We start from the raw sequence: 115,343 nt of genomic DNA, 5'->3' as shown, positions 1-115,343 counted from the left end.
CATTTTCATTGTTGTAGTCTTGCCTGCACCATTCTTACCTACAAAGCCAAAAACTGACCCTTCTGGTACAGTAAGATTTAGATTATCTATTATCTTTCGATTACCAAAACTTTTTGATAACCCATTTATTGAAACAATATTCATCATTCATCACCTCTCCCTATAGTGAAATATAAAATTGGGCCTATTATACTTATAAATAACACTAAAAGAATCCATATTGCCTTATTACCAACTTTATAATTTGGATGTTTTATTATATGAATAAGTGCAGTAATTACGAGTATTAAATTTAAAATAATAATAGGAAGTAACAGTGGTAAATTTTCCATTAAATTTTCCATAATTTTATTCCTCCAATAAAGATAATTTTTCTATAAGAAATCTGTATTCTTTGTTCTCATTTAATACAGAGAACATAGGATTATTCTTAATAGCAGCAACAATACCTGCCTTTACAATTGTATCATCACGTGTAATACCTGTTCCAATCTCAGAAATCCAGCCATCGATATGATTAAAAAAGTCATCACTATGTAGCATAATTGGATATATATCACTCATTGCCAAATCTACATATCTTTGTAATGACTTAATAGCTCCTTTAGTATTTCCATGTATTAAATTCATTTGTATCTGTGTTAAATATACAGAAAACATAATGCCAGGAGATAATGCATCAAGGTCAAAAGTATCTGAAATCATTAAAATACGTCTTTCTATTTCTTCAATTTGTGATTTATCTGAGTTTTGCAGAAGTCCCACTAAATCTTGAACTAACAACGTAAGATTCTGATATGCTCCTATCTGTAACGTTTCATTAGCTTCACTAATTTGACCATTCATCATTTGTCCCTGTGCAAGGAGTATGCTTTCATTTACCATGGGAAAATTGCTATCTTGAAATAAGTCGATAACTTCTATAGGTTGATTTAACAAGATATAACAGGTTGCCTCCATACCTTTTGACTGACGACAAATTTCTATATCATCACTTGTTTCTCGTATTCGAATAAAAATTTCTAATGCTTCACTAATTAATAGTTCACGTTTTTCTTCATCTACAAGGTCATAATGATTAATTATTAAAACACCCATCTGATAAATCAAAGGAAAGCATGAATAATATTTCTTTATGGTTTCTCGTATTTCATCCATAACTTCGTCAAATGGTTTAACAGTAAAATCTTTACACAATCGCTGATATAATTTATTAATATCTTCCTTAATCATTTGCGGTTCGTAACAAATTAATTCATCAACTGTAATGTTGAAATATGTCGCGAGTTGTGGCAAAAAAGTGATATCAGGATAGCTTTGCCCAGTTTCCCATTTAGATACAGAGGCTTTAGAGATACCTATATAATTTGCAAGTTCATCTTGTGTAATTCCTTTTTCTTTACGCTTTAAAATCAGTGTTTTTGCAATGTTTAATTCATTCATATCAACGCCTCCTTTGTATAATTATATCCTTAAATCCATGAACCTAACAAGCGATTTAAAGTTGACTTTTGATGAAAAAATCAACCATAGAGAAACAAATAAGCAGGTATCTTAGATACCTGCTTAAATATATTTTTAAATTCAATTTATATAATTTTTTATTTATCCCAACTATTTCCACATTTTTATACAAAACCACAGATGAATATATCCAAATATAGTTTTTATTTATCATGCTTTTTAAACGCCTTGTATAAAATATCTTTTAATATAAGTACATTATTCTCATTGCTCATCTTGTATTCTTTTTCAAATCTTGAATATAATTCTTCAATAGCTATTTGATACCTTTCTATCCCCTCTATATCAACATATGCTTCTAAAATAGGATACTTAGAGCTCCATGCTTTTGTCCAGTCAACATCCTTACTAATATTATCAGTTATATCTTTAGAACATAAATTACTTTCATCAATCAAGTAATCATAAGTAATATTAAATAGCTTTGATATATTTTTTATATTTTCTAAGTCTGGCTTAGCTTGCCCTAATTCCCACTTGCTAATAGTTTGTCTAGATACATTTAGTCTTTCTGCCAACAACTCTTGAGAATAATTATATTTCTTTCTTAGTTTTGTAATCTTGTCTCCTAAATTCATATATTAAACCCCTTTCAATTTAAAATAATTATATTTTAATTATAAAGTATTAAACTCAACTGTTCTACAAAGTAAGGTTTGAAATATGTAAACTTTAGTTTACATACATAATGAAACATTCTATATGGACAAGACTAATATTAATGTTTAATTACAGTTTTTAATAATAATCAATTATTTATTCTTAAATAATATAAAAAAGGCTTGTGTTGTAGTTAACTCCAAGTAGTATACTCTATTTAAGAGTTGAGTAAACATAATGAGTTTTACGTAGAGATATTGTACAGTTTGTAAGTAAAATCAATAGGAGGAAATTTATGAGTAATATAGATATATTTGAGAGAGACAAATCTGGCGAAGTAATTTCAGATTCTGACCCAGATATGGATAAAATAAGATATGTAATAGAAAGGGCTAAAAAAATAACTGTTGAGCTAAATAACTCGTATCATACTAAAAAAGAAATAAGAAAATTATTTTCTAAACTTACAGGTGTTGAAGTTGATGAAAGCTTATATTTAATACCACCATTTTTCACAGACTTTGGAAAAAATATAAGAGTTGGAAAGGATGTATTTATTAATCATGCCTGTACATTTATGGATAGAGGTGGCATTACGATTGAAGATGATGTACTTATTGGACCTAAAGTAAATCTTATAACAATAAATCATCCTTTAGAACCATCTAAAAGGCATTCCACTGTGTCTACACCTATAGTTATAAAGAAGAATGCTTGGTTAGGAGCAGGAGCAATGATTATGCCAGGTATTACAATAGGTGAAAATGCTGTTGTTTCAGCAGGAGCAGTAGTCACAAAAGATGTACCTCCAAATACTGTTGTTGCAGGTGTACCTGCTAAGATAATAAAGAATATATGTTAGATTATTAGATTCTAAGTTGAAGTTTAGTTGTTGGATTAATAGAATATTATTATAGTGTTTCAATAAAAAAAGACATTCTTAATTTAATTAAGTTTGTCTTTTTTTATTGATTAATATCATATTTATGCCAAGTTTTATTGTCAAAGTTCTTGACAAGTAAACTTGGCATGATATAATTAAAATACAAAGTAAACTTGGCATCTAATTAGGAGGTGTCTCATATGAATAAAGAAGAAATCTTAAGTAAGAGTCGTCAATCCAATAAAGATGAAGGATTAGAGTACATTGAAAATAAAGGTAGAAAAATAGGATATTCAATTTTCACATGTGTCTTCGCTTTCATTGTAATATTTAACACCTTTATTGGACAAAAGAGTGATGCAGTATCTGCTTTATTTTGGACATTTGGTCTTGCTGAAAATATAGCAAAATACCAATTCACACATGAAAAAAAGAATTTGATTTTGGCTATTGGTTTCTTAATTACAACTATATTCTCATTGACTAATTTTGTTTTATCATCATTGAGGTAAGCATATGAATGAAGAATTAATATTAAAAAATCACTTAAAAATAGTAAGAACAGAGAAAAAATTATCTCAAAGTCAACTAGCTGAAATGGTTGGTGTGTCAAGAAACACTATTAGTTCAATAGAAACAGGTCAGTTTAACCCAACAGCAAAATTAGCACTTATTTTATGTATAGCTCTAGATAAAAAATTTGAGGATTTATTTTACTTTGAATAAAATCTATTGTAGCCATAAAATATAAAAGAAACTGTAGTCATTATATATCTTATTAACTTCCAAAATTTAAAATAAAAAGATTTATATAAATAAAACAAAAAGAGTAAATGATTATATATTTATTATCTTATCACTTTACTCTTTTATTTATTTTAAAGTCTCATCCATCTCCTTAATACCTTATATTCCATATTTATTAGAGCCTCTTCTGTTTTAAAAAAACTCAATTTTAAGTCTATATATTACCCAAATATAGCGCAATTATACAGGTACCTTAAGAAATGTGTTGCGAAATTATTAAGGTACCTGTATAATATATTTTATAAGGTGCCTTATCATTATAATTTATATTATTTAGGAGGATAACATGGAAAATGAAAAATCAAATATTAAATATTTAAAAGAAGAACCAATAAAAAAAACTATTCTTTATTTATCTATTCCCATGATGATAGGAATGTCAGCTGGAACTATTTATAATGTAATTAATGCCTACTTTATAGGATTAGTTCATGACACAGCTATGCTTAGTGCAATAACATTGGGACTCCCTATATTTACAATTCTAATGGCTTTTGGAAATATGTTTGGTGTTGGTGGCAGTACATTCATAACTAGGCTAATTGCACAAAATAATAGTGATGAAGCCAAGAAAATTGCTGGATATACTTTTTATGCAAGTATTATAACGGGTCTATTGATAGGTCTAATTGGTTACTTACTAATGAATCCTATTGTTAAATTATTAGGTTCTGATATGGCTACATTTGAATATACAAAACAATATGCGATTACACTATTTGTTGGTGGATTCTCTATTGTATTGAACTTCTCTCTTGAGCAAATTGTAAGGTCTGAAGGTGCATCAAAAGAATCTATGTATGGTATGTTTGTAAGTGTAATAATTAGTATCATATTAGATGTTTTATTTATACTGGTTCTTAATATGCACGTATATGGTGCTGCATTATCAATGGTGCTTTCTAATATTGCTTCTAGTGCTTATTATGTTTGGTATTTAAATGTTAAAAGCGAGAACCTTAGAGGATTTTTACATTACATAAAAATCAGCATAAATAGCCAAGTTGAAATATATAAAGTTGGTGTATCCCAATTAATCCAATGCTCTTTCTTAATTGTGACTACACTATTATCCAATAATTACTCTATGCAATATGGAAATAACATAGTTGCTAGTTTTGGTATAGCACTTAGAATTGCTCAAATTCCAGAATTCTTTGTTATGGGTATTGTTTTAGGTGTAATGCCACTTATAGCATATAATTTTTCTAATAAGAATATACCTCGTTTAAAAGAAAGTATAAAGTATTCTGCTTTATTCATATTTGTAATCGCAGTTGTATTTTCAGGAGTTGTTTATATATTTAGAACTCAAGTAATACAAACATTCTCAGTTGATATATCAGTTATTGAAATAGGAACGTATGTATTGGTAGCTATGCTAGTATCTGCCTTATTCAATGGAGTTACATCCTTATTTATGACAATATATCAAGCATCAGGAAAAGGCGTTGAAACAGGTATAATGTCTATAAGCCAAGGTGGATTGTATATACCTATAGTAATATTGCTTAACTATTTTTATGGACTTGATGGGCTAATATGGTCTATGACAGTAACAGAAATTATAACATTTTTAATAGGTGCAGTTTTATATATACCTTATAGTATAAAACTAAAAAAAGAATCAACTAAAAATAAAGTAAGTCTTATATAAGATTTACTTTATTTTTAATTTTAATGTTAGTCAATACAAATTATTTTATTATATGTAATTATTAATATATTAATCAATTTTATTAAAAATAACAGTCTTCTCTTTTAAAGAGATTTTTCCTACTTGATATCCATATTCATTTAATTCTTTTTTATATTTCAAAAACGAATGGTCTATCTCTATCCCTGCAATATCTTTTATTTCTTCAAAATTTAATTTAAATGATTGATTACCAGATTTCTTGACATATTCCCATAAAGAACTATATTTGCTCACTTCATATCACTCCTTTTAAAATTATATCTTATCTATTAGTTTATATTCTATCACTATTAATTTATAACGTCATGCTACTTATTATTTATATAGAAAAATATACAAATAATAAGTAGCAATTTTTTATAATTATCATATTTTATTCATATTTAAGAAAAGTCACTAATAGTTAAACTATTTTTTAAAGGAAGTTTACTCCATCAGAAAATAAATTTTAATTGTTCTTATTTTTATTATGTAATTATTCAACACAATATGTCATTGTTGAAATACAAATCTAATAACTAAATATTTTTACAAATTCATTACTTAAATTTTTTTATTGCATCTAAGTTAAATTTGTCATTATTTCAGTAATAACGTTTTCTTTATTTTCACTATGGATATCAATTCCATTATAATTAAAGCTCTACATCAATCTTTTTACCACTCATTGAACAGCAACTAACTTTTGCCTTATCAATAGAGAATATTTCAAACTTACCGTCTCCTACAGAATACATCTGACCTAGACTTGGCATTATTTCAAGTGCCTTAGCTTGTGTTTCTTTTGATGTAACAAATACTGCTTCACCCAAAATACGTAGAGTATTAAGTTTTTGGTCTATACAGCAAATCTCAAGCTTTGGATTAAAAATAAGTTGCTTAAACATATCTTTTTGATTAGATGTGCAAAATGTAAGTTTCCCATCATATTCCATAACAAATCCTAGAGGACGCACATGCGCTTGATTGTTCTCATCAACTGTTGCTAAATAATAAACTCCTGCTTTGTTCAAAAATTCTAATACTTTCATAATTTTTACACCCCTTTTAAATACTTGTATTAAGGATTATCCTTTGATATAATTTTAATATAAAATACAAAAAAAACAAGTATGCAGTTTTTTCTGATAAAGTATAAAAAAGATACTACTATAGATAAGGAGTAATTATAATGAGTTTAGATAATGAAAAAAATACGACTACAAAGATTGAAGAATTAACCTGTCCAATACGTTATGCACTAGATATTGTTGGTGGTAAATGGAAATTACCTATTATATGTATGTTGGCAGTTGATAATCCGATTAGATATAGTAGCATAAAAAGAAAACTAGATGGAATTACAAACACTATGCTAGCTCAATCATTAAAAGACTTAGAGTCTGATGGTATTATTAATCGTAAACAATATAATGAAATTCCTCCAAAAGTTGAATATACATTGACAAGTAAAGGTAAAAGTATTGTACCTATTTTACAACAATTTGCTAATTGGGGAGCCATAAATATGCAAGAAAAAAGCATATGTGGACTTAATTGTAAGGAATGTCGAAAAATAAAATAAATTGAAGTATATTAGTTTATTTAATTGATTACAAAAAGCCACTCTTTTATGAACTATACTCCTCTTAGGAGACAGTTCACATTATACAGAGTGGCTTAAAACTTAAATATGAATACTGCCCTACTTAACTCCCTTGCCATTCTTAAATCTCATATTTGGAAAACTTGCACCTAAAATTTTATTCTTGTCTATAGCATTTTCAATCCTTCTTATATCTTCATCTCTCAATTTAATATCTTTAGCTTTTAAGGAAAAAATATGTATTTAAGTTCTATATCAAATCAGTTTAAATAATACTTAGTAAATTCAAGTTATATAATATTATGAAAAATTAAGATACAAAAACTAATTTAATTCATATAAGTTACTAAAATTAATATAAAAACAGGATGCTTATATAAGTCATCCTGTTTTATGTATTAAGCTCTAAATTTAATCAGTTCAAGTGTATCATTCAATACAGATATATTATCTATTTGAATCATTAACCACTTACTACTATTAAAAAAATCTATCTCACTGTATATTTGTTTGATATAATCACAACAAGTATTAATAAATAAGTCAACTTCCACTCTATTACTCTCATTTACAATAACCAAAGCTTTAAAGGAACCTTCTTGTGGATATAAAGTACACAATGATTTACCCCTTTTTTTGTATTTTACATTCCAACCTCTTTGCATTGAACATTTACTGTATTCAAGCTTAGGCTCTACATTATAAGTTGAAATCAAAGCATTATTTAGATTATCCCATAATGGATTATTGATAAACTCTTTGATTTGCTCAGGTGTTGGTTTGTTATCTTGAAAAAACATATCTTGCCAATCCATATTCATGCCCCCTTCTATTATTCAATATGTACTGGAACAGTCCAATGCTCCATATATGCCACTTCAGGTGTAGAAGGATAATACATCTCAATCGCAAAATCAGTGGCCATTAAATTATGATTCTTCATCCATCGTTCCATAAACTTATCTGCTTTAAAAACAGCTGAATCGACCAGCTCATTAAAATTTTCTGCTTCAAATCCACATACTAAATATTCTTTAGCAGGTAACTCAAAGGTACTATATCCTTCTACCAATGTACCTGGCTCCACTTCTATACCTGCCATATACATACAATTCCCTTCTTTTGCACTTCCCATATAAAGAGCAGCAAATTCATTTCCACCTGGGATTTTATTTTGTATATTGTGTTTTTGACTTCCAAGTTTCATCCATAATTCCTTTGCTAACGCAATACCAGTTGTCTCACCACCCATCAACTGGCAAATAGGTATTTCTCCTTCTATTCCAATAAAAGACCTTGGATTCCTCAATCTTCTGCGAGTTACTTCAATTACTATATCATCTGCAATAAGTGGTACACCTTCATCAACCATAATATAATTTAAAATTAATTCTGGCTTAACAAATTGATTAAGTTTTACTGGATTTGCTCTATATTCCTCTGGCGTTAATCCATATGCTTTTTTAAAAGCACGTGTAAATGTCTCATGACTTTCAAATCCAAAATTTAAAGCTACATCAAGTATACGATTCTTATATTCTGCTAAATGTTCAGAAGCTTTTGCAAGACGTCGAAGTTTTATATACTCCATCACTGTTTTATTGACTAATCTTTTAAACAGTCTTTGATAGTAAAATGGTGATAGGTTTGCTTCATTTGCCAGTTCATTAATTGAGATTCCTTCTGATAACCTTTCTTCTATTAAGTCTAATGTGATTTGAATAGATTCCCATGCATGCAAGTTATAAGTACCTCCTAATATTGTTATTAATCTTATACCTTTATATTATCAAAACTAAAAAAAATGTTCTTGATATACAGTGCCTTTTTTAATTTTTTGTATGATGATACTGAGTTTTATCACTTTTTAAGTAAATGTAAAATACATATAAACATAAAATATAGCAAATCTAATTTAAAGATTTGCTATATTATATATTTTATTAAACTATTTTCAAATACTTCATTTATTTCCTTATGAAAAAACTCTTTCATATCGTCTATTTGTTCTTTATCATATACATACTTTCCATATCCAAATTGACCATATTTAAACTTTCTATCTTCATTTTCCATTGGCAACAATGTGTCTGGATAAATTTCTAATATTCTATTTTTAGCTTTAGTAGTATATCTATGAGATATAACTTCAAATATAATTTTTCTATCAAAATCCTTTGGTAGTGCTTCTTTTATGTTTCTGATAAGGCTTCTATATTCTTCTTTCCAACCTTTATATAGAAACACAGGAGCTATTATAAAACCAATCTGATAGCCAGCTTTAGCAAGTTTTACAGCTGATTCTATTCTTTTATTAGCAGATGCTGTATAATGTTCATGTCCTTCTATAATCCTAGGAGTATTTATACTGAATCGTATTTCTGTATGATTATTATGTTTAGCATCCAATAAACTATCTACATCACTGTATTTAGTAACAAATCTAAATCTTCCTTTTTCTTCTCTTCCAAAAAACTCTATTGTTTTTTTCAATGAATTGGTATACGGCTCTACTGGAACTGGGTCTGATGTAGCTGCACCTTCAAATATAGTAACTTGTGGCTTTCTATCTTCAATATACTTCTTTGTTTGTTCAAGTATCTCATCTATATTTACAAATACCCTTATAAAGGGTTTATCACCTAGTTGTGTGTTTAAATAACAATATTCACATCTTCCCATACATCCACTGACAAGTGGTAGTTGATAATTAGCAGAAGGTTTACATGTTTGAAACTTCATGCTTTTTCTAATCCCAACTACCATGGTCTGTTTTCCACTCCTATATTGCTCGTATAGATTTTCACCTGGAATATGTTCCTTGACTCTATTTGATGATATATTAATTATCTCTACATCTTTTTTATCTTTAAATTTATCATATATGTTTTTTCCAACATCAGTATCTAAAGTTCCTTTTTCAAATATTATTCTTTTGGGATTAAACATTTATTTCACCTCTACTCAAAGTTTTTAAATGAAGATTTTTATAAAATATTACTTAGTTAATCTTCCCTTTTTTAAGCACCTTTATTTATTAGAAAGTAAAATAAAAATTTAAGATTAATTTCCTATATGTACACTACTATTTATGAGTTTCTTACTGATAATAAATGTATTTATCTAAAATTAAATGTATAATGTTAAGTTAAAGAGACTTGTAGTATATTTCTTTTATTTGTTCTTTATTAAAAGTTTTTGGATGTCTCTTAATATTTGCAGCCGATATCTTCATGCAATTATCAGTTAACCAATCTATATCTGATTTTTCAACACCTAAATCAGTTAGTTTTATATCTAAATCTATTTTTTTAAGGAAATTTCTAATTGCATCTGAACAATCTTCTGCACAAGTTCCTCCTAATATTTTTGATATATTTCCAAATCTTTCGATGTCACTATCCCATGAACTTTCTACAATGCTTGGAGTCAAAGCTGCAAGTCCTTTTCCATGCATTACATCTCTAAGACCACTTACAGGATGTTCCATACCATGTGGTAAGGCTGTCCCTGCTGTACCAATTGTCATTCCTCCAATAGTGCTTGCAAGTGTTATTTTCTCCCATGCTTCTAGGTCATCTACATTATTATATACTCTTACTAAATTTTTTGATATAAGCTCAATTCCATAAATAGCTTGTACATCTGCAAGGGAATTTCTTCCGTTAGAAAGATATGCTTCCATATTATGAGCAAGTGCATCAAATCCAACTGATGCAATTATATGTTTTGGCATTGTAACCATAAGTTCTGGGTCAATTATTGATGCCTTTGCATACATACTATTCTTTTTTATGGATTTTTTATCTTTGGTTTCTGAATTTGTAAGCACTGCAAAACAATTCCCCTCACTACCTGTACCTGATGTAGTTGGAACTAAAATTATAGGTAAAGCTTCTTCTCCTTGTCTGATTCCAAATATATATTCATTTAAATCTCCTGGATTTTTATAAGAGAAAGCTATACTCTTAGCAGCATCCATTATACTTCCTCCACCAAGACCTAAGACACAGTCACATCCAGTTGCTTTTATAATTTCTACACCTGAATATATAGTAGTTATAAGAGGATTTTGTTCTACTTTATCAAAAACTTCATATTCTATTTTAGAATCTTTTAGTAAGTCTATTGTTTTATCAAGTAATCCAGTTTTCTTTGTACTATTTTTGCCAGTTACAATTAATACCTTTTTACCATATTTAGATACTTCTTTTCCTACATCATTGATTCTACCTCTCCCAAACAATATGTTTACTGGTAAATTATAATTAAAATTCATGCCAAAACCTCCTATTTCTACTTTAGTAATAATTTTATTTTTCAACACAACGTAATTATGTATTAAAACATAAATTACAAAACAATCTTTTACTTAATTATATGTATTATTTTATACTATATCAAGTTATCTCTATTTAACCAAATTCAATTTTTAATTGTAATCTATTTAAATATTTGAAACTTTACTGAACCTCCCATGACTAAAGTCACAGGGTTCCTGTTTCATAGAATTTTGCATACTAAAATATGTCTTACTAATTCTCCACAGGCTATCCCCGTAGTTCCTACGGTTCTTACATACGTTATCTATTTTAAACTGTTATTAGTCTTAATCCTTCTTTTAGTATATTTATACTCGCATTTATGTCTCTATCGTGAGTTACATTACAACAAGGACAAATCCATTCTCTTATATTTAAATTCTTAACTTCCTCGTTTTTGTACCCACATTTATTGCATATTTGTGAACTTGCAAAGAATCTACCTACATTTACAATTTGTCTACCATACCAATTAGCCTTGTATTCTAATTGACGAACAAATTCTGACCATGACACATCAGAAATTAAGCGAGATAGTTTACTATTTCTAGTCATATTCTTTACTTGTAAATCCTCTAAGCAAATAATATCATTCTCTCGTATTAATTTAGTAGATAGTTTTTGTAGAAAATCCTTCCTTTGATTAGCTATATGCTCTTGAAGTCTTGCAACTTTTAATCTTGCTTTATTTCTATTTAAACTACCAATTGTTTTTCTCGATAGTTCTCTTTGTAATTTAGCAAGTTTGTTTAATGACTTCTTAAGATACTTAGGATTTTCTATAAAGTCTCCACAACTTGAGATACAAAATTCTTTAATTCCTAAATCTAAACCTATCTGATTATTAGTATTTTCAAATGCTTTAATATCTATATCAGTACAACATAATGATACATAATATTTTCCATTTGGTTCTTTGGATATGGTAGCATTAAGTATTCTTCCTTGAGGTATTTGTTTATCCCTTACTTTAACCATACCAAGTTTAGGTAATTTTATATATTGACTACAGTACATAATATTTCCATTTGTAAAGTTCGTTCTATATGAAAATCTATTAGTTTTTTTTGATTTAAATTTAGGAAATCCTGCATTTTCTTTAAAGAATTTTTTATATGCGTTTTCTAAATCTTTTAAGGTGTTTTGTAGTGAAAATTTGTCAGGTTCTTTAAGCCACTTTAATCCTTTTTTTAAGTTGGTCAAATCAGAACTGCACTGTTTATAAGTAAAAGTTTCTTTATTATTTTCATAAACTTCTATTTTTTTAGAAAGATATTTATTATATACAAATCTACAACATCCAAAAGTTTTGTTAATTAACTCTTGCTGTTTTTTATTTGGATACATTCTAAACTTATAAGCTTTTTCCACTACTATCACCTCACTTTACTTGTTTTTTATGATTATGTTAATACTAGATGTCCATATTTTACACACCATACTATATGGTATTTATACATATCTGAGCTACTTCAATTTTTACTCACCCATCCTAATATTAACAAGGTAAATTTTTTAAAACAAGTATTTTAAAGGTTTTTATATTTATTTTTAAATAACATATGTAAGAACCGTAAGTCCTAACTTTTATCATTTTTGAGGTTGTCGTTCACATAAGTTCGCTACTACCTATGCAGTTCTCTTATGAACTTCTTACACTTTCATGTAAGCACAGACTATATCTTATCCTTCGGCGTTATCCGTTAAGGTCTACCCACTTCCACTACCAATAGCTTGTAGTGTACTTCCCTCAAGAGGAATAGTCGTTGAAGTTTCTCCTACTTAGGAGCTTACCTGCTGATTGCCCATTTTAAGGTACTTAGGGTTTAACCTTATACCATCTAACCAATTTTTTCTACTTTCGTAACTTTCACACTTAGGTTTATTTCATCCTTATGTTTTAGTTTGGTTAGCTTTAGGGGTTTCCAGCAATTCAAGTAGTATTGGATAGGTTCTATCCTATCTCTACATATAAGTTTCCCTATATGCTGACTATTTTAGCTACTAACTCACGACTAAAGTCACGAGTGTGCGTAGCTATTTTTTAATCAAAGATAAAAAATAAAGAAGAGTTACACAAAGATAATTTCAATTATCTTAAAATAACTCTTCTCATAATATTAGATATTTTTTATAAATTTACTTTAATATATTTAATCTTACAATTCTATTAACATGTTCATAAGTTTATTACTTCTTTGAACAAATGAGTCTAATTCGTCTGGTTTTAATTCTTTATTAGAAAGTAAAGCTAAATCTGCTATCTGATTACAAATAAGTGCAACTTTATCTTTCTTTTCTTCATTATCTTTAAGAGAAACTAATTTTTTAATAATTGGGCTATTTTCATTTATCACAAGAGTTTTCTCTTCCTCGAAGTTCATTCCTAAATCCATTCCAGCAAATCTTGACTGCATTTCTGCCATTCTGATAGATTGTTCAGATACTAATACCATAGCTGGAGTATCCTCGTTTTTTAAGCCTTCTACAGAATAATTTTTAACTCTTTCTCCAACAGCTTCTTTAAATAGACCTTCTATCTTGGCTATTTCTTCTTTATTTTCTTCACTATCTTTATTTTCATTTTTGTCTTTTAATACATCAGAAAGGTCTGCATCTATTCTATTAAACTTAACACCATTTTCTTTATATTCCATAAATGAAATAAAGTGAGTATCTATTGATGAGTTTAATACAACAGCATTTAAATCATATTCTTTAAATAGTTTAATGTATTGTGATTGTTGTTCCTTATCACTTACATAGAATACTTTATTTTCGTGCTTGTCTTTACATTTCTCTAGATAATCTTGTAATGTTATATATTCATCATTAATAGTTTTAAATAATATACATTCTTTTACTTTTTCATAGAAACTTTCATCTTTTAAGCAACCATATTTAATAAATATTTGTATATCATCCCAAAACTTATTGTATTCTTCTCTTTCATTTTTACAAAGAGATTTTAACTTGTCAGCTACTTTTTTAATTATATGTTTAGAAATTTTACTTACATCTCTATCATTTTGCAAGAAACTTCTTGATACATTTAATGGTAAATCTGGGCAATCTATTACACCTTTTAATAGAAGTAAAAATTCTGGTATAACTTCTTTTATATTATCAGCTACAAATACTTGATTGTTGTATAATTTCACTTTTCCCTCTGTCAATTCAAACTCATTTTTTAGTTTAGGGAAGTAAAGTATACCCTTTAAGTTAAAAGGATAATCTACATTTAGATGTATCCAGAATAAAGGCTCATCAAATACATGGAATACTTTTCTGTAAAACTCTTTGTATTCATCATCAGTACAATCTTTTGGAGATTTTAGCCATAGAGGATTAGTATCATTTAAAGGCTCAATTACCTTTGCATCTATAACTTCTTCTTCTTTTCCTTCTTCCTTTTTCTTTTTAGCTTTTTCTTCTGCTTCCTTAGCTTCTCTTTCTAATCTTTCAACATCTTCTAAATATATTTCTACTGGTAAGAAAGAACAATACTTATCTATTATACCCCTTACAGTAAATTCATCTAAGAATTCCTTACTATCATCATCAATAAATAATGTTATAGTAGTTCCTCTCTCATGTCTAGCATCTGATTCAGATATCTCATATTCTGTACCACCCTCAGATATCCATCTTACTGGAGTTGCTCCTTCTGTATATGAAAGCGTGTCTATTTGAACTTTTTTAGACACCATGAATGCAGAATAAAATCCTAATCCAAAGTGACCTATTATGTCATTTGATTCTTCCATCTTATCCTTATATTTGTTAAAGAAATCCTCAGCACCTGAAAAAGCAACTTGATTTATGTATTTTTTTATCTCTTCTTCAGTCATACCAATTCCATTGTCAATAAATTTAAGTGTGCCTTCCCCTTTATTTACAGATACTGTAATTTTATAATCTGATGGCTCAACTTCTGATATTTCTCCTAATGATACAAGTCTTTTGTGTTTGCTTACTGCATCACATCCATTACTTATAAGTTCTCTTATAAATATGTCTTTATCAGAATATAACCATTTTTTAATTATAGGAAAAATATTTTCTGTATGAATTGAAATACTCCCTTTTTCAAACTCCATTTTTATCCCTCCTCATTTTATAGTTAATATTTTAAATTTTTTAAAATAGTATGTCAATATATTATAAGGAAATTATTTTAAAATAAAATAATTTCTTTTTCTTATCTAATTTAGTTATTCTTCTTTCAAAATTTCTTTCACTTTTGAATTATTATACATGCTATTGGGTACCTTATTAACTAATTTTTTTAATGTCAATTTAGAATTTTTTAAATCGCCTTTATTATAATACATCATGCCTAGGTTATAATATGATTCATCAAAATATGAATCTTTCTCTGAATAATTTTCTACATACATTTTATAATATTCTTCTGCAGTATCATAGTCTTTTAATTTTTCACTAAGAATAGCAACTTGATAAGTTGCTTCTGATGTATTTCCCTTATTCTCCCCTATATCTGCAACCTTTTTATATAATTGTATAGAAGATTTGGTTTGCTTTTCTGACTTTAATGTATTTGCCTTTGACATCAGCTCATCCTCTGTAAATAAATTAGAATCACTATTACTTTCATTTTCCACAGTATTTTCTTGGGATTTTACATCATTTTTATTAATATTTTTAGTACTCTTGTTGGTATTCGAAGTCTTATCAGCAACCTCATTTTCTTCTCTGTTAATTTCTTTCTTATTCAAGCTAGAATCTATTGACCCTCTATCTTTAGTTCCACTATTTTTAGATATTTTATTAGTTAAATTATTCATCTTATAAGAACTATATATATTTTGTCCTATTAATAATACCCCTAATATTATTGCTATGTATATGTACTTGTTTTTTCTAATACTTTTTTTCTTATTAGAATCTGAAGTTTTCTGTTTTTTATCCTTGCTTCCTTCTTCATTCATATTTTTAGTTCCATCAATCCTAGAACTATTAATATTTTTATATACAGGCTCATTCTTATAATCATCTAAATTCGCATTGATTTTAACCTGTCTGTTAATATTACGGTATATATCTAATGTATCATTTTCTTGATTTAATAAATAATTTTCTTTATCAATACTCTTCAATACTTCTAGACATTCATCAAATTTTATATATTCTTCTTCCTTTTCATAAAGTAAAGCAAGCAATTCATACGGTTCTATTAAGTCACTATATTGCTCAATTATGAGTTTGAATCCTTGTATGGCTTCTTTATACATACCTTTGTTTATCATTCTTATAAACTGATTATATCTTTCAAAGAAAATTAAAAACTCCTCAGATGTAAGCATATTTATATACTTTTCACACAGAGCAGTTTTTTCACAAATTAAACTCTTATAGAAACTTTCTACAGACTCATCAAAATTACATTTTAGTAAATTTACAAGACCTATGAGATTTAATACATCCACATCATCTGGCCTTAAATCTCTTGCTTCTTTTAAAAATTTTAATCCACTTGATATGTAATTATTGTTTATATTATCAATAGATTTATTATAGAGAGCACATGAGTCCTTTTTATTGAGTTTTAATATATCTTTTTTTATATCATTTAAGTTTAAAATAAATACCACCTCATGCCTTAAGTATTAATTAATGTTGTTTTTAAACAAGAGATTTTACCATATCCTCTTCACTTACTATACTCGTTACTTTTACACCAAAGTTCAAATCCACTACTACTACTTTTCCATAAGCTAATACTTTATTGTCTATTAATATTTCTACATCTTGGTCTGCTAAAGTATCCAGTTCAATAAGAGAACCTTTATTTAGATTCAAAATGTCTCTTAGACTCATCTTTGTTCTTCCTATAACTACAGATAACTCTAACTTAAGGTCAAGTATTCTTTGTATATTATTTTTGTTAGCTTCAGAGACATCTAGAGCTAATTCATTATCTCCATCAATTTCACTTTCAACTTTATCATTTAATAACATCTTTGCTTCTTCATCTGAAATAAGATTACTATTATCCATAACTACACCTCTTTTCTGACAGCATCATTTATTTTTACACCTTTTTTACTTGATATAAAACCTGGTGTTGCTGTGTATGATTTTGAATTTTCTACAAATACATCTATATAATCATTTATTTTTTTATTTGTTACTATTACATCTCCAACCTCTAGTTTGAGTAAGTCTTCAATATTAATCGATACTTTTCCTATCTCTGCAATAACTGCTAACTCTATATTAGATACACTATTGTATATTTTATTAGTGAATTCTTCTGAATTATCCCCTGCATCCATATCTAAAAAGTCTACAACAGAAATACTCTCCAGCATAGCCTCTAAGGCATTATATGGGAAACAAAGAGAAACACTACCAATATACTTATTATCATTTATCACCTTTAAATCTACTACACATACAGGTGCAGTTGGAGAACATAATTGAGGTAAATTAATATGTGTATGTGTATCTAATACTCGTATGTTTTCAAAGCCTTCAAATAGATGCATGTTTCTTACTAAATCTTCCATAAGATGTAAGAGTACTTTCTTATCAAGTTCCGTAAGTTCTCTGTCATTGTCTTTTACAATCCCATTACCTCCAGCTGTCACGTCAATCCACATATCAGCTACACTTCTATCTATTCTAAAAGAAAAGTTTTTCATAATAGGTTCCATCGAATTTTGTACTACTATACATGAAGATGTTACCTTATCTAAAAAAGTTTGATAATTTACTTGGTCTATACTCTCAACTACCATACTAGAATTACACTTAAGTTCATAAATTATATAATTTTTATATTTTTTACAGAATTCAGCTAATAAAAAATTTAAACAAGTTAAATTTTCTCTTGAATAACTCTGAGGTTTGCCGAAATCATAATCTTTCATATCATACATGAATATTCCTCACCTTACATAATTATTTAGCTCTTAAATTATTAGCTATTTGCCACATTTCATCTGCTGTCTTTATTCCTTTTGAATTCATCTGAAATGCTCTTTGAGTGGCTATTAAGTCAACAAATTCATCTTGTAAAGAAACATTTGACCTTTCTCTATAGCCCTGAACTATATCAACTTTATCAACTTGTTTAATCTGAGCTGCATCAGTTGAAACAAATAAACTATCACCTTCAGAGATAAAATTTTGAGTTCCTATAGGTTGATATAAATTGATTTTGCCTATTTTTTTATTATCTACAGCTAAATCTCCATTTCTTGCAACTGTTAAGTTTGTGTTATTTATATTTGTATTATTATAGTTATATCCTGCATCAAATTGAACATCTAATACATTTCCATTAGCATCTACAATCTTACCTAAAGCATCCACATTAAATCCACCATCTCTTGTGTATGCATATGTTCCATCTTTTCTTATTACTCTAAAGAATCCTTCTCCATCTATTGCTAAATCACTTTTACTACCTGTAGGTGCCAATGCACCTTGTTCATAGTTTCTCATAGGGGCTGATACCTTAGCTCCAGTTCCAGTCGATATATCTTTACCATTTGTAGGATATGATGGTCTGTTTAATACTTCATCTACTAAGTCAGAGTATTCCATATTTATTTTTTTATATCCATTGGAATCATTATTTGCTATATTATTGGATATTACATCTAATTTACTTTGATTTGCTGATAAAGCAGTTTTACTAGTATAAAACATTGTGTACATAAAAATTCACCTCCTATTATCTATCTTACTGAGCCAATCTCACTTGCTATCTTTGCCAATTTAGAGTCCATAGCTTGAATTATTTTTTGATTTGCCTCATATTCTCTTGATATTGTCATCATGTTATTAATTTCAGACACAATATCTACATTAGAAGACTCTACTGCACTCTGTATTGTAAGTGCATTATTTGCCTTTATAGCTCCTCCTCCAGAATACAAGTTATCTCCTTCTTTTTTTAATTTATTATAGTCATCAAAGTCTACCATATTAAATTTGTACATAGCATTTCCGTCCAGTGATATTGTATTATCTTTTGCTACTTCAAATTTTTTATTACCAACATTTATATGTCCTACAGCACCAGTTGCAGTATTTGTTCCAAGTACATAATATCCTTCACTAGTTATGAGGTCACCCTGATTATCTGTTCTAAAATTACCATTTCTGGTATAAAATTGATTTCCAGCTGCATCACTAACTAGAAAAAATCCCTTGCCTTGGATGGCTACATCCATTTTATTATCAGTTGTTTTTATAGGACCTTGGTTAAAATTTGTGATAGTTTCATCCATAGATACACCTGGGCTTAACTTGCCTATTTCTTGCTTTTGTTTAGTTCCATTTACATAATTATTGTAACTATCTAACTGTAATTCATCAAAACTTTTAGTTAGAAGTAGTTTATTCTTATATCCATTAGTATCCATATTTGCTAAGTTATTGACAACAACATTTTGCTTTTGTTGATTAGTTATCATTGCAGAAACTGCCGTATATAATCCTCTTATCACGTTATGACCTCCTTTTTTGTAAATTATCCAACAATATTATCTATTCTAAAACCTTCATCTCACTTGCATATTTCATACCTAGCTCTCTTGCCTTTTTTTCTATCTCAGCTTTACTCATATCATTGTTGCTAAAAAGCATTATACATAAAGTTGATATTAATATACCAATCCCTATTCCTAAAAGTACTTTTTTCTGAACCTCCCATGACTAAAGTCACAGGGTTCCTGCTTCATAGAATTTTGCATACTGAAATATGTCTTACCAATTCTCCACAGGCTATCCCCGTAGTTCCTACGGTTCTTACATAAGTTATTTATTTTAAACTCTTATTAGTCCTTCTTTTAGTATATTTATACTTGCATTTATATCTCTATCGTGAGTTTCATTACAACAAGGACAAATCCATTCTCTTATATTTAAATTCTTAACTTCCTCGTTTTTGTACCCACATTTATTGCATATTTGTGAACTTGCAAAGAATCTACCTACCTTTACAATTTGTCTACCATACCAATTAGCCTTGTATTCTAATTGACGAACAAATTCTGACCATGACACATCAGAAATTAAGCGAGATAATTTACGATTTTTACTCATATTCTTTACTTGTAAATCTTCTATGCAAATAATATCATTCTCTCGTATTAATTTAGTAGATAGTTTTTGTAGAAAATCCTTCCTTTGATTAGCTATATGTTCTTGAAGTCTTGCAACTTTTAATCTTGCTTTATTTCTATTTAAACTACCAATTGTTTTTCTCGATAATTCTCTTTGTAATTTAGCAAGTTTATTTAATGACTTCTGAAGATACTTAGGATTTTCTATAAAGTCTCCACAACTTGAGATACAAAATTCTTTAATTCCTAAATCTAAACCTATCTGATTATTAGTATTTTCAAATGCTTTAATATCTATATCAGTACAACATAATGATACATAATATTTTCCACTTGGTTCTTTGGATATAGTAGCATTAAGTATTCTTCCTTGAGGTATTTGTTTATCCCTTACTTTAACCATACCAAGTTTAGGTAATTTTATATATTGACCACAGTATATAATATTTCCATTTGTAAAGTTAGTTCTATATGAAAACCTATTAGTTTTCTTTGATTTAAATTTAGGAAATCCTGTATTTTCTTTAAAGAATTTTTTATATGCGTTTTCTAAATCTTTTAAGGTGTTTTGTAGTGAAAATTTATCAGGTTCTTTAAGCCACTTTAACTCTTTTTTTAAGTTGGTCAAATCAGAACTGCACTGTTTATACGTAAAAGTTTCTTTATTGTTTTCATAAACTTCTATTTTTTTAGCAAGATATTTATTATATACAAATCTACAGCATCCAAAAGTTTTGTTAATTAACTCTTGCTGTTTTTTATTTGGATACATTCTAAACTTATAAGCTTTTTCCACTACTATCACCTCACTTTACTTGTTTTTTATGATTATGTTAATACTAGATGTTCATATTTTACACACCATACTATATGGTATTTATACATATCTGAGCTACTTCAATTTTTACTCACCCATCCTAATATTAACAAGGTCAATTTTTTTAAACAAGTATTTTAAAGGTTTTTATATTTATTTTTAAATAACATATGTAAGAACCATAAGTCCTAACTTTTATCATTTTTGAGGTTGTCGTTCACATAAGTTCGCTACTACCTATGCAGTTCTCTTATGAACTTCTTACACTTTCATGTAAGCACAGACTATATCTTATCCTTCGGCGTTATCCGTTAAGGTCTACCCACTTCCACTACCAATAGCTTGTAGTGTACTTCCCTCAAGAGGAATAGTCGTTGAAGTTTCTCCTACTTAGGAGCTTACCTGCTGATTGCCCATTTTAAAGTACTTAGGGTTTAACCTTATACCATCTAACCAATTTTTTCTACTTTCGTAACTTTCACACTTAGGTTTATTTCATCCTTATGTTTTAGTTTGGTTAGCTTTAGGGGTTTCCAGCAATTCAGGTAGTATTGGATAGGTTCTATCCTATCTCTACATATAGGTTTCCCTATATGCTGACTATTTTAGCTACTAACTCACGACTAAAGTCACAAGTGTGCGTAGCTATTTTTTAATCAAATAACAATGTTCTTATATCTTGTAGCAACTCCTTATTAATGATAGCTCACCCTTTCCGATATCTAGCATTTTGCATATTTCCACATCATCGTAACCCGAATTTATAAGATGTTTCACTTTAAGAGATAGCTCATTTTCTTTTTTTATTTCCTGTTTTGATTCTATAAAAATATCTGCTTTTTTTCCTGCCTCATTCTTTATTAGATTATAATTTTCATAAACTTTCATATGATTATTACTTCTTATTTCAGCAATCACTTTATCTAAAAAAAATCTTCTTTTTTCTGGCACTATCAATCTATCATTTGCCTCATATTCCTGCTCAAATATTTTATCAAAGTACCTGTTATCTTTATTTTTTGATTCCTTATGTAAATTTGCAATTATAGTTACTATTATCAAAATAGACACTACTATTAATATAATTTGTATCATCACATCAATCACCATCTATATAGAATATTTAAGTTCTTTTATTTTATTTCTTAGGTTTCTTATTGACTTTCTATGGAGTTGTGAAACTCTGGATTCTGAAACACCTAGCACTTTTCCTATCTCCTTTAAATTTAAATCTTCATAATAGTACAGTGAAAGTATTAATTTTTCCTTTTCTCTTAAATTATTAATTGCTTTAGATAGAATATCTAACTTTTCTTCTTCTTCTATTATATTTGCTGGAGTATGTTCCTCCCTATAACTTATTACATCTTGTATAGTTTCATTTGTATCTTCAAAAATTACATGGTTCAATGACACAATATTTAACATGTCTATATTACTCTCAATATCATTGAGTTCCTTTTCTGAAATATTTAATTCTTTTGCAATTTCATGTGAAGTCGGTTCTCTTAATAATTCTGCTTGTAATTTTTCTATTACTCTATTATACTTATTCACTTTTGTTAAGTTATGTTTAGAAATTGGACTTTGGTTTCTGATTTCATCTAATATAGCAGATTTTATCTTTATATAGGAGTAACTAGAGAACTTTGCTCCTTTTTCAACATCAAATTTATTTATTGCATCAATCAATCCTATGACTCCACTATTTACTAAATCTTGATATTCAAAGCCTTTCCCTGGTATAAAAAACTTTCTTGCTATACTCTTTACAAGAGGCATATTCTCTTTTATTAATTCTTCTCTATTCATTAAATTACGCCTCCTTAGCTTTTAAATATATTAAACATTTTTCTTAGTAAACCTTTGTTATCAATAATCTCTTCTTTTGTCTCATATTTTGATTGACTTACCATTCTCTTGGCTATAGATATAATGCATTTTGATGCAATACTTGTAGGATATTCTAAAATAAATGGTATCTGTTTTTTTACACATACACTCACTTTTTTATCCTCCATTATATATCCATACAATTCTAAATTAAGATTTAAAAATTTATCTACAACCATATTTATTCTGTTATATGTAGATTTTGCCTCTTCTAAATTAACCACTCTATTGATTATTATATTTGCACTTCTCTTTATACCAAAGTTGCTTATGGCTTTTAATAAACTGTATGCATCAGTCAATGATGTAGGTTCTGGTGTTGTTATTAAGAAAAATTCAGTACTACAATATATGAATGACAATAGACTTTTACTCATACCAGCTCCTGTGTCAATTATTATAAAATCAACATCATGAATCTGCTCTATACTATGTATAAACTTATTTCTTTGAGCTTCTGTGAAATCTTCTATATGATTAAGAGCAGAGCCTCCAGAGATTATGTTTACACCATATTTAGTTTGTGAAATTATGTCTTCTATATTTTTTTCACCATTAATTACATCAATTATGGTTCCTTTTACATTTACACCCATTATTATATCTATATTAGACATTCCTATATCTGCATCTAATATAAGAACTTTTTTATTAAGTTTAGTCAAGCATATAGACAAATTTGTAGCTAAATTACTCTTTCCAACTCCACCTTTACCAGAAGCTATTGTAATTATCTTAGGTGTATTTCTATTCTCTGTAATAAATTCATCCATTCCTTTTTTTTCTATTGCAATTTTTCTTAAAATTTGAGCTTGGTCCATCATATACTTTCAACTCCTAATAACAATCTTATAATCTTATCTTCATTAGGTTTTATAATATCATCAGGAACATTTTGTCCTGTTGTAATATATGATATTGGTTTTTGTGCATAATTCATTATGTTAAATAATGAGCCATATGTAATTGTTTCATCTAATTTTGTAATTATTAAGCTTTTAAAGTTCACATTTCTATACGAATCTATAATCGCTTTTGTATCAGTTTCTCTTGTCGTACAATTCAAAACTAAATGTATATTATCGGTTTCAGCTTTATCTATAAGATTCTTGATTTCTAGTATTTGCATAGAATTTTTATATCCTCTACCTGTAGTATCTATTAATACAACATCACAATCTTTCATTTCATCAAGTGCCAATTCCATCTCATCAGAGCTTATTACCCCTTTAAAAGGTATATTCATTATGTCAGTATATATTTTTAACTGCTCTACAGCACCAATTCTATAGGTATCTATAGTTATTACACCTACTTTTTTATTTTCTTCAAAGACTAATTTAGCAGCTAACTTTGCTATTGTAGTTGTTTTACCTACTCCTGGAGGCCCAACTAGAGCAATTTTTCCATTTATTGTTTGATTTTCTATTTTAATCTTTTTCTTTAAACTCTCTACTAAATTTTTACTTGTATCAACTCCATTAAACTTCATCTCTTGTAAATCAGCTCTTATAAATTCTACGATTTCTTCGTTTAACTCTAAATTTAGTAAATTCTTACATATTTTATCTATATCATTATCATTTTTATTATCAAATCCCATGTTGCTTATAATTGACTTTAATTGTTCTATCTCTCGTTTTAAATCTTTTTGTTCTATATTATCTCTCTTTTCCCATCCAACAGTTAATTCAATATCTTTCTTTGAAAAAATACCTCGTATGCCAGATTTTCTTACTTCTCTTTTATCTATTAATGTAATATTGTCACCTAATTCCATTTTGGCTAGATTCATAGCATCCTGAATTGTATCAGCTGTATACTTTTTCGTCATCATATATGCTCACCACACCTTCTGCTTTGATTTTAACATCGTTAGGTATTTCGTTTAATGATAATACAGTCAAATTAGGATATACAAGCTCAACTAACTTTCTAAATGGTGCTCTTATCTTTGGTGATACTACTATTACTGGTATATTATGATTGAAATATACATTACTCATTATACCTTGTATACTTTCAAATATTTTATTTGTGTTTTCTGGGTCAACAGCTGGATAAGTTCCATTTACAGACCTTTGTAAATTATTAGATACTAGTTCCTCTGTTTCTGGGGACAATGTAGACACTACAATTGACTTCTCTTCATCGACCAAATTTGTACAAATACTTCTAGCTAAAGCTATTCTCACGTATTCAGTAAGAAGCTCTATATCTTTAGTATTTCTAGACTGGTCTGCAAGTGTTTCAAGTATTGTAACACGGTCCTTTATATTTACTTTTTCTCTTAGCAGATTTTTAAGTACTTTTTGAACTTCACCAAGCGTCATTAAATCTGGTATTAACTCGTCAACCACAGCACTATAATTTTCTCTTGCTGCATCTATAATAGTCTTAACTTCTTGTCTTCCCAATAATTCATGTGCATTGGATTTTATTATATCTAGTAAGTGAGTTATAAGTATTGTAGATGAATCTACCACTGTATAACCTTTTAATTCTGCATCTTCTACTTTGTCACTTTCTATCCAAAGCGCTTCTATTCCAAAAGTAGGCTCAATTGTCTTTATTCCAAATATATTAAAGCCTTGATTCATAGGGTCCATACATAAAACCATATTAGGCATTATCTCATATCCGCCAACTACATTGCCTTTTATCTTTATATTGTACTGGTTTGGATTTAATTGTAAATTATCTCTTATTCTTATGGGTTGTACAACTATACCCATATCTATAGCACACTGTCTTCTTATTGATGCTATTCTCTGAAGTAAATCTCCTCCTGCTGATTCATCAGCCAAGGATATTAGACCATACCCAATTTCTACTTCTATAGCTTCTACATTTATTAAGTTTGTAACATCTTCTACTTCGTTTTTGTCTGGATTTACCATATCAGGTTTTTCAAGCTCTAAATCTTCTAAAGTATCTTTCTTTTCTCTTCCTAAAAAATAACCTGCTGCTATTGCACCTATCCCCAGTGAAAAGAATGCTGGCTTAGGTAGTCCAGGCATCATACCAAGTACAATTAAGACACACCCAGTCATCATTATTGCTTTTGGTATTGCTGTTAATTGTCTACTTACTAGTCCACCAAAATTTTCATCAGTAGAAGCTCTTGTTACAATTATACCTGCTGATGTAGATATTAATAGAGCTGGTATCTGACTTACAAGACCATCCCCTATGGTAAGCCTTACATATGTTTGTGCTGCACCCATAAGAGTCATATTCAGCATTACAGCTCCTATTACAATTCCGCCTATAATATTTATTGCTGTTACTATAAGACCTGCTATAGCATCTCCTTTTACAAACTTATTGGCACCATCCATAGAACCATAAAAGTCAGCTTCTTGTTGAAGTTCTTTTCTTCTTTTTCTAGCAGTTTTATCATCTATAACACCTGCATTTAAATCTGCATCTATACTCATCTGCTTACCTGGCATGGCATCTAACGTAAATCTAGCTGTTACTTCAGATACTCTTCCAGAACCATTAGTTATAACAACAAATTGAACAATTAATATGATTAGGAATATAATTATTCCTACTACGTAATTTCCACCTACAACAAAACTTCCAAATGCCTCTATAACTTCACCTGCATATCCTTGAGTTAGAATCAATCTAGTTGATGAAAGATTTAATCCTAATCTAAATAGTGTTGTTACAAGTAACACTGTTGGAAATATAGATAAATCAAGTACATTTGTTGTAAATAATGTCATTAATAAAATTAGCACAGATAAACTTATGTTAATTGCCAGTAAAATATCTAATATAAATGTAGGTAATGGCACTATCATCATAAGAACAATTCCTACAACACCAAAAGCCACTATTACATCCATATTTTCCTTTAGATTAAACTTATTCATTACTTATCCTACCTTTTTGGGATTTTGTATCTGTTTTTGATTTTATATACTGCTACCAATATTTCTGCAAAAGCTTGATACATGTCCTCTGGAATTTCTTGGTCTATTTCTACTTGCTTATATAACAACCTAGCTATAGGTTTATTCTCTATTATAGGGATGTCATTTCCCTTTGCTATTTCTCTTATTTTAAAGGCCAAATAATCTGCACCTTTTGCCACTACTACTGGAGCTTGGTCCTTCCCTTTTTCATACCTTACTGCTATAGATAAGTGGGTCGGATTAGTTACTATCACAGTGGCACTTGGGACTGCTTGCATAGTCCTTTGGGATGAGATTTGCCTTTGCTTTTGTTTTATCTTAGCTTTTATTTCTGGGTCTCCCTCTGCATTTTTATATTCATCTTTAACTTCTTGTTTTGTCATTCTCAGTTGCTTTTTATGACTGTATCTTTGATAAAAGTAGTCTGCAGCTGCTATAGCTATCATAGCTATACAAATTTTACTCAATATGGAATATACTAAATCTTTAACTGTATACATTAAACTAGGTAGGTATATGTTACCTAGCTTTAATATATCTAAGTAATTATCTTGAAAAAATGTATACCCTATATAAGCTAATACAGATATTATTGCTGTATCTTTTATTAAAGTTGATAAGCTCCTCATAGAAAACATATTTTTAAATCCACTAATAGGATTTAATTTTGATAAATTTGGTTTCAAAGTTTCCCCAGTAAACAGAATTCCTACTTGAAATAGGTTAGCTACTATACCTAAAACTAAGAAAGGAATTGCTATTGGCAAAAATATCTTAAAAAAATCCATTAATCCTACAATAACTAATTTTTCTAGGTTTGAATAATTTATATTCATATAAAAATTCACGTTTAAAAAATAATTAAGTGAAGATTTAAGTGTATCTACTACATATGAAAATAATGTAGGAACTAATAAAGTGAATGCAAGTAGAGTCATTGCAACTGGTAATTCTCTACTTTTTGCTATATTACCCTTTTTTCTTTGTTCACCCTTTTTCTTTGGAGTAGCTTCTTCGGTCTTATCCGTTGAACCCATAAAAAACATAGGAGCCAGAGCAAATGTTCCCTCATACATCTTTGGTATTTGACTCAGTAGATGACTTATCTGGCTAACGATTAAAGGTATTGATATGATAAATAAGGCTATACCAACCAATATTTTTAATGGCATACCAACTATCATTACATTCAGTTGGGGAACACTTCTTGATATAAGTCCTAAGATAAAATCTGCCATAAGCAGACAAAGCACGATAGGTATTGCTATTTTGAATCCAGTTATAAAGCACTGTACAAATATGTTTATTATATAGTCTATATTATTATCTACAAATGATTTTCCTATTGGAATTAACTCAAAACTATACCTTATACCTCGAATTAAAATATGATGTCCATCCATGCTAAAAAATATCATTATCGCTGTCCAGTTCATAAGATTATCAATTAAAGTTGTCTGAGTCATTGAGTTTGGGTCAAACATATTAATCATTGACAATCCCATCTGTTGGTCCATCATAGAACCAGCCATCCTGATACTATAAAAACACAGATTCGTTATATATCCAAGTATAATGCCTGTTATGGTTTCATTTATTCCATATAACGTAAACATTATAATATTATCTATATCTGCTGCATATTCAATCTGCATAGTACTTGAAATCAGTATTGATATAATGATTGCAAAGAGTGACTTAAATAAAGCAGGTGTACCAGCTGGAAATAGTATCCTCAGCGTCCCGAAAAAAGCTATTATTCTAATAAATACAAAAATCATATGTACCCTACCTACTTAGTTATAAGAGATATCATATTAAATATCTCAGAAGTAAAACTAATAAGAGTATGTAACATCCAGCTTCCACCAATAGCTACTACTAAAAGAATTGCTATCAGTTTTGGTACAAAAGTCAATGTTTGCTCCTGGATTTGAGTCGTAGCTTGAAACACACTTATTAAAAGTCCAACTATAAGAGAAACAATTAGTACTGGAGCTGCAATCATAGCTCCTGTAAACATTCCATTTTTAAGAACACTCATTATCATAAATTCACTCATACTATTTTTCTCCTATCCAAATCCCAATATCAATGTTTTTACTATCAAGTTCCATCCGTCCACCATTACAAATAATAGTAACTTAAATGGTAATGATATCATAACTGGAGGCAACATAAACATCCCCATAGACATTAGAACACTTGCAACAACAAGGTCTATTATCAAAAATGGTATGTATATTAAAAAACCTATTTGAAAAGCAGTTTTTAATTCACTTATAGCAAATGCTGGAACTACAACAGATAATGGTATGTTTTCACGAGTTAATTTTTTTTCTTTTAAACCAGCTTGTTCTACAAATAAATCTAAATCTGTTTGTCTAGTTTGCTTCAATAAAAACTCTTTAATAGGTCCTTCTGCTTCCTTCATAGCTTTTTCCATAGTAATTTCTTCTTTAATATATGGTTGTAATGCCTTTTCGTTTATTTCATTTAATACTGGTCTCATTATAAATATTGTCAATACTATTGCAAGCCCTACCAAGATTTGACTTGGTATTGCCTGTTGTGCTCCTAATGCTGATTTTAGAAATGATAGACTTATGACTATTCTGACAAAGCTTGTCATCATAAACATTACAAATGGTAAAAACATTAATGCAGTTAGAAATAAAAACAATTGCATTGAACTTGTATATGGTACATCAGCCAAAGGTAATTTTGATAATAGTTCCATTTACTTATCTTCCTTTTTTGTAAATTTTCCAATATATTTACTGAAATCATATTTTGTTTTGATTCTTTCCATTTTAAAATCTTGGATTTTAAAATTTCTTTCTTTAATATCATCTTCTATTTTTGATATTTCTTCCTTGGTCAAATCTTTTATCTTATTCATACTAGACGAAGAAGATGCAACAATGCACCCTTCTTCACCTATCTTCAAAATTATTATGCTATTGTTTTTACTTATACTTACAATGTCTAATATTTTTACATATTTATCATTGTATTTTTTTAATAAACTTCCTTGGCTAATTTTTAAAGATAAGACTATCAATATTAAAATTATTGGAATACATATTAATATCTTTAATAAATAAAGTATCATGTCTTACCATCCTTTATTGCACTACTATATTTGTAAAATATATATTTTGAATTACATTCCCACCTAGGTTTGTATTTAGTGTATTTTTTATTTCTTCTTTTATGTTATTTAAATTCTCAGCGGCAAAATCATCTGCTCTTTTTGCCATAAGACAATTTATGATATTGTCTCTAATTAAAGGTGTACTTTTTTCTATATCTTTATATGAAGAATCATAAGATACAGTTATTGATACTTTTAGATACCTTACACCTTCATCAGCTAGTTTCAATACCATTTCTTCTAAATCAAGATTTTCTGTCTTTATTTCATCTTTATCTGTTCCTGTTGGAATAAACGAACCTATAATCTTATTAATTTGTTTATTTCCGCCTTTACCTAATATAAAAAATCCTGCTCCTGCTGAGAAAATAATTAGTATCAAAATAATTAGAAAAATTTTTTTATTTTTGAACAAATCTCTTCCTCCTAGTCGATAGTTATAAGTATGTTAACTCTTCTATTCTCAGCTCTTCCTTTTGCTGTTTCATTTGAAACCAAAGGCTGATATTCTCCACATCCTGTTGCTGAAAACAATTTGGGGTCCATTCCCTTTTCTTCTACAAAGTATCTTACAACACTTACTGCTCTACTAGAAGATAAATCCCAATTGGATTCATGTGTACTTGATTTTACAGGTACATTATCAGTATGACCTTCTATAACTATCTTATTTTTCATCATTTTTATCATGTCATATACTTTATTGAGAGTAGCTTTACTATTAACTTTTAAATCCGAAATCCCAGAGTCAAATAGTATTGAATCATCTAACTCTAGTAAAATCCCTCTACTATCATCTTTAACTGTTACGCTATTTTGTAGGTTAGAATTATTAACCTTATCTTTTAAATCTTGCTCTAAATTTGACTTATCACTTTTATCCACTAAAGTACTATCTATTGGTGATTTATCACTTGTGCTTGAACCTGTACTAAACATACTTATTCCAGAAAACTGACCTTTTAATGCATTTGATATATTTTTGAATTTTTCCATATCTACAACTGATGTCGCATACAATAATACAAAAAACGTAAGAATCAGTGTTATTGTATCAGCATAAGTAGCTAGCCATGCATCTGGATTTATATCATCCTTCTTCTTATTTTTTTTACGCCCCATTACTCATTGCTCTTTCTGTATTTTTATTGGTTTTTGTAAACTGTAATTTCTCACTTCTTGAAAGGTATGTTGCTAAACGTTCTTCAACCACTATACTGCTTTCACCAGATTGTATGCTTATTATTCCTTCTAACATCATTTCTTTCATATAAACTTCTTTTTCTGTTTTTTCATCTATATTATATGCAATTGGATTTAAAGCGATATTAGCAAGTAAAGAACCATAGAATGTTGTGATTAATGCCTTTCCCATACCAGATGCTATTAAGTCTGGAGATGTAAGGTCAGATAGCATTTGTATAAGACCTATTAATGTCCCCAACATCCCAAAAGCAGGTGCAAAAGTACCCCAAGTTTTAAATATCTTAGAATACCTATTATTTGTATCTTCAATAGAATCTATCTCTAATTCTAATATAGACCTTATCTCATTTACTTCCAGACCATCAATACATAACTCTAATCCTTTTCTCATGAATGGGTCTTGTATTTTCATTACATCACTTTCTATTGATAGAAGCCCTTCTTTTCTAGCCTTTTTAGAAAGTGCTTTAAATTGATTTAATAAATCTAATTTTGATACACTCGTTGTCTTAAATGAGTATTGAAGTGCATTTTTTATAAGTTTCATATCCTCAAAAGTAAATGTAATCATTAACGCTCCAAACGACCCAAATACTGTGATTAGTATTGATGCAAAATCAAAGAAACTTTTTAATCCTGAACTACTTCCTTTTACAGCTCCAAATAAAACTAATACTGTAGATAATATTAGTCCAATAAATGTCAGTGAATCTGTTTTTTTCATTATTTTTCGCTCCTAATATAACCTACATTTATTTTTCTTTTATATTTTATTACTTTATCTACTATCTCATCTACTGACTCTTTTACAAGGTTTTTTTCTCCTGTTGTAAGTAAAATCCTGCTCTCTGGCACAGAGTCGATTCTTACTATAAGGTCTGAGTTTAATATGTAACTTCTTCCATTTAAATCTGTTACTCTTATCATAATATGTACCTACTATCTCTTAAGACTTATTATCTCTTGTAGGATTTCATCTGATGTTGATATTATTTTGCTGTTTGCTTGGAAAGACCTACTTGCTATTATCATTTCTGTAAATTCTTCTGCTATGTCTACATTGGAAGCTTCTATTGCTCCTTGTATTATTGTTCCTGTAGCTCCTGCTATTTGTGGGTCTCCTGAGTTTGCTGATGGTTTGAATAAGTTTCCTCCCTCTGCATCTAGCCCTGCTGGATTTTGGAATGCATATGTTTGTACTTTTTGAAGTTTACCAGAATCAATGCCTATTGTTGTTGGTGTTCCTGGTTGTGCATTTGCTGGGATATTGTCATATACAAATTGAGTTCTTTGTCCATCACTTAATAAAAATTCTATTGTTCCATCTTTTGATATATTATACTCTAGTACATTTTGAACGGTCTTGTCTTTAGGGCTTATACTTTGAAGAGGTATTACAACAGGTTCTTTTCCTTGCACAGCACCATCTTTTTTAAATTCACCAGTAGCAGCATCATATTTACCATTATAAACCTCACCTTGTAACATATACCCATCACCATTTACAAGTCTTCCTCCCAAAATACCTTGCAAAGCTCCTGCTGCTGCTTTAAATCCTGTATCTAAGTTAAAAGAGCCATCTCTTGTATACATAACTGTACCTTGCCTTACTACTGGAAGATATCCATCTCCATCTATCATTAAATCCGATGGTCTATTAGTTGGCTGTACATTTCCTTGCGTCATATCTTTATTTATACTTGATATCTTACTACCTACACCTACTTGTCCTAAGTTTGTTCCCCCTAATGCAGCCGTTGGAGCACTTGCATATAATACAGTTTGATAAAATGAATCTGTTATTCTAGCAGAACTTTTCTTAAAAGCAGTAGTCCCTGCATTTGCTACATTGTTACCTATTACATCTAGCTTTGTTTGATTTGCTTTCATCCCACTTACACCTGAATACATTGCTTTTATCATGAATATACCTCTTTTCTAGTTTAATATTATACTTGTTCTGTAGAACTTTCTTCTTCACCTGATTCTGGAGAATTTTCCTCTTCATCTGAATTTGTATCTACTTCTCCTATTTTAAGTAATTTTTCATATTTAACATCTACAGTTTTATCACTGCCTTCTACTTTCAACTCTAAGTGTACCTCTCCATCCTTTATATATGTGGACTTTACTACACCTACAATATTTTCATCTTCTTTTTCTTCTCCAGATACCTCTACTTGTTTACCAATTAATGATGTTGCCATGCTTAATGCAGAATTTATTAGAGTAGAGTTACTTAAAGCTAAAAGTACATCTAACTTATCATTCATAGCAGACATCTTTTCTAAAGTTGCAAACTGAGCTAATTGTGATACATACTCTGTTGGGTCTTGTGGATTCATTGGGTCTTGATTACCCATTTGTGCTACAAGTATTTTCATAAATAAATCTTTATCAGCATCGTCTCCCTGTCCTATAATTGGAGTTCCATTATCTGTTACTGTCTGATTTCCTTTACTCCTAACTTGTTTATTTGCAATATCATTAATATTTTTTTCAAGCTGGTTTAAGTTATTTGACCTATAGTTTCCTTGAGCACTTGCTAAAGCTGCTGCTACTCCGTACATACAATACTTCCCCCTTATTAAGCTAATAAATCTACTCTATCATCATCAATAATATTTTCTTTAATCTCATCTTCTATGATTACATTGTGATGTTTATTATTTGTGCCTTGTTTATTCATATTTTCTTGGTTATTTTGTCTATTCTGCTGTTCAAATGCTTTATCAAAAGTATCTGATGTATTTCTATTATCACTATGCATTTGCACGGATACATCTTTTATGTTTACATTTGTAAGTTCAAGATGTTGCTTTAAATCTGTGATATTTTTATTTATAGAGTCAAATACATCTTTATTAAAAACAGTCACAACAGCTTTCATACTCTCACTATCTTTTAGTAATTGTATATTCATGTCTCCCAACTCTTTTGGTCTTAATTTAATTGTTAGCTCTTGTATATCATTTGTTTTCATATGTTTAATAGCCTTAATCGAATCATCCATGACATTTGATTCTATATGTTTTAAATTAACATTGTCATTTTTAGTTTTGTTTATATCCATACTTTTATTTATTACTTGGCTAAAGTTTCCGCTCTTATTTCCATTAGCCCCTGCTAGTTTTTCTAAAATATCAGAACTCTCATCTCTTTGCTTATTTGAATTAAGCTTGTCCATTCTATTACTATTAAAATTGTATAAATCTACGCTTTTAGTATCTTCCTCTGTAGTTTTACTAATCACTTCAAAGTCTCCATTAGTATTATTGTCTAAAAGCTCTCTTAACTTCATAATATCTAAATTTTGCACATCATCAGATTTATTTGTATTATCCTTATTTAACTCTGCATTCTGATTTACAATCTTATTCAACATATTTTTATTAAGTTTAAGTTCTTGCTTCAATTCATCTGATACATTTAACTTTTCTATATCATTTAGTATAGAGTTTATATCTTTGTCTTTCTTATCATTGTTTTTTAATAGATTTATCAATTGTTGTAAAATCTCATTAATCTTACTGTAATCTTTTTCATATGTATTTTCTTCTTCTAAATGGCTACTTTTATCTTCAAAATGACACTCATTATCACTCTTCTCTGATTTATTTGAGCTAACATTCTGATTACTTGTTTCTTTTCTATCTTTAATTGTTTTATTGTCTGTTGCCTTATATAAATTGTCTTCAAACTTATTATTTTTTATATCTTTATCCTTAGATGAGCTTTTTTTATTCCCAATATCTTTAATAATATTATAAGAATCTGCTTGTATCTTCATACAATAATATCCTCACTTCCTACTATTCTTATAGAACTTGTCTATTTCTCAAGTAACTCATACTTGCAAATTCATCATTAGTTTTTTGTTCCTTCAGATTTTCTTCTCTATAATACTGACCATACTTTTTTTCTTTAAGTTTTTCTAATGATTTTCTTTCTATTTGCTTGTCTATAAGCTGTTTTCTAGCTTTTTCAAGTTCATTTGTTGACTTATCTAATTCTTCTGATAAATCCATTATAGAGTTATTTAGAGCTAACAAATAATTAATGGTTATCTTTTGATTTTGAATACTATCGTTATCTTTACTTATGGAATACTTATTATAATTACTTTCTAAGTTTTCCAAGTTATTCTCTATATCTATTTTTTTTTGTTGAATTTTAGCAAATTCCATTTTTATCTTTTCTTCATCTTTCATTTTTAAGTCTAAGACTTTCTGTAATCTAAACTTAAAGTTTTTATCCAATTTCATCACAACCTATTCAAATATTTTTTTAAATTGTTTATTCAAAGATTCTTTTCAGGCTACTCACAGTTTCATCAAAAGAACTCTTTTCATTTATTCCTTGTTTTAAAAAATTAATAATATGCTCATGATAGTAAATTGCCTCATCTATTTTTTTATTGGTACCTGAAGCATATGCACCTATATTTATCAAGTCTTCTGCTTCTCTATATTCAGATAGCATATCCCTTGCAAATGCTGCTACTTTTATATCTTCTTTTGAAGCAATCTCATTCATAAGTCTACTTAAACTGTTCAAAACATCTATAGAAGGATAGTGATTCTTATTTGCCAAATCTCTAGATAAAACTATATGACCATCAAGTATCCCTCTTGTTGTATCTGCTATTGGCTCATTAAAATCATCTCCATCAACTAATACTGTATAAAATGCAGTGATAGAACCTTTATCTGATGTACCTGTTCTCTCCATAAGTTTTGGTAAAATAGCAAATACAGATGGTGTATACCCTTTTTGAGCTGGTGGCTCTCCTATTGCTATTCCTACTTCCCTTTGTGCCATAGCAAATCTAGTTACTGAGTCCATCATAAGTATTACTTTTTTTCCCTGGTCTCTAAAATACTCAGCTATTGCAGTAGCAGTAAGAGCACCTTTAAGTCTGACAAGAGGAGCTTTATCTGATGTCGCACATACAACAACAGATTTTTTCATCCCATCTTCTCCTAAATCTTTATCAATAAAATCTAGGACTTCTCTTCCTCTTTCTCCAACAAGGGCAATTACATTTACATCTGCTTTTGCATTTCTAGCAATCATACCTAGAGTTGTACTCTTACCTACTCCACTACCTGCAAATATTCCTATTCTCTGCCCTTCACCACAAGTAGTAAATGCATCTATTGCTCTTACACCAGTCTCCATTATATTTCGTATCTTTTTTCTCTTCATTGGGTCAGGAGGTTCATTATTCAAGTTATATCTATCTCCTAGAACAACTTCTGAATTATCTATAGGATTTCCAAGACCATCAAGTACTTTACCTAGTAAATTATCGCTACACATAACACTTAGAGGTATACCCTTAGAAATAACTTTACAACCAGGTGATATTAATGTTAACTCTCCTAATGCCATTAAAATTACTTCTTTGTCTTTAAAACCTACTACTTCACAATTAACTGGTTTGTTGACTTGATTGTATATAACACATAACTCTCCAACAAAAGCTTTTATCCCTTCAACTTCTACAGTAAGCCCTATTATCTTCTTAACTCTGCCTTCTGATATAGTAAGCTCTAAATTTTCTATTTTCTTATTTATTTTGTCAAAATCTATAGATATATCAGTTCTATACATACTTTATTCACCAAGCAATTCTTCTTTTAGTTTTTCCATAGCACAATCAACACCAACTATTATTCTCCCATTTTCCTTTTGTATAATAGCATTTCCTTTATCTATACTGTCATCTGCAATAACAAATACACTTGATTTTAATGATGTCTCTTCTTTGAATAGTTCAAACTCTTTCTCTATATTATCCTTATAGAAAGAATTACATCTTACTATGAATGAACTACTTCCTTCGTAATCTTGAATAATTTGCTTTAACAAGTCACTCATAGACTCTTCATCTTCAAAATGCTTTTTTAAAACAGAGCTAGCCATATTGATAGCAAGTCTTATAATTTCTTTGTTTTTTTCCTTTATGTACTCAGTCATTTTCTCATTAGCTTGTAATAGAATTAAATCTGCCTGATTTCTTATAAAATCTGCTTCATCTTTAGCTTTTTGGATATATTCATCGTAGGATTCCCTATATCCATCCTCATATCCATTTTTTTGACCTTGGCTATATCCTTTTTCATAAGCTTGTTTTTCTATATTTTGTGCATTTGTTTTTGCTTCTTCTAATATTTCATTCTTTTTTATCTCAGCAGACTCTATAGCTTCTTTTATTACTTCATCCCTAAATCTACAATCATTCTCTTCGTTTATATTTGTTTCTCCCAGTCTAGCTTTATCTATTATAGATAAATCTAGAATTCCTTTATATGATGCTTTTTCACTTTTAATAATTTTGTTATTCGACAAAGTCATCACCAAAATTCCTTACAATAGTTATAGCACCTTCTCTTTCAAGTTTTCTTACGCTATTTACTATTTTTTGCTGAGCACCTTCAACTTGTGCAACTTTTATTACACCAACCATCTCCATTTCTTCTTTAAGCGCTTCTGCTGCTCTAGAAGATTGATTTCTATATATAGCATCTGAAATTTCATCATCCACACCTTTTAAAGCATAAACTAAATCTTTCATAGTTACTTCTTTTAGTACTTTTTGTATGCTCATATCATCTAGTTTGACAATATCTTCAAATACAAATATATGAGATTTAATTTGGGCTGCTAAAGCTGGGTCTTTTTCTTCAACAGTATTCAAAATATTCTTTTCTGTTTTTCTATCAGAATTAAGTAATATTTGAACTAATGTAGCTATTCCACCATAATCTTTAAAATCATCACCACTTATTGAATGTAATTTATCTTCTAATGAACTTTCAATTACTTTTATAACTTCTGGAGATATTGAACCCATTGAACTTATTCTCATAGCTACCTCATTTTGTAAATTAAAATTTAAATGAGCTAAAATTTCTGCACCATCTTGTGGTTCCATATGTGCAAGTAAAATAGCTATAGTTTGTGCACTTTCATTTCTAAGTATTTCTAATATTTTCTTTGTATCCAATTTTATAATATGTTTAAAAGGCTTTGTACTTGTATCTATTGATATACCTTCAAGTAATTTATTTGCTTTAGAATTTCCCAAGGCATTACTTAGCAATTCTCTTGCATATTCCAGCCCACCTTCTATAACATAATCTTTTGCTTTATTTATTTCTACAAACTCTTTTAATATTTCTCTTCTTTCTTTTGAAGCTATTGAAGAAATATTTGCAATTTCCAAACCTATTTTTTGAACCTGTTTATCTGGAAGGCTTTTTATTATATCACTAGACACAGTTGGTCCTAATGTCATTAAAAGTACAGCAGCTTTTTTTAAACCCTCACCTTCTATTTTCTCACTCTTCTCATTTTCACTTATATCACTTAAGTCAAATGCACTAACATTCGTAATTTCTGTGGACACATTCTATCCCCCTTACTCATTTAACCAAGTCTTTATTATTTCTGTTACTTGGTCTGGTTTTTCTTCTGCATACATTTTAACAGCTTCTTCTAATGTCAATTCTGGGTCATCCCCTAATAGAGGATTATCTTTCTTATCAACAGTACTAGAATTAGCACTATAAACTTCATCCTCATAATCCATATCTTCTTGTTCACTTCTCTTCTTATATATTAAGTATCCAATAGCACCTACTGCAATAACTGCCACTACTCCAATAACTGCCTTTATTATATTAGTTTTGAAGCCTTCTTTTTTAATCTCTTCCAGTTCTTGTTTAGCTTCAGCCTTTCCTTTAGGGTCAAAGACCATTGAAACAACACTAAGAGTATCTCCCCTTGCTCCATCCATGCCTATAGCATTATTAACTATATCTTCCACATCAGCTTGAACTCCTTTAGCTATTTTTCCGTCTATAGCGACAGAAGCTGTCAATCTTCTAAGTTCTCCTGGTGCAATTATAGTATGAGTTTCAATCTTACCTGTCTCATATTCAAAACTCTCATCCAAACTATCTTCTGTGTTAGTGCCATTTTTATTTCCTTGATTATTCATATTAGCATCTACGCCTTGGACATTATTTGTTGCAGATTTGGATGAATTTTTTGACCTTGTTTCTTTTATTGCAACTTTATCAGGGTCAATTTTTATTTCAGTTTTTTCGGCTGTATCAAAACTTAAATCTGCATTTACTGTAGCTTTTACTTTTCCTGTACCAAATATTGGCTCTAGCATTTCCAAAATAGACTTTTCTAATTGTTTATTCAATGCTTGTTCAGATGCCTTATTTTTATCAACACTAATACCACCATTTATAGGTTGATTATTTTCATCAACTTCTTCATCATCTAAGATACCTTCTGATAATAGATTCATCTTATTATCAATAACTTGAACATTTTTCTCTGGTATATTTGTAACACTTCCTGATACAAGTGCCATAACAGATTTTATTTGATTTTTTTCTAAAGTTGTTCCTGGCTTTAACATTAAGTAAACTGCTGCACTTCCTGGAACTGCTTCTTTCTCAAACACTGATGACTCTCCAAATGTTATATGTACTCTAGTATCTTCCACTTGTGGAAAACTCTTGATTGTTTTTTCTATCTCACCTTGTATGATTCGTTGCTTCTTAATTTGAAACTCCTCATCAGTAAGTCCTATAGACGAACTATCATCCATTAATGCAAATCCTTTAGAACCACCTGTAAGACTTGGAGCTAGCTCCAGCCTCAACTTATCGACTTCTGTTCTAGGAACATAAATTGTACTTCCCTTTACCTTAGTATCTATCTTTCTAGACTCTAATTCTGCTGATATATCTGCAGCATCTTGAACATCTAGTTCTGAAAATAAGACTGCATACTTATTTTTACTTGCAGATATTGCTGTAAATACTAGCGCTAAACATATAGCAACAATCCCTATACCTAATGCTATCTTAGTTCCTTTTTTTAAAGAACCTATTTTTGTCCTAGATTTAGCAACTTGCTCCTTAATCTTATTTTTAAAACTGGCTATCATTGATTATTACTCCTGTTCAAAAGGCTAAATTTGTACTTTATTCATTTCTTGATATGCATCATGAATCTTGTTTCTAACTTCTATCAGATATTGCATAGATAGTTGTGCTTCTTGACCTTTTAACATAACTTCATGCATAGAAACATCTTCGCCTTTTATAAATTTTTCTTTCATATTATCCGCTGTCACTTGTTGAAAATTAACTTTGTCTATAGTATCTATTATTACATCTTCGAAATTCTTTTTTTCTTCTTTATTAAGGTTTAATGGTTTTGTTTCTCCAATCAAATTATCTAACTTTGCACCTTGCATTAAATTGTTAATTTGTGTAATTGGCATAATTTATCCCTACTTTCCTATTTCCAAAGCTTTCGATATCATAGATTTCTGAGCATTCAGTGTGTCTATGTTAGAATCATATGCTCGTGAAGCTGTTATTAAATCCGTCATTTCAACCAATATATTTACGTTTGGATATTCTACATATCCATTTGGTTTTGCATCTGGATGAGATGGGTCATATACTTCTTTAAGAGGTGATTTGTCATCTTCAACAGATGTGACTTTTACTCCTAACATACCTAATTTATTATCATAGTTTTCTTCAAAGGAAACAATTTTTCTCCTATATGCTTCTCCATTTGGACCTCTTGTAGCATTTATATTAGCTACATTTGATGATATGATATCCATTTTCAAACTTTCTGCTGTTAATCCACTAGCAGATATCTCCATTCCACTGAACACACTCATCTTCTAGTTACCTCCCAGTTATTATTGATTTAGTCATTGCAATTTTGCCATTTGCAAAACCTATTAAAGCATTATATTGCAACGTTGTCATTGCTTGCTTTACTTTTTCTTCTTCTATATCTACATTATTGCCATCTACCCTTAGACCTTTGGAATTGTCTATTTTTTCTTCTATTTTTGGCATGGCATCATTTAATGTTTCTTCAAAAGTTACATAATGTTTTTTGTAACCTTCAGTATTTATATTTGCTATATTATTTGCTATTGTTTGACTTCTTAGATTAGTTGCATCTAGTCCCATTTTTATAATGTCATATGTATTCATACTCACCCCTCCTCAAAATATATTTATTTGCTATATTTAATGATTAAAAAAATGAAGTTGCTATATTACAAAAAATGACTTCTTTGTTCATTTAAATCTATTACAATTCTATTACATTAATATAATAACGAATTATTTTAGTAAGAAATCTAATTTAAATTCAATTAAATCCAATAAAAATAAAAAAAAATTTTAATATGTATTTAATTTCCCCTTCATAAAGTTGCCTTTTTTTGTAAAATAGCAACTTTTTTAGATAAATTTCCTTTATTTTATATTATAATTGGTAAAATATGTTATTATGTGTATTTTCTACTATAATAAAGTAATTTTTCCACAATAAAATGACCGCCAAAAAAGCAGTCATTTCGACTAATCCTAAGTATACAAATATACTTAGGACTCTTTTTGGCAACTGGCTAGCATAGTTCGCATATACAAACCTTAGCCCCTATAGCTTTGCGTCACTAGATTTCTCTAGTTTTGCCTATTTAGTTTTACTTTAAGTATACAATAAATGATAAAATTTTTAAACATTTTTCGTATATTTTTTCATTAGAATTAAATCTGTTAAAATTATTTCAACCTACTTAATTAATATAAACTATATTTATTCATAAAAATAAGATTTTTAAAATCTCTCTTTTTAATTATACTCCAATTTAATGGTACATCCTAAATATAGGTAATAAACTCATATTTTATTTTATATTTTTTCTAGTCAAGAATCTTCTAAATCCATTGTTTTCTTTTCATCACTACATACTCCTTAAACTTTAATATATCTATTTATCCTAAGTTATATATCTTCTACATTTAGTTCTTTAATTAATACTCTAATTATCTCATATAGCTTAATATGCAGTTTATCTATTGCTCCTTTCTATAAACAAATATATTTTTATATTCAAATTCATCTAATTGCATCAATTTATCAAATATCAAATAGAGTAAATTACCTACTACACTTATAGTTCTTTTCAATCCAAATCTAATTCAGATATTAACTCTTCTAAATTTATAATTGACATTTTCTCATTAGTTTTTGTTATATTATTCATGTATATTTTTACACAAAAAAGTAAATCCTGTCTCCCAGAATTCACCTTTCTATATGTACAAATTATTATTTATTTTGATATATCTAATTATCGTTACTTAATAAGCGAAATAAAATTATTTATTTGATTTACACATAATCTATATATATCTGAACAATGATATTTCTGATACCACTCACTTGTAAATTTCAATGCTTCATCAATACTTAAGGTTGGCTTCCATCCTAATTCAAAGATAGCCTTACTCACATCAAGATTTAACATTTTTGTTTCATGAAAACTATTATTTTCTAGGCATCTCCAAGATCCCGTTCCATAATACTTTATTAACTTTTCAACAATATATTTTACATCAACAATAGAATCTATTTTGGGTCCAAAATTCCATGCATCACTATACTTAGTTGGATTTAGCTTCATTTTTTGACCTAATAATAAGTATCCATATAGTGGCTCTAGTACATATTGCCATGGTCTAATTGAATTAGGAGATCTTAGTATAATATCACTCTGACTTTCTAATGCTCTTATACAGTCTGGTATAATTCTTTTTTCTGACCAATCGCCTCCTCCTATTACATTTCCAGATCTTACTGAAGAGATAGCTTTGCCATGCTTATGATACATTTTAGGACTCATATATGATTCTCTCCATGAATTAATTGCGATCTCACACGCTGCTTTTGATGAACTATAAGGATCATATCCGCCTAAAGAATCTGTTTCTTTATACCCCCAAACTTGTTCTTTATTACTATAACATTTGTCTGTTGTTATAAATATTGCAACTAAATGTCTGTTGCTATTTTTTATGCACTCAAGCATATTTAATGTTCCCATTAAATTTATCTCATATGTAAGAATAGGATTCAAATACGATTCTTCAATTAAAGGCTGAGCTGCCATATGAAAGACATAATCTGGCTTATATTTATTAAATACTGCCTCCAAATTGCTATAATCTCTTATATCTCCTCTTATATCTATAATTTTTTTTGATACTTCTGCTAAGATAAAGTTATCTTTTTTCGTTTTTGGATTTAATGAATATCCTACAACATTTGCTCCAAGCTCTTTTAGCCAAATCGAAAGCCAGGAGCCTTTAAATCCTGTAGCTCCAGTTATTAAAACGGTTTTACCATTATATATATTATCAAAGTCAAAGTACATCACCAAATCCTCCAAAAGGCCTTGTTATTTTTCCAAAGCATATTAAGATTATTCATATCTCTTTCGTTATCCATACATGCCCACAATCCTTTATGTTTATAAACTGATATTTCTTTATTTTTAGCTAAGTCTTCAAATAATCCATATTCTAAATCGCAAGCATCATCTTCTGTAAGAAATTCTAATAATTTTTTATTAAATACCATAAAACCTCCATTTATCAGACCTTTTGATGTTTGTGATTTTTCTTCAAATGATTTCAATACATTTCCATCAGCTACTAATTCTCCAAATCTAGCTGGAGGTCTTACCCCTGATATAGTCAACATCTTTCCCATATTAACATGAAAATTTATAAGCTCCTTTACATTTATATTTGCTAAACCATCTCCATATGTCAATAAATTTATATCATCCTCTAAATATTTTTCAACCTTTTTAAGTCTTGCTCCTTTTTCTGAGTTTATACCAGTATCAATTAATGTTACTTTCCAATTATTTTCATCATTATTATTAAGAAATTCAATATTTCCACTACCAATCTCAATAGAAAAGTCATTATTTCTAAAATCATAGTGTAAAAAATAATCTTTTATAACATCTGCCTTATAACCTAGACATATGATAAAATCATTTATACCATAATGTGAATAAATTTTCATTATGTGCCATAATATCGGTTTTCCACCAATCTCTACCATAGGTTTAGGCACAACATTTGTTATATCTCCCAGTCTACTCCCATATCCTCCTGCCAAAATTATTGCTTTCATATTAAACTCCTTATTCTAATCTACCATTTGTGTATTCAAGAAAAGTTGGCCATTTCTTATCTTTATCTGATAAAATAGGATCTTTCGTATTCCAAGCTACATTTACAGAATCCCATCTTATACCTTTCTCATATTCTGGGGCATACATAGAAGACAATTTGTAAACAACCATTGTATCTTCTTCTAAAACTTCATATCCATGAGCAAATCCAGCAGGGATATATGCCATATTTCTCTTTTTTGAATCTATATAAAAACATACAAATTGCCCATATGTTTTTGACTCTTTTCGAATATCAATAGCAACATCTAATATGCTCCCTTTTACGCAGTAAATTAATTTACTTTGTTCAAATGGTTCATTTTGAAAATGTAAACCTCTTATTACTCCTTTATTAGATGTTACAAATAAATCTTCCTTAAATTCTTCTAATATTCCTAAACTTTCAAAAGATTTTCTATGATATGGTTTAATTGTTATTCCTCTATTATCTTCAAACATACTTGGTAAAATTTCTATACAATTTTCTATATTTGTTTTTTTTATTTTATACATATCTAGCCTCTCTTCATATTAGAATTTTTTTCAATATCCATCATAAGACTTATTCCTTCATACAAATCTATTGTAGATACATTTTTTAATATATTTTCTTCACTTGTATATACTTTCATCATCTCTCTATCTTTATAAGGTAACTTTCCCAATTCAATATTTAATTTTTTTCCAATAACAGATTGAAATATCTCTATGACTTCCTTTAATTTATATATTTTTTTAGGCAGTACTAAAAATTGTTTGTATTCTTTTGGTTTTAGTTTTTGTATAATTTCAATTGCAATTAAATACGCTTTTATTACATCATCAATATAAACTAATCCTAACTCTTGCTCTCCACCTGACATTTCTAATTTTTCATCACTTATAGCAATTTTTTTTAATAAATTAATAACCTTAGGTCTTAAATCATAGGGACCATAGGTATCTATCAATTTCAAAGTTATCATTCTCATATTTGATACGTCAATATAATATTTTGAAATTGATTCAAAGGCCTCTTTAGTAGCTGCATATAAGTTAACAGGATTATAATTACAATTATTATAATTTTGCCAATGTGTACCTGTATTTATAAAATAACCAACTTTTGCATTGATAGAAGCTTCTATTAATTGTGTTGGAAATAATACATTGCTATTTATCAAATCTATAAGTTGGCTTGAAGTATGACTTCCTAAATACAAAGAAGCTAAATTTACAACAATATCAGGTTCAATGCTTTTTAATATGTTGTTCAATTCTATCGTATCTCCATTAAATACATGTATACTTATATTTTTTTCTATTTCTGATATTGAATCCAATTTAGAACTTTTTCTAACAAGAATATGAACATCATAATTCAACATATAAAGTTTTTTTACTAAAAATGATCCTATATATCCAGTTGCTCCTGTTAATAAGATTTTGTTTTTACACATATAAAATTATATCCTTTTTTTATTTTTTTGGTATATTAATCTAATTCATCCTCTAATTTCGAAACACAATACATACAATTGATGAGACATAATCTATGTAAATGGAATATCTAAAGGAATAATTTCACTCTTTCTAGACTATAATCTAGTTCAATTTTTGCTATCGTAATTAAATTGTTTTCTCTATTTCTATGAATTTACCTCAACTACTAAATATGGTAAATAAAATTACTTATAAATTCATTAAAATAATTTAAATATATATCATTTGGATAATATTTAATAAATTGTCTTATAGAACTTTTATTTTTTTCTTTTAAAATATACATTTCCTCTTCTATATCTTTTTTTATATAATCATTTAAATTTCCATCCATATGAAATAGTCTTTTCTTATCTCCTAAGCATGATAAAAACCACTCATATGGATATTTGCCAAAAATATCATTAAAACTATATTTTCTTTTAGAATTTTTCATAACTTCATCATATACACAATTTAATTTATTTACTGTATTACCTACACTAAATTCATTTTGAACATATCTTTTGGCATTTTCTCCAATCCTTTTTCTTTCGCTAGGATTTTCAAAAAGATATTTTACAGAATTTTTATACTCCTCTAAATTATTTACTAATATGCCAGTCTCCATATTTTTTATTAGATATTTTTCAACACATTGATTTAATGAGATTACAGGTAAACCCATATACATTGCTTCTAATAATACATTTTCTGTAGTTCCAAAATGATTTTTGTTTAATAAGTATGAAAATATATTAAATTTAGACATTTCTTCTGCAACATTATCAGTATAATTTTTAAATTCAATTTTTTTATATACTTTTAATTTAGATATGTTTTTCCTAATTTCACTAACATACTCACTATCACCAATCATTATAAATTTGGAAACATCAACATCTATACTATTATAATAATTAGCAAATTGCGGATTTAATTTACTATAATTTAAAGTTCCTATATATCCAATATTAAATCCTTCATGTTTCCTTTTCTCTATCTTATTAAAATCATCAAATCCACCAGAACTGTTTATAACTGTGGTATTATTTCTTGCATATTTTTTTTCAGTCTCAGACCATTGAGGATTTTCATAAGAATACTCAGATGAAAATATAAATTTATCAGGTATTTTTATAAATTCAAAAGGTATATTAGGATAATTACAACCTGATATATGACTCCAAATTACTAACCGTGTATCAATATTAGGAAAATTATTTAAAAAACCTGCAAATTTAGGATGATGCCACCATTCTAATTGGACTATATCAGATTTTTTTATTTCATTTGATATTATAGATAATCTATCTGAAACAATTACTTCAATACCATTTTCAATACATATATTAAAAAAACTTTTTTTTTGTGGCTCTTCTAATAAAAGTATTTTATGTTTATAGATATTTTCTTTAGTGTTAGTAGCATAGTATTTACAAATATTTGATAAAACTTTTCCAACACCACCACCTAAATGCGTTGTTATATGCAAAATATTATACATTTAAATTCTCCAGTTTAAACTTATGTGATGTTCTTTCCAAATTTAAAAGTATTTCTTCAGAATAGTCATCTATATTATCTGCCATTCCATATTTTAATTGACCACAGTTTTTACATATGGGATAATTATCAATATTTCCCTTTAAGTGAGCTTTTCTAATATTAAAAACTTCTTCACTATTCCAAATTTGGAAAAAAGAATGTTTATTTACATTGCCTAATATATTTGAATGTTTCCAATCTAAAAAACAAGAACTAACACTACCATCAGAATTTATTGTTAAAGAATAAAATATATATGGACAGATATGGATGTTATCTATTTTATTACCATATATCCCATATTCAAATTCTCCTTTAGAAGTGTCTATTTCTAAATCTGGCCATATTGGTGCAACATTATCAATTGATATTTCATCACAAATATCTCCAAATATATCGTAAAATTTTTTTTCATTTAATCCTGATATATTAGTATCTGTTGTTTTTATATGTATTCTACAATTTCCTTTATTTTTATATAAATTTTTTATATTTTTTACATACTCTTCAAAATCTATCTTTATTCCAGATGTTTCATAATATTGTTTTTCATTAATACCTTGTACAGATATGATAATAGCATCTAATCCTGAGTCTATTAGTTCTTTATTTTTCCCAATACCTAATAATGAACCATTTGTTGTAAAATCTACTTTTTCACATACATCATTTTTTTTTGCATGATATATCATTTTAGGTAGATTTTTATTAAGTAAAGGCTCTCCTTCTTTATATAATCTTAAGACTTTTAACTTATCTGGAAATAATTTTAAATCACTTATAATTTTTTCAAACAATTCATATTCCATTATTTTATGAAATGTTTTGCTTTTGTCTCTATTAAAACAAAATTTACACTTAAAATTACAAGCTGCTGAAGGATCTAAAAAAATATGAAATGGAGTTTCTAGTGGAATCACCTCTTGTAAAGCTGTTCTATTTTCTGTTCTAATTCTTGAAACTTTTTTTGCTTTCATTTTATAAACTTCTCCTTTACTTTTTTCTTTCATTAGGGATGGCATATAATACACTTTGTGTACCACAGTATCCATGTAATCTAAAATAAAATGAATAGTCATTTAAGTTATTTATTAATAACTCTGGAATTTTATATACACCATCACTATTATGATATGTTGTAATTACTAATATTGGTCTACTTTTGCATATTATTTTCATACTTCCTTTTAAAACATTTAGCTCCATCCCTTCTACATGTACTTTTATAAATGTAGGATACAAATTTATTAGAAATTCATCTAAGTTAACAATATCAACTTCTTCTTGAAAATTTTTACTTGCTATATTGACAAATTTACTTGCTAATCCTAGGTTATTTCTCAACAATCCAATATACTTTGTTTCTCCAACCCCATATTTAAAAATATTTATTTTGTTATTGTAGATAGTATTAAGATATTTAGTTATTTCTTGTAAATTTTGATAACTTTCTAAACTTGGCTCAAAAGCAATTATCTTATTAAATTTTCCATTTACTTTTTCTATAAATTGACTCAATGTATTTCCTGTATAAGCTCCACAATCTATGTAAACTTCATTTTCATTCAAAACACTCATAATTTCATCTATAAAAAACTTATTTTCTGTATTTATATCTAAATTCTTAAATTTGATTTCTCTCTTACAGATTCGCCAGCATAACCATTGTATATAATATAACTTTGACTCGATATCTTCAAATTTGTTATAAATTTTTGATATTTTTTTCTTTTCTTCTTCTGATAAGTCTTCTAAAATCCATCCATTACTAACTCCCACTTTATCTTTTAGCATTTCTGTAATTTCATAAAAGTGACAGATATTCTTACATCCTATTTCTTCTAAATATTCTTTAATTTCATTATATTGAATCTTGACAATACATATGGCAAATATACTATTTTCTTTATCTTCCCTACTCAGGCAATCTGGATTAATAATATTTATTCCATTTATTTTCTTTCCATGTAAATCAATATTTTTATCAACAATATATCTTGGTGTAATATTTATGCTACTTAATACTTCACTTGCCATATCACCTAAATTCCCTGCTCCATATAATATAATCTCACTTTTATTTAAATTATGTTCCAAATCATTATTATAATGCTTATGATTTAACAATTCATTAACCATTAGATCTATATTATTCAAATTTTCTAAAATATCTAACATATAAATACTCTCCTTATTATTTGTCTATCCAACAATATAAAACAGTATCCACTAATATTGGCGCATGATGTCTGATAGCAATTTTATACTCAGGGACTATTTTTTTCAAATATGTAATTATTTCAAGAATATCATCTGGTTTGTGGTAGATACTTATAGCTAATTTAGGTTTATATTGTTTTATTATATATTCACTTCCCTTTAACATTTCTAATTCATAGCCTTCTATGTCAGCCTTTATAAAGGTTACTTGCTTTTTATCTAAATACTCATCTAAACTATAAATATCTACTATTTTATCAAATTCATTGGAACTTTCTTGTAAAAAATTATTTCCACATGGCACATCCTCATTTATGTGATATGGTACTTTATTATTAGATTCTCCTAATCCAGCATTTATACATTCAATTTTTTTATTTTCTAATCCCCATTCTTGAATTAATCTTTCCACTCTAAATTTCATTGCTTTAAATTGTCTCTCTCCTGGCTCAAATGCATATATCTTTTTAAATTGCCCAATATTATTCCAAATAAATTGTTCAACAGTATCTCCAACAAAAGCACCTGCATCAACAAAAATATCATTTCCATTATTAGTAAACATAGGTAATGAATAAAATGCATCCTTTTCCATAACTTCCTGACAATATTTATTCTCACCAGTTGCCATGCACTTCATTATGTTTTTGTATGTTTCTTTTGATTTTGCATCTTCTAAATAATTTTCATATATTTTTTTATATTCTTCATATCGATCACCTAAAATAAAATTATCAAATGAAATAGAATATAAATCCATATCTTCAAGTTGTTTTTTTATTTCTTTTACACAGTGTCTCGCTGTAATAAAAATAAATTTCTCTTCTATTTTACATAATTTATATGGAGAAACCACTAAAACTCCATGGATATATTTTCCTTGTTTATTTACATCATTATCACAGTAATAAGATACAGACATACCATTATTTTTTAAGTATCTAAAAACCATTTCACTATAAAATCCAGTTCCAAATAAAACAATTTTTTTATTATACAAATGATTCATACTTATACTTAAATCAATAGATTTTATCCATTCTGTTGAAAATTCTTCATATTTTAACACTTTATTCATACATAATACATCCTTTTATTTAATATATTTTATTATTAAATTCTTAAAGCAAAACCATAATAGAATATAAAGTATCTAACTAATCTATTTATTGCAGAACCTGCTTAGATTTTTTTAACTCCATTACATAGTTATTTATATACATCTGACTAAGATTTTCTTCTGGTATTTTAAACTTTTCTAAAACCGAATCTATCAGCTCCATACCTTCTTTTTTAATATAATGCATTTCTGCTTTTATATTTTTTATACATAAATCTATGTCTTTTAATTTATTATTTAAGATGTTCAAATCCATAGCTTGTATATTTTGTTTTTCAAAATCAAGTTCAATATTTAAAATATGTAATAGCGACTTTATATCATAATTATTTTTTAACTTTAAGATTATACTTCCGTTTTCATCAATAAATTTACCTAATGAAGATAATAATTTATATGGATCTTTATATAAATTCAATTCTCTACCAACTATAACATAATCAAATCTTTTATTTTCATAATATTCATCAATATATTCTACTCTATCAACTATTACATCATCACATATAGTTTTTAAATCCATCCAATATTTAGCTTCCTGAGAAAATGCATATAACTTAGTTTTGAAAATACGGCCCTCTCTTAACTTATTCTTTAATTCTAATATAGGAGTTCCACAAAGAGTATCTATACCTAAAACACTATATATTTTGTTATCTAATTTATCAGCTTCTATAAATGAGATCATAGTTGGTTCATAATTTGAAGCATCTTCTGTACTTATTCCATAGTATTTATCTTCAAAAAAGTTTTTGCCTTTATACATTCCACTAAGTTCAGTTTCTATACCTTTATCTGATTCTCCACCTCTATGACTTATAAATGTATCCTTACAAAGTATTGCTTTATAACCTGCTCTTCTTACTCTAAATGTTAAATCATCATCTGCATAATGATGAATAAATCCATAGTCTACATAACCAATAATATCTAAACATTCTTTTCTAAATAAAGTTCCTAATGTAATTAATCTTAGCCTTTCATGCCACTTAGTTGAATCTGATATGTTATACTTTTCTGCTTTTTTTTGCATATCTTCTAAATTATCATATTTTAAGTCAATTGATTGTAAATTGGTCACAAAATCTAATACTGGATTAACCATTCCTATTCTCATATCAGATTCAGCACATTTTAACATATTCGAAAGCCAATTTTTTGTAACTAATATGTCATTTGCAATAGCAACTAAATATTTTCCCATAGCTTCTTTAAATATAAGTGGACTTGAATATGCTGCACCAAGATTTTTAGTTATTCTTATTATTTTTTTCTTTGAATGTTTTATTGATTTAAAATATTCATATGTTCCATCACTTGATCCATTATCAACTAGTATTAGTTCATAATTTATATCTTCTGTGTATCTTAAAATACTTTCAATACATCCTTTGGTATATTTCTCTAAATTGTTATATGCCAAAACATAAATACTTACTAATGGATACTCTTCTGTCATTAGTTTACTTAAAGTATTTCTTCCTTCGTATATATTTTCTGGATAGTCTGGTGTATCCTTATAAAAAGTATCTTCTATAAGTGTAGTTCCATATTCATTTTTATATATTAAATTTTCATGCTTATAGTAGTTATCAAATTCTAATTCTCTTTTCTTATATATCTCCTCAAGTATATTAAAAAGCTGTGCTTGTTCATCTTCATCTACACTCTTCATAATCTGCTTGTACATATCTATAGATTTATCAAAATCTTTATTTTTTTCATATGCATATGCTAAATTATAATATATATCTAAATTTTCTTCTTTTAGTAATATTACTGCTTGTTCCAAATTCCTTATAGCTATTTCATACTCTTCCATTTGTATAGCTAAAATAGATTTTAAATTAATAAAATCTACATTTCTATAAAACCTACTATCATAAAAACAAACGACATTTAAAGCATCTTCTAGATTATTAGAAATTAAAGATTCCTCTATACTAGTCAGTATTTTATTTGGTGTTCCACAATACCTTAAAAACAGATTCTCAAAATCATCAATCTGGCTTTCTTCACTAAGTTCATTTAATTTTTCAATAAAATATGTAGGAGAATCTTTGTCTATACTATTTATCATTTTTCTAACATCACTTGATATAGCAATATGAGCATCACTGTATTTTATATATTTTATATCAGCATATTGTCCTGATTTATCATATATAAGTGATATAATTGAAGGTTTATCTTCCTCTAAGTGCATTATAGCTAACCTACAAATTAAACTTTGTAATGCTATTCCAGTAGCAAGTATAATATCTGGTATTCCTAAAATATCAACTAACTTTGCATACTCTAAAGCCTCCTCAAATTCGTCAAGTCTATCTGAAGAAAAAAAATAACATTCTTGAAAGTTCTTTGACCATTCTAGATATTTTATTTCAGATTGCAAGAATATGCGAGTTTTATGACCTCTACTTGTTAGAATCTTACTCAAAACAGCTATATTTTCTTCCAACTTACCAATATGTTCTACACATGATATTACTATATCTATAATCATACTATTTACACCCACTTTTGTTATTAATTAAGTCTTCAATGTCAGTCTCATTCTCTCTATAACTTTTTCAATAGAAAAATCACCCACTGACTTTGTAGCATTTAATTTTAAACGTTCCAATTCATCAGCAGATAATTTTGATATAATTTCTATCTTTTCCTTAAATGAATCTACATTTCCTAAATCTGCTAAATATCCATTATATCCATCCTCAATCATTTCAATCGGTCCAGCAGATTTCGTAGATACAACAGGTATACCTCTGCATAATGCTTCTGCAACTACTAATGAAAAAGATTCATAATCAGAGCTTAACAATAGAGCCTTTGCATTTTTTATTTTACTCCATGGATTTTCCACATATCCCTTTAAGTTTACTTTTTTTGATAGATTTAACTTATCTATAATCTCTTCAACATAATATCTATCTTGACCATCTCCATAGATATCTAATTTCCAATCAAAGTTACACATACTCAATGCATTAAGCAACACATCTAGTCTTTTAGTATAATTTTCTAATCTTCCTATGTAAATAAAGTTGTTTTCTAATTCTAAATTATAGTTTTCTACTTTCATTGATATGGGATTTGATACCTTATAAATTAAATCTTCATCTATTTCAGTTTTCAATTCAGAAATTATATTATCTGAGATACCCCAGTGTATATCTGCATATTTTAAATACTTTTTGCTATCCCCAAATAAAGCCAAAGAACTATGTATCCAAGAAATTATCTTAATATCGTGTGTATACCCTATTAACAATCTTGAATATAATGTTGTTATTGGCATGTGACTTGCAACAATTATATCAGGATATCCTATATTGTTAAAAAGCTTATTCAGTCCACCTACTTTACTAAAAATAAATTCCAGTTTATTGTCTATTTCTAGGTTCACATCTTCATTATAATAAAATAAGTTTGATATTTGAGATTCCCAAACATCATCCTCACTTTTATTGGGAAGTAATATAGCTACATAATATCCTAACTGTTCCATATATCTTGTAATATTTATAAGAACATTTTCTACACCACCTCTTCCGCCTAAATACTCAAGAAGAAAGTAAATTCTTTTTTTCGCTACCTTATTCATTTTTGCCTCCATGCAGTATTTGTAAATAAATTAATAGTAGTAAATAATACACTTCAAATTATAATTTTTTCAAATACTATACATCTTCTATATCATATATTATATTCATAATCTCTATTTTCTCATTATTATCAACAAGATTAAGCATTAATTTATACATTTTTAAAGCATTATTTATATCATTATTTTTTTCATATGCATAAGCTAGATTATAATATATATTTATATCATCTTTGTTTGATATGTATATTGCCTTCATTAAGTCTTTTATAGCAAGTTCATATTCACCTATTCTAATCTCCACTATTCCTTTTATATTTAAAAACTCAGAGTTGTCTTTTAATCTATTATTATAACAAATTATATACTCTATAACTTGTTCAATCTCATTAGATTCTAAAAGTGAACATATCTCACTTAATATTTTTTCATCAGTTTTAAAATACTTTAAAAGAATACTTTCAAAATTATCAATAAAGCACTCTACATTAAATTTTCTTACTGATTTAACACATTCTATACCTTTAGGTAAACTCAATTTTTTATGCTGTATAGAAAATAAAATGTTATATAAGCAATGATAATCTCCCTTATTGAACATCCATCCATTTTCAAATTCTTTTATTATATCTTTTGGACCTTCACAATCACTAGAAATCACAGGTATACCTCTGCCTAAAGCCTCTACTAAAACTAAACCAAAACCTTCTTCATCAGATGTTAAAACTAATGCAGTTGCAGAGTTAACTGATTCCCATGGTTTATCCATCCAACCACACCATTCAATATTGTCATATATATCTAAATCTGTAGCTAGCGATTTTAGATTTTTTTCATCCATACCACTACCTATAATTTTTAAATGCCATGATTTGTCTAATAACTTCAAGGCATTGAATAGTATATCTAGTCTTTTATCTTTATTATTTAATCTACCAATATATAATAAATTTAAATTTTCATTATCTTGTTTAATAAGTTTCAAATTTTCTAGATTTACAGGATTTCCTACATAATATATGTTACTTTTATCTTCAATATAGTTATTTATTCTATCTCCTATATCATTAGATATTGCTAAGTGAGCATAGCTATATTTTAATAATTCACACATTCCATAATACTCTGGTTTACCATGAATCCACGAAATAATCGTTGGCTTATTATAGGTTAGATGTTTTATTGAAAGATTACAAATAAGACTAAGTACAGGTGCATGTGTTGCAATTATAATATCTGGAATTCCTATAATATCGATTAATTTTTTATATCCATAAGAAAGACTATAAATATCATCCTCATTTATATTTTTATTTAATCCATAAAAATATATTTCTGGAATAGTATCTTTCCAACATATATACTCAGGCTCATATGCTTGAAATACTCTAACTTTATGACCTCTCTCTTGCAATTTATTACTAACAGTTGTTATTACATCTTCCAACCCCCCCCTACCTTGAGCATATACTAAAACTATATCAATAACCATTCTATGTTTCTCCTTGAAAAATCTATTTATAATTCAAATTAAGTTCTTTAAGATATTTAATGTTATATATAATATCTTCATTATCCAAACTTAATGAGTATGCTTTTTTAAACATAAAATCTGCATCTTTATAATTACCTTCCATCAAATTAATAATTCCATTCATATTCAAAATTTCGTATTCCTCATCAAAAAATTCCAAATACTCATCAATCATAGATTTTGCATTCTTTGTATCTCCACAATTTATTACATGTTCTATATTTATAAGAAAATCTTTTTTTAAAATTTTAAGCTCCTTTGTTGTCTTGATTTCCTTTTCAAAATCTTTTATGAGCAATTCGATTATTTTATTACAATGTGGATATTCGTATAATAACTGCTTTAATTCTCCTAGGTAATTTATTTTATTAATCTCTTTTATATTTTGTATAAGTTTTAATTTTAAAATAAACCTTTCAAGATCTCCACTTATACATTTTAGTAATTTTTCATCATCGATATTAGCATATATATTTTTTATATATTGATAAGAATACATTATATAAATATAAAACAACTCTTTATATTTTTTTTCATCTAAAATATTATTTTCTAGAATATTTTTTGCAAATATCCTAAATACTTTAATTTTATTAATATCAAAAGTATTTGATTGCATTAATACATATTTATATAATTCCAATATAAAGCGTTTATCATAATTAATACTGTATTGTATATATCTTTCTATCCAAATATAATCCATATTGTAAAATATATCCAACAAATCTATATTATTTTCATGAGCAATAATTATAAGTGGAGCATAAATAGACATATTCTCACTCTCAAGTATATTTTTACATTCCTCTAAAGATAAATTCCTATCTAATCTTATTTTGTTAAATCTCCCATAGTTTCCATCTATTGAACACAAAATTTTATATATACTATTTTTTTCACCTTCTCGAACATTTTGTATAAATATTTCTATACTTTCATAAAAGTATTTTTTTTCTACTGAAGATATTGGTAAATCTTCATAGTAATTAAGAATATTTTCAAATATATCAAGTTTATATAAGGACATAAAAAGACTAAAGTATACATCTTTCATTTTTCCTTTATCTTCAATATTTTTAAACTCTTTTATGACTAAGTCATATTTTTCTAGCTTATAATAAATTTTTATTAGCATAATAGTAGCAATATCTTTCAAACCTACTGCATCAGTATCTGAAAATAAACTATTTGCTTGAGTACTTACCTCATAATTATCAACTAAATAAATAAATCTTTTATATGAGCTTATACTATTTTCATATTTTCCTAAACTAACTTCTGCTTGTGCCAAATAATAATATATATCAATATTATTCATATCTTGATTTATATACTTTAAACATAATTTCTCACACTTTTTATGTTTCCCTAAATATAAATATACTTTCGCTAAACTAGTAAGCACATACCCTGGAACAAAGTTACGATTTTTATACAAATTATTACTTTTTTCTAGAAAAAATAATGCATCATGATATTTTTCTAATATAATAAAGTTCTTTCCAATTTGATAATTAACATATGGATTATCTTTATCTTCTTCTAATTGTTGTAATAGAAGTTCTTCATTTCTTTTAATCTTTTGTATCCTAAACTCTTCATCTTCAAACATATACCCATAATGATCAAATTCTGCAATATTATGAAATACAGGATCTTTATATAATGGTTGTTCATGGACTTTCCCCACAAATTTAAAATTATTATTTCTAAATAATCTTAATATAGAAGCATACCCATAAGAATTTTTCTCAAAGGAATATATATTCTTTAATTTTATTGATGCTGAATTAAATTTTTTACACAAATCACTATTAAAAAATTCTATCATTTTTGTACAATCTGTTAATACCTCATCAGCATCTAGTATAAATATCCATTGACCTTTAGAATATGAAATAGCCTTATTTCTCATACTAGAAAAATCATTATCCCATTTATGAAAATAAATTTTCTCAGTATGCTTTTTAGCTATATTAATAGTGTTATCAGTTGAACCAGTATCTATTATTATTAATTCACTCTCTATGGAATATCTTAGTCCTTTTAACGATTCTAATGTTTTATTTAATATCTTTTCTTCGTTTTTTACCATCATTACTATACTTAATAACATAATTTTTCCCTTTCAATGCATATTTATTAGAAAAATTAAAGAGTAAAGCAATGCTTTACTCTTCATAATATCAGTATTTTATGAGATTTATCCTAATAATTGTAATACTCCTTGTGGTTGCTGATTAGCTTGAGCAAGCATTGATTGTGATGCTTGTACCAATATATTCATTTTAGATAAAGTAACCATTTCTGAAGCTACATCTGTATCTCTTATTCTTGATTCTGCTGCTGTAACATTTTCTATAGTATTATTTAAGTTATTTTGAGTTGATTCTAATCTATTTTGTTGTGCACCTAGCTTTGCTCTTGATGAGTTTACTTCTTTTAATGCTGCATCTAAACTAGATACCATACTCTTAGCAGCATCTGTACCTGATGCACCAGCTGTTTTCATACTTGCAATTGTAGAAGATGTTATACTTGCATTACTCATTACTGCAGAAGTGTCAACTAATTGTACAGTTATTTCATTATTATTATTACTTGTTCCAGATACATTAGTTCCATAATTAGCTCCAACTTGTAATCTTACATTTGATGCACTTCCATCTAATAGTTTCTTTCCATTAAACTCAGTTGAACTTGATATTCTCTCGATTTCATCTTTTAATTGAGATAATTCATCTGCTATCTTACTTCTTTCTTCTTCAGTATTAGTTTCATTTGAAGATTGTACTGATAAAGTTCTCATTCTTTGTAATATATTCCCAGTTTCTTCTAATGCACCTTCTGCTGTTTGTACAACAGAGATACCATCTTGAACGTTTCTTCCAGCTTGGTCTAGACCTTTAATCTGAGCTCTCATTTTTTCAGATATTGCAAGACCAGCAGCATCATCAGCTGCTCTTTTTATTCTAACCCCAGAAGATAACTTCTCCATAGATTTACTTTGAGCATTTACGTTTCTTCCCATTTGATTATTTGCTATTAAAGCACTTACATTTGTATTAACTCTCATTAATTTACCCTCCTTAGTATAATTGACATCCTTGTCATTTCTACTTTCAATTTTTAATTAATCTTTCACATATGTAATCGGACAAGTTAATTAATAACTTTATACTTTTTTATTAAAAATATTTATTTTTTCTCTATTTAGCTTAGAATACATTGTGTTTACTTGCTTTGTTAACTTATATTCATGTAGCTCTTTTTTAACTTCTAATAAATTTCTTTGTAAAGTATTTTGTATTTTGCCATCAATATCAATTAGCTTCATATCGCTGTAAATACTTATGAATTTTTCTTTATCATTTTCATCCACACTATTTATAATTTTTTGTCTATCATCTAACTTATTGCTTATGTATTGATACTCTTCTTTATCAATAAGGTTTATAATCTGTAAAGATATCTCTTTGTATAAATCCAGTTTATCTTCTAGTATTCCCATTATTAATTACCTTGTGAAAAATAGTTCATTTGAGAACTATATTGATTTAACAAAGATTCCAAAGCTGAATATTTTGCATAAAGTCTTTTCTCTTTATCATTCATTTTTTCAACCAATCTATTTATATTTTTTTCTTGCTCCGCAATCTGCTTAGAATATATATTTTCGCTGGCAGAAGCTGTTTTTTCTATACCAGCCTTCTCTGCAAATTTAGAACCTGAGCTTCCTGAATATTCATATATTATATCTTTTAACTTTTCAAACATACCTTTATCATCACTATTTGAAGAATATCCAGCTAAAATTTTATATACTTTATCACTATCTTCTATAATAGCCTTTGAAAAAACATCTTCCTTAAATGCTATTTGTCCTTTTTTATTATAATTCTCAGATTCATTAATACCTATCTTTCTTAAAGCATCAATATGTTTTGCATCTCCAAAAAACATAGATTGAATATCTTCTACAAACGCTCTTAATTCATCATCATTTCTAAGTATACCTTCTTTGGCTTTTTTATCCCATTTTTCTATTTCCTCAGTTGTCATATCTTCTTTTTGAGCTTCTGTAAGAGGTGGGTAATCTTTTTGCTTTTTAGTAGTTACTAATCCATACACTTTATCCATCAATTTATTATAATCTTCTACAAATGCTTTCATATTTTTAGTTGCTTCTTCAGTATCAGTAACAGAAACTAGTTTAGAAGTCCCTTTTGAATTCACATTATAGGAAATATTATCTATTACAAATGAATTTGATTCCTTATTTATATGTACTGTTCTTCCATTTTCATCAGTTATATCAGCTTCTAAATTTTTTCCCTGTGTCGATGCAACTTTATTACCAGCAGAATCAGTTGTAAATGTAATGCTATTATCATTAGCTATTTGTTGAGCTAAATTATCATTCCCACTTACTTTTAAATTAAGTTCTGATGATGTACCAGTTTGTTTTCTAGAAATCATTAATTCACCTGTCAATTCACTATATGAAGCTCTTATATCTTTATCTTCACAAAGAGCATTTATTTTACTAACAATAGTACTTGTAGTATCTTGTTCAGAAATAGGTATATTTACATCTCCAATAGTTAATGAACTTGCGCCACTAGCATTTGGAGGAAACTGTTGAACAATAGGAGTACTTGCATTTAACTTGATTGTCACCTTTGCTGGTTCTGCCATTTGTGATACAGCAAACTGATAATTTATTTTATTTGCACCAGCTGACCCACTTGCAACTACAACACTCTCATCAGAACTTTTTACACTTAAAGATGAATATGCATTTTTGCTTATTATATTACTTTTAGAATCGAGCCCAAAATACTTATCATACATATCTTTTGATTCTTTGATAATATCTCTGTATATTTCTTGCTTCCATTTTACTATTTGTTGAGCTTGCTTAGCTTTGTCGACCTTTTCTTTGTCTTTGGTCATACTTGCTTCTATTATCCCTTCCATATCAAAATTTCCTGAAAGACCTGTAACTCTTATAGGACTTATATTTGACATACTCATTCCTCCTGTCTGTTATTTCTTGCTTTATTATAAACCTCATACCACACATCTCTAATCTGTTGTATTATTGGTAATATTTCATCTATTATTTTTATATCATTTGTTATATTTACTTTTGATAACTCATGTCTTATAAAGTCATAAACATTATACATATCTTTTGCCCATTGGCCTACATTTTGATCTAATGTGACCATCAATTCAGCAAATATATTTTGTACTCTTATAAGCTCTTTATTTGATTTTTGCATATCTTTATCTATTATTGCCTTTTTTGATATTTTTGTAGATTCTATAGCTCCATCTAAAAGCGCTAATAATAGCTCTTCTTGAGAAAGTTTATTTAATTCGTCTAAATTTAATTTCATTGCTTATCCTCTATTTCTTTCTTCTTTACTTTTTTTATCAGCTTCATGCCATGTATCTTTAATTTGCTCTATTACAGGAAGCACCTTATCTATTATTTGAACATCTTTTCTTATATTCGCTCTTGATAACTCATATCTCACAAAATCATAAACTCTATACATGTCTTTTGCCCATTGACCCGCATTTTGATCTAATGTGACCATCAATTCTGTAAATATATCTTGTACTCTTACAAGTTCCTTATGTGCTCTTTGCATATTCTTTTCCACAATAGATATCCTTGCAATCTTTGTATATTTTACTGCTCCATCTACAAGCATCAATAACAATTGTTCTTTTGATGCCATAAACACTGAATTTTGCTTATAATAATTATAAGGATTTTCTCCATACATAAATTACATCCTCCAAATACTTTTATTTTAAATTGCTCAAAATCTCTATATTTTTCTTTGTAGCTTTTATATTTTCATCTTTTATCTTTTCATAAATTTCTTTTCTTAATATACCTACATTATTTGGTGCTGATATAGCCAATTTAATATTTTTCCCATCAACACCTACTACCTTTACTTCAATATTATCTCCTATAAGTATTGCCTCTCCCTTTTTTCTAGAAATCACTAACATCCATCATCACCTCTCAACAATGGATGTCTTATGCTATACTTTTCCTCTTCCAAAATTACTTGCATTCCATAATTATTTTTTACATTTATTACTATAGGGGCCTTCATGTTCACAGTTGATTCTTTTAAAGTTAGACCAAGAGTTATTATATTAAATATTAGAATATCATTGGGAGATTCTACTTCAAGATTTTCTATTATATCTTGATTTAGAACTATCTCATATTCCTCAATAATCTCAAATGGTGATACAACAATAAATCCTATACAATTTTCCTCAATAGAATTAAATTCTTTTAAAGTATTATTATTTTTTATATCTAAAAGTTCGTATTCTTTTAAGTTTTCAAACCCTAGTATTCCTTTTTTTAATGTAACTTTCATCATATCTGCGTTATTTTACTATATGTAATCTAATATAGATACATTAAATAACTTTCCTCCTGTTTGTAGTGAAGCTTGATAAGTCAATTCTGCAGCCTTTAATTGAACAAGTTTTTCTCCATAATCTATCTCTTCATTTTGTGATAGAACATCTTTTAATTGTATCAAGCTATCATCATTTTTTTCCTTCATAGCCTCTACAGTATTTGCTTTTGTACCATATATAGACCTAACATTTACTGTATTTTCTATTAGTTTCTCCATCTCACCTAAACAAGTTGTTGTTAGCTCTTTTATAGCATCTGTATCTGGATTTGCTAATTTTTTGGATATATTATTTAATTCTTTAAAGGGGTCTGCCTGTGTTGGGTCAAATCCAAGACTACTCAATTTAACATTATAATCTACACTTATTCCTTGAGCTATATCCATACTTAAGGAATCTTTTAATTTAGTAAGATTTAGACTAGAATTAAACTTTAAACTAACTGAACCATCAGCATTATCTACACACTCGACAGGTGGAATACCTGTATTTGAACCTGAAAATATGTACTTTCCTTCATGTGTTGCATTTAAAGCATTTGCAATTTCTTTCATTTTTTCATTGGTTGAATTGCTAAGAGTTTTTAGTTCATCCTCTGAATATGCTCCATCACCACTTGCCACCAAAGTTTTCTTTATATCTGATAACAATTTTCCAAGTTGATCTAATGAAGTATCAGTGGTTTCTAACCAATTTCCTGTATCATTACAGTTTTCAATATAAGTCTCCATAGTTTTTATTTCACTCTTTGAATTCAATATTTTTATTGCTTTATATGGATTATCTGATAGTTTGTTTATTTCTTTTGTTGTATTAACTTGTCTATTAACCTTGTCTAGTCTTTGTAGATTATCTTGTAGTGAGTTTAGATAACTACTAGACATCATACCTGTACTAACTCTCATAATAACTTCCTCCTTCTTTTAAATTATTCCATTTATTACAACATCCAGTAGTTGCACAGCTGTAGACATAACTTTTGCACTAGCTTGATATGAACGTTGTACTTTTATAAGCTCTGTCATTTCTTCATCTAAAGATACACCTGAAACACTCATTCGTGAACTATCAATATTATTTATAATTTTACGCTGATTCACTTCATCTTGATTCACTTTTTTAGAATCTAAACCTACTGATTCTGCAAAAGCTTTGTAGTGGTCACTTATTGTACTTACTTTTCCACCAACTGCCCCAATATCTATTTTTTCATCTTTTAGCTTCGCAATCTTTGAAGCCTCATCAGCAGTAAGCTTTAATTCATTTGGGTTACTTTTTATAGCTGGATTTACCTTTATGATATCTTCACCATCTACATTTGAAGTTATAAAAAAATCTGTTACTGTTATCCCACCAGATGCATTATAAACATCATTTATCTGTTTAGCTAATCCATCAGATACATCTTTTAAATCGCTTTTATATGTATCAATCTTACCATGCATTTCAAACAATCCTTGTAAAGTTCCTGATACACCTGTTTTCCAAGTTCCATCTGCATTTTTTAATTCATTAAGTTCTAATTTACCATCTGCGAGCATATTTTTAACATCAGGATTTTCAAGGTCTAATTTAAAACTCAAATCATCCAATATTCTATCTCTTTCATCAAGTAAATCATTTGGGGTAGAGCCAGAACCAGATATAACATCAATAGATTTATTCAAATCTTCAAGACTCTTTAACATGTCATTTATCTGTTTTATCTCAGAGTCTATGTTATCATCTATATCACCTTTTAATTTGTCAAGCTTCTTATAGCTTTCGCTTATTAAGGTTGCTAAATTTGATGCATTTTCTACCACGAGACTTTTTTTACTATCACTATTTATATCCTTCGCTAATGATTCCCAACCTTTAAAAAAGTCATCTATACCTGCAGATATACCATAATCTGATGGTTCATTTATTATAGTCTCTATAGTATTATAATAGTCATACTTTGAAACTGTTTTACCATACTTATGAGCCTCTGCTCTAAATTGATAATCATAAAAACTATTTCTAGCCCTTGTTACATCTGTTACATGTACACCTGTGCCCAACTGACCTCGTCCAATTGCATTATTCAAGCTAGGCATATACATTGGGCTATTTGTAGCAAATTCTGTCCTCTGCCTAGAATAACCTTCTGTATCTAGATTACTTATATTATGAGAAATTGTCTGTATTGCCTTTTGATGAGCATTCATACCTGAGTTAGCTGTATTTAAAATGGAAAATAATCCCGCCATATTTTTCCTCCCAATATCTATTTTCTAATATTTCCATAAGAATTATAAGTTGTAGTTTGTTTATCAACTGGTTTTATAAAATTAATCATTTTCTTAGTAAAAATAAGTTCCTTCTTTATTAAGGAATCATTTGACTCTTGTTGATTCTTAGCCAAAGCAATAATATGCTTTAACTCTGTATATATTTCTTTTAAATATTCATCATTACTATTTTCAACAACTTCACTCATTGGAACATCATCATTAAAAAGTTGTCTTCTCTTTATCTCTATAGATGCAAGTTCTCTACTGATATCTTCTAAGTTAGGATTTAACCTATTTAGATTTTCTATATCTTTTACAACTATATAATCAAATTGTTCTTTTAATAACTCCATCATATTACTAAGTATCTTTTTTTCTTCATATATTATAACTTTTAAGTCTGTAATCATGGCTTTATCCTCGCATATCCTCTATCATTTTTTTAGCAATTTCTTCTGGTTTTATTTTGTAAGTTCCACTTTCCAATGCATTTTTTATTTCATCTATTTTTTTATTTCTAATAGTCTCATCATTCATATTTGATACGCTCGCCATTTCCTTTGCAAATTTAGATAGTTCTATCTTGTCTGTTTTATTAGTTTTTTGAACTTCTTGCACTTTTTTTACATCAGATGTATTCTTTAAATAATTATTTATTACAATATTTGAACTCACATTTTTAATATCCATAGTTTCACCTCCAAAATTACATCCTTATATTTTAGTTATCGCTCAGAAAATAAAAACATTTATATAATTCAAATATATTTTAAAATTTTTATAAAAATATCCCCTTAGCTAAACTCATACAGAATAACTTAAAGGGATACTATTTAAAATGTTAATTTATATCTGAATCTTCTATTTTAGACAATCTTATAGATAATTTCTCATTTGTAATAATACTTTCTCCATAAGCAAATAATCTATCATTTGCATATATATCTAATTTCTCATCTACATTCTTATTTAGTTTTATTATAGACCCTTCTTTTAAACCTAATATATTTTTTATTGTTTCTGTTGTTTTTCCTATAGAAACAGATACATTTACTTTTGCATTAAAAACATTTTGATTTTCTTCTATAACTCCAGTCTTTTCTTCTATTAGTTGTCCAAAATTCAATTCATATATATCCTCTTTTTTACTATTCATAAAGCTTTTCTCCTTGTGTAATCTTATCTATACATGTCTATCAATAATCCTTGTATCATATCAACAGTAGAAACAATATCTATATTTTCTTTTTCTTCACTAAGTAACTCACTAGTCATCTTTTCAAGTTTATTATCAACAATCTTTACATTCTTATAATACTGATGCTCCCAAAAACTACTATTTTTATCAAGTGAATACATGTTATCTACGACAGATTTTAGATATTCTTTTACAGCATTTTTATACCTACTAATGTCTCCATAATTTTGAGTAAGTACAAGCCTTTCTCCAGCCCTTTTTACACTTTCTAGATTCTTTTTTATATCCTCTAATGAAGAAGATTGTTTTACAAAGTTTAGACTATCAGAAAATTTATTATTTTCCTTTGTTTTCTTTACCTCTATATTTCTACTTGGACCTATATTTAGCTTATCTATATTTATACCCATAATAAAGCCTACCCTCTATAATATTTCATAACTTTGGGAATATAATTTTGCGTTTCTTTTGGCATTTTATACAAGTCAGAAATTGATTCTACCCCTCTACTTTTCATCCTTCCAGGACCACCATTATATGCCATCAGTCCCATTTCTATACTACCTCCAAACATATCAATATATTCCTTAATGTGTCTAGTTCCAGCATCTATATTCTGCTCTATATTAAAAGGGTCTGTAACACCCAAATCTCTACAATTTTCTGGCATAAGTTGCATAAGACCCTTAGCACCAGCAGAGGAAACAGTATTTGGATTAAAATCCGATTCAACTTTAATTATTGCTTTTATAAGGTTTGCATCCACATTATATTTTTTTGATGCTTGTTCTACAGCATTTTCAATTCTTGACTTTGTACTTTTATCTTTTGTATCAACTTCTACAGACTTACTAATTGTATTATTTGCTGCATTATCAAGTTCATTAAATAACTTTTCAGAATTAGATAATGAATCATAACTATTAAAAGATGTTTGTTGATTATTTTGTGATAATGCTTTTAACAGTGTCATCATAATCATATCAAATCCAGATGAATTATTATATCCACAATTACATTGACTTGTAGTATTACTACTAGATAGTTGTGTTAATGCCAGTATATTAATTAGCGAACTTATATCGTTCAATATAAAACTCCCCTTTCTAAATTTTATAGACTTAAAAGTTAAACATATAAAACCCAAACTACTTGAGTTCATATAATCCTCTCTCCAATAGTTTTATATAAAATTTATTAAAACCTTAGATTTATTTAGTCATATTATTATTATCGGATAAACAAAAGAAATATTTATATTTTACATAATATCTTATTATATTTTCTGTAAACAATATACCTATTAACTTATAACCATTCTTTTTCTAATTGTGTATTAGACCCTGTTATTAATATTTTCATTAATCGTGTTTACCTCCAATAAATATTCAATTCTGCTTAATAATTAATTATAACATAGCTTATATTTTGACTTGAGTAGAATGTATTATTTTTATATAAATAAAAAAGAGATGTAATATTGAATGATTATAATCATATTATTACATCTCTTTAAGTTTAAATATCCAAAATATAAATTGTAATTACCAATTAGATATCAAGACCTTATCTAAAATACTTAACTCCAGATTCAAATATCTTTTGGTCTTTTTCACCTATAATATTCTTATATACTGCCTCACCAATTCTCTCAGAATGTCCCATCTTACCAAACACTCTACCATCAACACTAGTTATACCTTCAACAGCATAGAATGAGCCATTTGGATTAAATTCAATATTATAAGTAGCTTCGTTATTAAAATCAACATACTGAGTTGCCACTTGTCCATTAGCAATTAATTCTCTCATAACCTCTTCACTAGCAACAAACTTACCTTCTCCATGAGAAACTGCTATATTGTGAATATCACCAACATTAGTTTGAGCTAACCAAGGAGATTTATTAGAAGAAATTCTAGTTCTAGCAATCTTAGCCTGATGACGACCAATATTATTGTAAGTAAGTGTTGGTGCATTTTCACTTTGAACTCTTATTTCTCCATAAGGAACTAATCCTAATTTGATTAATACTTGGAATCCATTACAGATACCTAGCATTAGACCATCTTTTTTAGTTAAAAACTCATTTATAGCTTCTTGTACTCTAGGATTTCTAAATACAGTAGCTATAAATTTACCAGAACCATCTGGCTCATCACCTGCACTAAATCCACCTGGTAACATTATTATTTGAGAAGATTTTATCTCATTCACTATTGTATCTATAGAATCTTCTATATCTTTATAAGTTAAATTCTTAAATACTCTTATATTTGCATTAGCTCCTGCTCTTTCAAATGCTCTTGCAGAGTCATATTCACAGTTTGTTCCAGGGAATGCTGGTATAAATACTCTTGGAGTAGCTATACTTAATGATGATTTTTTAGCCTCTCCTTGTGATATATAACTTATAGTCTCTATTTTTGATTTTACTTCTTCTGCTTTAGTTGGGAATATAGGCTCTAAAGTACTACAATGTGCTTTATATAATTCATCTAATGAAAGTTCTTCACCTTTGATGAATAAACTAGCTTCTTTAACTGTACTTCCAAGCACTATGTAATTATATCCCTCTAACACATTTAAATCATCATTCGCTAATTCAAGTACTATATTTCCATAACTAGCCTCAAATAATTTATCATCTGTAAGTGCCTTTTCAGCTTCTTCACTAAACTTAAATCCTACTTTATTACCAAAAGACATTTTACTTATTGCTTCACCCACACCTGCAAATCCCAATGCATATGTTGATAAAACTTTATTTCCATGTATAAGTTCTCTTACTTTATCCAAGTTTTTCTTTAATTCTTCAAAATCTATAACATCATTTTCTGATTTATTTACACATAACATTACTACTTTTGAGTCTGCTTTTTTAAATTCTGGAGATACTACTTTTCTAGCATCTACTGTATCAACAGCAAATGAAACCAATGTTGGCGGAACTTCAATATCTTTAAATGTACCAGACATACTATCTTTTCCACCTATAGCAGGTATCTCAAATTTACTTTGTGCATAGAATGCTCCTAAAAGTGCTGAGAATGGTTTACCCCATTTTTCTGGATTGTTACCAAGTTTCTCAAAATACTCTTGGAATGTAAGTCTTGTCGTACTGTAATTTCCTCCAATAGCAACCAATTTACACACAGATTCTACTACTGCATATAAAGCACCATGGAATGGACTCCATTTTCCTACCTTTGGATTGTATCCATAAGTCATTATTGTAGAAGTATTAGTTTCTCCACCAAGTACTGGTATCTTAGCAACCATACCTTGAGTTGGAGTAGCTTGGTACTTTCCACCAAATGGCATAAGTACTGTATTACCACCAATTGTATTATCAAACATCTCAACTAATCCTTTTTGAGAACAAACATTAAGGTCAGATAATACTTTTGTAAATTTATCTTTCATACTTGCACACTTAACATCTTTCACTATTTCATTAGAGCTAAAGAATGTGTTTTCTTCATCTACTTTAGTAACATGGACATCAGTAGTTTGTTTTACTCCATTTGTATCCAAAAACTCTCTATTTATATCTACAATTGCTTTTCCATTCCAGAACATTCTTAAATATCCTGTATCAGTTACTGTAGCTACATGTGTAGCTTCTAAGTTTTCTTCTACTGCTAATTGTATAAATTTATCTTTATTTTCTTTTTTTATAGCCACAGCCATACGCTCTTGTGATTCTGAAATTGAAAGTTCAGTTCCATCAAGCCCATCGTATTTTTTAGGCACTAAATCTAAGTTTATGTCCAAACTATCAGCAATTTCACCTATAGCAACGCAAACTCCACCTGCTCCAAAGTCATTACATCTTTTTATCATTTGAGCAACTTCTTTATTTCTAAAGAATCTTTGTATTTTTCTTTCGTTAGGAGCATCTCCTTTTTGAACTTCTGCACTACAAGTTAAGATTGATTCTTCACTATGTTCTTTAGATGAACCAGTTGCTCCTCCACAACCATCTCTTCCTGTTTTTCCTCCAAGAAGAACTATCACATCTCCTGCTTCTGGTCTTTCTCTTACTACATTTTCTTTTGGTGCTGCTGCTATAACTGCACCTATTTCCATTCTCTTTGCAACGAAATTTTCATCGTATACTTCTGCAACTTGTCCCGTTGTAAGACCTATCTGGTTACCATATGAACTATAACCATGAGCAGCTTCTGTAGTAATTTTTCTCTGCATAAGTTTTCCAGGTAAAGTATCCTCTAAAGTTGTTCTTGGGTCAGCACTTCCTGTAACACGCATTGCTTGGTAAACATAACTTCTTCCTGATAATGGGTCTCTTATAGCTCCACCTAGGCAAGTAGCTGCTCCACCAAATGGTTCTATTTCAGTTGGATGGTTATGAGTTTCATTTTTAAACATTACTAAATATTTTTCCATCTTACCATCAACTTCAACATCTACATTTATACTACATGCATTTATCTCTTCACTTTCATCTAAATCATTTAATTTTCCATTTTTCTTTAATTCTTTTACTGCAACTGTAGCTATATCCATCAAACATATATCTTTGTGTCTGTTCACATACACATTGTCTCTTGAGTTAAGATACATTTGATACGCTTCTTTTACTATATCATTAAACTTACCATCTTCTATTTTTACATTTTCTATTTCAGTCATAAAAGTAGTGTGTCTACAATGATCAGACCAGTAAGTATCTAGAACTTTTATTTCTGTTATAGTTGGATTTCTTTTTTCTGTATCTTTAAAATATTTTTGAACGTGTTGTAAGTCTCCTAAAGTCATTGCTAATCCTTTTTCACTTACAAATGTTTTTAATCCATCTTCATCTAAATCTATAAATCCATCTAATACTTCAACTGTTGTTGGTATTTCAGTTTCCATTTTTAATGTTTCTGGTTTTTCTAAAGATGCTTCTCTACTATCTACTGGATTTATACAGTAATCTTTTATTTTAGAAAACTCTTCATCAGTTACTTGACCTGATAATATATAAACCTTTGCTGTATTAATAGCAGGTCTTACACCTTGATTTACGATTTGGATACATTGAGCTGCCCAATCACCTCTTTGGTCATATTGACCAGGAAGAAATTCTATCGCAAATACTCTTTCACCATTTAACTCTGGTATTTCTTCATAATATACTACATCTAGATTTGGTTCAGAAAATATTGTTTTTGCTGCATTTTCATAAACTTCTTCTGATATTCCCTCTACATCATATCTATTTAATATTCTTAAATTTTCTATATTGCTTATGTGTAAACTTTCCAACAAGTCTTTTTTTAAAGCTTTAGCCTCAAGGTCAAAACCTTCTCTTTTTTCAACTAATACTCTTCTAACCATTGAGTCTTTATTTTCAGTATTCAACATACCTTATCCTCCATTTTAGAAAAATTATTTTCCTATGTCTGTTCTATAGTGCATTCCTTCAAAGTTTATTTTCTTTATATTCTCATAAACTTTTTCTGATGCGTCCTTAACTGTAGTTGATTTTGCAGTTATACCAATTACTCTTCCTCCATTAGTAACTAAATTACCATCAAGCATCTTAGTACCACTGTGGAATACTACTATATCATCATCCAGGTTTTCAAGACCAGTTATAATTTTTCCTTTTTCATAACTGTCTGGATACCCTCCTGATGTAAGCATAACACATACTGCTTCATCATCACTATAATTTATTTCTATATCTTTTAATTTATTATCCAATATAGCTTCCATTATCTCATGTAAATCTGTTTCTAATCTAAATAAAACAGATTGTGTCTCAGGGTCTCCAAATCTTACATTGTATTCAAGTACTTTCTCTCCATCTTCAGTTATCATAAGACCAACAAATAAAATACCTTTAAAGTTAAGACCATCTTTTTTGAATCCTTCTAAAGTTTTTTCTAATACTGTCTCTTTTACTTTATTTGCTAATTCTTCTGTATATATTTCACTAGGAGAAAAAGTTCCCATCCCACCAGTATTTGGTCCTTGTTCATAATTATTTACTTTCTTATGGTCTTTTGCGCTTGCCATAGGAACTATTGTGTCATTGTCTACAAATGCCAAGATTGAAGTTTCTATTCCTTTTAAGAACTCTTCAAGTACTATTTTATCTCCAGCAGCTCCAAACTTCTTATCTGACATCATTTCTTTTAAAGTTGCTATAGCATCTTCTCTATTTTCAGGTATTACAACACCTTTTCCAGCAGCTAATCCGTCCGCTTTTATTACTACTGGATATCCAAAGCTATCTATTTCTGATATAGCTTCTTCTAAGTTTGTATATTCTTTATATTTTGCAGTAGGTATGTTATGTTTTATCATAAAATCTTTTGAAAAAGCTTTACTTCCTTCAAGTTGAGCACATTTTTTATTAGGCCCAAAAACTCTTAGACCTTCCTTTTCAAACTCATCTACTATACCCATAACTAGTGGTACTTCTGGTCCTACTATTGTAAGACCTATTTCATTTTCTTTTGCAAATTTTAAAAGTTCTTCTATATTAGTATCACTTATATTTACACATTCTGCTACATTTGCAATTCCTGCATTACCTGGCGCGCAATAAACTTTTTCTATATTCTTTTCTTTGCTTAGTTTCCAGCATATAGCATGCTCTCTTCCGCCACCGCCTACAACCAATATCTTCATAATATCCTCCTTAGTGTTTGAAGTGTCTTATTCCTGTAAATACCATAACCATATCATACTTATCACAAGCTTCTATTGAATCTTTATCCTTTATAGAACCACCTGGTTGAACTACTGCTGATATTCCATATTCATGAGCTAATGTTACACAATCATCAAATGGGAAAAATGCATCTGATGCTAAAACAGCTCCTGTAAAGTCTTTATCTTTGTTATTTTCAAGAGCATTTTTTAATGCCCAAATTCTTGATGTTTGTCCACAACCTAAAGCTAAAGTTTGACCATTTTTTACTATTGCAATTGCATTTGATTTCATATTTTTTACTACTCTCATACCAAATTCCATATCCTTAAGTTGTTCATCTGTTGGCTTTGCTTTTGTTACATTTTCACTTTTTTCTGCTAAAGTACTATTTCTATCTTGTATTAATAATTTTCCATCTAAGTATTTCATTTCGTATGGTTGTAAACTATCTTCTATCTTAGCTAATTTTAATATTCTTAAATTTTTCTTTTGTTTAAGTATCTCTAAAGCTTCTGGCTCAAAATCATATGCTACTACTATCTCTAAGAATATTTCATTTAATTTCTCTGCTGTAGCTTTGTCTACAGTAGAAGTTATTCCTACTATTCCACCAAATATTGAAACTTTATCTGCTTCATAACATTTTGTATATGCTTCAAAAGCATCTTTACCTAATCCCACTCCACATGAATTAGCATGTTTTATAGCAACTGAAACTACTTCTTCACTATCTTTAAATTCTCTCATTACTTCTAAACATCCATGTAAATCGTTTAAGTTGTTAAAAGAAAGTTCTTTACCGCCTAATTGCTCATAGTTTAAGATTGGATTTTTTGCATTTGATTGTGAATATAAGAAACCATTTTGATGTGGATTTTCTCCATATCTTAAAGTTTGTTCTTTTTGGAAAGTTAAATTTAATATGTCAGGATATGTATCTCCAACTTCTCCAGCAAAATAACTAGATATTAACGCATCATATCTTCCTGTAGTTGAGAAAGCTTTATATGATAATTTTTTTCTATCTTCTAATGTCATTGTGTCTGTTTTTAATTTTTCTATTATAGAATCATAATCTTTTATATCTACTACTACTATTACATCTTTATAGTTTTTAGCAGCAGAACGTATCATAGATGGTCCACCAATATCTATGTTTTCTATCATTTCATCATGACTTTTTCCAGCCTTTAAAGTTCCTTCAAAATCATATAAATTTACAGCTACTAAATCTATTGAATGTATTTTGTGTTCATTTACAGTTTCCACATGAGAATCTTTGTCTCTTTTGTAAAGTATCCCACCATGTATATATGGATTTAATGTTTTTACTCTTCCATCTAATATTTCTGGGAAGTTTGTAACATCTTCAACTTGCATTACATTAACGCCATTTTCCTTTAATGTTTTAAAAGTATTTCCTGTAGATATAATTTCATAATCTAGCTTGTTTAACTCTTTAGCAAATTCTACTACACCTGTCTTGTCAGTTACACTTATTAAAGCTCTCTTACTCATTTATAAACACTCTCCTACCTTGAAGTTTTAATTTATTTTCACAAAAAAGACTTAAACTTTCTATTAAAATCCTATGTTCAACTTCTAACACTCTTTTTGCAAGTGTCTTTGCATCATCATCTTGATTCACCTTAACTACATCTTGCATTATAATTGGTCCAGTATCAGCACCTTCATCAACAAAATGAACTGTAGCACCAGTTACTTTAGCACCATAATCTATAACACCTTGATGAACTCTTTCTCCATAGAATCCAGCTCCACAGAATGAAGGAATTAATGATGGATGTATGTTTATCATTTTGTTTCTAAACTCATTAACCAGCTTTGGGCTGATTATTTTTAAATAACCAGCCAAAACTACTAAATCTATTTTATTTTCTTTAAGAATTTCTATTATCTTGTCTTCGTTAGTTTCACAAATTGCCTTTATGTTATGATTTTTAGCTCTCTCTAAACCATAAGCATCTTGCTTACTTGAGATAACTACTTTAACCTGACCTTTTATTTTTCCAGACTCAGTTCCATCTATAACTGCTTGTAAATTTGTTCCTCCACCAGATATTAAAACTCCTATATTTAACATAATTCTACACCTTCATGACTATCTACTACTTCACCAATTATATATGCTTTATCTTCTAATAACTCACTGTATTTTTTATCTACATAAGCAGCATTGTCATTTTCTCTATTGTTTATAAAGTCTACAACATTGTTAGCCTCTTCTTTATTTACTATTAAAACTAGTCCAATACCCATGTTGAAACTTTTATGAAGTTCTCTCTCATCAACAGCATTAAAACCTTCTATCATTTTAAATATAGGAGGCTTTTCCCAAGATTTTTTATTAATATCTAATCCTAATCCTTTAGGTATAACTCTTGTTATATTTTCTATAAGCCCTCCACCAGTTATGTGAGCTATAGCTTTTATATCATGTTTAGCTAATACATCTAAAGCTAATTTAACATATATTTTAGTTGGTGTTAAAAGTGCTTCCCCAACTGTCATTCCTAGTTCTTCAACATATTGTTCCATTTTATAGTTGTAAGTTTCTAAAAATATCTTTCTTATAAAAGAAAAACCATTACTGTGTACTCCACTTGAAGATATACCAACTAATACATCTCCTGATTTAACACTATTTCCAGAAACAATCTTTTCTTTGTCTGCTATACCTACAGAGAACCCTGCTAAATCATAATCATCATCTCCATACATACCAGGCATCTCAGCAGTTTCTCCACCAATTAGTGCACAACCAGACATTTTACAACCATCTGCAATTCCACCAACTATTTTTTCTATATGCTCAGGAATTAATTTCCCAAGAGCTATATAATCAAGGAAAAATAATGGCTTTGCTCCTTGACAAATTAAATCATTTACACACATTGCAACTAAATCTATTCCAACAGTATCATGCTTATCCATCATTTGAGCTATTTTTAACTTAGTCCCAACACCATCTGTAGATGCAAGCAAAACTGGTTCTTTCATTCCCACAAAATCTTTTAAACTGTATAATCCACTAAAGTTACCTAAATCTCCAACTACATTTCCATCATAAGTTCCTTTTATTTTACCTTTTATAAGGTCTACTGCTCTATTTCCTTCATCTATATCTACACCTGATTCTTTATATGTTAGCATGAAAATAATTCCTCCTTATCAATTTTCTTAACTGGGTATTCTCCATCAAAACAAGCTTTGCAGAAAGTAGACTTGTGTTCTGCTGCATCTAACATTCCTTCTATATCTAGGAATTTTAGACTATCACATCCAATATATTCTCTCATTTCTTCTACATTGTTACTTGATGCAATTAATTTAGAACGATTTGGAGTATCTATTCCATAGTAACAAGAGTAAGCTACTGGAGGAGATGTTATTCTAAGATGAATTTCTTTTGCTCCTGCTTCTCTTAAAGATTTTACTAACTGTTTAGATGTAGTTCCTCTTACAATTGAGTCATCTACTAAAATTATAGATTTTCCTTTTATTATTGTTGAAAGAGGGTTTAATTTTATTTTTACTGCTATTTCTCTTTCTTCTTGTGTAGGTTTTATAAATGTTCTTCCTACATATCTATTTTTAACTAAGCCTTCACTTATTTTTAATCCACTAGCATTTGCATAACCAATAGCTCCTGGCCAACCTGAATCTGGAACTGGAACTACCATATCTGCATTTACATTTTCATTTTGAGCTAATCTTTCACCACATTTAATTCTAAATTCATATGCATTTACATTGTCTATAGTTGCATCGTTTCTTGCAAAGTATATGTGTTCAAATATACAACTCTTCTTAACTGGCTTATAATTTTCTGAATAAAAATATGATTTTAATTCTCCATCTTTAACTATTATTATTTCTCCTGGCTCTACATCTCTTATAACTTCTCCGCCAAGTATATCTATTGCACAATTTTCTGATGCAAATATATATTCATCACCCTTTTTACCAAGTACAAGAGGTCTGAATCCATGTGGGTCTCTAACTGCAACCAATTCTTCCTGACTCATTATTACAAGAGCATATGCACCTTTGATATAATCCATAGTCATTTTTAAACTTTCTACTATATCACCTTTGTAATATCTTGCAAGTATATATAAAATCACTTCTGTATCTGAATTAGTTTGGAACATATATCCATCTTCTTCTAACATGTCTTTTAAATAATTTGCATTAACTAAATTTCCATTATGAGCTATGGCTAATTGTCTTTTTCTACAGCTTCCAACTAAAGGTTGGCAATTAGAAACATGACTCCCTCCAGCTGTTGAATATCTAACATGTCCAATACCTATATTTCCTTTTAACTTAGATAGTTCACTTTCTTTAAAAACATCTCCAACTAATCCCATATCTTTTTTGTACTTAATTTCTCCATCATCTAAAAGAGCTAAACCACAGCTTTCTTGCCCTCTGTGTTGCATAGAATATAAAGAATAATATAGTTCTTTAGTTACATCTTTATTAGAGTAAATCCCTAAAACTCCACACATACATTTGCCTCCTATTTATTATTCATTCTTGAAAGTACTTCCGTATAACCTTCTACAAGGTCTCCAAGGTCTTTTCTAAATCTGTCCTTATCTAGCTTTTCATTTGTATTTACATCCCAAAGTCTACAAGTGTCTGGTGATACTTCGTCTGCCAATATTATGTTTCCTTCTGAATCTTTACCAAATTCTATTTTAAAGTCAACTAACTTTAGGTTTAATTTTAAGAAAAATGCTTTTAGTAATTCGTTTATTTTTAAAGTTTCTTCTCTTAAGAATTTTAATTCTTCTCTAGTTGCTAATTTCATTGCTACTGCATAATCGTCATTTAACATTGGGTCACCATAAGCATCATTTTTATAACTTATTTCAAAGATTGGCTCATCGAAAACTTCACCTTCTTCAAGACCAACTCTTTTGCAAATAGAACCAGCAGCAATATTTCTCACTATTACTTCTAATGGTAAAATCTCTACTTTTTTAACTAGCATCTCTCTATCTGATAAACTTTTTATAAAGTGTGTATTTATATTATTTTCTTTTAACATTTCAAAGATTATTGTTGATATCTTATTATTTAATATCCCTTTTGAAGATATTTCTGCTTTTTTCTCTCCATTAAATGCTGTTGCATCATCTTTATAGTAAACAACATATTCATTTTCATTATCTGTAGAGTATACTTGTTTTGCTTTTCCTTCATATAATAACATCTGCTACCCCCTTAAATTCTTGTCGTCTTCTAGCACCTTTTGTGCCATCTCTTCTCTATATGATTTCAAATCCTCTTTTAATTTTGGGTATTTTAAAGTCATTATTTGTAATGCCAATAAAGCTGCATTTAAACCTAAATCTATTGTAACTGTTGCAACTGGTATTCCTTTTGGCATTTGAACTATTGATAAAAGTGAGTCTAGTCCATCCATAGTTGATGATTTAATAGGTAATCCTATTACAGGAATTAATGTTTGTGATGCTATTACTCCTGGTAAATGTGCTGCTTTTCCTGCTGCTGCTATTATTACATCAGTATCATCTTCTATTTCTTTTAGGAATATTGAAAGTTGTTCTGGTGTTCTATGAGCAGATAATGCTCTTGCTACAACTTCTATTCCATATTTTTCAAGCAGTTTTATCCCTTCTTCTAATTTTGGATAATCTGATTTTGAACCCATAACTACTGCTACTTTCATTAGACTTCCCCTCTCCGTTTATAAGTTATTTTACACTCTAAATCATTCGTATAATTATACGAATTATATATATTAAATTTTATATTAATATACATATATTATCAACTCTTTTTTGAAATTTTTTAAAAAAAATATTACTTGTGTTTTTTTCGTTCGCCATGTATCGAACTTTATTTATGTTTTTTTGTTAAAATAAAAATTAGGTTCTCTTAAATAAGTTTCAAATATATATAAACATAAATTTTTATATTAAATTTTAAGAATATATTTTAATAGGATAAATAAAATAGATAAATTAACAGCAAGATTAATCTTTGAACAAAAATTCATATTTACTCTTGAAAAAGTACATACAAATAATTTTTGTCTAAATGAATACTTATATAATTTATCTTAAATATATTTAATGATAACTCTACTATGAGATTTTATTAGTATGTAATTTTACTAGAATTTAATATAAAGAAAATATAAAACATTGTAAAAAAGTGTTATGGTTATTTTGTTGAAAATTAAGACATACTATTAAAGCGTAAATTACAATATAGGAGATGATTAAATGAGAATACTTTCAGAAACTGAAAAAATATCTTTAGCAGCCGTTATAAAAATGGAATCTGATGGATTACTTATGCAAAGAGCAATCAATATGTTAATATCAGATGAAGACCTAAAAAGACAATCAGAATCTAGTATATTAGCAACAGAAGGAAGAATTAAAGCTATACAACAATTTATAGTTGAAAATGAGATACTAATTTCTGAGGAGGTATAGACAATATGAGAAATATGATAGAAAATCTAATTAAAAACAATACTTATATAGACGATAAAGTAATAATATTAAGCATGCTTTCATCTGCTAAAGCAGCTGCTAATATGTATCTTAATTCTGCATTAACAAGTAGTACACCTGAATTGAGAGCTATATATTCAGCTTCACTAACTCAAATGGTTGAAGGCCATACAGCACTTACAGAGTTAAGTATTAATAAAGGATGGGTTAAGCCATATGATAAACCTATTCAACAGTTAACATGTAGCTATAAGGAATCCCAAAATGTTATTGATTAAGCCAAACAAAACATAGTTCTAATTATTTTATTTTAATTAGATAATTAAAAGGGGATATTTAAATTTTTTATTTTAAGATATCCCCTTTTTCTAAATAATCTATTTTTTAATAAAAAATAGATTACCCACAATTTAAATATATAATTTTACATAGCTACTCTTAACTATTTTATGCAATTCTATCACTAACATTTTATTTACTACATATTTTTATAAGCAAAAACAATAGAGACTTATATTCTGAGATTATAAAATCAGGCTTATAAAACAATTCTTCTACTCCATGACTTCTATGATTCATCCAAATACTCTTCCATCCAGCTTTTTTAGAACCTACTACATCATTTTTATAAGAATCACCTACATAATATGTATTTTCTCTATCTAAATTCATAACATTCTCAGCCATTCTAAAGATATTGATATCTGGCTTAGAAAAACCAACTTCACTAGAAATAAAAATATGATTTTTGTCAACCCAGTTTTCAACATTCAACTGCTTTAACTTCATTCTTTGATGTGCTGATGGTCCATTCGTTATGATTCCTATATTAATATTTCTCTCTTTAGAAAAATTCAAAACTTGCTCAATTTCTGGTATTAAAGTAATTTGTGATTGCTGATATATATACTCATCTTGAAAATTTTGGGCATCCTTTTCTTTAATAGGATTTCCTAATTCTTCAAAAGCCTTCATTATTCTATATACATGCATTTTCTCAATTGGCATATCTCCACTCTCAGTCAAATAGAACACTTCATCACTATACTTTCTACTGCTTATATATAAATCTTCAACAGAAATACCTTTTACTGAAGAAAATATCTTATCATATGCAATATAAAAAGGTGTCAATTGATTGTATAAAGTATCATCTACATCAAAAATTAAATTAATCAAAATATTAGTCCTCCCAAATTTAGTAGTGGTAAGTATAATTATATCTATAAATACCTAGTATAACAATACTTGCCACTATAAGTCCTATTATTTATTTAAAATTCTTGTAGTAACACCTTTTAAATTATAACATTCTGCATACTCACGTAAAGGGCGCTTAATGTGGTCTACAACAAATCTTTGACCATCAATATTATTTTTACTTAAATTACTATAAAGTACTTCTATCTCTCTTTTAACACTATCATTGTTGAATGTATAGTGACCTGCAATATCTAATATCTCATTAGATAAAACTTCATCTTTAAATATTTCTTCAATAGTTAAATCTTTCTGTTCTCCCATTACCCACTTTCTCCAACGTCCACATTCAATAGCATCTACAAGAAGAACATCTCTAATATTTGAAGTTTTTTCAATTAATCCTTCTTCCTTTAGTTTTCTTTCAACTTCTGCTAACTTTAAGTATGCTCTCGTCTCTTCAGTTCCATATTGAGGAGCAACATTTGTTGCAATAATTTGAGATGGTATATGTTCTAATAAAGTCACATCATCCAAATAATCTCCATTATGTTCTTTTAATCCTACTCCATACTTTTTAGCCATTTGAGCTAAATCATAAGCATTCTTAAAATTAAAAGTACCTACTTGTTCTGTTTTTCTAGTTAGAGTCCCTGTCTGACCAACTATAAATGTTGGCATTGGTAAATCTCTCTTCTCAAGCTCAACTTTTAATTTAGTTATAAATGTCTCATATGTCTCAGTTGAAGTTAATCCTCCATTTGTTTCCTCTGTCCCAACTTCATATCCTATTTCTGGCATATTGAGTCTTTTTCTTTCGTTTTCACAATATTCAATCAATTCTACAGTTCTTTCTAGTACTATATCTAATGGAATTACCTTTCCCATTTCAAATGGGTCTTTTGTAGGGTCAATCATTAGTAAATCAAAACCTGCCTCAATATCAGCTAAATAAGATTTTTTTCCTAATTCCATAGCTTTATCAACATGCAAATGGTCGTTTCTTTCTTTATCTCTTTGCCATGGTCCTCCATGGTCTCTACATAAGTAATATAGACCATCAAATCCAACTTTATCAGCTATTTGCTTAATATCTTTTGTAAAAGTTTTTTGATTCCAACCATTTACATAACCACCACCTAGTTCATCTGCATCTACTTGATTTCTACTGGCAATAAACATTAAAGGAAAATCATTATCTTTTGCTAGTTCAAAACTCGCTTGTAACAAGTTTGGTGACATAGGCCCAATCCCTAAAAGTGTTGCACTTTTCCCCTCTTCTTGTAAGTCTAGTAGTCGTTGTACGACAGTTTTTATTGGTAACTTTTTCATGACTATATCTCCTTTTATTCTATTTTTTAGATGTATTTAATAGTATTACTATTAAATACATCTTCTTGTTATATGTAAAATAAATTAAACTCTATTGAAAAGTATCTTTTATCTTTTTGATTAATGCATCAGATTTTTTAATTATGTCAGACACACTCATTCTTACAACTTTTTTTCCTTTGAATCTATCCATATTTCTAATTTCAACATCATTAGTTAGTATTACACAAGCTGCTTCCTTAATTTCTTTAGGTGATAATTCATTATCTATTCCAGAACTCCCTTGAGTCTCAACCTTTATTTCTATATCAAATTTCTTTGCTGACAATTCAAGAGATTCAGCTGACATATAAGTGTGTGCTACACCACTAGGGCAAGATGTTACTGCTACAATTTTCATATTCTTATCTCCTTTAAAGTTATAGTTTTGTATGATTATTTTTTATAATAAATTTTATATAAATTAATAGTATTTATATACCTCTATAATTCTTCAAATACTAGTTCAATAGAATCCTCTATATCTTCTTTGACTTCTTCATCTTCTTTTACATCTTTCTTCACTAATTTCATCAATATCGCAACAGCAACTGCTCCAGTTAATACAGAAGCTATATATCCCAACCTGTTATCGACAACTGGGAGTACTATCAAACCACCCCAAGGTGCATGATTCAAACACCCTAATAAGAAAGCCATAATGTTTCCAATAATAGACCCAGCCATAATACAAGGAATTACTCTAACAGGGTCTGCTGTTGCAAATGGAATAGCTCCTTCTGTAATTCCAACGCAACCCATTAATAGAGAAGCTTTTCCTGAGTCTCTTTCTTCCTTACTAAATTTTTTTGGGAACAATAATGTTGCTAATCCTAACCCTATTGGAGGTATACAGATTGCCACACCAACTCCCCCCATTAAATATGGAAGTGTGTCAACTTGAGTTTGGGCAAAGGTTGCAGCAACTTTGTTTATAGGACCACCCATATCTGAAGCTATCATTCCTCCTAAGATTCCACCTAAAGGAATTTTAGAAACACCAGACATTCCATTTAACCAATTAGTCATCCATGTCATAAAAGAAGCTATAGGCTCTCCAATTAAAAATACAATTATACCTCCTGTAATCAATGTACCAAGCAAAGGATAAATAAATATTGAACCTAAAGTTCTCATTGTTGGAGCTAATTTAATTTTCTTTAATTGTAAAACAACAAATCCTGCTATAAATCCTGCTATGATACCACCTATAAAACCAGCATTTACTTCTTTTGCTAAATATGCACCTATCATTCCTGGAGCCAATCCTGGCTTATCTGCCATACTAAATGCTATATATCCACCTAATATAGGAATAAATAAAGCTAGACCAGCAGCTCCAATTTGATTCAGTTTAGCTAACCATCCAGTTTCTGGTACAGCGGCTTGTCCACTTAAAGTAACTGATAATGCAAATAGTATTCCCCCAGCAACTACAAATGGAATCATATACGATGTTGCTGTCATAAGATGTTTCTGTAAAAACTTTAAAATCCTCATTTTAATCTTCCTCCCCTATTTTTTCTTTTATAAGATTATAGACTGTTTGTTCATCTGAATTTCTAATTTGATTTCTAAAGCTCTCATGCATCAATAAACGTGCGAGTCTTGACAAAATCTTTAAATGTAGATTATTTTCATTGTCTTTTGTTACAGATATCAGAAATATTAAATCCACTTTTTCGCCTTCTTCTGTCCATACGATAGGGGTATCAAGCTTTCCTATAGTAATACAAGAGCTTTTAACTCCTATACTTTGGCTATGAGGAAGACCTATTCCATGTCCAATATAAGTCGATAATGTTTCCTCTCTCTTTAAAACATCTTCTAAAAATTGATTTTTATCTTTTAGATAACCCTCTTTTGATACTGCATCTACTAATGATACAATGGCTTCTTCTTTTGAATTAGCATGTATTTTAAATGAACATTTTACATTGACTAATTTACTCATACAGTGACCTCCTTTTCGTATTTATGAATTAAACTTTCTGCTTCTTCTTTTGTCTTCGCTTTCTCTAACATAGTAATGAAATTAGTCTTATAAACCATTTTAGTTAAATTAATTATTGCAGGAATTTGCTCCTTTTTATCTCTACTTGCTAGACAAAATATAATTTTGACTTTTTTATCTCCAAAATTAATTGCTTCTTTACATATCAATAAACTTATGGAACTTACTTTAACTAATGAATTATCATTCCCATGTAACAGAGCAAACTCATTATCTTTTATAGCATAAAAACCCACGTTTTTTAAAATATCTATAATATTGTCAGCATACTTTTCTGATACGAAATCACAATCAGCAAGTATATTTGAACTAATCTTTACAGCATCTTCCCATTTTAACCTTTCATCAATTATACTTATAGTATCGATTCCTATTAAATCCCCTAAGTTAAGTTGTCTAGATAATATTCTCTCATCACTGTATCCAAGCTCTTGCCATATAATACTCAATACTCTTTTTTGTGCATCTTCTTCTAAAAAATCCAACCTTTTTTTTATTGACATATAATTAGTTAATACATTCTTCCTTTTTATTCCTTTTTCTTCAAGCTTTAAATAATCCTCTTCTTGTAAAAATGGATTTATCTCAATAATTGTTTTAGGTAAATCTACTATTATCTTTGATGTTGTTACAATAAAATCAATACTTTCCCATTCTTTATAATCTTGTAACTTATATGATGGAATACTATCCACTATATTTATCTGGTAATCATTTATTAAAGTATCCTTTAACATAGCAATTACGCCATAACCAAATCCACAAACTAACAATATATTTTTATAATTATTTCTCTCATTTCTATGTATGCTTCCTAAAAAGTGTATTGCTAAAAGTATTATTTCATTTTCATTCTTTATTTGATTTAATACTCTATTTTTTTGAATAGAAGCCTTAGTAGCCTCTAGTACATACTGGTATTTGTCTGGTATGACATGAAATAATTCTTCATAAATCTGTATATTCTGTTTGATTCTCTCTATCAATGGAGCAATATGATTAAGTAATCCTTTATAAAGAATCATATCTTCCTTAAAGTCACTTTCCAATATCTCTGACATATTGTAAATTAAGTCTTGAACTATCATTTCTGTACTAATCAAATCCATATCTTCATTTAAACTTGCATATTTATTTGTAAAAAATACAAAACTCTTTAACAACAAAATTTGTTCTTTAGTTAATTTTTTTTGTATTATTTGTTCAAATTCTTGGTCAAACTTATTTTCAAAATATGGTTCACTTAAAGAAGAAGATTCTAAAGGATGTTTTTCATCTGAATGTATATACCATGTAAAAAGGAAAATATTTGACACATACCATGTAAAAGATTCATCGTTTAAAGTCCATCCCATTTGCAATAATAAATTTGTAGACCAATTATATATATCTCTCAAAGAAATACCTTTAAATATTTTTTCAATTATATTTACTATATACTTCTCAAATACACTTAAATCAGATTTTTCCTTGCCAAAAAGATAGGAATATAATTTTAATATATTCAATCGTTGTTTATATATAGTATCTTCATTCCCACTTATCTTGAAAGCTTTATCATAAGTAATAATTATTTGATTTCTTTCCAGTTCACTCGACAAAACATTAAGATCATTTTTAATTGAACTTCTAGAAACTTGAAATTCTTTACTCAATTTTTCTAAATTTAAGTTATCTATTTTAAACATTGATATAATCTTCATAATGGATACTCGTTCAGTTAAAGAAAATACATATTCATTATTATCTATCAATACTACTTGGAAGTCATTAGGAATAATTAATACACCTTTATTCATCTTTTGTATTACAGGTTTGTTCAATGACTGTAAAACAATATTTAAATTATTTATATCATATCTAACCTTTCTTTCTTCTATATTTAGTTGTTTACTAATCTCCTTGTAACTTGTCTTATTTTTTCCTTTTAGAAAATTCATAATGATTAACATTCTTCCACTTATCATATTTTCCCTCCTTTCAAAATAATTAGAGTTATCAATATCGCAAATTTTATATTATTCTGTATATTTTCATTCTTTTGTGTCTAAAGAAGTAACTATCTTTCTATATTCAGAATAATACAATAGAGCTTTGACTACAACTTACAATATTTGAAAATTGTTTTTACAAAATTTGTAGCTACATTTTTTAGTAAATACACAAATAAAAAAGACAAGTTATATTTTTAATTATATAACCTGTCTAAATTTTTTATTTTATATTTAATCATTAGATATTCTTAAAGTTTTTATTTTATTATTTTCATATGTGAACTCTTCAAACTCAGATATTAATAGTGGTTTAGAAAAAACATAACCTTGGATATAATCACATCCTACATTTTGTAGAAACTCTACTTGCTCTAATTCTTCAATTCCTTCAGCAATTACCTTCATGCCAAGTCTTCTACTAAGTTCAATAATAGACTCAATAACTACCTTACCACGTTCTATATTGTTTTTACTGATAAAGAATGAACGGTCGAGTTTAATTATATCAACTTTAAAATCTTTCAATATCCCTAATGATGAATATCCAAATCCAAAATCATCTATAGAACACTTAAATCCTTTAGAATGAATATCCTTTATTACATCTATAGCTTCTGGATTTTCTAAGAAGATAGATTCTGTAAGTTCTAAATCTATTAGATATGTTGGTATATTGTATTTATTACATATAAGCTCATATTTTTCTAAAAACAACTTATCCTTTAAATGTTGTCTAGATACATTAACAGAAATTCTCAACACTTCTTTACCTTCTTTTATCCATTTAGAAATCAATTTACATGTTTCTTCAAGTATATATAAATCTAACTTACATATAAATCCACTTTTCTCAAAAAGTGGAATGAAATCACTTGGGTAAATTATACCTTTTTCTGAATTTCTCCAACGCACAAGAGACTCTGCTCCACTAATTTTACCATTTTTTATATCAATTTTCGGTTGTAAACATATAAAAAACTCTTTATCTTCAAGGGCTTTTTCCATTAGATTTGAAATTTCCTTTTCAGATATTAATCGCTTTCTTTCTATATCACTATAAAAAGAAAAATCACTTTGATGAGCTTTATTGAAGCTTTTTCTTGCTGTATTTGCATGGTCTTGTATTGTGATTAAATCTTCATTATGATTTTCAATTGTATAAATACCTACTGATATTCTTAAAAAATACGGATTTTCTCTGTTTTCATTAAAATAATTTATATCAGCTTCTACTTTAGATAATAGCTCTAAAACCTCTAATACTGGTCTATTTTTAATAAATAAATAGAAAAGGTCTGCATCATGACGACATACAAACTCTTCATTTTTAGTAATATTTTTAGATAAAACATTATAAATATGTTTGAGTGTCATATTTCCTTTATCACTACCAAAACAATCATTTATTAACTTAAACTCCTTTATATTTATTGCAATCATCATATAAGTACTATCTGGTGACTCTGAAATTAAGGGTTTGACTAGCATGCTAAATTTGGTTTGGTTAATGCCATTCGTTATATTATCCAAATATGCAATATTCTCTATTTGATTTACATATCTTTTTCTTATTGTATATAAAAGCCATGTTATAATTCCAATAATACATGTAACTATGAATGTCATTATTATTGTAAAAGAATTTAACTTATTAAGTTCACCAAGTACAGCTTCCTCAGGTACTATAAGAACAAAATACCAATCATTTAAATCTTTTGTAATTGGATAATAAGTTAATAAACATTTTATGTTTTTTGATGAGGTTATTACAGTATCTCCTGACCTTTCATTTTTAAAATCTTCAATCATTTTTTGAGCCCAGGGCTCATTCACAGAATCTTTATACTTGTAACTAAGGTCTTTTATTAATTCACTATTTTTACCAATAAAAAGTGGTCTTCCCTTGCTATTAATAATTTCAATAGTTCCTTTCCCATTAAAATTATCTATGTTAAGAATATCATTCATACTTTCTTTATCGGCAACACCTATTAAAAGGCTAGACACCTCATGTTTATCATCAAATATAGGGACAGTATAGAGAACAACACCTAATGACTCTATTACCTCTGAGTATTCTTTACCTTCTATTCCTTTTTTATATGAAACAGTATTCTTTAAGTCAAACTTTTTTCCACTTAAAAATCCTGCATTCCCTTCTAAATCAATTATTCCAATATCATAATACTTATAACTAGTCTTTCTTTTAGATAAGTACTCATATCGACTATCTCCCTCATATTGTTTGATAAAATCTGCCATTATTCTTAAATCAGATAAGATAAATTTTATTTTAGAATCAACATTCATTACAATTTGTGTAGATACATCTTTTAAATAGCTCTCAGTTTGTTTATTAGATATATTATGAAGTTTTATGGTATTGAAAATAGTAATTACAAGGATTGAAATAATAAGTAGATATAAAATTATAGACAGAAACAAACTATTTTTCTTATACCTTGATAATTTCATTTTTTGTCCTCCAAGTTATAAATCTATTTTTTAAATGTATATTGAAACCTACGAAATTCACTGCTACTAATCCATTCACACTATATTATATTATTCTATTTCTTAATATTCAAGAATACTACTTTAATATTTCATTAATAAATTGTAAATAATAACTTTATTAATCAATCATATGAGATATAATCTTTTATGTGCATAAATATAATAAATACAATGTCTAACATCTTATTAATTAAATTTACTAGACACTATTATCTATTAATAAAAAAACTATCCCTAATTTTGAGATAGCTCTTCATTTTAATAATACCTTTGATGTTTACTAAATAGATATATTATAATAGTTCTCATTTATTTTCTCTAATAACATGGCATGGATTCCCATAAGCTATGGTATTGGATGGTATTGACTTCGTCACAACACTTCCTGCACCAATAGTTACATTATCTCCTATCGTTACACCTGGTAAAATAATACTTCCTCCACCAATCCAAACATCATTCCCAATTTTAACTGGAGCAGTTATAGTTTTACAAAATTTAAATCCATCATCAGTTCTTTCTCCAAATCTATCTTTAGCATTTGTTGGATGAAAAGCTGTATATATTTGCACATTAGGGGCAATTAACGCATTATCACCTATTATGATTTCATTATCATCTAAAAAAGTACAATTCATATTTACTTCACAATTATTACCAAAATAAATATTATTTCCATAGTCAACATAAAAAGGTGCAGTAATCCATATGTTCTGTCCTCTTTTCCCCAAAAGCTCAGTTAAAATACGTTCTTTATTAATATTGTCATCTGATTTCAAATTATTATACTCTCTAGTTAAATCTTTTGCCTTATGCCATTGATACAACAATTCTTTATCTCCACAATCATACAATTCTCCTGCTAACATCTTTTCGCGTTCTGTCATTTCATCCTCCTACAATATTTAAGTATTTTAATCAGACATAATATTTAATATTATCCCATGTATATCAGTACAATAAAAAAGTAAATACAAAGATAGTAAGTAACTATAACCTCTACCTAAATTAACTCTATACTGTATATTCACTACACAAATATAACACAAACTATATTTGTATTACAATTCACCACTGTATTGCTTCTTTATTTATATTTGAATTTTAGTACCTAAATTAAACAGTACTTATTGTCCCATTAAAAATTTAAATTTACCCTTGAATCTGACACCATGTTAGGGTATATCATGTATTCAGAGAGGTGAATAATATATGATAATAAACCTTCTATCTATTTAAAATGTAAATATCTTCGCTTTTGACTTTTCAGAAACAGGAAAAAGTGGTGGAAATGAAAAAGATTTAAATTACATTGTTACATATATACGAGAACTCACCCAAACACTAAACTTGTATATTGTGTTTGAGTGATGATATTACAAATAAAAAAATATCCCCACTATACCACTTATTAGCATGATTATGATAGGATTGATTTTCCATTTATGCACTATCAATAACATAACACAAAATATCATTAATGCAACCCAATTTAATTTATTAAGTATAGAGTTGATATCTAATGTACTTGTCCCAAATAATGCAAGTATTATAATTGTAGCTGCGGCTGAAATAATTAAACCTAATGATGCTGACTTTAGACCATTTAACACTTCAAATATGTAAGTAGAATTCTGGTGCTTTTGAAAAAAATTATATAAAAATAGAGATATCACTACTCCACACAATACACAACCTAAGGTAGCTGCAATAGCTCCACATAGACCTCCAATTTGAAGTCCAACAAAAGTAGAAGTATTAACAGCTAATGGACCTGGTGTCATCTGTGAAATAGTTATAATGTCTGTAAACATCTTTTCGCTTATCCATTCAGTTTGACTTACTACTTGCTCTTGAATTAAAGGTATGATTGCATAACCACCACCAATACTAAGCAATCCTATTTTTAAAAATATGAGAAATAAGTTCCAAATTATATTCATTTATTTTTCCTCTTCTTGCAGAATACTCTCACTATACACACACAACAGCAAACAAATAATATGAGAGCTACATTTATACCCATAATGAAATTTGCAAGGAAAGTGACAGGTATCATAACTGATAAAAATATAGATTTTTCTTTTAGTATCATAGAACACATGTCAACAATCAAATCCACGATTAGTGCAGCAACACCAGCCTGCATTCCTTTTAATACTGCGTTAACAATGGCATTGGATATAAAAGTTGTATAAAATATTGATACTAATCCAAGAATAGCAAGTGGAGGTATTATAGCAGATATACAACTAATGATAGCACCTAAAGTACCTGCTACTCGATAACCTGCCAAAGCAGATAAATTGATTGCAATTGCTCCAGGAGTTGATTGTGCAACTGCCGCCATACCCATCAAATCATCCTCTGTAAAGTATTGCTTCTGTTTTACAAAATAACGTCTAACCATAGGTACAACTACATACCCCCCTCCAAAAGTGAATGTACTAATGAATAAATTGATAGTTAGAAGCCAAAAATATGGTTTTTCACTTTTCTTCAAAATCTACCTCCTTCTTTCTTCCTTCTCTTATTTAGTATATCTCTTGCCCTGCAATCTGTAAAATGATAGAATTTAATATAATCAATTAATTTTATTCATGTCTAGTGAGGATATTTATTATGAACATAAGATATTTAGAGATTTTAGAAGCAATTGAGCAAACAGGAACATTCACAGGTGCTGCAAAAAAATTACATATTACACAATCTGCAGTATCTCATGCTATAGCTGAACTTGAACAACAGGCTGGCACGGCACTATTTGATAGATTTCCAAGAGGAGTATGTTTGACTAGTTGTGGTATTTCTCTTTTAGAAGAAGCACGCAGTATACTAACCGCTTGTCGCAATTTAGATAAGAGAATTAGCCATTTAGAGGAAAGTGCACCCATAAATATTGTATCTAGCATTACAATTGCTTCTTTTTTACTTCCACCAATCTTAAGTCGATTGAAGAATTCATTTCCATCTCTTAAAGTGAATGTACGTGTTGAAAGTGCTAATTCAGCTATGGACATTTTAAAAAGTGGAGAAGCCGATATAGCTTTTTGGGAAGGTATAGAACCACAAGGAACATTTCGCACAATTCTATTAGGCTCCTATAAATTATGTGTTGCATGTGCTCCAACTTTTCCTTTATCAGAACAGGTAATATCTCTACACCAATTATGCACATTTCCATTGTTGTTGCGTGAAAAAGGAAGTGCTATTCGTGATACTTTAGATAGTGTATTATCTCTTTCCAACCAAAAGGCTTATCCCGTTTGGGAAAGTGTTAATTCTTTTGCACTTATTAAAGCCGCAGAGGCAGGATTAGGTATAACCATTTTACCAGAAAATTTATTATCAGATTCTCTATTACATAATAAATTACGATTGATTAAATTAAATGGTACAGATATGGAAAATAAAATGTTAGCAATCTTACATAAAGATAAAAATATCACACAACCTTTGAAAATAATATTAGACAATATAACCAATATACTTTAGTTTAAAGATTTAATTTCTTAACATCAATTTTTGCTAAATGAAAAAAGTGTGTACTATTCTTTGATATTGTGATATTTTAATTATCATCATTATCTAGAATAAATACACACTTTATTTTAGACATCATCTAAACTGAAATAAGATGATAGTCTCTATTGTATATGTTTTAAATTAATAATATATTCTTTTTTACCTCTCTCAACTCTAAACTTATCATTTTTGTTAGGATAAATAGTCACAACATTATCTTTATACTCTGATTCATCATATTTTATATTAAGTGGCATAACTTCAGATTCTGCACATAGATAGGTAACAGGCTTATCTTTGTTCATTACAACAATCTGTACCATGCCATCACCCTTTGGAGATGATATATTCCTCCATTTATATCCTACTGTTTTATATATATCCTCTGCGGATGTCCCAGATTTAAAAACATATATTTTATCCCATTCAGGAGTCGTTACTTCTGATAATCTTATCTCGCTCTTATCTTTACTGACTTTATTAACTGAAGAAATGAACTCTCCAAATTTTTCATCTTCTTGATTTTTTTCAAATTTAACTAATTTACTAGTTTTATCAACCACATTCCATTTGTCATTATTTTTCTCTAATTTAAAATTAATCTTAGAAATACATTCTCCATGTTTCCCTGGTTCAGTAACTATAACATTTTCCCCTGATTCATTTTTATAATCATGCTGCTCAATTTGAACATGATTATGTCCAGCAACTATAGCATCAATTCCATCAACTTGTTGCGCTAAGTCTTGTATTCTATTTCCTGGGTTTCTAGGTTTTTTAGGTTTTTCACCTGTATGTGCAACAGCTACTATGATGTCAGGTTTCTCTTTTTTCATTATATTAACCCATTTTTTAGCATCTTCTACCAAATCATTCATATACAGTTCACCATTATATCCTTCTTGGTCTTTTAACTCTAATGATTTAGTATCTACAAGCTCTCCATCTTTCCATTGTTTTCTCTCACCAACTTCTTTTATAGTAAGCCCTAAAATCCCAAGCTTTACATTTCCTTCAGGCGTATTAATATTTTTTATTATGTATGGTTTCGTATAATTTTCTCCATTTTTCTTATATGTATTTGCTGATAATATATTTATCTTTTGTTTTTCAAAATCAGATATCATATTATCTAAATAGAATTTATTATTAGATATGAATTCATGATTACCAAGAACTGTAACATCATAACCTACTTCTTTCATATCTTTTGAAATAGGTGTTTCAATATAACTTTCAGAACCTCCATCATTATTTTTTTGTCTAGCGCTAAAATAATCATTCATACTGCTACCTGATACTTCCCCACTATCAAAAAAATCTCCAGCATCTACTAAAGTTAGATTTTTATCTTTTTCTCTTTCTTCTTTTACATAAGAAGTTAATTCATAAGGTATCACACCATGTAAATCAGTAGTCGCTAACACATTTATTTCTGTTGTTTTTTTTGAGGCACACCCAGACATAAGTGCTGCAAATAGAAAAGTAACTACTATAATTGTTTTATTTTTCATAATCCCTCCATATTCTAAAATATTCATTTTAATATACTAACTACCAAGTTATTCTATAGTATTAATATTAATACATTATGTACAGAAATCATATTTATTTTCATATACATAAAATGTTAAAAAATAAAAACTTGATAACTTAATATCCAATCTCCTTTATCTTATCTTACTTAATATCGTTTTCAACATTATCCAATCATTGCTAATAAGTATAATTTATATGCTTATCACTGTCAAGTTTAGCTCATCTCCTCTACAATATATCCCAAAATTACCTAATTTCTATCTACTTAATTTATTAACTACTTCTATTTACTCTAATTTATGCCATCTTCTCAATTTAACTTAATTAACACGTCTAGTCCATTTTTTGAAGTAAAATAACATTAATATGCATAAATTTATTCAATTTTCAAATAATCATGTTGAATAATAACTAATTCTGTTGTATTATTGTAGTTGTAGAATAAAACTAAATCGGCAAAGCTAGAGAAATTTAGTGACGCAAAGCTATAGGGACTAAGACTTATAAAATCAATTATAAGTTATGTCAGCCAGTTGCCAAAAAGATATATTCTTTTTGTTTTTCATGAAAGTTTTTTAGGGGGATAAATATATTATGTTTGGAGATAAAATGGATAGATGTACACATATATTGACTGCTTATATTGGTAGTCCATATGATTATTGTGATTTTATAGATACACAGCTAGATGATTTTATACTAGAGTACGGAGAAAATGTGGTAGAATCTTGCCTACATCAGGTGATGATATTGGTAAGTAAGTATAATTAGGTAGTTTTTATTTTCTAGAAAGACCTTTTTAGTTTTATCTACATTTAAATAATCTTATAGTAAAAAATTTTAATATCATATATTAGTTCTACTACAATTAAACTTGGTCAATATCGAAAAAAATCTGGACAAATTTATTATAAATTAAGTAGTTATGAAATCGAAGAAATAATAAAAGGATTTGAAAATCTATTATTTAAATAAATTTGATTAATATAGATAAACAAGTCTAGGTAAGTTTATTATTAGATAAATTTAAAAAGCTATAAACCTTGTAATTACAAAGTTTATAGCTTTTTTATTTATTATTCCCACTCGATAGTCCCTGGTGGTTTAGAAGTTATATCATAAACTACTCTATTTACTCCATCAACTTCATTTATTATTCTATTAGAAATTCTTTCTAATACATCATAAGGCATCTTATACCAGTCAGAAGTCATTCCATCAGAAGAAGTAACTGCTCTTAAACCAACTAGATAAGCATATGTTCTTTCATCTCCCATAACTCCAACAGTTTTAACATCTGGTAATGTTGCAAAAGCTTGCCATATTTCTCTATATAGACCTGCTTTTCTAAGCTCGTCCATATAAACAGCATCAGCTTCTCTTAAGATGTCACATTTTTCTTTAGTTACATCACCTATAACTCTTATTCCTAAACCTGGCCCTGGGAAAGGATGTCTAAAGATTAATCCTTCTTCTATACCAAGCTCTAATCCTATTTTTCTAACTTCATCTTTAAATAACTCTCTTAATGGTTCTACAATTTCTTGGAAGTCTACATCTTCTGGAATTCCACCAACATTGTGATGAGATTTTATTGTAGCAGCATTTCCATGTCCACTTTCTATAACATCTGGATAGATTGTCCCTTGAACTAAGAAATCCATTTTTCCTAATTTATTTGATTCTTCTTCAAATACTCTTATAAATTCTTCACCTATTATTTTTCTCTTAGCTTCTGGCTCAGATACTCCTTTTAACTTAGATAAGAATCTATCTTCTGCATTAACTCTTATTAGATTTATATCAAATTTTTCTCTAAATATTCTTTCTACATCATTTCCTTCATTTTTTCTAAGTAATCCATGGTCAACAAATATACAAGTTAAATTGTCCCCAATTGCTCTATGAATAAGAACTGCAGCAACAGAAGAATCAACTCCTCCACTTAAAGCACATAAAGCTTTTTTATCACCTATTTTTTCTTTTAATTCTTTTATCTTATCTTCTATAAATGAATCTGTAGTCCAGTCTCCTTTTACCTTACAAATATTGTATAAGAAATTTGTAAGTATCTTATCGCCTTCTAAACAGTGTTCTACTTCTGGATGGAATTGAACTCCATATAAGTTTCGTTCTACATTTTCCATAGCCGCTACTGGACAATCGTTAGTATTTGCAACTATATTAAATCCTTCTGGAACTTTTTCTATTAAATCTGTATGACTCATCCATACACTATTTGTAGTTATACCTTCAAATAATGATGATTTTCCATAAGTTATAGCCGTTTTTCCATACTCTTTTTCTTGTTTATTACCTTTTCTTACAACTCCGCCTAAGACATGAGACATTATTTGAATACCATAGCATATTCCAAGTATTGGAACTCCTAGTTCAAATATTTCTTTTGATATTGTTGGTGAATCTTCTAAATATGCGCTATTTGGTCCACCTGTAAATATTATCCCTTTAGGATTTTTTTCTTTTATTCTTTCTATGCTTGCAGTACATGGAAGTATTTCACAATATACGTTGTTTTCTCTAACTCTTCTAGCTATCAACTGATTATATTGTCCTCCAAAATCTATTACAAGTACTAATTCATGTTTCATAAATTTACATCTCTCCTTGTATAATATAGTTTTTATATATTTATTTTAACACAATACAGTCTAAATTATATTAAATCTTTTTACACAAAAAACCTGTATAGTAACTTCCATAATTTCTAACAAAAGTGAAATTACTATACAGGCTTCCAAAATGCCCTTTATCTTATAGCCAACACATAGGGAGTATAACTCAGCCTACACATTTACTTAACTAGGTCTTTTGGTATAATAATTTCACTCATAGTCAAGATATTTACGGTATCTTGGTAGAGACTCTCAGACCATATTTCTGAGCATATACGAGTGAGTTTATATTTTATATATTTTTTTCTGTTTGCTTTTATTTAATAAAGCTGAGTATTAATTTATCAAAATTTATTGCTTATGTCAATAAGTTTTCACTAAATTCTTCTTTTATTCTAAAATTTATATCAGCAAACACTTTTTTTATAGGAATATCTTCATTTTTTGCTATAGTCTTACATTCATTGTATTCTGGAGTAGCCTTTATTAGTTTATCTTTATAATATCCTAATTTTACTGTAACTACTCCATATTTTGTATCCAATTTTACAAATTTTCTATCTAGAATTTCTCTATTGTAGGAATTATATCGCACTCCAAATGTGCTAGTTTCTAAAAGTAATATTTTAATAAATTTTTCTAAATCTGATTCATTACATAAAATTGATACTTTTGTTGCAGGTCTATTCTTCTTCATATAAATGCTCTCTGTATAAATATCTAATGCTTTCTCATTTAATACTTTTTCATACAAATAAGAATAGATTTCTGAAGACATATCATCAATGTTTGCACTAATTTCATAAATTAATTCTTCTTTTTTTTTTCACCTAATACAGTTCTCAACATATTTGGTACTTCAAATTTCTTATGACCTATACCATATCCAATTTGTTTTGGAGAAAACTCAAACTCATCTACAAACTCATCACATAAAACTTTTATGATTGCAGCTCCTGTTGGAGTTGTACATTCTCCTTTTACATTATTTAATTTAATTGGCACACCTTTTAAAATTTCCATAGTTGCAGGTGCAGGTATAGGTATAATTCCATGCTCACATTTTGCAAAACCTGAACCAACAGTCACTGTACTAGCACAAACTTTATCTATACAAAGTAAATCAACCAATATAGAAGCTCCTACTATATCCACAATTGAATCTATAGCCCCTACCTCATGAAAATGTATCTTATCTATTGTAGTTCCATGAACTTTAGCTTCTGCTTCGCCAATTACCATAAATATTTTTTTTGCATTAGATTTTACATTTTCATTTAGACCACTTTCATCTATAATCTCAAATATATCCACTAAATTTCTATGTGTATGTGTTTCTTTTGTAATTACTTCTACTTTTGTACCTACTATTCCATTCTCATTTTTTGAGCTGATGTTTATGTTAAATTCATCGCTCATTTTTAGTTTATGAATTTCCTCCAAAAAAATTTCCTTAGGCACACCTAAATTTAATAAACTTGCAAGGGTCATATCCCCTGATATACCGCTTATTATATCAAAATAAAGTATTTTTTCACTCATATATGTCTCCTCAATTTTAATAGTAAAATATAATAGAAATTAGATTTTATTATATAATTTATGTTTAATTTATATCAATATATTTTATTTATTATAGCTTATTTATCATTGCTGCTAAATATCCTGCGCCAAATCCATTATCAATATTTACAACAGATATTCCAGATGCACAACTATTTAACATAGCCAGCAATGCTGCTAACCCTCCAAAATTTGCTCCATATCCAACAGAAGTTGGGACAGCTATTACTGGGACATCAACCAATCCTCCAACTACACTTGCAAGAGCGCCTTCCATTCCTGCAACAGCCACTATTACTCTAGCACTATCTATTTTATGTCTTTTATTTAAAAGCCTATGTATGCCTGCCACGCCTACATCATAGATTCTATCAACATCATTACCCAGAAATTTAGCTGTATAATATGCTTCATCTGCTACTGGTATATCAGAAGTTCCTCCTGTAGCAATCACAATTTTGCCCTTTCCTATATTCTCTATAGCATGATTTTGAATTTTGAGAATTTTAGATAACTCTTCATATTCAGCATGATTATATATTTCTTTAATTTTTATAAAGGTTTCTTTTCTACATCTTGTCCCCAATATATTAGAGCCTTTTTGATTCATTTTATCAATAATTCCTAAAATATGTTCGTCACTCTTTCCTTCACAATAAATAACTTCTGGATATCCATTTCTTAGTTCTCTATGATGGTCTATGTTTGCATAGCCAAGGTCTTCATATGGTAAATCTTTTAATCTATCTAATGCAACATCTATATCTATGTTCTCATTTTTAACTTCTTCAAGCAACTTTCTTAAGTCCATAATCTCGCATCCTTTTTAATTTTGATTTTTTATCTAATAACAATTATACCTCAATTAGTATTTATGTAACATTACTTATACATAAAAGAACTATTCCAACTTAGAAATTAAAACTAAGTCAGAATAGTTCTTTATATTAAGATTTATGTTCTAAATTTTTTAAATTACATCATTCCTGGCATTCCGCCACCCATTCCTGGCATTCCTGCATCTTCTTTCTCAGGAAGGTCAGCAACAGCAGCTTCAGTAGTTAAGAAAGTACCTGCTATTGATGCAGCATTTTGTAAAGCACTTCTACTAACTTTAGTTGGGTCAACTATACCAGCTTCTATCATATTTACATATTTTTCATTTAATGCGTCAAATCCAGTTTCTGCTTCAGAATTAACAACATTTTGTACAATTACAGCACCTTCAAGACCAGCATTTATAGCTATTTGTCTTAATGGCTCCTCTAATGCTTTTTTAACTATTTGAGCACCTAGTTTAACTTCGCCTTCTAAACTATCAACTAGTGTGCCTATTGCTGGTATAACACTAACAAAAGCAGTTCCTCCACCAGCTACTATTCCTTCTTCTACTGCTGCTCTAGTTGCATTAAGAGCATCTTCTATTCTTAGCTTTCTTTCTTTTAACTCCACTTCTGTAGCAGCCCCAACTTTTATAACCGCTACTCCTCCAGCAAGCTTAGCTAATCTTTCCATTAGTTTTTCTCTATCAAAATCTGAAGTAGTTTGCTCTACTTGATGTTTAATTTGAGCTACTCTATCTTCTATAGCTTTTTTATCTCCAGAACCATCTACTATTGTAGTGTTTTCTTTAGTTACTTTAACAGATGAAGCTCTACCTAACATAGATAAATCAGCTTCTTTTAAATCATAACCTAATTCTTCTGATATTACTTGAGCACCTGTAAGTATTGCTATATCTTGAAGCATTTCTTTTCTTCTATCTCCAAATCCTGGAGCTTTAACTGCTACTACATCAAATGTTCCTCTTAATTTATTAACTACTAATGTAGACAATGCTTCACCTTCTACATCTTCAGCTATTATCAATAATTTTTTACCTTGTTGAACTATTTGCTCAAGAACTGGTAGTAATTCTTGTATGTTAGATATCTTTTTATCAGTAATTAATATATATGGGTCATTTAAAACTGCTTCCATCTTATCTACATCTGTAACCATATATGCAGAAACAAATCCTCTATCAAACTGCATACCTTCAACAGCATCTAATTCAGTATTCATAGTTTGAGATTCTTCAACAGTTATAACTCCATCTTTCCCTACTATTTCCATAGCCTCTGCTATTAATTTTCCAACTTCTTCATCTCCAGCAGATATAGAAGCAACTTGAGATATAGCTTCTTGTGTTTCCACTATTCTTGATTGATTTTTTAATTCTTCTACTGCTACTATTACTGCTTTTTGTATCCCTTTTCTTAATAATATTGGGTTAGCCCCTGCTGTTACATTTTTTAAACCTTCTCTTATTATAGCTTGTGCTAAAACTGTAGCAGTTGTAGTACCATCTCCAGCTACATCATTAGTTTTTGTTGCAACTTCTTTAACTAATTGAGCACCCATATTTTCAAATCTATCTTCTAACTCTATCTCTTTTGCTATAGTTACACCATCATTAGTTATAAGTGGAGAACCAAATTTTTTATCTAATATAACATTTCTTCCTTTTGGTCCTAATGTTACTTTTACTGTATCTGCTAATTTATTTACACCAGCTTCTAAAGCTCTTCTTGTTTCCTCTGAAAATTTAATTTCTTTAGCCATTTTAAACCCCTCCTAATAAACTTATTCTATATTTATTCAATAACAGCTAATACATCACTTTGTCTTAGTATTGTATACTCTTGTCCTTCTATCTTAACTTCTGTTCCAGAATATTTTTGGAATATAACTTTATCTCCTACTGTTAATTCCATTTTTATTTCTTTTCCTTCAACTATTCCACCTGGTCCAACTTCTACAACTTCAGCTATTTGAGGTTGCTCTTTAGCTGCTCCTGGTAAAACTATTCCACTTGCAGTTTTTTCTTCTGCTTCTACTTTTTTAATTACTACTCTGTCAGCTAATGGTCTTATTTTCATTCTTTACGCCTCCTAAAATATTAAGTATAGACTAGTTCGCCTATGTTTTTAGTTATTTTTAAATTAATACTACTTTTATATGTAGATTTATATATATACTTTTTATTTATTATCACTCTATTCAATAGAGTGCTAACAATTATTATAATATACCAATCACACATAATTTTCAATACCTTTTTTAATAATTTTTTATAATATTGGTGAAAATAATCTGGCTACAGATTCTTTAATTTTTTGTATAATACTTCTATTCTTAAATACCTCCAGATTAAGTTCTTCACAGTGACTTAAATCTTCAAAGAAATCATCTGTCATTACTCCAATAACTTCTTCATCATAGATAAATGCATTTACTTCAAAGTTAAGCATAAAACTTCTTAAATCCATATTAGCTGTCCCTGCAGAAGCAATTTTATCATCTATTATTACGACTTTAGAATGTATAAATCCTTTATTATACAAATAAACCTTACCACCTGCTCTTAATATTTCTTCAAAATAGGAATAGGATGCTATGTTTACTATCTTGTGGTCTGCAATTTTTGGAAATATTATTCTAACATCTACTCCACTAAGTGCAGCACTTTTTATAGCTTTTAGTAAACTCTCATCTGGGATAAAGTACGGTGTTTCTATATAAACATTTTGCCTAGCTTGGCATATTGCAGAAAAATAAGCATAATGAATATCTTCCCAATCACTATCTGGACCACTTGCAACAACTTGTATCATACTTTCGCCTACATTTCCAACACTTGGAAAATAGTTTTTAGTCACTAAAACTTCTTTTGTTGTATAATACCAGTCAATCAAGAATGTCATTTGAAGCATATATACAGAAATACCTTTAATTCTAATGTGAGTATCTCTCCAATACCCAAACTTATCATCTTTGCCTAAATATTCGTCTCCTATATTTATTCCACCTGTATATCCAATTATTCCATCAATAACAACAATTTTTCTATGATTTCTATAGTTCAATTTTCCTCCTATTATAGGAAATTTTGTAGGTAAAAATGCTGCTATTTCTATACCAACTTCTCTCATTTCTCGGAAGAATTTTCTATTAAACCAAAATCTCCAACATCCTACATCATCATATAAAATTCTTATTTTGATTCCTTCTTTGGCTTTTTTTATAAGCTCTTCTTTTAACACCCTACCTATATCACTATCTTTGATAATAAAGTACTCTATATGGATATGGTCTTTTGCTTCTCTTATATCTTCTATAAGCCTTTTAAACTTTTCATTTCCATCTACAAAGACATCTACTTTATTATTTTTAGTAAATGGAAACATACCAGTCTTTAAAAGCATATTTATTACTCTTTTTCTGTAACTACCATCTTCTTCGTCTCTTAAAAGCTTATTTTGCTTTATAGATTCTTTTTCTAGTTCAACGATTTCTGTTATCTTTTCTAACGTATCAAAAAGTTTCTTTTCTTTTATATTGTTAGCTAGTTTTTGAGTCTTAAATAATTTTCGCTTTCTAATATTTCTACCTGAAATAGCATATACAATTAGACCGATTCCTGGAAATATAATAAACATCAATAACCAGGACATGGTTTTTGCAGGATCTCTATTTTCAAGTAATATAATCACAGAAATTATGGCTCCAGCTAGATATGATATAATTAAATAGAACAGAAATATTGTGCCTATTACTCCCATAATTCCTCCCCCTTAATTTTATTTTCCTATACCAAGTTCTCTTGCATAGTAAAATAAATACTGTTGAGCAAATCCAGACATATCTCCGAATTTATCAATGCCATAAGTTCTCATTTTAGGTAGACTCATATCTTCATCTATGTAGAACTCTTGCATAACCCTCTTAACCCAAACATCAACTGGAAAAGAATCATATTTTTGCATGCCAAATAATGCAATACAATCACATACTTTTGGTCCTACTCCATTGAATTTTAAAAGTTCTTTTCTACAGTCATCTGTAGTTAAATTTGTATATTCAGATACCTTATCATTATTTTCTATAACCGCCTCTGTAGTACTTTTTATGTACTTATCTCTAAAGCCTGTTTGACATGCTCTTATTTCCTCTTGTGAAGCCTTATTTAGCTCTTCTGGTGTTGGGAATGCGTAGTATTCATTACCTTCGTACTCACCTATGTACTTGCCAAATTTTTTTGATAAATTTTCTATAGCTCTTTGTATCATAGGAATTCTATTATTAGAAGAAATTATAAATGATATAAGCATTTCCCATCCATCTTGTCTTAGTATTCTTATTCCACATCCAAACTCAGTAGCCTTATTTAAATATTCATCCATATTTTTTAGCTTATTTTTTATTTCTGTATAATCAGTTCCTAAATCAAAGTAATTATACCAAATACTATTAAACTCCTCTAAATTTGTATTATTTAAATATATCTTATCATTTTCTTTTTTTACATTTAATATTCTACCCTTTGCAACGCCAGTGTATGAGTCATCTTCTTGTTTGTGCCATCTAAAACATTGACCACACTCAAATATATGTTTTGGATCAAAATCTGTTACCCCTTCTAGTATAACTCCATTATCCTTTTCATAAACATTCATAACTAAATCTCCTTAATATTTATATTTTTGCTTTGTCTATTTATTTAAAAACTTAACTTTAATATGTGTATTTTACTTATTTTAACACAAAGATAAGCAATTTCAAAATTTATAATGTTATTATTATGTAAAATAATATTTTACTTTAAATTTTCACTTAAAATAAAAAATGAATTTCTATAAGTTTATACCCATTTAAACTTATCGAAATTCATTTTTTATTTATATTATAAATTATTAGTATCATATTATTTTAATTAATCAAGCTAATATTAAAAATGTTTTTTATATTATATAAATATTTTTATTAAAACTATAGCTGATACAACTTGAACTATACCTACAAATAAACCATATAAAGAAACTTCTTTACCTTGTTTCACTAAGTCTTTTACATTAACCTTTAAACCAATTGCTGCTAAAGCTATTATTTCAAATTTGTTACTTATTTCTTTGCATAATACAGATATATCTTTTGGTATAATATTCATTGAGAAAAGTGCACAAGTTATAAAAAATCCAATTACATACCATGGTATATTTACTTTTTTCTTTTTTATCTCATCCTTTTCTTCTTCAAATATTTCACTATTAGACTGATTTTTCATATGCCCAAATACTAATACTACAACAACCAAAAATATTACTCTTACTATTTTAAAAATAGTTGCCAAATCTTTTACATTTTCTCCAACTATCGCCCCACTTGCTACAACTTGACCAATTGACTGCAAAGTTCCTCCTATCATTGCTGATGTTTTTACTAGCTCATGGCTATATAAAAATTGAGATATTATTGGAAGTAAAAACATAAGAAATATACCAGTAACATTTACAATAGTTATTGCAATTCCCTTCTCTTTGTCTGTAGCATTAACTACTGGAACTGTTGCTCCTATAGCAGAAGAACCACATACTGCGTTTCCACTTGCCATTAGAAATCTAAAGTTTTCTTCAAAACCTAATTTTTTACCTATATAAAGTGCTGCTACTATTGTTATTGTCATTTGTAACATTATAAATAAGATTCCTGAAACTTTTAAGTCTATTAGAGTAGATACACTGAGTGTTGCTCCTAATAGTACTATTGAATATGATAGCAAATCTGTCTCTGAAAATTTATAACCTTTTTGAAACACCTTTTGATTTAAGAATAAATTTCCTACAAACATACCCAAAAATATAGAAATTGATGCGGCTCCTAATTTAGGAATTAGAGTAGAAATAAATATACTAATATAACCTACTAATACTGATACAAATAGCCCAGGTAATATTTCTTTTATATTTTTTAATGTTAGACAGCTTTTATTCTTTAACATAATATACCTACCTTATAATTAATATAGTTTTCTTTACAATAATAGTATATAATTGTAATAACCATAAGTAAAATAAATATATAATATCGTAATGATTAATATTTTTGATGGTTATTACATCTAGTATAATTATTTGTAGAAAACATATAAAAAATGTAAACTTTCATTAAGTAAGGGAGGTATAAAATTGTTTGAAGAATTAAAAACATTTGTGGCTGTTGTTGAATATAAAAATTTTACTAAAGCTGGTGAATACTTAAATTTATCTCAGCCAAGTGTAAGTAAACACATTAAAAATCTAGAAAATTATTTTAAAGTCATACTTATAAACAGGTCTATTAAACAAAAGACTATTTTTATAACAGAAAGTGGACAAATATTGTATAAAAGAGCTAAGGAAATATTAAATCTTTTAAACATTACCTATCATGATGTAAGTCAGGTTTCAGATGCTATAACTGGTCGCTTAAAGATTGGTGCAAGTTTAACTATTGGTGAGTATATTCTGCCTAATTTCTTAGCATTATTTTCACAAAAATATCCTGACATAGATGTAGAAATTTTCATAGAAAATACATCAATTGTGTCTTCTCATGTTAAAGATTATGTTTTAGATATTGGACTTATTGAAGGCACTTGCTCTTCACCTTCATTTATTCAAGAATATTTTTTTGAAGATAAGATGGTTTTAGCACTTCCATATAATAGCCCTTTGTTAAAAGACTTCAGCTTTGAAAAGCTACAAGACCAGAAGTGGATAGTTAGAGAAGATGGCTCTGGCACTAGAGATTATTTAGATATGTTTTTAAGTGTTAAAGAGATTATTCCAAAAAGTATGATGGTCTTTGGAAGTAACTATGCTGTCAAAGAATCTGTTAGAAATAATTTAGGAATTACAATAGTATCTAATCTAGTGACAAGCTTACCAGTTTTAAATAATGAACTGTCTGTCATAGAGCTTGGAAGCAACTACAACAGACACTTCTCATATATATATCCAAAGGATATAACTTTATCAAAAGCAGCAAATATTTTTATTGATGAATTAAAAATATTTAGTAATTTAAATAGTTTATAATATTATCTAGATTTAAAATCAACAATTACCAAAGTTATTTATAAAGACTATTTAAAATCTACTTTCAATTACTTTTATCATATAAAAAAAAGTCTGATTTATAGGTGTAGATATGTTGTATTTCTTTCCAAGTTCACAAATATTCTTAGAAAACATATCTACTTCTGTAAGTCTATGAGCTTCTACATCTTGAAGCATTGATGTTCTTCCTTCTTTTGAATGTTCCAGTATTCTATGTAACGAATTTTCCACATCATCTTCTGTAAGACCTATACCTTTTGCCTGAGCTATAGCAACTACTTCTCTCATTGCAGATTTTGCCAATTCTCTTAGATGCTCAGAGCTTTGGAATACCCCATAAGATGCGCCAAGTATAGCTGAGGTTTGATTTACACCAATGTTAACCATGTATTTCCACCACATATCTCTTTGAATATCTTTTGATAAAACATATTCTATATTTACACTATTAAAGACTTCTGTTATTATATTAGTTTTTCTATCTTCACTATTATCTTTGTTTCCAAATACAATTATTCCATTAGTAGTATGTATAATATTATTATTAATTTTCTTAGCATCTATATTAGTGACATATGAATATACCATTTTTTCAATTCCAAATCTTTCTCCTATTATATCTTCACTATCAACTCCATTTAATAAAGACATTATTACTGTATTTTTTCCAACTAATCCGTCTAATTCTCTTATATTTTCCCTTAAATTATTATATTTCAAGCCTATAATTATAAAATCAGCCTCTTGTTTATACTCATCCCTAGTTACATAATCAAAATCATACCTTTTCTCATTTATTATGAATCCATCTTCTAAATATCTTTTCTTTCTTTTCTCATCACAAAGAATTTTAAAATCATATTTAGAATTTAAAAATTGTTCTGCGAAAGTAGCTCCTACAGCCCCTACTCCAAAAAATACAACCTTTTTCTGAGTTTCATTCAATTGATTTTTCATACTTACCCCTCCTCAATATATAATAATTTTTTTATATTATACTTATATTGTACTGCTATTATCTCTTTTTTTGTAAATATATTTTTAACAAAAAAACAGTTAGCCTTAGTTGCAAGGCTAACTGTTTTTATCTTTGATTTATATTATATAATATTAGTTTTACTCTAAAAAATTTACATTCTTTAAATACCACTAAACTTAATTGAGTTATTACATCCCTAATTCTTTAAATTCTCTACTTCCAGGTTTAACAACTGGTAATTTTCCTTCTTTGCATAAAGGACATTCATCAGATTCATAAACTTGTATATCAAGCTTTATAGCACTATATATAGGCATACCTATATCATGATTAGTTCTATCTGCTATACATGCAACACCTATAACTTCTCCACCTAATGCTTCCAATACTCTTTTTGTTTCTATAGTTGATTTACCAGTAGTTACAACATCTTCAGCAATTATTATCTTTGCACCTTTTTTAACTTCAAATCCTCTTCTTAACTCCATTGTATTGTCTTTTCTCTCAGTAAATACAGCTTCTTTTCCTAACTGTCTTCCTAACTCATAAGAAACTATTACTCCTCCCATTGCTGGCCCTACTACTAAGTCTATATCTAAGTCTTTTATTTGTTCAACAACTGTACTTAGTACTTCAGCAGCATACTCTGGAAATCTTAATACCTTTGCACATTGTACATATCTATTACTGTGCTTTCCTGAAGATAATAAAAAATGTCCTTCTAATAATGCATCACTCTTCTTTAATATATCTACTACATCTACTTTACTCATATTATTTTTCCTCCATATTAATGTTATAAAATTATTGTTTATTTAATCTATATCTTTTATTTTTTAAGTACTATTTATACTACATTATATAATTCCTTTGATTTCTTTCAAACTCTTTATTCCTTCTTTTTCCATAAAGTCATTAATTCCATCTATTATTTCAAGACCGATTTTAGGATTCATAAAGTTTGCGGTTCCAACTTGAATACAAGTAGCTCCTGCCATTATAAATTCTATAGCATCTGTAGCCTTAGTTATCCCACCCATTCCCATTACAGGTATATTTACATTTTTACACACTTCATGTACCATTCTTAGAGCTATAGGTTTTATAGCTGGTCCAGATAATCCTGCATATACATTCTCAAATACTGGTCTTCTATTTTTTATATCAATTGCCATCGCCTTAAAAGTATTCACTAGAGATACTCCATCAGCGCCCTCTTCTTCACAAACTTTTGCCATTCCTACAATATCTTCTGCATTGGGTGATAGTTTTATCACTAAAGGTAGTTTCGTTATGTTTCTTACCTCACGAACAACTTCTCTTGCTACTTCATTTTTTATACCAAAAGCCATCCCCCCAGCTTTAACATTTGGGCAAGATATATTCAATTCAATAATATCTATAGGTTTGTCATTTAACATTTGAACACCTAATAAATAGTCTTCTAATGTTCCACCTCCAACATTAGCTATTCTAACTAAGTCTAATTCACTAAAGAAAGGTAATTCATTATCTATAAATCCTTGAACTCCAGGATTTTCAAGTCCAACACTATTCATCATGCCAGATGGTGTTTCATGAACTCTCATACCATTGTTTCCAGGCTTTTTATTTAAAGTTAGTCCTTTACTGCTTATACCACCAAGTTTTTGTATATCATAAATGTCATTATATTCTCTTCCAAATCCAAAAGTTCCAGACGCCATTATTACTGGATTTTTAAATTCTATATTTCCAAATTTTACACTTAAATTAGCCATTAAAAATCACGTCCTCTCCCCAGAACACTGGACCATCTTTACAAGTCTTTTTATTTCCTTCATTAGTTTTACATGTACATACTAAACAAGCACCGATTCCACATGCCATATGGTTTTCAAGAGATACCATAATTCTTGTTTTAGTACCTTCTACCATCTTAACTAATTTTTCCATCATTGGAGTTGGACCACATGTTAATATGTAATCATATTTCTCCACATCAATTATATCTGTTACAAAAGTATTACCTACTGTTGTATGGACTTCGTTACACACTTGCTTATACTCATCTTCTAATATAACATCTTCTCTAAATCCAAGATATGCGTCACAGCTTTTTATATTTTTAGCAACTAAGTATAGTGGGGCCACACCGATTCCGCCTCCTACTAAAGCTACTTTTCCATCAACCTTAGTATATCCATTACCATAAGGTCCTTCTAACTTTATAGTATCATTTACTTTTAGGTTACTTAAAATTTGAGTTCCTTCTCCTACTACTTTATAAAGAAAAGTTATTCCTTCTTCATCTATATCATGTATACTTATAGGTCTTGAAAGTACTGGATAAGTATCCCATGCTCTTAGCATATAAAACTGTCCCATCTTACCTTCAAAATTACCTTTTACTTTCATTCTATACATATCTTCGCCTATGTATATATTCTCCAGAATTTTATACATCCCAAAATCTCCTTTATTTTACTATTATATGAGAGTTATTAATCTTCATTTATACCTAAAAGCTTTATTATTAAAGCCATTCTAACATACATTCCATATTTAGCTTGTTTAAAATATACAGCTCTATCATCATCATCTACATCTATATCTATTTCATTTACCCTTGGTAATGGATGCATTACTAACATGTCTTTAGATGCTTTTTCTAATTTAGATTTATTTAAAATATAATAGTTTTTAAGTCTTTCATATTCTGATTTATCTTCAAATCTTTCTTGTTGAACTCTAGTCATATATAAAACATCCAAACTTCCTATAACATCATCTAAATTATTAGTCTCATAATATGCATGTCCTTTTATAGCTTCTTTTATATAGTCTGGCATTTTCAATTCTTCAGGCGCTATAAATACAAACTTTGTATTTTTATATCTGGCCATAGCCTTAACCAAAGAATGCACAGTTCTTCCATATTTTAAATCACCACATAATCCTATTGTATGGTTTTCTAAAGTTCCTTTTAATGATTTTATAGTAAGTAAATCTGTAAGTGTTTGGGTTGGATGTTGATTCCCGCCATCTCCTGCATTGATAAATGGCACTTCCGTAAATCTAGCAGCCTCTGAAGCTGCACCTGATTGAGGATGTCTCATGGCTATTATATCAACATAACCAGATACTATTCTCATCGTATCACCTAAAGTTTCACCTTTTGATGCAGATGATGAACTAGGCTCTGAAAAACCTACAACACGACCTCCAAGTCTGTTCATTGCAGATTCAAAGCTTAATCTTGTTCTTGTTGATGGTTCATAAAATAATGTAGCTAATAGTTTGCCTTCACATATACGAGAATATTTTGACGGATTGTCAATTATTTTTTGAGCTAATTCTAATATTTCATCTATTTCTTCTATTGAAAAGTCTTCTGGTTGGATTAAATTTCTTGATTTTAACATCTTTCGTCCTCCTTTTTTAGCCTCTCTGAACTAAAATTAAAAGTATTTTTGTACTGTTAGTAGCTTACCACCTTTGCCTTATCCTGTCAAGGGATTGCACAAATAATCATTATATGGAAAGACTACTATTTAATAGTAATATCAGTCTTAATATTGGTCAAATGTAAACCAATACAAAAACGCTCTATATTACATTTAAAATATAATCATTTTTTGTTACCTGATTAAATTAAATATAGTATAGAGCGTTTATATTTATGTATTTATCAATTTGTCATATTACAAGTTGATTATAATATTCTTTTTGCTGTAACAAATCTTGCTGTATAGTATGCTGAATTTATACTAGTAACACGAACTGTTTTTCCTGTTGATGGAGAATGTATCATATTACCTCCACCTACATATATACCAACATGGCTAACAGAACCAGAACCATTAGTTGTGAAGAATACTAAGTCTCCTGGCTGTAAATTTGCTTTACTTACAGTTTGTCCATAATTAGATTGTGCTTTAGATGTTCTTGGTATTTTCTTTCCTACTGCATTTCTATATACATATTGTGTAAATCCAGAACAGTCAAAAGTGTTTGGTCCTTCTGCTCCCCAAACATATGGGCAACCTTGCTTAGAATAAGCCAAGTTAAGTACAGCTTGAACTGCATTAGAGTTAGCTGTTGGCACATTTGAATTATTGTTTTGTTGAGTGTCATTTGCATTATTTTGTTGATTGTTATTTGTAGAATTTCCATTTTGATTAACACTTGGATTTACTTCTGGTTCTTCTATTACTGGAGCTTTATCTGATATATAAGATGCTTTTACATACCCTTCAGTTCCTCCATCTTTAACTTTCAACCATTCTCCACTTTCTTCCAACACCAATAAAGAGCTTCCTTTTTCTAGCTCTTCGATTACTTCTGAACTTTCGCTCTTATCTTTTCTTAAATTTACTTCATCAGCGTTAGTATATCCTACACCTTCAGATATATCTACATATCTAGTAGCTAACCAACCTTCTCCATCTTCAACTTTAACCTTAACCCATTCCCCTTGAATTCCTAGAACAGTAAATTCATCTCCAGAATAAGCTATGTTCTGAACTTGACCTTCTTCTCTTATCTTTATAGCTACTCCATCTTTTATCTTTGCAACTTTATATTTTACTTCTTTATATTCGCCTAAATTTAATTCAGTATTTGTTTTATCATCCTTATTTTGAGATGAATCATTTACTTCATCCGCATTTACAATTGAACTTACTGATAATGCCATAACTGATGCAAATACTGGTATTAATATCTTTTTCTTCACGATAAACCTCCTAAAATTTTCCCATAATTATCTTATGATTCTATTTTGTAGGTGAAGTGTACCTAAGGATAAAATATTAATACACAATACATTAATAAAAGCTCTATCTGTAACTTTTTTGTAAACCACTTTATATAACTTTTATAGTATCATTATATTAATAAAATAAATCAATTAGTTTATCCAATATGTCACCTAAATATACATTATTTACTTAATTATATAATACGAGTCTGTAAAAGTAAAGAATTTTGTACCCTTAGAGGCTAAAGTACGCATAAATATTGTTTTATGTGTTTTTTTATGCGTTTCTATGTGGCATATATTTTTTGAGGGAATAACTACAAAGTTAGTCATTTTGTGAATTTTTTTACAATCGAATATAATCATTAATGCTTTCTTTAGGAATTTTGTAAATGTTTACTTCTAAATTCTTTTAGATTTCAGCTAATTGTTATTGTATGAGCATCTATCTTGATAAAAATATATTTATTTAAAAATAGGTAGTTATTTAGGATTGTTATAAATTAAAATTAAGTAAAATACCCATACCTTAATCATCTTGCCAAACTATCTAACTTGTCATAAAATTTTACACCAAAGCCTATTTTATCAGAATCTTTTGGAATCGTACCTACTTCTTCACAATTTCTTTTATATTGTTCTCTCACACTTTTAGGAGCATCTGCATATGTAAATTCTAAAAGTGTAACGTTTCCTCTAAAAAGGTGTAGCTTCTCCATATCATACTTAGGCAGTACATTAAAATTGACAATACTAGTTGCATTAACTTTCAAAAAAGTAATAGAAGATAATAGACATAAAGTTAATGCCATTAATATACCATTCTTATACTTCTCATTAAACATATTCTTCACTCTTTTTTTAATGTCAGATTGCTTATGTAGACCAGCTATAAATCTATTTGAAGTATTTGAACCCTTTCTCATCGCATTTAGAATTGTTAATGCATAATCCTTCTTTTCCTCTGAACTACGATTTTTTAAAACTCTTTCATCACAATAAAGTTCACAATCTAAATCTATATGTTTATCCATTATATATACAAATGGATTAAACCAATATACTATTTTTAAAAATAAAATTACATATTTTAAATAAAGGTCTCTACTCTTAAAATGCATAAGTTCATGCCTAAAAATCCAATCTAGTTCTTTTAGCTTATAATCATGTGGTGGTAAAAGCACACATGAATTAAAAAATGCTGGTGTTTCAACTTCATATGAGTACTTGAGCTTTATATTTTTTGTTATATCAAATTCGTTTAATACACTTTTATAAAGATTTACTATCTCTTCGTCATCAACTTCATAAGATAAATCGCCTATTAAGTTTTTAAGTTTTATATATTTGAATGTAGTATAAATTAAATATATCATTACAGATACAAGCCAAAAGTATAGTAAAATACTACTAATTATAGTTGAGACATTATTAAATCCCTCTAAATTTATGTTGTTGATATTAATATTTTTTTTACTTCTCAAGATATTTATTGTAAAAGTATAATATGTAAATGGTAAAAATAATTTAATAACAACTATCATCCATATATAATAGTTAAATTTTTTACTAAATCTTTTAAATACATTTTTCTTGAATATTAATATCAGAAGGATACTTAAACTACTCACTATAACAGTTCTAAAAATCCCATTTAGAATAAAGTTAGACATATATTTTTCCCCTATCTTATTTAATAGTGTTTTATAGTTAATTTTAGTTATCTCTTAATACTTTCATATCATATTTATTAATTAAAATATATATTTTCTTTAATAAATAACTATGTTTTATTATCTTATAGTTATTTTAAAGTATAATTTATTGAGACATCCTTATATTTAATTATAGCTTAGTAATGATTACTGTGCATTAAACATAATTAATTAATTTAATTATCTATAAATTTGACAGTTATAAATATATAAAGTCGAAGTTATAATAGAACAAAAATACTTTTCTTAAAAGTTAATATTAAAAAATACATAAGCTACTTACTATAAGAGTTCTAAAAAGTCCATTTAAAATTAAATCAACCATCAATTCTCACTTATCTTACTTATAGTATTTTGAATTTTGAGTTACATAATTTATAAATTAAAATAAAAAATGGCCCCCATTATCTGAGCCACATAATTTAAGGGCTGTACTACGTACAGCCCCTTTATATCTTAAATAATTATATCCTATTATTTATTAAGAGTAAATCTTAGTACCATCCTCTTAACTTCATAGCTTCAGCAACTTTCTTAATTGAATGCATGTAAGCAGCTTCTCTCATTGTAACATTGTACTCTTCTTTGATTTTCCAAATAGATTCAAATGCTTTAACCATAGCTACTTCTTCTTTTTGCTCTACTTCTTCTTCTGACCAGTAGTATCCGTATAAGTTTTGTACCCACTCGAAGTAAGAAACTGTAACTCCACCAGCATTAGTTAATATGTCTGGAGTAAGAACTATTCCTCTTTCAGCAAATACTTCATCAGCTTCTGGAGTAGTTGGACCATTAGCAGCTTCACAAACTAATTTAGCTTTTATAGATTCAGCAACTTCTTTAGTTATAGAGTTTTCTAATGCAGCTGGTATTACTATATCAACATCTGAAGCCCAGAACTCTTCTAAAGATATTCTCTTAGCTCCTGGGAAGTTTAATAAGTTACCATGCTCTTTTATATGATCTAACATTGCTTGACCATCTAATCCATTTTCATTGTATATAGCATAAGAACCTTCTGATTTACACCATTCAGCCATAGCTACAACAGTTCCACCAAGTTTTTCACAGTTAAGAACTGTGTAAGAACCAACGTTTCCTATACCTTGGATAGCTAATTTAGCTTTTTTCATATCTATTCCTAATTTAGCAGCAGCTTCTCTTGCAGTAACAGCAACACCAAATCCAGTAGCAGCTGTTCTTCCTAAAGAACCACCAAATTCAACTGGCTTACCAGTTAAAACACCTATAGCACTTTGTCCAGTTAATTTATTGTACTCATCAACCATCCAAGACATTATTTGTCCATTAGTGTTTACGTCTGGTGCAGGAACGTCAACTTTCTCACCTATTAATTTATATATTCCATCTATGTATCCTCTACTTAATCTTTCTAATTCACCTTGAGATAAAGTTGATGGATCTACTATTATTCCACCTTTACCTCCACCATATGGTATACCTGTTACAGAACACTTGAAAGTCATCCATATAGATAAAGCTTTTACTTCGTCTCTTGAAACATTTTGATGGAATCTTATTCCACCTTTTGTTGGCCCTACTGCATCATTATGTTGTGATCTAAATCCTTTAAAAGTTTTTATAGATCCATCATCCATTTTAACTGGAATTGAAACTTCTATAACTCTCATAGGTTCTTTTAATAATTCATAAACTGCTGGTTCCATACCTAATTTATCACATGCATTTTTTACTTGAGATTGCGCCATCTCGAAGACATTTACATCTTTTCCTGACATTTGAAAGCCCCCTTATAAATACGTTATAATTATGTATACTCCATTTAGAAAAACCATTTCCTAAATTTACAGTTTAATTATAGCACACTTTATTGCAAATTAGTATATCATTTTTTCAGTTTATTTTTTAACATGGGAGGAAGTTTATTTTTTTAATTTTATGAATGTTAATATCTATTTTTTGTACATTAACTAAAGTCATTTTCTCAATAGACTTTTTTATTATCTGTTGCATACCTTCAATTTTTTTTATAAATTCTAAATCATTGATATTTATACTTACAAAAATATTCATAAAATTATTGCAATTCTCTATATTGATTTTATTTATTCTATCAATGCTTTCAAAGTTGTATACTTCATATTCAATAATCTGTTTAATTACATCTTCATTGATATAAAATTTTCCAATATAGCTAAAGGTTGGTCTTATTATTGTTTTTTCTAAAACTACCATACTTCTATTATTTCCTTTTCTAAAAAGCCTCTTTAATGGATTTATACTAAGACCACTTGCCATACTTTTTATTTCAACTGCTGGAACAGGAATTACATGATTTCCTTCTTTTCTAGATTGTTTTGCTATTTCTATTTCATATTTAGTGCTTATATCTTGAATATTTATAAACTTATCGAT

The 115,343-nt window shown here is 28.4% G+C and carries 113 protein-coding genes, 1 pseudogene and 3 riboswitches (2 of these 117 only partly in view); of the genes and pseudogenes, 10 read left to right on the top strand and 104 right to left on the bottom strand.

The window, feature by feature from the left end; genetic code table 11:
- The 4 genes from ACTG46_RS01985 to ACTG46_RS01970 form a co-directional block, all read right to left on the bottom strand.
- Positions 1–147: the start of an ABC transporter ATP-binding protein gene (locus tag ACTG46_RS01985; protein WP_479923493.1), read on the bottom strand. 774 nt of this gene lie to the left of the window's left edge; 147 of the gene's 921 nt are visible here — the first part of the coding sequence; its start codon is at positions 145–147; the stop codon falls past the left edge of the window.
- Complete coding sequence (locus ACTG46_RS01980) at positions 144–344, bottom strand: PLD nuclease N-terminal domain-containing protein (protein WP_054268895.1); 201 nt, start codon at positions 342–344, stop codon at positions 144–146. Before ACTG46_RS01980 ends, ACTG46_RS01985 begins: the two co-directional genes overlap by 4 nt.
- 4 nt (positions 345–348) lie before the next feature.
- A complete protein-coding gene (locus tag ACTG46_RS01975) occupies positions 349–1,443 on the bottom strand; it encodes a helix-turn-helix domain-containing protein (RefSeq protein WP_407811989.1) in 1,095 nt (364 codons plus the stop codon).
- A 224-nt stretch (positions 1,444–1,667) separates the two neighbouring features.
- Positions 1,668–2,102: a helix-turn-helix domain-containing protein gene (locus tag ACTG46_RS01970; protein ID WP_054268893.1), complete on the bottom strand. Its 435-nt coding sequence runs from the start codon at positions 2,100–2,102 to the stop codon at positions 1,668–1,670.
- A 317-nt stretch (positions 2,103–2,419) separates the two neighbouring features.
- Here ACTG46_RS01970 and ACTG46_RS01965 point away from each other — a divergent pair, with 317 nt between their 5' ends.
- The 4 genes from ACTG46_RS01965 to ACTG46_RS01950 all read left to right on the top strand — a co-directional run bounded on the left by ACTG46_RS01965 (position 2,420) and on the right by ACTG46_RS01950 (position 5,471).
- On the top strand, positions 2,420–2,986 hold the full coding sequence (locus tag ACTG46_RS01965) for a sugar O-acetyltransferase (protein ID WP_187130380.1): 567 nt from the start codon (positions 2,420–2,422) through the stop codon (positions 2,984–2,986).
- Between the two features lie 221 nt (positions 2,987–3,207).
- A complete protein-coding gene (locus tag ACTG46_RS01960; protein ID WP_054268892.1) occupies positions 3,208–3,519 on the top strand; it encodes a DUF6442 family protein in 312 nt (103 codons plus the stop codon).
- A 4-nt stretch (positions 3,520–3,523) separates the two neighbouring features.
- Positions 3,524–3,733 carry a helix-turn-helix transcriptional regulator gene (locus ACTG46_RS01955; protein WP_054268891.1) on the top strand — a complete coding sequence of 70 codons (210 nt, stop codon included), beginning with the start codon at positions 3,524–3,526 and terminating at the stop codon, positions 3,731–3,733.
- 367 nt (positions 3,734–4,100) lie between these two features.
- Positions 4,101–5,471 (top strand): MATE family efflux transporter, encoded by a 1,371-nt coding sequence (locus ACTG46_RS01950; protein WP_219673470.1) that lies wholly within the window; start codon positions 4,101–4,103, stop codon positions 5,469–5,471.
- Positions 5,472–5,540: 69 nt separating this feature from the next.
- Here the strand turns inward: ACTG46_RS01950 and ACTG46_RS01945 are convergent, their stop codons facing one another.
- The gene (locus tag ACTG46_RS01945) at positions 5,541–5,747 is read right to left on the bottom strand and encodes a hypothetical protein (RefSeq protein ID WP_054268889.1); all 207 of its coding nucleotides are present in this window, start codon (positions 5,745–5,747) and stop codon (positions 5,541–5,543) included.
- 401 nt (positions 5,748–6,148) lie between these two features.
- Positions 6,149–6,544, bottom strand: coding sequence for a pyridoxamine 5'-phosphate oxidase family protein (locus ACTG46_RS01940; protein WP_074179328.1), 396 nt, complete (start codon positions 6,542–6,544; stop codon positions 6,149–6,151).
- A 140-nt stretch (positions 6,545–6,684) separates the two neighbouring features.
- Between ACTG46_RS01940 and ACTG46_RS01935 the strand changes: the two genes are divergently transcribed.
- Positions 6,685–7,077 (top strand): winged helix-turn-helix transcriptional regulator, encoded by a 393-nt coding sequence (locus ACTG46_RS01935; RefSeq protein ID WP_054268887.1) that lies wholly within the window; start codon positions 6,685–6,687, stop codon positions 7,075–7,077.
- A 419-nt stretch (positions 7,078–7,496) separates the two neighbouring features.
- Here the strand turns inward: ACTG46_RS01935 and ACTG46_RS01930 are convergent, their stop codons facing one another.
- From ACTG46_RS01930 to purE, 70 genes are all read right to left on the bottom strand, one after another.
- Complete coding sequence (locus ACTG46_RS01930) at positions 7,497–7,913, bottom strand: DUF3788 domain-containing protein (RefSeq protein WP_054268884.1); 417 nt, start codon at positions 7,911–7,913, stop codon at positions 7,497–7,499.
- Positions 7,914–7,930: 17 nt separating this feature from the next.
- Positions 7,931–8,839 carry an AraC family transcriptional regulator gene (locus tag ACTG46_RS01925; protein ID WP_479923492.1) on the bottom strand — a complete coding sequence of 303 codons (909 nt, stop codon included), beginning with the start codon at positions 8,837–8,839 and terminating at the stop codon, positions 7,931–7,933.
- 185 nt (positions 8,840–9,024) lie between these two features.
- Complete coding sequence (splB, locus tag ACTG46_RS01920; protein WP_479923491.1) at positions 9,025–10,047, bottom strand: spore photoproduct lyase; 1,023 nt, start codon at positions 10,045–10,047, stop codon at positions 9,025–9,027.
- Positions 10,048–10,246: 199 nt separating this feature from the next.
- Positions 10,247–11,377 carry an iron-containing alcohol dehydrogenase gene (locus ACTG46_RS01915; protein WP_167639674.1) on the bottom strand — a complete coding sequence of 377 codons (1,131 nt, stop codon included), beginning with the start codon at positions 11,375–11,377 and terminating at the stop codon, positions 10,247–10,249.
- A 313-nt stretch (positions 11,378–11,690) separates the two neighbouring features.
- Positions 11,691–12,800 (bottom strand): IS200/IS605 family element RNA-guided endonuclease TnpB, encoded by a 1,110-nt coding sequence (tnpB, locus tag ACTG46_RS01910; protein ID WP_479923490.1) that lies wholly within the window; start codon positions 12,798–12,800, stop codon positions 11,691–11,693.
- Between the two features lie 779 nt (positions 12,801–13,579).
- Positions 13,580–15,520: a molecular chaperone HtpG gene (gene htpG / locus ACTG46_RS01905; protein WP_479923489.1), complete on the bottom strand. Its 1,941-nt coding sequence runs from the start codon at positions 15,518–15,520 to the stop codon at positions 13,580–13,582.
- A 114-nt stretch (positions 15,521–15,634) separates the two neighbouring features.
- Positions 15,635–17,035, bottom strand: coding sequence for a tetratricopeptide repeat protein (locus ACTG46_RS01900; RefSeq protein ID WP_479923488.1), 1,401 nt, complete (start codon positions 17,033–17,035; stop codon positions 15,635–15,637).
- A gap of 31 nt (positions 17,036–17,066) precedes the next feature.
- Positions 17,067–17,441 (bottom strand): FliM/FliN family flagellar motor switch protein, encoded by a 375-nt coding sequence (locus ACTG46_RS01895; RefSeq protein ID WP_054275673.1) that lies wholly within the window; start codon positions 17,439–17,441, stop codon positions 17,067–17,069.
- Positions 17,442–17,443: 2 nt separating this feature from the next.
- Entirely contained in the window at positions 17,444–18,325 is an 882-nt protein-coding gene (locus tag ACTG46_RS01890; RefSeq protein WP_054275672.1) for a FliM/FliN family flagellar motor switch protein, read from the bottom strand.
- A gap of 22 nt (positions 18,326–18,347) precedes the next feature.
- A complete protein-coding gene (locus tag ACTG46_RS01885) occupies positions 18,348–19,109 on the bottom strand; it encodes a flagellar hook-basal body complex protein (protein ID WP_054268829.1) in 762 nt (253 codons plus the stop codon).
- 20 nt (positions 19,110–19,129) lie between these two features.
- A complete protein-coding gene (locus ACTG46_RS01880) occupies positions 19,130–19,903 on the bottom strand; it encodes a flagellar hook-basal body complex protein (RefSeq protein ID WP_479923487.1) in 774 nt (257 codons plus the stop codon).
- A 319-nt stretch (positions 19,904–20,222) separates the two neighbouring features.
- The gene (gene tnpB, locus ACTG46_RS01875; protein ID WP_479923486.1) at positions 20,223–21,326 is read right to left on the bottom strand and encodes an IS200/IS605 family element RNA-guided endonuclease TnpB; all 1,104 of its coding nucleotides are present in this window, start codon (positions 21,324–21,326) and stop codon (positions 20,223–20,225) included.
- 684 nt (positions 21,327–22,010) lie between these two features.
- On the bottom strand, positions 22,011–22,433 hold the full coding sequence (locus ACTG46_RS01870) for a hypothetical protein (protein WP_054268827.1): 423 nt from the start codon (positions 22,431–22,433) through the stop codon (positions 22,011–22,013).
- 15 nt (positions 22,434–22,448) lie between these two features.
- A complete protein-coding gene (locus ACTG46_RS01865) occupies positions 22,449–23,150 on the bottom strand; it encodes a sigma-70 family RNA polymerase sigma factor (protein WP_054268826.1) in 702 nt (233 codons plus the stop codon).
- A 14-nt stretch (positions 23,151–23,164) separates the two neighbouring features.
- Positions 23,165–24,055: a MinD/ParA family protein gene (locus tag ACTG46_RS01860; protein ID WP_243193867.1), complete on the bottom strand. Its 891-nt coding sequence runs from the start codon at positions 24,053–24,055 to the stop codon at positions 23,165–23,167.
- On the bottom strand, positions 24,052–25,068 hold the full coding sequence (gene flhF, locus ACTG46_RS01855; RefSeq protein WP_054268824.1) for a flagellar biosynthesis GTPase FlhF: 1,017 nt from the start codon (positions 25,066–25,068) through the stop codon (positions 24,052–24,054). Before flhF ends, ACTG46_RS01860 begins: the two co-directional genes overlap by 4 nt.
- Positions 25,043–27,118 carry a flagellar biosynthesis protein FlhA gene (flhA, locus tag ACTG46_RS01850; protein WP_054268823.1) on the bottom strand — a complete coding sequence of 692 codons (2,076 nt, stop codon included), beginning with the start codon at positions 27,116–27,118 and terminating at the stop codon, positions 25,043–25,045. Before flhA ends, flhF begins: the two co-directional genes overlap by 26 nt.
- An 8-nt stretch (positions 27,119–27,126) precedes the next feature.
- On the bottom strand, positions 27,127–28,941 hold the full coding sequence (locus ACTG46_RS01845; protein WP_479923485.1) for a fused FliR family export protein/FlhB family type III secretion system protein: 1,815 nt from the start codon (positions 28,939–28,941) through the stop codon (positions 27,127–27,129).
- Between the two features lie 11 nt (positions 28,942–28,952).
- Positions 28,953–29,222, bottom strand: a complete 270-nt coding sequence (fliQ, locus tag ACTG46_RS01840) for a flagellar biosynthesis protein FliQ (protein WP_054275666.1) — start codon at positions 29,220–29,222, stop codon at positions 28,953–28,955.
- 12 nt (positions 29,223–29,234) lie between these two features.
- Positions 29,235–29,900, bottom strand: coding sequence for a flagellar type III secretion system pore protein FliP (gene fliP / locus ACTG46_RS01835; RefSeq protein ID WP_054268820.1), 666 nt, complete (start codon positions 29,898–29,900; stop codon positions 29,235–29,237).
- Positions 29,901–30,275: a flagellar biosynthetic protein FliO gene (locus ACTG46_RS01830; protein WP_054268819.1), complete on the bottom strand. Its 375-nt coding sequence runs from the start codon at positions 30,273–30,275 to the stop codon at positions 29,901–29,903. It abuts the gene before it with no gap.
- A gap of 13 nt (positions 30,276–30,288) precedes the next feature.
- Positions 30,289–30,732 carry a flagellar basal body-associated FliL family protein gene (locus tag ACTG46_RS01825; protein ID WP_219673463.1) on the bottom strand — a complete coding sequence of 148 codons (444 nt, stop codon included), beginning with the start codon at positions 30,730–30,732 and terminating at the stop codon, positions 30,289–30,291.
- 11 nt (positions 30,733–30,743) lie between these two features.
- A complete protein-coding gene (locus tag ACTG46_RS01820; protein WP_054268817.1) occupies positions 30,744–31,439 on the bottom strand; it encodes an OmpA family protein in 696 nt (231 codons plus the stop codon).
- Positions 31,429–32,247 (bottom strand): motility protein A, encoded by an 819-nt coding sequence (locus tag ACTG46_RS01815; protein ID WP_054268816.1) that lies wholly within the window; start codon positions 32,245–32,247, stop codon positions 31,429–31,431. The genes ACTG46_RS01820 and ACTG46_RS01815 overlap by 11 nt, the downstream gene beginning before the upstream one ends.
- Positions 32,247–32,450, bottom strand: coding sequence for a flagellar FlbD family protein (locus ACTG46_RS01810; protein ID WP_054268815.1), 204 nt, complete (start codon positions 32,448–32,450; stop codon positions 32,247–32,249). The genes ACTG46_RS01815 and ACTG46_RS01810 overlap by 1 nt, the downstream gene beginning before the upstream one ends.
- Before the next feature lie 12 nt (positions 32,451–32,462).
- Positions 32,463–33,446 (bottom strand): flagellar hook-basal body protein, encoded by a 984-nt coding sequence (locus ACTG46_RS01805; RefSeq protein ID WP_231301465.1) that lies wholly within the window; start codon positions 33,444–33,446, stop codon positions 32,463–32,465.
- Positions 33,447–33,472: 26 nt separating this feature from the next.
- Positions 33,473–34,093, bottom strand: a complete 621-nt coding sequence (locus ACTG46_RS01800) for a flagellar hook capping FlgD N-terminal domain-containing protein (RefSeq protein WP_219673460.1) — start codon at positions 34,091–34,093, stop codon at positions 33,473–33,475.
- 17 nt (positions 34,094–34,110) lie between these two features.
- Positions 34,111–35,313, bottom strand: a complete 1,203-nt coding sequence (locus ACTG46_RS01795) for a flagellar hook-length control protein FliK (protein ID WP_479923484.1) — start codon at positions 35,311–35,313, stop codon at positions 34,111–34,113.
- Between the two features lie 28 nt (positions 35,314–35,341).
- Positions 35,342–35,788, bottom strand: coding sequence for a flagellar export protein FliJ (fliJ, locus tag ACTG46_RS01790; protein ID WP_054275660.1), 447 nt, complete (start codon positions 35,786–35,788; stop codon positions 35,342–35,344).
- A gap of 31 nt (positions 35,789–35,819) precedes the next feature.
- Positions 35,820–37,139 carry a flagellar protein export ATPase FliI gene (gene fliI, locus ACTG46_RS01785; RefSeq protein WP_479923483.1) on the bottom strand — a complete coding sequence of 440 codons (1,320 nt, stop codon included), beginning with the start codon at positions 37,137–37,139 and terminating at the stop codon, positions 35,820–35,822.
- A 3-nt stretch (positions 37,140–37,142) separates the two neighbouring features.
- Entirely contained in the window at positions 37,143–37,883 is a 741-nt protein-coding gene (locus tag ACTG46_RS01780) for a FliH/SctL family protein (RefSeq protein WP_054268809.1), read from the bottom strand.
- Positions 37,867–38,937 (bottom strand): flagellar motor switch protein FliG, encoded by a 1,071-nt coding sequence (gene fliG, locus ACTG46_RS01775; protein ID WP_079739648.1) that lies wholly within the window; start codon positions 38,935–38,937, stop codon positions 37,867–37,869. The genes ACTG46_RS01780 and fliG overlap by 17 nt, the downstream gene beginning before the upstream one ends.
- Before the next feature lie 12 nt (positions 38,938–38,949).
- A complete protein-coding gene (gene fliF, locus ACTG46_RS01770) occupies positions 38,950–40,500 on the bottom strand; it encodes a flagellar basal-body MS-ring/collar protein FliF (protein ID WP_054268808.1) in 1,551 nt (516 codons plus the stop codon).
- 24 nt (positions 40,501–40,524) lie between these two features.
- Positions 40,525–40,839, bottom strand: a complete 315-nt coding sequence (gene fliE, locus ACTG46_RS01765) for a flagellar hook-basal body complex protein FliE (protein WP_054275658.1) — start codon at positions 40,837–40,839, stop codon at positions 40,525–40,527.
- Between the two features lie 9 nt (positions 40,840–40,848).
- Positions 40,849–41,253: a flagellar basal body rod protein FlgC gene (gene flgC / locus ACTG46_RS01760; RefSeq protein ID WP_021382740.1), complete on the bottom strand. Its 405-nt coding sequence runs from the start codon at positions 41,251–41,253 to the stop codon at positions 40,849–40,851.
- A gap of 7 nt (positions 41,254–41,260) precedes the next feature.
- Entirely contained in the window at positions 41,261–41,578 is a 318-nt protein-coding gene (gene flgB / locus ACTG46_RS01755) for a flagellar basal body rod protein FlgB (protein WP_479923482.1), read from the bottom strand.
- Positions 41,579–41,985: 407 nt separating this feature from the next.
- Positions 41,986–42,076: riboswitch (cyclic di-GMP riboswitch) on the bottom strand.
- Positions 42,077–42,732: 656 nt separating this feature from the next.
- A complete protein-coding gene (gene rfbG / locus ACTG46_RS01750; RefSeq protein WP_479923481.1) occupies positions 42,733–43,809 on the bottom strand; it encodes a CDP-glucose 4,6-dehydratase in 1,077 nt (358 codons plus the stop codon).
- The gene (rfbF, locus tag ACTG46_RS01745) at positions 43,809–44,582 is read right to left on the bottom strand and encodes a glucose-1-phosphate cytidylyltransferase (protein ID WP_479923480.1); all 774 of its coding nucleotides are present in this window, start codon (positions 44,580–44,582) and stop codon (positions 43,809–43,811) included. The genes rfbG and rfbF overlap by 1 nt, the downstream gene beginning before the upstream one ends.
- A gap of 10 nt (positions 44,583–44,592) precedes the next feature.
- Positions 44,593–45,138, bottom strand: coding sequence for a dTDP-4-dehydrorhamnose 3,5-epimerase (gene rfbC, locus ACTG46_RS01740; protein WP_479923479.1), 546 nt, complete (start codon positions 45,136–45,138; stop codon positions 44,593–44,595).
- 2 nt (positions 45,139–45,140) lie between these two features.
- The gene (locus ACTG46_RS01735; protein ID WP_479923478.1) at positions 45,141–46,064 is read right to left on the bottom strand and encodes an SDR family oxidoreductase; all 924 of its coding nucleotides are present in this window, start codon (positions 46,062–46,064) and stop codon (positions 45,141–45,143) included.
- Between the two features lie 209 nt (positions 46,065–46,273).
- Entirely contained in the window at positions 46,274–47,593 is a 1,320-nt protein-coding gene (locus tag ACTG46_RS01730; protein WP_479923477.1) for a glycosyltransferase, read from the bottom strand.
- Positions 47,586–48,611, bottom strand: a complete 1,026-nt coding sequence (locus ACTG46_RS01725) for a radical SAM/SPASM domain-containing protein (protein ID WP_479923476.1) — start codon at positions 48,609–48,611, stop codon at positions 47,586–47,588. The genes ACTG46_RS01730 and ACTG46_RS01725 overlap by 8 nt, the downstream gene beginning before the upstream one ends.
- Before the next feature lie 16 nt (positions 48,612–48,627).
- Positions 48,628–49,812, bottom strand: coding sequence for an FkbM family methyltransferase (locus ACTG46_RS01720; protein ID WP_479923475.1), 1,185 nt, complete (start codon positions 49,810–49,812; stop codon positions 48,628–48,630).
- 16 nt (positions 49,813–49,828) lie between these two features.
- A complete protein-coding gene (locus ACTG46_RS01715; protein WP_479923474.1) occupies positions 49,829–50,932 on the bottom strand; it encodes an FkbM family methyltransferase in 1,104 nt (367 codons plus the stop codon).
- Positions 50,933–51,020: 88 nt separating this feature from the next.
- Entirely contained in the window at positions 51,021–53,480 is a 2,460-nt protein-coding gene (locus ACTG46_RS01710; protein ID WP_479923473.1) for a glycosyltransferase, read from the bottom strand.
- Between the two features lie 27 nt (positions 53,481–53,507).
- Complete coding sequence (locus ACTG46_RS01705) at positions 53,508–54,581, bottom strand: glycosyltransferase (RefSeq protein WP_479923472.1); 1,074 nt, start codon at positions 54,579–54,581, stop codon at positions 53,508–53,510.
- A 76-nt stretch (positions 54,582–54,657) separates the two neighbouring features.
- Positions 54,658–56,073, bottom strand: a complete 1,416-nt coding sequence (locus ACTG46_RS01700) for a glycosyltransferase (RefSeq protein WP_479923471.1) — start codon at positions 56,071–56,073, stop codon at positions 54,658–54,660.
- Positions 56,074–56,095: 22 nt separating this feature from the next.
- Positions 56,096–58,234, bottom strand: a complete 2,139-nt coding sequence (locus ACTG46_RS01695) for a glycosyltransferase (RefSeq protein WP_479923470.1) — start codon at positions 58,232–58,234, stop codon at positions 56,096–56,098.
- Positions 58,235–58,321: 87 nt separating this feature from the next.
- Complete coding sequence (locus ACTG46_RS01690) at positions 58,322–59,194, bottom strand: flagellin N-terminal helical domain-containing protein (RefSeq protein ID WP_284181538.1); 873 nt, start codon at positions 59,192–59,194, stop codon at positions 58,322–58,324.
- 99 nt (positions 59,195–59,293) lie between these two features.
- Entirely contained in the window at positions 59,294–59,629 is a 336-nt protein-coding gene (fliT, locus tag ACTG46_RS01685) for a flagellar protein FliT (protein ID WP_479923469.1), read from the bottom strand.
- A 2-nt stretch (positions 59,630–59,631) separates the two neighbouring features.
- A complete protein-coding gene (gene fliD / locus ACTG46_RS01680; RefSeq protein WP_479923468.1) occupies positions 59,632–61,149 on the bottom strand; it encodes a flagellar filament capping protein FliD in 1,518 nt (505 codons plus the stop codon).
- A 2-nt stretch (positions 61,150–61,151) separates the two neighbouring features.
- Positions 61,152–61,523, bottom strand: a complete 372-nt coding sequence (gene fliS, locus ACTG46_RS01675) for a flagellar export chaperone FliS (protein ID WP_479923467.1) — start codon at positions 61,521–61,523, stop codon at positions 61,152–61,154.
- 3 nt (positions 61,524–61,526) lie between these two features.
- Positions 61,527–61,919 (bottom strand): flagellar export chaperone FliS, encoded by a 393-nt coding sequence (fliS, locus tag ACTG46_RS01670; protein ID WP_284181534.1) that lies wholly within the window; start codon positions 61,917–61,919, stop codon positions 61,527–61,529.
- 22 nt (positions 61,920–61,941) lie between these two features.
- Positions 61,942–62,154 carry a carbon storage regulator CsrA gene (csrA, locus tag ACTG46_RS01665; RefSeq protein WP_284181533.1) on the bottom strand — a complete coding sequence of 71 codons (213 nt, stop codon included), beginning with the start codon at positions 62,152–62,154 and terminating at the stop codon, positions 61,942–61,944.
- Complete coding sequence (locus ACTG46_RS01660; protein ID WP_284181532.1) at positions 62,148–62,540, bottom strand: flagellar assembly protein FliW; 393 nt, start codon at positions 62,538–62,540, stop codon at positions 62,148–62,150. The genes csrA and ACTG46_RS01660 overlap by 7 nt, the downstream gene beginning before the upstream one ends.
- 15 nt (positions 62,541–62,555) lie before the next feature.
- On the bottom strand, positions 62,556–63,488 hold the full coding sequence (gene flgL, locus ACTG46_RS01655) for a flagellar hook-associated protein FlgL (protein WP_479923466.1): 933 nt from the start codon (positions 63,486–63,488) through the stop codon (positions 62,556–62,558).
- Positions 63,489–63,506: 18 nt separating this feature from the next.
- Positions 63,507–64,817, bottom strand: a complete 1,311-nt coding sequence (flgK, locus tag ACTG46_RS01650) for a flagellar hook-associated protein FlgK (RefSeq protein ID WP_479923465.1) — start codon at positions 64,815–64,817, stop codon at positions 63,507–63,509.
- Positions 64,818–64,834: 17 nt separating this feature from the next.
- Entirely contained in the window at positions 64,835–65,251 is a 417-nt protein-coding gene (locus ACTG46_RS01645) for a flagellar protein FlgN (RefSeq protein ID WP_479923464.1), read from the bottom strand.
- Between the two features lie 4 nt (positions 65,252–65,255).
- Positions 65,256–65,531 (bottom strand): flagellar biosynthesis anti-sigma factor FlgM, encoded by a 276-nt coding sequence (flgM, locus tag ACTG46_RS01640; protein ID WP_054268788.1) that lies wholly within the window; start codon positions 65,529–65,531, stop codon positions 65,256–65,258.
- Positions 65,532–65,682: 151 nt separating this feature from the next.
- Entirely contained in the window at positions 65,683–65,997 is a 315-nt protein-coding gene (locus ACTG46_RS01635; RefSeq protein ID WP_407812017.1) for a FliM/FliN family flagellar motor switch protein, read from the bottom strand.
- Positions 65,998–66,020: 23 nt separating this feature from the next.
- The gene (locus ACTG46_RS01630) at positions 66,021–66,449 is read right to left on the bottom strand and encodes a YaaR family protein (RefSeq protein WP_407812018.1); all 429 of its coding nucleotides are present in this window, start codon (positions 66,447–66,449) and stop codon (positions 66,021–66,023) included.
- 8 nt (positions 66,450–66,457) lie between these two features.
- Entirely contained in the window at positions 66,458–67,129 is a 672-nt protein-coding gene (locus ACTG46_RS01625) for a transglycosylase SLT domain-containing protein (protein WP_284181527.1), read from the bottom strand.
- A 476-nt stretch (positions 67,130–67,605) separates the two neighbouring features.
- The gene (locus tag ACTG46_RS01620) at positions 67,606–71,412 is read right to left on the bottom strand and encodes a phosphoribosylformylglycinamidine synthase (protein ID WP_479923463.1); all 3,807 of its coding nucleotides are present in this window, start codon (positions 71,410–71,412) and stop codon (positions 67,606–67,608) included.
- 24 nt (positions 71,413–71,436) lie between these two features.
- Positions 71,437–72,687, bottom strand: a complete 1,251-nt coding sequence (gene purD / locus ACTG46_RS01615; protein WP_479923462.1) for a phosphoribosylamine--glycine ligase — start codon at positions 72,685–72,687, stop codon at positions 71,437–71,439.
- 10 nt (positions 72,688–72,697) lie between these two features.
- Positions 72,698–74,230 carry a bifunctional phosphoribosylaminoimidazolecarboxamide formyltransferase/IMP cyclohydrolase gene (gene purH, locus ACTG46_RS01610; RefSeq protein WP_479923461.1) on the bottom strand — a complete coding sequence of 511 codons (1,533 nt, stop codon included), beginning with the start codon at positions 74,228–74,230 and terminating at the stop codon, positions 72,698–72,700.
- Positions 74,223–74,816 (bottom strand): phosphoribosylglycinamide formyltransferase, encoded by a 594-nt coding sequence (gene purN / locus ACTG46_RS01605; RefSeq protein ID WP_054268782.1) that lies wholly within the window; start codon positions 74,814–74,816, stop codon positions 74,223–74,225. Before purN ends, purH begins: the two co-directional genes overlap by 8 nt.
- Complete coding sequence (gene purM / locus ACTG46_RS01600) at positions 74,810–75,886, bottom strand: phosphoribosylformylglycinamidine cyclo-ligase (RefSeq protein ID WP_223195803.1); 1,077 nt, start codon at positions 75,884–75,886, stop codon at positions 74,810–74,812. Before purM ends, purN begins: the two co-directional genes overlap by 7 nt.
- Entirely contained in the window at positions 75,880–77,247 is a 1,368-nt protein-coding gene (gene purF / locus ACTG46_RS01595) for an amidophosphoribosyltransferase (protein WP_054268780.1), read from the bottom strand. Before purF ends, purM begins: the two co-directional genes overlap by 7 nt.
- Before the next feature lie 11 nt (positions 77,248–77,258).
- Positions 77,259–77,957 (bottom strand): phosphoribosylaminoimidazolesuccinocarboxamide synthase, encoded by a 699-nt coding sequence (gene purC / locus ACTG46_RS01590; RefSeq protein WP_054268779.1) that lies wholly within the window; start codon positions 77,955–77,957, stop codon positions 77,259–77,261.
- A gap of 3 nt (positions 77,958–77,960) precedes the next feature.
- Entirely contained in the window at positions 77,961–78,437 is a 477-nt protein-coding gene (gene purE / locus ACTG46_RS01585) for a 5-(carboxyamino)imidazole ribonucleotide mutase (protein ID WP_003425290.1), read from the bottom strand.
- 559 nt (positions 78,438–78,996) lie between these two features.
- Between purE and ACTG46_RS01580 the strand changes: the two genes are divergently transcribed.
- Both ACTG46_RS01580 and ACTG46_RS01575 read left to right on the top strand, forming a co-directional pair.
- Complete coding sequence (locus tag ACTG46_RS01580; protein WP_003420960.1) at positions 78,997–79,212, top strand: hypothetical protein; 216 nt, start codon at positions 78,997–78,999, stop codon at positions 79,210–79,212.
- Between the two features lie 5 nt (positions 79,213–79,217).
- Entirely contained in the window at positions 79,218–79,511 is a 294-nt protein-coding gene (locus ACTG46_RS01575; RefSeq protein ID WP_054268777.1) for a spore coat protein, read from the top strand.
- A gap of 193 nt (positions 79,512–79,704) precedes the next feature.
- On the opposite strand, the gene ACTG46_RS01570 is transcribed toward ACTG46_RS01575, so the two are convergent.
- The 10 genes from ACTG46_RS01570 to ACTG46_RS01525 all read right to left on the bottom strand — a co-directional run bounded on the left by ACTG46_RS01570 (position 79,705) and on the right by ACTG46_RS01525 (position 90,835).
- The gene (locus ACTG46_RS01570) at positions 79,705–80,412 is read right to left on the bottom strand and encodes an HAD family hydrolase (protein ID WP_479923460.1); all 708 of its coding nucleotides are present in this window, start codon (positions 80,410–80,412) and stop codon (positions 79,705–79,707) included.
- An 87-nt stretch (positions 80,413–80,499) separates the two neighbouring features.
- Positions 80,500–81,765, bottom strand: a complete 1,266-nt coding sequence (locus ACTG46_RS01565) for a class II D-tagatose-bisphosphate aldolase non-catalytic subunit (protein ID WP_167639649.1) — start codon at positions 81,763–81,765, stop codon at positions 80,500–80,502.
- 91 nt (positions 81,766–81,856) lie between these two features.
- Positions 81,857–82,165 (bottom strand): PTS fructose-like transporter subunit IIB, encoded by a 309-nt coding sequence (locus ACTG46_RS01560; protein ID WP_054268773.1) that lies wholly within the window; start codon positions 82,163–82,165, stop codon positions 81,857–81,859.
- Between the two features lie 83 nt (positions 82,166–82,248).
- Positions 82,249–83,304, bottom strand: coding sequence for a PTS fructose transporter subunit EIIC (locus ACTG46_RS01555; protein WP_479923459.1), 1,056 nt, complete (start codon positions 83,302–83,304; stop codon positions 82,249–82,251).
- 1 nt (position 83,305) lies between these two features.
- Complete coding sequence (locus ACTG46_RS01550) at positions 83,306–83,758, bottom strand: PTS sugar transporter subunit IIA (protein ID WP_074178096.1); 453 nt, start codon at positions 83,756–83,758, stop codon at positions 83,306–83,308.
- Positions 83,755–85,785: a BglG family transcription antiterminator gene (locus tag ACTG46_RS01545; protein WP_479923458.1), complete on the bottom strand. Its 2,031-nt coding sequence runs from the start codon at positions 85,783–85,785 to the stop codon at positions 83,755–83,757. The genes ACTG46_RS01550 and ACTG46_RS01545 overlap by 4 nt, the downstream gene beginning before the upstream one ends.
- A gap of 258 nt (positions 85,786–86,043) precedes the next feature.
- Positions 86,044–88,287: an EAL domain-containing protein gene (locus ACTG46_RS01540; protein WP_479923457.1), complete on the bottom strand. Its 2,244-nt coding sequence runs from the start codon at positions 88,285–88,287 to the stop codon at positions 86,044–86,046.
- 347 nt (positions 88,288–88,634) lie between these two features.
- Positions 88,635–89,216, bottom strand: coding sequence for a sugar O-acetyltransferase (locus tag ACTG46_RS01535; protein WP_054268768.1), 582 nt, complete (start codon positions 89,214–89,216; stop codon positions 88,635–88,637).
- A gap of 489 nt (positions 89,217–89,705) precedes the next feature.
- Positions 89,706–90,272 (bottom strand): chromate transporter, encoded by a 567-nt coding sequence (locus ACTG46_RS01530; RefSeq protein ID WP_479923456.1) that lies wholly within the window; start codon positions 90,270–90,272, stop codon positions 89,706–89,708.
- On the bottom strand, positions 90,269–90,835 hold the full coding sequence (locus ACTG46_RS01525) for a chromate transporter (RefSeq protein ID WP_479924054.1): 567 nt from the start codon (positions 90,833–90,835) through the stop codon (positions 90,269–90,271). Before ACTG46_RS01525 ends, ACTG46_RS01530 begins: the two co-directional genes overlap by 4 nt.
- Before the next feature lie 116 nt (positions 90,836–90,951).
- On the opposite strand from ACTG46_RS01525, the gene ACTG46_RS01520 reads away from it, so the two are divergent.
- Positions 90,952–91,824, top strand: a complete 873-nt coding sequence (locus tag ACTG46_RS01520; RefSeq protein WP_479923455.1) for a LysR family transcriptional regulator — start codon at positions 90,952–90,954, stop codon at positions 91,822–91,824.
- Between the two features lie 152 nt (positions 91,825–91,976).
- Here the strand turns inward: ACTG46_RS01520 and ACTG46_RS01515 are convergent, their stop codons facing one another.
- Positions 91,977–93,368 (bottom strand): metallophosphoesterase, encoded by a 1,392-nt coding sequence (locus ACTG46_RS01515; protein ID WP_479923454.1) that lies wholly within the window; start codon positions 93,366–93,368, stop codon positions 91,977–91,979.
- Positions 93,369–93,837: 469 nt separating this feature from the next.
- Positions 93,838–93,934, top strand: a riboswitch (cyclic di-GMP riboswitch).
- Between the two features lie 53 nt (positions 93,935–93,987).
- Between ACTG46_RS01515 and ACTG46_RS01510 the strand changes: the two genes are divergently transcribed.
- The gene (locus ACTG46_RS01510) at positions 93,988–94,164 is read left to right on the top strand and encodes a hypothetical protein (RefSeq protein WP_021382611.1); all 177 of its coding nucleotides are present in this window, start codon (positions 93,988–93,990) and stop codon (positions 94,162–94,164) included.
- A gap of 305 nt (positions 94,165–94,469) precedes the next feature.
- On the opposite strand, the gene guaA is transcribed toward ACTG46_RS01510, so the two are convergent.
- The 8 genes and pseudogenes from guaA to ACTG46_RS01470 form a co-directional block, all read right to left on the bottom strand.
- Positions 94,470–96,005 carry a glutamine-hydrolyzing GMP synthase gene (gene guaA, locus ACTG46_RS01505; RefSeq protein WP_054268764.1) on the bottom strand — a complete coding sequence of 512 codons (1,536 nt, stop codon included), beginning with the start codon at positions 96,003–96,005 and terminating at the stop codon, positions 94,470–94,472.
- A gap of 221 nt (positions 96,006–96,226) precedes the next feature.
- A riboswitch (purine riboswitch) is annotated at positions 96,227–96,328 on the bottom strand.
- Positions 96,329–96,387: 59 nt separating this feature from the next.
- Positions 96,388–97,571 (bottom strand): annotated as a pseudogene (larC, locus tag ACTG46_RS01500) (nickel pincer cofactor biosynthesis protein LarC).
- A 91-nt stretch (positions 97,572–97,662) separates the two neighbouring features.
- Positions 97,663–98,403, bottom strand: a complete 741-nt coding sequence (larB, locus tag ACTG46_RS01495; protein ID WP_054268761.1) for a nickel pincer cofactor biosynthesis protein LarB — start codon at positions 98,401–98,403, stop codon at positions 97,663–97,665.
- Positions 98,404–98,567: 164 nt separating this feature from the next.
- Positions 98,568–100,196, bottom strand: coding sequence for a chaperonin GroEL (groL, locus tag ACTG46_RS01490; protein WP_054275615.1), 1,629 nt, complete (start codon positions 100,194–100,196; stop codon positions 98,568–98,570).
- 32 nt (positions 100,197–100,228) lie between these two features.
- The gene (locus ACTG46_RS01485) at positions 100,229–100,513 is read right to left on the bottom strand and encodes a co-chaperone GroES (RefSeq protein ID WP_003420907.1); all 285 of its coding nucleotides are present in this window, start codon (positions 100,511–100,513) and stop codon (positions 100,229–100,231) included.
- A gap of 192 nt (positions 100,514–100,705) precedes the next feature.
- The gene (gene cls / locus ACTG46_RS01480; protein ID WP_479923453.1) at positions 100,706–102,196 is read right to left on the bottom strand and encodes a cardiolipin synthase; all 1,491 of its coding nucleotides are present in this window, start codon (positions 102,194–102,196) and stop codon (positions 100,706–100,708) included.
- Positions 102,197–102,214: 18 nt separating this feature from the next.
- Entirely contained in the window at positions 102,215–103,090 is an 876-nt protein-coding gene (locus tag ACTG46_RS01475) for a DNA-3-methyladenine glycosylase family protein (protein WP_054275613.1), read from the bottom strand.
- Positions 103,091–103,380: 290 nt separating this feature from the next.
- A complete protein-coding gene (locus ACTG46_RS01470) occupies positions 103,381–104,412 on the bottom strand; it encodes a YeiH family protein (RefSeq protein WP_479923452.1) in 1,032 nt (343 codons plus the stop codon).
- A gap of 187 nt (positions 104,413–104,599) precedes the next feature.
- Between ACTG46_RS01470 and ACTG46_RS01465 the strand changes: the two genes are divergently transcribed.
- Positions 104,600–105,490 (top strand): LysR family transcriptional regulator, encoded by an 891-nt coding sequence (locus ACTG46_RS01465; protein WP_054268755.1) that lies wholly within the window; start codon positions 104,600–104,602, stop codon positions 105,488–105,490.
- Between the two features lie 51 nt (positions 105,491–105,541).
- On the opposite strand, the gene ACTG46_RS01460 is transcribed toward ACTG46_RS01465, so the two are convergent.
- The 9 genes from ACTG46_RS01460 to ACTG46_RS01420 form a co-directional block, all read right to left on the bottom strand.
- Complete coding sequence (locus ACTG46_RS01460; RefSeq protein ID WP_054275611.1) at positions 105,542–106,468, bottom strand: ketopantoate reductase family protein; 927 nt, start codon at positions 106,466–106,468, stop codon at positions 105,542–105,544.
- Between the two features lie 210 nt (positions 106,469–106,678).
- The gene (gene pyrE, locus ACTG46_RS01455) at positions 106,679–107,263 is read right to left on the bottom strand and encodes an orotate phosphoribosyltransferase (RefSeq protein ID WP_054268753.1); all 585 of its coding nucleotides are present in this window, start codon (positions 107,261–107,263) and stop codon (positions 106,679–106,681) included.
- 84 nt (positions 107,264–107,347) lie between these two features.
- Positions 107,348–108,250, bottom strand: coding sequence for a dihydroorotate dehydrogenase (locus ACTG46_RS01450; RefSeq protein WP_054275610.1), 903 nt, complete (start codon positions 108,248–108,250; stop codon positions 107,348–107,350).
- Positions 108,243–108,935 (bottom strand): dihydroorotate dehydrogenase electron transfer subunit, encoded by a 693-nt coding sequence (locus tag ACTG46_RS01445; protein ID WP_479923451.1) that lies wholly within the window; start codon positions 108,933–108,935, stop codon positions 108,243–108,245. Before ACTG46_RS01445 ends, ACTG46_RS01450 begins: the two co-directional genes overlap by 8 nt.
- 38 nt (positions 108,936–108,973) lie before the next feature.
- Positions 108,974–109,894: an aspartate carbamoyltransferase gene (gene pyrB / locus ACTG46_RS01440; protein WP_054275608.1), complete on the bottom strand. Its 921-nt coding sequence runs from the start codon at positions 109,892–109,894 to the stop codon at positions 108,974–108,976.
- 290 nt (positions 109,895–110,184) lie between these two features.
- Complete coding sequence (locus tag ACTG46_RS01435) at positions 110,185–111,207, bottom strand: C40 family peptidase (protein WP_479923450.1); 1,023 nt, start codon at positions 111,205–111,207, stop codon at positions 110,185–110,187.
- 557 nt (positions 111,208–111,764) lie between these two features.
- Positions 111,765–112,904, bottom strand: coding sequence for a M56 family metallopeptidase (locus ACTG46_RS01430; protein WP_479923449.1), 1,140 nt, complete (start codon positions 112,902–112,904; stop codon positions 111,765–111,767).
- Between the two features lie 536 nt (positions 112,905–113,440).
- Entirely contained in the window at positions 113,441–114,706 is a 1,266-nt protein-coding gene (gene gluD, locus ACTG46_RS01425; protein WP_054268747.1) for an NAD-specific glutamate dehydrogenase, read from the bottom strand.
- 127 nt (positions 114,707–114,833) lie between these two features.
- A protein-coding gene (locus ACTG46_RS01420; protein ID WP_054268746.1) for a hypothetical protein crosses the window boundary here: on the bottom strand, positions 114,834–115,343 show its 3' portion. The gene runs 315 nt beyond the window's last position; only the last 510 of its 825 coding nucleotides appear in the window; the start codon falls outside the window, past its right edge — the gene reads right to left on this strand; it ends in the stop codon at positions 114,834–114,836.

The organism is Clostridioides sp. LIBA-7678 (assembly GCF_056716065.1).
The sequence above is the reverse complement of the archived record's forward strand: the minus strand, read 5'-3'. Positions and strand labels throughout refer to the sequence as shown.

Excerpts from the sequence above, each read along its gene's own strand:
- ACTG46_RS01980 (WP_054268895.1), bottom strand. The coding sequence starts at position 344 with ATGGAAAATTTAATGGAAAATTTACCACTGTTACTTCCTATTATTATT.
- ACTG46_RS01975 (WP_407811989.1), bottom strand. The coding sequence starts at position 1,443 with ATGAATGAATTAAACATTGCAAAAACACTGATTTTAAAGCGTAAAGAA.
- ACTG46_RS01970 (WP_054268893.1), bottom strand. The coding sequence starts at position 2,102 with ATGAATTTAGGAGACAAGATTACAAAACTAAGAAAGAAATATAATTAT.
- ACTG46_RS01965 (WP_187130380.1), top strand. The coding sequence starts at position 2,420 with ATGAGTAATATAGATATATTTGAGAGAGACAAATCTGGCGAAGTAATT.
- ACTG46_RS01960 (WP_054268892.1), top strand. The coding sequence starts at position 3,208 with ATGAATAAAGAAGAAATCTTAAGTAAGAGTCGTCAATCCAATAAAGAT.
- ACTG46_RS01955 (WP_054268891.1), top strand. The coding sequence starts at position 3,524 with ATGAATGAAGAATTAATATTAAAAAATCACTTAAAAATAGTAAGAACA.
- ACTG46_RS01950 (WP_219673470.1), top strand. The coding sequence starts at position 4,101 with ATGGAAAATGAAAAATCAAATATTAAATATTTAAAAGAAGAACCAATA.
- ACTG46_RS01940 (WP_074179328.1), bottom strand. The coding sequence starts at position 6,544 with ATGAAAGTATTAGAATTTTTGAACAAAGCAGGAGTTTATTATTTAGCA.
- ACTG46_RS01935 (WP_054268887.1), top strand. The coding sequence starts at position 6,685 with ATGAGTTTAGATAATGAAAAAAATACGACTACAAAGATTGAAGAATTA.
- ACTG46_RS01930 (WP_054268884.1), bottom strand. The coding sequence starts at position 7,913 with ATGGATTGGCAAGATATGTTTTTTCAAGATAACAAACCAACACCTGAG.
- splB (WP_479923491.1), bottom strand. The coding sequence starts at position 10,047 with ATGTTTAATCCCAAAAGAATAATATTTGAAAAAGGAACTTTAGATACT.
- ACTG46_RS01915 (WP_167639674.1), bottom strand. The coding sequence starts at position 11,377 with ATGAATTTTAATTATAATTTACCAGTAAACATATTGTTTGGGAGAGGT.
- htpG (WP_479923489.1), bottom strand. The coding sequence starts at position 15,520 with ATGGAGTTTGAAAAAGGGAGTATTTCAATTCATACAGAAAATATTTTT.
- ACTG46_RS01895 (WP_054275673.1), bottom strand. The coding sequence starts at position 17,441 with ATGGATAATAGTAATCTTATTTCAGATGAAGAAGCAAAGATGTTATTA.
- ACTG46_RS01890 (WP_054275672.1), bottom strand. The coding sequence starts at position 18,325 with ATGTATGATATGAAAGATTATGATTTCGGCAAACCTCAGAGTTATTCA.
- ACTG46_RS01885 (WP_054268829.1), bottom strand. The coding sequence starts at position 19,109 with ATGTACACAATGTTTTATACTAGTAAAACTGCTTTATCAGCAAATCAA.
- ACTG46_RS01870 (WP_054268827.1), bottom strand. The coding sequence starts at position 22,433 with ATGATACAAATTATATTAATAGTAGTGTCTATTTTGATAATAGTAACT.
- ACTG46_RS01865 (WP_054268826.1), bottom strand. The coding sequence starts at position 23,150 with ATGAATAGAGAAGAATTAATAAAAGAGAATATGCCTCTTGTAAAGAGT.
- ACTG46_RS01860 (WP_243193867.1), bottom strand. The coding sequence starts at position 24,055 with ATGATGGACCAAGCTCAAATTTTAAGAAAAATTGCAATAGAAAAAAAA.
- flhF (WP_054268824.1), bottom strand. The coding sequence starts at position 25,068 with ATGATGACGAAAAAGTATACAGCTGATACAATTCAGGATGCTATGAAT.
- flhA (WP_054268823.1), bottom strand. The coding sequence starts at position 27,118 with ATGAATAAGTTTAATCTAAAGGAAAATATGGATGTAATAGTGGCTTTT.
- ACTG46_RS01845 (WP_479923485.1), bottom strand. The coding sequence starts at position 28,941 with ATGATTTTTGTATTTATTAGAATAATAGCTTTTTTCGGGACGCTGAGG.
- fliQ (WP_054275666.1), bottom strand. The coding sequence starts at position 29,222 with ATGAGTGAATTTATGATAATGAGTGTTCTTAAAAATGGAATGTTTACA.
- fliP (WP_054268820.1), bottom strand. The coding sequence starts at position 29,900 with ATGGAACTATTATCAAAATTACCTTTGGCTGATGTACCATATACAAGT.
- ACTG46_RS01830 (WP_054268819.1), bottom strand. The coding sequence starts at position 30,275 with ATGATACTTTATTTATTAAAGATATTAATATGTATTCCAATAATTTTA.
- ACTG46_RS01820 (WP_054268817.1), bottom strand. The coding sequence starts at position 31,439 with ATGGGGCGTAAAAAAAATAAGAAGAAGGATGATATAAATCCAGATGCA.
- ACTG46_RS01815 (WP_054268816.1), bottom strand. The coding sequence starts at position 32,247 with ATGAAAAAAACAGATTCACTGACATTTATTGGACTAATATTATCTACA.
- ACTG46_RS01810 (WP_054268815.1), bottom strand. The coding sequence starts at position 32,450 with ATGATAAGAGTAACAGATTTAAATGGAAGAAGTTACATATTAAACTCA.
- ACTG46_RS01805 (WP_231301465.1), bottom strand. The coding sequence starts at position 33,446 with ATGATAAAAGCAATGTATTCAGGTGTAAGTGGGATGAAAGCAAATCAA.
- ACTG46_RS01800 (WP_219673460.1), bottom strand. The coding sequence starts at position 34,093 with ATGTACGGAGTAGCAGCAGCTTTAGCAAGTGCTCAAGGAAACTATAGG.
- ACTG46_RS01795 (WP_479923484.1), bottom strand. The coding sequence starts at position 35,313 with ATGAAGATACAAGCAGATTCTTATAATATTATTAAAGATATTGGGAAT.
- fliJ (WP_054275660.1), bottom strand. The coding sequence starts at position 35,788 with ATGAAATTGGATAAAAACTTTAAGTTTAGATTACAGAAAGTCTTAGAC.
- fliI (WP_479923483.1), bottom strand. The coding sequence starts at position 37,139 with ATGTATAGAACTGATATATCTATAGATTTTGACAAAATAAATAAGAAA.
- ACTG46_RS01780 (WP_054268809.1), bottom strand. The coding sequence starts at position 37,883 with ATGACTTTGTCGAATAACAAAATTATTAAAAGTGAAAAAGCATCATAT.
- fliF (WP_054268808.1), bottom strand. The coding sequence starts at position 40,500 with ATGATAGCCAGTTTTAAAAATAAGATTAAGGAGCAAGTTGCTAAATCT.
- fliE (WP_054275658.1), bottom strand. The coding sequence starts at position 40,839 with ATGCCAATTACACAAATTAACAATTTAATGCAAGGTGCAAAGTTAGAT.
- flgC (WP_021382740.1), bottom strand. The coding sequence starts at position 41,253 with ATGAGTGTGTTCAGTGGAATGGAGATATCTGCTAGTGGATTAACAGCA.
- flgB (WP_479923482.1), bottom strand. The coding sequence starts at position 41,578 with ATGAATACATATGACATTATAAAAATGGGACTAGATGCAACTAATCTA.
- rfbG (WP_479923481.1), bottom strand. The coding sequence starts at position 43,809 with ATGTACTTTGACTTTGATAATATATATAATGGTAAAACCGTTTTAATA.
- rfbF (WP_479923480.1), bottom strand. The coding sequence starts at position 44,582 with ATGAAAGCAATAATTTTGGCAGGAGGATATGGGAGTAGACTGGGAGAT.
- rfbC (WP_479923479.1), bottom strand. The coding sequence starts at position 45,138 with ATGTATAAAATAAAAAAAACAAATATAGAAAATTGTATAGAAATTTTA.
- ACTG46_RS01735 (WP_479923478.1), bottom strand. The coding sequence starts at position 46,064 with ATGTGTAAAAACAAAATCTTATTAACAGGAGCAACTGGATATATAGGA.
- ACTG46_RS01730 (WP_479923477.1), bottom strand. The coding sequence starts at position 47,593 with ATGTATAATATTTTGCATATAACAACGCATTTAGGTGGTGGTGTTGGA.
- ACTG46_RS01725 (WP_479923476.1), bottom strand. The coding sequence starts at position 48,611 with ATGAAAGCAAAAAAAGTTTCAAGAATTAGAACAGAAAATAGAACAGCT.
- ACTG46_RS01720 (WP_479923475.1), bottom strand. The coding sequence starts at position 49,812 with ATGTTAGATATTTTAGAAAATTTGAATAATATAGATCTAATGGTTAAT.
- ACTG46_RS01715 (WP_479923474.1), bottom strand. The coding sequence starts at position 50,932 with ATGAATAAAGTGTTAAAATATGAAGAATTTTCAACAGAATGGATAAAA.
- ACTG46_RS01710 (WP_479923473.1), bottom strand. The coding sequence starts at position 53,480 with ATGATTATAGATATAGTAATATCATGTGTAGAACATATTGGTAAGTTG.
- ACTG46_RS01705 (WP_479923472.1), bottom strand. The coding sequence starts at position 54,581 with ATGAATAAGGTAGCGAAAAAAAGAATTTACTTTCTTCTTGAGTATTTA.
- ACTG46_RS01700 (WP_479923471.1), bottom strand. The coding sequence starts at position 56,073 with ATGGTTATTGATATAGTTTTAGTATATGCTCAAGGTAGGGGGGGGTTG.
- ACTG46_RS01695 (WP_479923470.1), bottom strand. The coding sequence starts at position 58,234 with ATGTTATTAAGTATAGTAATGATGGTAAAAAACGAAGAAAAGATATTA.
- ACTG46_RS01690 (WP_284181538.1), bottom strand. The coding sequence starts at position 59,194 with ATGAGAGTTAATACAAATGTAAGTGCTTTAATAGCAAATAATCAAATG.
- fliT (WP_479923469.1), bottom strand. The coding sequence starts at position 59,629 with ATGGGAATACTAGAAGATAAACTGGATTTATACAAAGAGATATCTTTA.
- fliD (WP_479923468.1), bottom strand. The coding sequence starts at position 61,149 with ATGTCAAATATAAGTCCTATAAGAGTTACAGGTCTTTCAGGAAATTTT.
- fliS (WP_479923467.1), bottom strand. The coding sequence starts at position 61,523 with ATGAAATTAAATTTAGACGAATTAAATAAACTTTCTCAAGAAGAGCTA.
- fliS (WP_284181534.1), bottom strand. The coding sequence starts at position 61,919 with ATGTATGGAGAAAATCCTTATAATTATTATAAGCAAAATTCAGTGTTT.
- csrA (WP_284181533.1), bottom strand. The coding sequence starts at position 62,154 with ATGTTAGTGATTTCTAGAAAAAAGGGAGAGGCAATACTTATAGGAGAT.
- ACTG46_RS01660 (WP_284181532.1), bottom strand. The coding sequence starts at position 62,540 with ATGATGAAAGTTACATTAAAAAAAGGAATACTAGGGTTTGAAAACTTA.
- flgL (WP_479923466.1), bottom strand. The coding sequence starts at position 63,488 with ATGAGAGTTAGTACAGGTATGATGTCTAGTAGTTATCTAAACTCACTA.
- flgK (WP_479923465.1), bottom strand. The coding sequence starts at position 64,817 with ATGGCGGGATTATTTTCCATTTTAAATACAGCTAACTCAGGTATGAAT.
- ACTG46_RS01645 (WP_479923464.1), bottom strand. The coding sequence starts at position 65,251 with ATGATTACAGACTTAAAAGTTATAATATATGAAGAAAAAAAGATACTT.
- flgM (WP_054268788.1), bottom strand. The coding sequence starts at position 65,531 with ATGGATATTAAAAATGTGAGTTCAAATATTGTAATAAATAATTATTTA.
- ACTG46_RS01635 (WP_407812017.1), bottom strand. The coding sequence starts at position 65,997 with ATGAATAGTAAAAAAGAGGATATATATGAATTGAATTTTGGACAACTA.
- ACTG46_RS01630 (WP_407812018.1), bottom strand. The coding sequence starts at position 66,449 with ATGGGTATAAATATAGATAAGCTAAATATAGGTCCAAGTAGAAATATA.
- ACTG46_RS01620 (WP_479923463.1), bottom strand. The coding sequence starts at position 71,412 with ATGTTGAATACTGAAAATAAAGACTCAATGGTTAGAAGAGTATTAGTT.
- purD (WP_479923462.1), bottom strand. The coding sequence starts at position 72,687 with ATGAAGATATTGGTTGTAGGCGGTGGCGGAAGAGAGCATGCTATATGC.
- purH (WP_479923461.1), bottom strand. The coding sequence starts at position 74,230 with ATGAGTAAGAGAGCTTTAATAAGTGTAACTGACAAGACAGGTGTAGTA.
- purN (WP_054268782.1), bottom strand. The coding sequence starts at position 74,816 with ATGTTAAATATAGGAGTTTTAATATCTGGTGGAGGAACAAATTTACAA.
- purM (WP_223195803.1), bottom strand. The coding sequence starts at position 75,886 with ATGCTAACATATAAAGAATCAGGTGTAGATATAGATGAAGGAAATAGA.
- purF (WP_054268780.1), bottom strand. The coding sequence starts at position 77,247 with ATGTGTGGAGTTTTAGGGATTTACTCTAATAAAGATGTAACTAAAGAA.
- purC (WP_054268779.1), bottom strand. The coding sequence starts at position 77,957 with ATGTTATTATATGAAGGAAAAGCAAAACAAGTATACTCTACAGATAAT.
- purE (WP_003425290.1), bottom strand. The coding sequence starts at position 78,437 with ATGAAAGTAGCAGTAGTTATGGGTTCAAAATCAGATTATCCAAAATTA.
- ACTG46_RS01580 (WP_003420960.1), top strand. The coding sequence starts at position 78,997 with ATGAGAATACTTTCAGAAACTGAAAAAATATCTTTAGCAGCCGTTATA.
- ACTG46_RS01575 (WP_054268777.1), top strand. The coding sequence starts at position 79,218 with ATGAGAAATATGATAGAAAATCTAATTAAAAACAATACTTATATAGAC.
- ACTG46_RS01565 (WP_167639649.1), bottom strand. The coding sequence starts at position 81,765 with ATGAAAAAGTTACCAATAAAAACTGTCGTACAACGACTACTAGACTTA.
- ACTG46_RS01560 (WP_054268773.1), bottom strand. The coding sequence starts at position 82,165 with ATGAAAATTGTAGCAGTAACATCTTGCCCTAGTGGTGTAGCACACACT.
- ACTG46_RS01555 (WP_479923459.1), bottom strand. The coding sequence starts at position 83,304 with ATGAGGATTTTAAAGTTTTTACAGAAACATCTTATGACAGCAACATCG.
- ACTG46_RS01550 (WP_074178096.1), bottom strand. The coding sequence starts at position 83,758 with ATGAGTAAATTAGTCAATGTAAAATGTTCATTTAAAATACATGCTAAT.
- ACTG46_RS01545 (WP_479923458.1), bottom strand. The coding sequence starts at position 85,785 with ATGATAAGTGGAAGAATGTTAATCATTATGAATTTTCTAAAAGGAAAA.
- ACTG46_RS01540 (WP_479923457.1), bottom strand. The coding sequence starts at position 88,287 with ATGAAATTATCAAGGTATAAGAAAAATAGTTTGTTTCTGTCTATAATT.
- ACTG46_RS01535 (WP_054268768.1), bottom strand. The coding sequence starts at position 89,216 with ATGACAGAACGCGAAAAGATGTTAGCAGGAGAATTGTATGATTGTGGA.
- ACTG46_RS01530 (WP_479923456.1), bottom strand. The coding sequence starts at position 90,272 with ATGAATATAATTTGGAACTTATTTCTCATATTTTTAAAAATAGGATTG.
- ACTG46_RS01520 (WP_479923455.1), top strand. The coding sequence starts at position 90,952 with ATGAACATAAGATATTTAGAGATTTTAGAAGCAATTGAGCAAACAGGA.
- ACTG46_RS01515 (WP_479923454.1), bottom strand. The coding sequence starts at position 93,368 with ATGAAAAATAAAACAATTATAGTAGTTACTTTTCTATTTGCAGCACTT.
- ACTG46_RS01510 (WP_021382611.1), top strand. The coding sequence starts at position 93,988 with ATGTTTGGAGATAAAATGGATAGATGTACACATATATTGACTGCTTAT.
- guaA (WP_054268764.1), bottom strand. The coding sequence starts at position 96,005 with ATGAAACATGAATTAGTACTTGTAATAGATTTTGGAGGACAATATAAT.
- larB (WP_054268761.1), bottom strand. The coding sequence starts at position 98,403 with ATGGACTTAAGAAAGTTGCTTGAAGAAGTTAAAAATGAGAACATAGAT.
- groL (WP_054275615.1), bottom strand. The coding sequence starts at position 100,196 with ATGGCTAAAGAAATTAAATTTTCAGAGGAAACAAGAAGAGCTTTAGAA.
- ACTG46_RS01485 (WP_003420907.1), bottom strand. The coding sequence starts at position 100,513 with ATGAAAATAAGACCATTAGCTGACAGAGTAGTAATTAAAAAAGTAGAA.
- cls (WP_479923453.1), bottom strand. The coding sequence starts at position 102,196 with ATGGGAGTAATAGGCACAATATTTCTGTTCTATTTAATTATATCATAT.
- ACTG46_RS01475 (WP_054275613.1), bottom strand. The coding sequence starts at position 103,090 with ATGAATGTTTATGAAAAGGATAATGGAGTTATACTAGAAGGGGTAACA.
- ACTG46_RS01470 (WP_479923452.1), bottom strand. The coding sequence starts at position 104,412 with ATGTTAAAGAATAAAAGCTGTCTAACATTAAAAAATATAAAAGAAATA.
- ACTG46_RS01460 (WP_054275611.1), bottom strand. The coding sequence starts at position 106,468 with ATGAAAAATCAATTGAATGAAACTCAGAAAAAGGTTGTATTTTTTGGA.
- pyrE (WP_054268753.1), bottom strand. The coding sequence starts at position 107,263 with ATGAGTAAAGTAGATGTAGTAGATATATTAAAGAAGAGTGATGCATTA.
- ACTG46_RS01450 (WP_054275610.1), bottom strand. The coding sequence starts at position 108,250 with ATGGCTAATTTAAGTGTAAAATTTGGAAATATAGAATTTAAAAATCCA.
- ACTG46_RS01445 (WP_479923451.1), bottom strand. The coding sequence starts at position 108,935 with ATGTATAAAATTCTGGAGAATATATACATAGGCGAAGATATGTATAGA.
- pyrB (WP_054275608.1), bottom strand. The coding sequence starts at position 109,894 with ATGTTAAAATCAAGAAATTTAATCCAACCAGAAGACTTTTCAATAGAA.
- ACTG46_RS01430 (WP_479923449.1), bottom strand. The coding sequence starts at position 112,904 with ATGTCTAACTTTATTCTAAATGGGATTTTTAGAACTGTTATAGTGAGT.
- gluD (WP_054268747.1), bottom strand. The coding sequence starts at position 114,706 with ATGTCAGGAAAAGATGTAAATGTCTTCGAGATGGCGCAATCTCAAGTA.